The sequence below is a fragment of the Herbidospora sp. RD11066 genome (assembly GCF_054661255.1).
The window spans coordinates 1-113178 of record NZ_BAAGDO010000008.1 but is presented as its reverse complement, the minus strand read 5'-3'; the positions used below and the strand labels follow the sequence as shown (position 1 = coordinate 113178).

General features: G+C 70.1%; 107 protein-coding genes and 2 riboswitches (1 of these 109 only partly in view). Of the genes, 50 read left to right on the top strand and 57 right to left on the bottom strand.

Features of this window, described 5'->3' with window-relative positions; genetic code table 11:
• From ACYQ78_RS27935 to ACYQ78_RS27910, 6 genes are all read right to left on the bottom strand, one after another.
• Positions 1-66: the beginning of a prepilin peptidase gene (locus tag ACYQ78_RS27935; RefSeq protein ID WP_459803906.1), read on the bottom strand. It extends 606 nt beyond the left edge of the window; the window shows 66 of its 672 coding nt (coding positions 1-66); the start codon lies at positions 64-66; its stop codon lies off the left edge, out of view.
• 117 nt (positions 67-183) lie between these two features.
• Positions 184-729, bottom strand: coding sequence for an SseB family protein (locus ACYQ78_RS27930; protein WP_459803905.1), 546 nt, complete (start codon positions 727-729; stop codon positions 184-186).
• 54 nt (positions 730-783) lie between these two features.
• Positions 784-1893: a hypothetical protein gene (locus ACYQ78_RS27925; protein WP_459803904.1), complete on the bottom strand. Its 1110-nt coding sequence runs from the start codon at positions 1891-1893 to the stop codon at positions 784-786.
• Positions 1894-2171: 278 nt separating this feature from the next.
• Entirely contained in the window at positions 2172-3269 is a 1098-nt protein-coding gene (bar, locus tag ACYQ78_RS27920) for a barbiturase (protein WP_459803903.1), read from the bottom strand.
• A complete protein-coding gene (locus tag ACYQ78_RS27915; protein WP_459803902.1) occupies positions 3270-4190 on the bottom strand; it encodes a carbamate kinase in 921 nt (306 codons plus the stop codon).
• A 76-nt stretch (positions 4191-4266) separates the two neighbouring features.
• Positions 4267-5325, bottom strand: coding sequence for a C45 family autoproteolytic acyltransferase/hydolase (locus ACYQ78_RS27910; RefSeq protein ID WP_459803901.1), 1059 nt, complete (start codon positions 5323-5325; stop codon positions 4267-4269).
• 174 nt (positions 5326-5499) lie between these two features.
• Here ACYQ78_RS27910 and ACYQ78_RS27905 point away from each other — a divergent pair, with 174 nt between their 5' ends.
• Positions 5500-6273, top strand: a complete 774-nt coding sequence (locus ACYQ78_RS27905; protein ID WP_459803900.1) for an SAM-dependent methyltransferase — start codon at positions 5500-5502, stop codon at positions 6271-6273.
• Between the two features lie 96 nt (positions 6274-6369).
• Here the strand turns inward: ACYQ78_RS27905 and ACYQ78_RS27900 are convergent, their stop codons facing one another.
• Positions 6370-7533, bottom strand: a complete 1164-nt coding sequence (locus ACYQ78_RS27900) for a pyridoxal phosphate-dependent aminotransferase (protein ID WP_459803899.1) — start codon at positions 7531-7533, stop codon at positions 6370-6372.
• Positions 7534-7549: 16 nt separating this feature from the next.
• Here ACYQ78_RS27900 and ACYQ78_RS27895 point away from each other — a divergent pair, with 16 nt between their 5' ends.
• Genes ACYQ78_RS27895 through ACYQ78_RS27880 form a run of 4 tightly spaced genes read left to right on the top strand, consistent with a single transcriptional unit; the run spans position 7550 to position 10077 of the window.
• Positions 7550-8443 carry a DUF418 domain-containing protein gene (locus ACYQ78_RS27895; RefSeq protein WP_459803898.1) on the top strand — a complete coding sequence of 298 codons (894 nt, stop codon included), beginning with the start codon at positions 7550-7552 and terminating at the stop codon, positions 8441-8443.
• Positions 8373-9155, top strand: a complete 783-nt coding sequence (locus ACYQ78_RS27890) for a carbon-nitrogen hydrolase family protein (RefSeq protein ID WP_459803897.1) — start codon at positions 8373-8375, stop codon at positions 9153-9155. The genes ACYQ78_RS27895 and ACYQ78_RS27890 overlap by 71 nt, the downstream gene beginning before the upstream one ends.
• Before the next feature lie 50 nt (positions 9156-9205).
• Positions 9206-9664 (top strand): hypothetical protein, encoded by a 459-nt coding sequence (locus ACYQ78_RS27885; RefSeq protein ID WP_459803896.1) that lies wholly within the window; start codon positions 9206-9208, stop codon positions 9662-9664.
• Positions 9661-10077: a hypothetical protein gene (locus ACYQ78_RS27880; RefSeq protein WP_459803895.1), complete on the top strand. Its 417-nt coding sequence runs from the start codon at positions 9661-9663 to the stop codon at positions 10075-10077. The genes ACYQ78_RS27885 and ACYQ78_RS27880 overlap by 4 nt, the downstream gene beginning before the upstream one ends.
• Here the strand turns inward: ACYQ78_RS27880 and ACYQ78_RS27875 are convergent.
• From ACYQ78_RS27875 to ACYQ78_RS27860, 4 genes are all read right to left on the bottom strand, one after another.
• Positions 10074-10979 (bottom strand): hypothetical protein, encoded by a 906-nt coding sequence (locus ACYQ78_RS27875; RefSeq protein WP_459803894.1) that lies wholly within the window; start codon positions 10977-10979, stop codon positions 10074-10076. The two genes, ACYQ78_RS27880 and ACYQ78_RS27875, sit on opposite strands and share 4 nt — an antisense overlap.
• Before the next feature lie 14 nt (positions 10980-10993).
• Positions 10994-11182 (bottom strand): hypothetical protein, encoded by a 189-nt coding sequence (locus ACYQ78_RS27870; RefSeq protein ID WP_459803893.1) that lies wholly within the window; start codon positions 11180-11182, stop codon positions 10994-10996.
• Between the two features lie 499 nt (positions 11183-11681).
• Positions 11682-13172, bottom strand: a complete 1491-nt coding sequence (locus ACYQ78_RS27865; protein ID WP_459803892.1) for a carboxyl transferase domain-containing protein — start codon at positions 13170-13172, stop codon at positions 11682-11684.
• A gap of 14 nt (positions 13173-13186) precedes the next feature.
• On the bottom strand, positions 13187-14341 hold the full coding sequence (locus ACYQ78_RS27860; protein ID WP_459803891.1) for a CaiB/BaiF CoA transferase family protein: 1155 nt from the start codon (positions 14339-14341) through the stop codon (positions 13187-13189).
• Between the two features lie 73 nt (positions 14342-14414).
• Between ACYQ78_RS27860 and ACYQ78_RS27855 the strand changes: the two genes are divergently transcribed.
• A complete protein-coding gene (locus tag ACYQ78_RS27855) occupies positions 14415-14978 on the top strand; it encodes a uridine kinase family protein (RefSeq protein ID WP_459803890.1) in 564 nt (187 codons plus the stop codon).
• On the opposite strand, the gene ACYQ78_RS27850 is transcribed toward ACYQ78_RS27855, so the two are convergent.
• A complete protein-coding gene (locus tag ACYQ78_RS27850) occupies positions 14956-15396 on the bottom strand; it encodes a GNAT family N-acetyltransferase (protein WP_459803889.1) in 441 nt (146 codons plus the stop codon). The genes ACYQ78_RS27855 and ACYQ78_RS27850 overlap by 23 nt on opposite strands.
• Before the next feature lie 339 nt (positions 15397-15735).
• Between ACYQ78_RS27850 and ACYQ78_RS27845 the strand changes: the two genes are divergently transcribed.
• Together ACYQ78_RS27845 and ACYQ78_RS27840 are read left to right on the top strand one after the other, a co-directional pair.
• On the top strand, positions 15736-17454 hold the full coding sequence (locus ACYQ78_RS27845) for an RICIN domain-containing protein (protein WP_459803888.1): 1719 nt from the start codon (positions 15736-15738) through the stop codon (positions 17452-17454).
• Positions 17451-18572: a ricin-type beta-trefoil lectin domain protein gene (locus ACYQ78_RS27840; RefSeq protein WP_459803887.1), complete on the top strand. Its 1122-nt coding sequence runs from the start codon at positions 17451-17453 to the stop codon at positions 18570-18572. Before ACYQ78_RS27845 ends, ACYQ78_RS27840 begins: the two co-directional genes overlap by 4 nt.
• A 61-nt stretch (positions 18573-18633) precedes the next feature.
• Here ACYQ78_RS27840 and ACYQ78_RS27835 read toward each other — a convergent pair whose 3' ends face one another.
• Complete coding sequence (locus tag ACYQ78_RS27835) at positions 18634-19821, bottom strand: helix-turn-helix transcriptional regulator (protein WP_459803886.1); 1188 nt, start codon at positions 19819-19821, stop codon at positions 18634-18636.
• Between ACYQ78_RS27835 and ACYQ78_RS27830 the strand changes: the two genes are divergently transcribed.
• Positions 19820-20458, top strand: a complete 639-nt coding sequence (locus ACYQ78_RS27830) for a hemerythrin domain-containing protein (RefSeq protein WP_459803885.1) — start codon at positions 19820-19822, stop codon at positions 20456-20458. The genes ACYQ78_RS27835 and ACYQ78_RS27830 overlap by 2 nt on opposite strands.
• A 3-nt stretch (positions 20459-20461) precedes the next feature.
• Here ACYQ78_RS27830 and ACYQ78_RS27825 read toward each other — a convergent pair whose 3' ends face one another.
• From ACYQ78_RS27825 to ACYQ78_RS27795, 7 genes are all read right to left on the bottom strand, one after another.
• Positions 20462-22279 carry a hydantoinase B/oxoprolinase family protein gene (locus ACYQ78_RS27825; protein ID WP_459803884.1) on the bottom strand — a complete coding sequence of 606 codons (1818 nt, stop codon included), beginning with the start codon at positions 22277-22279 and terminating at the stop codon, positions 20462-20464.
• Entirely contained in the window at positions 22266-24284 is a 2019-nt protein-coding gene (locus tag ACYQ78_RS27820) for a hydantoinase/oxoprolinase family protein (RefSeq protein WP_459803883.1), read from the bottom strand. Before ACYQ78_RS27820 ends, ACYQ78_RS27825 begins: the two co-directional genes overlap by 14 nt.
• Before the next feature lie 283 nt (positions 24285-24567).
• Positions 24568-25215: a DsbA family oxidoreductase gene (locus tag ACYQ78_RS27815; protein ID WP_459803882.1), complete on the bottom strand. Its 648-nt coding sequence runs from the start codon at positions 25213-25215 to the stop codon at positions 24568-24570.
• Positions 25216-25253: 38 nt separating this feature from the next.
• Positions 25254-26150, bottom strand: coding sequence for a hypothetical protein (locus tag ACYQ78_RS27810; protein ID WP_459803881.1), 897 nt, complete (start codon positions 26148-26150; stop codon positions 25254-25256).
• Between the two features lie 33 nt (positions 26151-26183).
• A complete protein-coding gene (locus tag ACYQ78_RS27805) occupies positions 26184-26840 on the bottom strand; it encodes an SRPBCC family protein (protein WP_459803880.1) in 657 nt (218 codons plus the stop codon).
• Positions 26841-26988: 148 nt separating this feature from the next.
• Entirely contained in the window at positions 26989-27750 is a 762-nt protein-coding gene (locus ACYQ78_RS27800) for a hypothetical protein (RefSeq protein WP_459803879.1), read from the bottom strand.
• The gene (locus ACYQ78_RS27795; protein ID WP_459803878.1) at positions 27665-27889 is read right to left on the bottom strand and encodes a hypothetical protein; all 225 of its coding nucleotides are present in this window, start codon (positions 27887-27889) and stop codon (positions 27665-27667) included. The genes ACYQ78_RS27800 and ACYQ78_RS27795 overlap by 86 nt, the downstream gene beginning before the upstream one ends.
• A gap of 819 nt (positions 27890-28708) precedes the next feature.
• On the opposite strand from ACYQ78_RS27795, the gene ACYQ78_RS27790 reads away from it, so the two are divergent.
• The 3 genes from ACYQ78_RS27790 (at position 28709) to cydB (ACYQ78_RS27780) (ending at position 32155) form a co-directional block, all read left to right on the top strand.
• Positions 28709-29377, top strand: a complete 669-nt coding sequence (locus tag ACYQ78_RS27790; protein WP_459803877.1) for a polysaccharide deacetylase family protein — start codon at positions 28709-28711, stop codon at positions 29375-29377.
• Positions 29378-29828: 451 nt separating this feature from the next.
• The gene (locus tag ACYQ78_RS27785; protein WP_459803876.1) at positions 29829-31235 is read left to right on the top strand and encodes a cytochrome ubiquinol oxidase subunit I; all 1407 of its coding nucleotides are present in this window, start codon (positions 29829-29831) and stop codon (positions 31233-31235) included.
• Positions 31236-31246: 11 nt separating this feature from the next.
• A complete protein-coding gene (cydB, locus tag ACYQ78_RS27780) occupies positions 31247-32155 on the top strand; it encodes a cytochrome d ubiquinol oxidase subunit II (RefSeq protein WP_459803875.1) in 909 nt (302 codons plus the stop codon).
• Here cydB (ACYQ78_RS27780) and cutA read toward each other — a convergent pair.
• The 5 genes from cutA to ACYQ78_RS27755 all read right to left on the bottom strand — a co-directional run bounded on the left by cutA (position 32092) and on the right by ACYQ78_RS27755 (position 38877).
• Positions 32092-34515 carry an aerobic carbon-monoxide dehydrogenase large subunit gene (cutA, locus tag ACYQ78_RS27775; RefSeq protein ID WP_459803874.1) on the bottom strand — a complete coding sequence of 808 codons (2424 nt, stop codon included), beginning with the start codon at positions 34513-34515 and terminating at the stop codon, positions 32092-32094. The two genes, cydB (ACYQ78_RS27780) and cutA, sit on opposite strands and share 64 nt — an antisense overlap.
• The gene (locus ACYQ78_RS27770) at positions 34512-34988 is read right to left on the bottom strand and encodes a (2Fe-2S)-binding protein (RefSeq protein WP_459803873.1); all 477 of its coding nucleotides are present in this window, start codon (positions 34986-34988) and stop codon (positions 34512-34514) included. The genes cutA and ACYQ78_RS27770 overlap by 4 nt, the downstream gene beginning before the upstream one ends.
• Positions 34981-35793, bottom strand: a complete 813-nt coding sequence (locus ACYQ78_RS27765; RefSeq protein ID WP_459803872.1) for an FAD binding domain-containing protein — start codon at positions 35791-35793, stop codon at positions 34981-34983. Before ACYQ78_RS27765 ends, ACYQ78_RS27770 begins: the two co-directional genes overlap by 8 nt.
• Entirely contained in the window at positions 35790-37112 is a 1323-nt protein-coding gene (locus tag ACYQ78_RS27760; protein WP_459803871.1) for a uracil-xanthine permease family protein, read from the bottom strand. The genes ACYQ78_RS27765 and ACYQ78_RS27760 overlap by 4 nt, the downstream gene beginning before the upstream one ends.
• A 154-nt stretch (positions 37113-37266) precedes the next feature.
• Positions 37267-38877, bottom strand: a complete 1611-nt coding sequence (locus tag ACYQ78_RS27755) for a PucR family transcriptional regulator (RefSeq protein WP_459803870.1) — start codon at positions 38875-38877, stop codon at positions 37267-37269.
• A gap of 165 nt (positions 38878-39042) precedes the next feature.
• Between ACYQ78_RS27755 and ACYQ78_RS27750 the strand changes: the two genes are divergently transcribed.
• The 4 genes from ACYQ78_RS27750 to ACYQ78_RS27735 all read left to right on the top strand — a co-directional run bounded on the left by ACYQ78_RS27750 (position 39043) and on the right by ACYQ78_RS27735 (position 46117).
• Positions 39043-39945, top strand: a complete 903-nt coding sequence (locus ACYQ78_RS27750) for an oxamate carbamoyltransferase subunit AllH family protein (protein WP_459803869.1) — start codon at positions 39043-39045, stop codon at positions 39943-39945.
• Positions 39942-42743, top strand: coding sequence for a bifunctional FdrA/YlbE family protein (locus ACYQ78_RS27745; RefSeq protein WP_459803868.1), 2802 nt, complete (start codon positions 39942-39944; stop codon positions 42741-42743). Before ACYQ78_RS27750 ends, ACYQ78_RS27745 begins: the two co-directional genes overlap by 4 nt.
• 97 nt (positions 42744-42840) lie before the next feature.
• Positions 42841-44814, top strand: a complete 1974-nt coding sequence (locus ACYQ78_RS27740) for a serine/threonine-protein kinase (protein ID WP_459803867.1) — start codon at positions 42841-42843, stop codon at positions 44812-44814.
• 43 nt (positions 44815-44857) lie between these two features.
• Positions 44858-46117 (top strand): MFS transporter, encoded by a 1260-nt coding sequence (locus ACYQ78_RS27735; protein WP_459803866.1) that lies wholly within the window; start codon positions 44858-44860, stop codon positions 46115-46117.
• Here the strand turns inward: ACYQ78_RS27735 and ACYQ78_RS27730 are convergent.
• From ACYQ78_RS27730 to ACYQ78_RS27720, 3 genes are all read right to left on the bottom strand, one after another.
• On the bottom strand, positions 46065-47660 hold the full coding sequence (locus ACYQ78_RS27730) for a bifunctional 3'-5' exonuclease/DNA polymerase (RefSeq protein ID WP_459803865.1): 1596 nt from the start codon (positions 47658-47660) through the stop codon (positions 46065-46067). The genes ACYQ78_RS27735 and ACYQ78_RS27730 overlap by 53 nt on opposite strands.
• A 125-nt stretch (positions 47661-47785) precedes the next feature.
• Positions 47786-49297, bottom strand: a complete 1512-nt coding sequence (locus ACYQ78_RS27725; protein WP_459803864.1) for a metallophosphoesterase family protein — start codon at positions 49295-49297, stop codon at positions 47786-47788.
• Positions 49298-49317: 20 nt separating this feature from the next.
• On the bottom strand, positions 49318-50817 hold the full coding sequence (locus ACYQ78_RS27720; protein WP_459803863.1) for an FAD-binding oxidoreductase: 1500 nt from the start codon (positions 50815-50817) through the stop codon (positions 49318-49320).
• 90 nt (positions 50818-50907) lie between these two features.
• Between ACYQ78_RS27720 and ACYQ78_RS27715 the strand changes: the two genes are divergently transcribed.
• From ACYQ78_RS27715 to ACYQ78_RS27705, 3 genes are all read left to right on the top strand, one after another.
• Positions 50908-52407, top strand: coding sequence for a glycerol-3-phosphate dehydrogenase/oxidase (locus ACYQ78_RS27715; protein WP_459803862.1), 1500 nt, complete (start codon positions 50908-50910; stop codon positions 52405-52407).
• A 102-nt stretch (positions 52408-52509) separates the two neighbouring features.
• Positions 52510-53388 (top strand): sucrase ferredoxin, encoded by an 879-nt coding sequence (locus ACYQ78_RS27710; RefSeq protein WP_459803861.1) that lies wholly within the window; start codon positions 52510-52512, stop codon positions 53386-53388.
• A 117-nt stretch (positions 53389-53505) separates the two neighbouring features.
• Positions 53506-53820, top strand: coding sequence for a WhiB family transcriptional regulator (locus tag ACYQ78_RS27705; RefSeq protein WP_083958275.1), 315 nt, complete (start codon positions 53506-53508; stop codon positions 53818-53820).
• A 39-nt stretch (positions 53821-53859) separates the two neighbouring features.
• Here the strand turns inward: ACYQ78_RS27705 and cydB (ACYQ78_RS27700) are convergent, their stop codons facing one another.
• The 6 genes from cydB (ACYQ78_RS27700) to ACYQ78_RS27675 all read right to left on the bottom strand — a co-directional run bounded on the left by cydB (ACYQ78_RS27700) (position 53860) and on the right by ACYQ78_RS27675 (position 61042).
• Positions 53860-54861: a cytochrome d ubiquinol oxidase subunit II gene (gene cydB / locus ACYQ78_RS27700; RefSeq protein ID WP_459803860.1), complete on the bottom strand. Its 1002-nt coding sequence runs from the start codon at positions 54859-54861 to the stop codon at positions 53860-53862.
• Positions 54862-55081: 220 nt separating this feature from the next.
• Positions 55082-56455, bottom strand: coding sequence for a cytochrome ubiquinol oxidase subunit I (locus ACYQ78_RS27695; protein ID WP_459803859.1), 1374 nt, complete (start codon positions 56453-56455; stop codon positions 55082-55084).
• Positions 56456-56479: 24 nt separating this feature from the next.
• Positions 56480-57103: a phosphoribosyltransferase gene (locus ACYQ78_RS27690; protein WP_459803858.1), complete on the bottom strand. Its 624-nt coding sequence runs from the start codon at positions 57101-57103 to the stop codon at positions 56480-56482.
• A gap of 82 nt (positions 57104-57185) precedes the next feature.
• On the bottom strand, positions 57186-58286 hold the full coding sequence (gene rsgA / locus ACYQ78_RS27685; protein ID WP_459803857.1) for a ribosome small subunit-dependent GTPase A: 1101 nt from the start codon (positions 58284-58286) through the stop codon (positions 57186-57188).
• 410 nt (positions 58287-58696) lie between these two features.
• A complete protein-coding gene (gene glyA, locus ACYQ78_RS27680) occupies positions 58697-59962 on the bottom strand; it encodes a serine hydroxymethyltransferase (protein ID WP_459803856.1) in 1266 nt (421 codons plus the stop codon).
• Between the two features lie 27 nt (positions 59963-59989).
• Positions 59990-60071, bottom strand: a riboswitch (ZMP/ZTP riboswitch).
• A 2-nt stretch (positions 60072-60073) separates the two neighbouring features.
• Positions 60074-61042, bottom strand: a complete 969-nt coding sequence (locus ACYQ78_RS27675; protein ID WP_459803855.1) for a YihY/virulence factor BrkB family protein — start codon at positions 61040-61042, stop codon at positions 60074-60076.
• A 68-nt stretch (positions 61043-61110) separates the two neighbouring features.
• Here ACYQ78_RS27675 and ACYQ78_RS27670 point away from each other — a divergent pair, with 68 nt between their 5' ends.
• From ACYQ78_RS27670 to ACYQ78_RS27650, 5 genes are all read left to right on the top strand, one after another.
• A complete protein-coding gene (locus ACYQ78_RS27670) occupies positions 61111-61224 on the top strand; it encodes a putative leader peptide (protein WP_459804203.1) in 114 nt (37 codons plus the stop codon).
• A 119-nt stretch (positions 61225-61343) separates the two neighbouring features.
• Positions 61344-63026, top strand: a complete 1683-nt coding sequence (locus ACYQ78_RS27665) for a nitrite/sulfite reductase (protein ID WP_459803854.1) — start codon at positions 61344-61346, stop codon at positions 63024-63026.
• Positions 63026-63178 carry an Insertion element protein gene (locus tag ACYQ78_RS27660; RefSeq protein ID WP_459804202.1) on the top strand — a complete coding sequence of 51 codons (153 nt, stop codon included), beginning with the start codon at positions 63026-63028 and terminating at the stop codon, positions 63176-63178. The genes ACYQ78_RS27665 and ACYQ78_RS27660 overlap by 1 nt, the downstream gene beginning before the upstream one ends.
• A gap of 20 nt (positions 63179-63198) precedes the next feature.
• Positions 63199-63927, top strand: a complete 729-nt coding sequence (locus ACYQ78_RS27655) for a phosphoadenylyl-sulfate reductase (RefSeq protein WP_459803853.1) — start codon at positions 63199-63201, stop codon at positions 63925-63927.
• The gene (locus tag ACYQ78_RS27650) at positions 63927-64649 is read left to right on the top strand and encodes a sirohydrochlorin chelatase (protein WP_459803852.1); all 723 of its coding nucleotides are present in this window, start codon (positions 63927-63929) and stop codon (positions 64647-64649) included. Before ACYQ78_RS27655 ends, ACYQ78_RS27650 begins: the two co-directional genes overlap by 1 nt.
• Here ACYQ78_RS27650 and ACYQ78_RS27645 read toward each other — a convergent pair whose 3' ends face one another.
• The 3 genes from ACYQ78_RS27645 to ACYQ78_RS27635 form a co-directional block, all read right to left on the bottom strand.
• Positions 64650-65333 carry a hypothetical protein gene (locus tag ACYQ78_RS27645; RefSeq protein ID WP_459803851.1) on the bottom strand — a complete coding sequence of 228 codons (684 nt, stop codon included), beginning with the start codon at positions 65331-65333 and terminating at the stop codon, positions 64650-64652.
• The gene (locus tag ACYQ78_RS27640; RefSeq protein ID WP_459803850.1) at positions 65330-65818 is read right to left on the bottom strand and encodes a SigE family RNA polymerase sigma factor; all 489 of its coding nucleotides are present in this window, start codon (positions 65816-65818) and stop codon (positions 65330-65332) included. Before ACYQ78_RS27640 ends, ACYQ78_RS27645 begins: the two co-directional genes overlap by 4 nt.
• A gap of 74 nt (positions 65819-65892) precedes the next feature.
• Positions 65893-66645 (bottom strand): DUF1707 SHOCT-like domain-containing protein, encoded by a 753-nt coding sequence (locus ACYQ78_RS27635; RefSeq protein ID WP_459803849.1) that lies wholly within the window; start codon positions 66643-66645, stop codon positions 65893-65895.
• Positions 66646-66766: 121 nt separating this feature from the next.
• Between ACYQ78_RS27635 and ACYQ78_RS27630 the strand changes: the two genes are divergently transcribed.
• Complete coding sequence (locus ACYQ78_RS27630; RefSeq protein ID WP_459803848.1) at positions 66767-68146, top strand: ankyrin repeat domain-containing protein; 1380 nt, start codon at positions 66767-66769, stop codon at positions 68144-68146.
• A gap of 76 nt (positions 68147-68222) precedes the next feature.
• On the opposite strand, the gene ACYQ78_RS27625 is transcribed toward ACYQ78_RS27630, so the two are convergent.
• Together ACYQ78_RS27625 and ACYQ78_RS27620 are read right to left on the bottom strand one after the other, a co-directional pair.
• On the bottom strand, positions 68223-69110 hold the full coding sequence (locus tag ACYQ78_RS27625; RefSeq protein ID WP_459803847.1) for a maleylpyruvate isomerase N-terminal domain-containing protein: 888 nt from the start codon (positions 69108-69110) through the stop codon (positions 68223-68225).
• Positions 69107-69643, bottom strand: coding sequence for a sigma-70 family RNA polymerase sigma factor (locus ACYQ78_RS27620; protein ID WP_459803846.1), 537 nt, complete (start codon positions 69641-69643; stop codon positions 69107-69109). Before ACYQ78_RS27620 ends, ACYQ78_RS27625 begins: the two co-directional genes overlap by 4 nt.
• Before the next feature lie 66 nt (positions 69644-69709).
• On the opposite strand from ACYQ78_RS27620, the gene ACYQ78_RS27615 reads away from it, so the two are divergent.
• The 7 genes from ACYQ78_RS27615 (at position 69710) to ACYQ78_RS27585 (ending at position 76172) form a co-directional block, all read left to right on the top strand.
• Positions 69710-71308, top strand: coding sequence for an isovaleryl-CoA dehydrogenase (locus tag ACYQ78_RS27615; RefSeq protein WP_459803845.1), 1599 nt, complete (start codon positions 69710-69712; stop codon positions 71306-71308).
• A 78-nt stretch (positions 71309-71386) separates the two neighbouring features.
• Positions 71387-71483, top strand: a riboswitch (guanidine-I (ykkC/yxkD leader).
• A 51-nt stretch (positions 71484-71534) separates the two neighbouring features.
• Complete coding sequence (locus ACYQ78_RS27610; protein ID WP_459803844.1) at positions 71535-72656, top strand: agmatinase family protein; 1122 nt, start codon at positions 71535-71537, stop codon at positions 72654-72656.
• Entirely contained in the window at positions 72656-73621 is a 966-nt protein-coding gene (locus tag ACYQ78_RS27605; RefSeq protein ID WP_459803843.1) for an ABC transporter substrate-binding protein, read from the top strand. Before ACYQ78_RS27610 ends, ACYQ78_RS27605 begins: the two co-directional genes overlap by 1 nt.
• Positions 73618-74019: a hypothetical protein gene (locus ACYQ78_RS27600; RefSeq protein ID WP_459803842.1), complete on the top strand. Its 402-nt coding sequence runs from the start codon at positions 73618-73620 to the stop codon at positions 74017-74019. Before ACYQ78_RS27605 ends, ACYQ78_RS27600 begins: the two co-directional genes overlap by 4 nt.
• Before the next feature lie 82 nt (positions 74020-74101).
• Positions 74102-74929 carry an ABC transporter permease gene (locus ACYQ78_RS27595; RefSeq protein ID WP_459803841.1) on the top strand — a complete coding sequence of 276 codons (828 nt, stop codon included), beginning with the start codon at positions 74102-74104 and terminating at the stop codon, positions 74927-74929.
• Positions 74926-75696: an ABC transporter ATP-binding protein gene (locus ACYQ78_RS27590; protein WP_459803840.1), complete on the top strand. Its 771-nt coding sequence runs from the start codon at positions 74926-74928 to the stop codon at positions 75694-75696. The genes ACYQ78_RS27595 and ACYQ78_RS27590 overlap by 4 nt, the downstream gene beginning before the upstream one ends.
• Positions 75697-75743: 47 nt before the next feature.
• Entirely contained in the window at positions 75744-76172 is a 429-nt protein-coding gene (locus tag ACYQ78_RS27585) for an OsmC family protein (RefSeq protein ID WP_459803839.1), read from the top strand.
• A 432-nt stretch (positions 76173-76604) separates the two neighbouring features.
• Here the strand turns inward: ACYQ78_RS27585 and ACYQ78_RS27580 are convergent, their stop codons facing one another.
• Positions 76605-77693, bottom strand: coding sequence for an ATP-dependent DNA ligase (locus ACYQ78_RS27580; RefSeq protein WP_459803838.1), 1089 nt, complete (start codon positions 77691-77693; stop codon positions 76605-76607).
• Positions 77690-78412: a pyrimidine reductase family protein gene (locus ACYQ78_RS27575; protein WP_459803837.1), complete on the bottom strand. Its 723-nt coding sequence runs from the start codon at positions 78410-78412 to the stop codon at positions 77690-77692. The genes ACYQ78_RS27580 and ACYQ78_RS27575 overlap by 4 nt, the downstream gene beginning before the upstream one ends.
• A 128-nt stretch (positions 78413-78540) precedes the next feature.
• On the opposite strand from ACYQ78_RS27575, the gene ACYQ78_RS27570 reads away from it, so the two are divergent.
• A complete protein-coding gene (locus tag ACYQ78_RS27570; protein WP_459803836.1) occupies positions 78541-78945 on the top strand; it encodes a hypothetical protein in 405 nt (134 codons plus the stop codon).
• Here ACYQ78_RS27570 and glgX read toward each other — a convergent pair.
• The 3 genes from glgX to ACYQ78_RS27555 form a co-directional block, all read right to left on the bottom strand.
• A complete protein-coding gene (gene glgX, locus ACYQ78_RS27565; protein WP_459803835.1) occupies positions 78942-81074 on the bottom strand; it encodes a glycogen debranching protein GlgX in 2133 nt (710 codons plus the stop codon). The genes ACYQ78_RS27570 and glgX overlap by 4 nt on opposite strands.
• Before the next feature lie 111 nt (positions 81075-81185).
• Positions 81186-82115 (bottom strand): M56 family metallopeptidase, encoded by a 930-nt coding sequence (locus ACYQ78_RS27560; RefSeq protein WP_459803834.1) that lies wholly within the window; start codon positions 82113-82115, stop codon positions 81186-81188.
• On the bottom strand, positions 82115-82471 hold the full coding sequence (locus ACYQ78_RS27555) for a BlaI/MecI/CopY family transcriptional regulator (RefSeq protein ID WP_459803833.1): 357 nt from the start codon (positions 82469-82471) through the stop codon (positions 82115-82117). Before ACYQ78_RS27555 ends, ACYQ78_RS27560 begins: the two co-directional genes overlap by 1 nt.
• A gap of 83 nt (positions 82472-82554) precedes the next feature.
• Between ACYQ78_RS27555 and ACYQ78_RS27550 the strand changes: the two genes are divergently transcribed.
• From ACYQ78_RS27550 to ACYQ78_RS27540, 3 genes are read left to right on the top strand one after another with little or no spacing between them, the layout of a single operon-like run.
• Entirely contained in the window at positions 82555-83601 is a 1047-nt protein-coding gene (locus ACYQ78_RS27550; RefSeq protein ID WP_459803832.1) for an iron ABC transporter substrate-binding protein, read from the top strand.
• Between the two features lies 1 nt (position 83602).
• Positions 83603-85099, top strand: a complete 1497-nt coding sequence (locus tag ACYQ78_RS27545) for an ABC transporter permease (RefSeq protein ID WP_459803831.1) — start codon at positions 83603-83605, stop codon at positions 85097-85099.
• Positions 85096-86094 (top strand): ABC transporter ATP-binding protein, encoded by a 999-nt coding sequence (locus tag ACYQ78_RS27540; RefSeq protein ID WP_459803830.1) that lies wholly within the window; start codon positions 85096-85098, stop codon positions 86092-86094. The genes ACYQ78_RS27545 and ACYQ78_RS27540 overlap by 4 nt, the downstream gene beginning before the upstream one ends.
• On the opposite strand, the gene ACYQ78_RS27535 is transcribed toward ACYQ78_RS27540, so the two are convergent.
• Complete coding sequence (locus ACYQ78_RS27535; RefSeq protein WP_459803829.1) at positions 86091-86612, bottom strand: hypothetical protein; 522 nt, start codon at positions 86610-86612, stop codon at positions 86091-86093. The genes ACYQ78_RS27540 and ACYQ78_RS27535 overlap by 4 nt on opposite strands.
• Positions 86609-86971, bottom strand: a complete 363-nt coding sequence (locus tag ACYQ78_RS27530; protein ID WP_459803828.1) for a PadR family transcriptional regulator — start codon at positions 86969-86971, stop codon at positions 86609-86611. Before ACYQ78_RS27530 ends, ACYQ78_RS27535 begins: the two co-directional genes overlap by 4 nt.
• A gap of 83 nt (positions 86972-87054) precedes the next feature.
• On the opposite strand from ACYQ78_RS27530, the gene ACYQ78_RS27525 reads away from it, so the two are divergent.
• Both ACYQ78_RS27525 and ACYQ78_RS27520 read left to right on the top strand, forming a co-directional pair.
• Positions 87055-87384, top strand: coding sequence for a PadR family transcriptional regulator (locus ACYQ78_RS27525; protein WP_459803827.1), 330 nt, complete (start codon positions 87055-87057; stop codon positions 87382-87384).
• Positions 87381-88403, top strand: coding sequence for a hypothetical protein (locus ACYQ78_RS27520; protein WP_459803826.1), 1023 nt, complete (start codon positions 87381-87383; stop codon positions 88401-88403). The genes ACYQ78_RS27525 and ACYQ78_RS27520 overlap by 4 nt, the downstream gene beginning before the upstream one ends.
• A gap of 9 nt (positions 88404-88412) precedes the next feature.
• On the opposite strand, the gene ligD is transcribed toward ACYQ78_RS27520, so the two are convergent.
• Positions 88413-89408, bottom strand: coding sequence for a non-homologous end-joining DNA ligase (gene ligD, locus ACYQ78_RS27515; RefSeq protein WP_459803825.1), 996 nt, complete (start codon positions 89406-89408; stop codon positions 88413-88415).
• Between the two features lie 83 nt (positions 89409-89491).
• On the opposite strand from ligD, the gene msrB reads away from it, so the two are divergent.
• Positions 89492-89902 carry a peptide-methionine (R)-S-oxide reductase MsrB gene (gene msrB, locus ACYQ78_RS27510; RefSeq protein WP_459803824.1) on the top strand — a complete coding sequence of 137 codons (411 nt, stop codon included), beginning with the start codon at positions 89492-89494 and terminating at the stop codon, positions 89900-89902.
• Here msrB and ACYQ78_RS27505 read toward each other — a convergent pair.
• Genes ACYQ78_RS27505 through hemG form a run of 3 tightly spaced genes read right to left on the bottom strand, consistent with a single transcriptional unit; the run spans position 89877 to position 92565 of the window.
• Complete coding sequence (locus ACYQ78_RS27505) at positions 89877-90428, bottom strand: hypothetical protein (protein WP_459803823.1); 552 nt, start codon at positions 90426-90428, stop codon at positions 89877-89879. The two genes, msrB and ACYQ78_RS27505, sit on opposite strands and share 26 nt — an antisense overlap.
• Positions 90429-90467: 39 nt before the next feature.
• Entirely contained in the window at positions 90468-91169 is a 702-nt protein-coding gene (hemQ, locus tag ACYQ78_RS27500; protein ID WP_459803822.1) for a hydrogen peroxide-dependent heme synthase, read from the bottom strand.
• Positions 91135-92565, bottom strand: a complete 1431-nt coding sequence (hemG, locus tag ACYQ78_RS27495; RefSeq protein ID WP_459803821.1) for a protoporphyrinogen oxidase — start codon at positions 92563-92565, stop codon at positions 91135-91137. The genes hemQ and hemG overlap by 35 nt, the downstream gene beginning before the upstream one ends.
• Before the next feature lie 77 nt (positions 92566-92642).
• On the opposite strand from hemG, the gene ACYQ78_RS27490 reads away from it, so the two are divergent.
• Positions 92643-93650: a DUF4349 domain-containing protein gene (locus ACYQ78_RS27490; RefSeq protein ID WP_459803820.1), complete on the top strand. Its 1008-nt coding sequence runs from the start codon at positions 92643-92645 to the stop codon at positions 93648-93650.
• On the opposite strand, the gene ACYQ78_RS27485 is transcribed toward ACYQ78_RS27490, so the two are convergent.
• From ACYQ78_RS27485 to hemE, 3 genes are read right to left on the bottom strand one after another with little or no spacing between them, the layout of a single operon-like run.
• Positions 93633-94394: a hypothetical protein gene (locus ACYQ78_RS27485; protein ID WP_459803819.1), complete on the bottom strand. Its 762-nt coding sequence runs from the start codon at positions 94392-94394 to the stop codon at positions 93633-93635. The two genes, ACYQ78_RS27490 and ACYQ78_RS27485, sit on opposite strands and share 18 nt — an antisense overlap.
• Positions 94395-94398: 4 nt before the next feature.
• Positions 94399-94857 (bottom strand): GNAT family N-acetyltransferase, encoded by a 459-nt coding sequence (locus ACYQ78_RS27480; protein ID WP_459803818.1) that lies wholly within the window; start codon positions 94855-94857, stop codon positions 94399-94401.
• Positions 94858-95895, bottom strand: a complete 1038-nt coding sequence (hemE, locus tag ACYQ78_RS27475) for a uroporphyrinogen decarboxylase (protein WP_459803817.1) — start codon at positions 95893-95895, stop codon at positions 94858-94860.
• A 513-nt stretch (positions 95896-96408) separates the two neighbouring features.
• Between hemE and ACYQ78_RS27470 the strand changes: the two genes are divergently transcribed.
• Entirely contained in the window at positions 96409-97011 is a 603-nt protein-coding gene (locus ACYQ78_RS27470) for a DUF3000 domain-containing protein (protein ID WP_061292414.1), read from the top strand.
• The gene (locus tag ACYQ78_RS27465) at positions 97008-98234 is read left to right on the top strand and encodes an HRDC domain-containing protein (protein ID WP_459803816.1); all 1227 of its coding nucleotides are present in this window, start codon (positions 97008-97010) and stop codon (positions 98232-98234) included. The genes ACYQ78_RS27470 and ACYQ78_RS27465 overlap by 4 nt, the downstream gene beginning before the upstream one ends.
• Positions 98235-98914: 680 nt before the next feature.
• On the opposite strand, the gene ACYQ78_RS27460 is transcribed toward ACYQ78_RS27465, so the two are convergent.
• On the bottom strand, positions 98915-100459 hold the full coding sequence (locus ACYQ78_RS27460) for an alpha-amylase family glycosyl hydrolase (protein ID WP_459803815.1): 1545 nt from the start codon (positions 100457-100459) through the stop codon (positions 98915-98917).
• Between the two features lie 108 nt (positions 100460-100567).
• On the opposite strand from ACYQ78_RS27460, the gene ACYQ78_RS27455 reads away from it, so the two are divergent.
• Genes ACYQ78_RS27455 through ACYQ78_RS27445 form a run of 3 tightly spaced genes read left to right on the top strand, consistent with a single transcriptional unit; the run spans position 100568 to position 103577 of the window.
• Positions 100568-101704 carry a Gfo/Idh/MocA family protein gene (locus tag ACYQ78_RS27455; protein WP_459803814.1) on the top strand — a complete coding sequence of 379 codons (1137 nt, stop codon included), beginning with the start codon at positions 100568-100570 and terminating at the stop codon, positions 101702-101704.
• The gene (locus ACYQ78_RS27450; RefSeq protein ID WP_459803813.1) at positions 101701-102750 is read left to right on the top strand and encodes a dihydrodipicolinate synthase family protein; all 1050 of its coding nucleotides are present in this window, start codon (positions 101701-101703) and stop codon (positions 102748-102750) included. The genes ACYQ78_RS27455 and ACYQ78_RS27450 overlap by 4 nt, the downstream gene beginning before the upstream one ends.
• A complete protein-coding gene (locus ACYQ78_RS27445; RefSeq protein ID WP_459803812.1) occupies positions 102747-103577 on the top strand; it encodes a sugar phosphate isomerase/epimerase family protein in 831 nt (276 codons plus the stop codon). The genes ACYQ78_RS27450 and ACYQ78_RS27445 overlap by 4 nt, the downstream gene beginning before the upstream one ends.
• Here ACYQ78_RS27445 and ACYQ78_RS27440 read toward each other — a convergent pair.
• Both ACYQ78_RS27440 and ACYQ78_RS27435 read right to left on the bottom strand, forming a co-directional pair.
• Positions 103528-104247 (bottom strand): sugar phosphate isomerase/epimerase family protein, encoded by a 720-nt coding sequence (locus ACYQ78_RS27440; RefSeq protein ID WP_459803811.1) that lies wholly within the window; start codon positions 104245-104247, stop codon positions 103528-103530. The genes ACYQ78_RS27445 and ACYQ78_RS27440 overlap by 50 nt on opposite strands.
• A 215-nt stretch (positions 104248-104462) precedes the next feature.
• On the bottom strand, positions 104463-105443 hold the full coding sequence (locus ACYQ78_RS27435) for a LacI family DNA-binding transcriptional regulator (protein WP_459803810.1): 981 nt from the start codon (positions 105441-105443) through the stop codon (positions 104463-104465).
• A gap of 104 nt (positions 105444-105547) precedes the next feature.
• Between ACYQ78_RS27435 and ACYQ78_RS27430 the strand changes: the two genes are divergently transcribed.
• From ACYQ78_RS27430 to ACYQ78_RS27420, 3 genes are read left to right on the top strand one after another with little or no spacing between them, the layout of a single operon-like run.
• A complete protein-coding gene (locus ACYQ78_RS27430) occupies positions 105548-106732 on the top strand; it encodes a thiolase family protein (protein ID WP_459803809.1) in 1185 nt (394 codons plus the stop codon).
• Entirely contained in the window at positions 106729-108720 is a 1992-nt protein-coding gene (locus tag ACYQ78_RS27425; protein WP_459803808.1) for a 3-hydroxyacyl-CoA dehydrogenase NAD-binding domain-containing protein, read from the top strand. The genes ACYQ78_RS27430 and ACYQ78_RS27425 overlap by 4 nt, the downstream gene beginning before the upstream one ends.
• A gap of 11 nt (positions 108721-108731) precedes the next feature.
• Positions 108732-109334, top strand: coding sequence for a LysE family translocator (locus ACYQ78_RS27420; protein WP_459803807.1), 603 nt, complete (start codon positions 108732-108734; stop codon positions 109332-109334).
• 29 nt (positions 109335-109363) lie between these two features.
• On the opposite strand, the gene dxs is transcribed toward ACYQ78_RS27420, so the two are convergent.
• Positions 109364-111241 (bottom strand): 1-deoxy-D-xylulose-5-phosphate synthase, encoded by a 1878-nt coding sequence (gene dxs, locus ACYQ78_RS27415; protein WP_459803806.1) that lies wholly within the window; start codon positions 111239-111241, stop codon positions 109364-109366.
• A 124-nt stretch (positions 111242-111365) separates the two neighbouring features.
• On the opposite strand from dxs, the gene ACYQ78_RS27410 reads away from it, so the two are divergent.
• Positions 111366-112139, top strand: a complete 774-nt coding sequence (locus tag ACYQ78_RS27410; protein WP_459803805.1) for a neutral zinc metallopeptidase — start codon at positions 111366-111368, stop codon at positions 112137-112139.
• 100 nt (positions 112140-112239) lie between these two features.
• Positions 112240-113088 (top strand): neutral zinc metallopeptidase, encoded by an 849-nt coding sequence (locus ACYQ78_RS27405; RefSeq protein WP_459803804.1) that lies wholly within the window; start codon positions 112240-112242, stop codon positions 113086-113088.
• Positions 113089-113178: the final 90 nt, after the last annotated feature.

Genomic DNA, 113178 nt, shown 5'->3' with positions numbered 1-113178 from the left:
GGCGAGTTCGCGCGCGTAACGCCCGGCGATCACGCCCAGCAGAGCCAGCAGCCCCCATGTCAGCACGCGGCCGACCTTAACCTTTCCTCAACACACCCCGGAGCGGATGCACCCGACAGGCCTCGAACTCATCCTGTACGACCAGAGCCCTCACATCCGAAACTTCCGGAGTGTGACCCTGGGTCACCGGCGCCACCAGCTCTTCTTCTTCGGCGCCGGAGCCTCGAACCGGGCCACCGTCACGCCCGGGACGTCGACGTCGAGGTTCTTGAGCGCGGCGGCGTCCTCGATGGCGGCCATCGCGTGCAGCATCGACCCTTCGACCGCGAACGGCGCAGGGCCCGCGACGTCGATGACGACGGCCGCCGCCTGCTCGTGCAGCGCCGCCTTGCACACCTGCGACGCCGACGCCTGAATCGGCCGCGCGTCGGCCCGCCACCGGGCCAGCGCCTCGACGCTGGTGAAGGCGAGCACGGCCATGCGACCGTCCTGCCCGACGAGCTTGGGGAGCGCCATCTCGCTCTCCTTCTCCCGCTTGAGCCCGTCGTCCCCGATCTCGGCCTCGGTGAGCAACGCCACCACGGGCACCAGCAGGCGAGCCGGCCCGAGCGCGGTCAGCACATCGGCGATCGTGGTCTCACCGGTCTGGAATGCGGCCAGCACCTGTGCGAGCGCGGCATCGGCCCGCCCGTCGTCGTCGGGCACCATGGGCTGCGGAATCGAAGGCACGACCGCCGAGAATACCCGCCCACACCTGGCCCGGCCCGACCGGGCTGCGGGAGGTCAGCTGGGGTCTTCCTCGGTTCGGGACGAGGTGCCCGCATCGGCGCGGACGCCCAACCGGACGTGGGAGAGCCATTGGGCCACGCTCATGTTCTTCCGCGTCTCGGCGCGGGCGAAGTGGCCGGGGCCGTCCGGAAGGGTGACACACTGACCGGCCCACCTCTGGAGATTCTGGGTGGCCTCGTTCGCGAGTTTGTTCAGGTATCCGTCGGGGTTGTCATGGCGGCTTCTCGCGGCGCGTTTCAGGTCGGCGAACGAGACCCGGCGGTTGCCGTGCACGAATTCGCTGTGCTCCAACTCGTCGAGACGATTCGTCAGCGCGTCGATGAGCTTTCCGACGCAGCCTCGAACCCGCTTGTCACGATCCGCCAGCCAAATTCCGTAGAGCCGCACCGCGATGGATCGCAGTGCGCCCTCGTCGGGTTTGCTCGCCAGAGTCATGAACACCAACGCCTCGACCAGGAGAAGTTTGGTTCCGGGGCTGAAGGACGGATTCCAGCTGCCGTCAATGGAGCTCGGCCAGTCGAGGGACTGCGCTACGTCGAGCCCGGTCGAGTTTCGGCACAGCAACTCCGCCGCGACGAGTTCGGCGTTGGGATTGCCCGAGCGCAGAGCGGCGTCGATCACCAGGATCGCGGTCTCGGTCGAAACCTTCTCCATGCGGCCTCGCCGGAACATGTGCGCGACCGGTTTCGCGCCGCCTCTCAGCCGATCGTCTTCGATGCTGCCGACGTACCAGAGGTCGACGAGAAGTGCGACGGCGAGCTCGGCCTGATCGAGCCTGGTCAACGCCAGGAGGCCGGAGGCCAGCGCCGCAGGGTGGGTTTGATCCGACTCTCCGGAGGCGATCAGCTGCCCTGCCCGCATGGCGGCGTCGAGGCTGAGCTGGCGCTGCTGACGCTCAGACTGGCCACGGTTCATGAACAGGCCCACCGATGTCACCAGTCCGGTGACCAGAATTCCGGTGAACGTGAGAACGGCGGTCAACCGCTCCGTGTCATTGTGCCCGAGCAACGAGAAAGGCGCGACAAGCAGGATAGACGGAAGAACCGCGCTCAGCACGAGCAGAACTACCGTGGCGATCGTGATTCCCTTGCCGGATCCGCGCATCCCACATCACCCTCTGCCGCCTCACCGCGTTCCGCGCATCATCCTCTCTTTCGGTGAAAAGCGAGAGCCATGATGAAAGACGGACTCCGAAGGCACGGATAATCGGCCCGCCGAATATCGGGTCCGGTCAGCGCGGTGCGAACTCGGGGGTTTCGCGCCACACCTCGGTCGTCACGGCGCGGAGAATGAGCGGATGAGGAGCGTCGACCGGCCGCCCGCCGCTGGGAACGGCGGGCGGTGCCGGGGTAGGCGAAGCCGTAACGGAGAAGAAGAAGCAGTTAGCCCAGGTCGGAGATGGCGATGACCGGGCCGCCGCCGCTGGGCCCCTGGTGGACCGCGGCGACGCTGACGAAGACCGCCGGGTCGCCCGTGACGCTGGCCGCGACGCCGCCGACGGTCGCCTTGATCTGGCGGTGCCAGTGGACGTCGCTGTCGTCGAGCATGATGTTGCGCCTGCCCCGGACACTGCCCGTCGGGTCGGCCTCGCACTTCATGAAGAGGTTGACCACGCGGCCCTTGAGGTCGCTCGGGTGGGGGCGTTCGGGCAGGTCGAGGCCGCTGTCGCGGATGGCCTCCCAGATGCCGTCGGTGTCGAGGGCGTCCTTCATGACCGAGTGGCCCGCGCGGTAGCGCCCGCCGATGCCGCGGACGTTGCCGACCACGACGATCTGGGCCACGTCGAGTTCCACGCCGCTCGAACAGGACGCGACCGACGAGTAGAGGGACAGGTCCTTATGGATCTGGTCGGCCGTGGGCATCTCGATCTCGCCCAACGCGACGGCGATGCCGAGGGCGGTCGTGGAGTTGGAGATGTCCATCGAGGGGCCGGTGTCCTCGGTGATCACGTCGTGGCCGCGCGACTTGGCGTCGTTGATGGTCGACAGGGTGAGCAGCGGGGTCTTGGTCTGGACGTAGTGGACGTCACGCGGGTCGTCGATGCCGGCGATCTTCATGGCCTCGCGCACGCCCGCCGCGACCTTCTCGACCATCGCGGGGCGCCCGATGTCCTCGGGGAGGATGACCTCGCTCATCGCGATGCCCACGCTCAGCCTCGGTTCATCTGATTGGACCGCCGTCGAGGGGTCGACCGTGGCGAAGATGGTCGCGTGCGGCGACAGGACGCCGTCGGTACCGCCCGACCAGACCAGCGGGACCGACTCGGGTGAGGGGTGGCCCTTGGCGGCGAGGACCTCGCGGAAGGCGCGGTCGGCGAGGATGCGGGTGTAGTCGTTGACGCCGCCGTTGCCCTCGGTCTTGCCGATGACGGCGAGCACGCGGGCGGCGTCGATCACGCCGTCGTCGATCAGCTTCGCGAGCCCGGACGCGTCGGTCACGCTCTCGATGGCGACCTTGCGTACCTCGATGGGGTCCGGCATCTAGCTCTCCCGGTTAACCGTTGTACCGATATTTCCTGAAATAGCGGCGGCGATGTTGTCCAGTGACGTGATCACCGATCGCGCCCCGCCCTCCTCGACGAACCGCAGCGCGGCCTCGACCTTCGGGCCCATACTGCCGCTGGCGAAGTGTCCTTCGGCCTGGAGTACCCGCAACTCCTTCGGGGTCACCTGTCCGATCGGACGGGCGCCGGGGGTGCCGTACCCGGCGATGGCGTGCGCGACGTCGGTCGCGATGACCAGCGTGTCGGCCCCCACCGCCTTGGCCAGCGCGCACGCGGCGTGGTCCTTGTCGATCACCGCCTCGACGCCGTGCAACCGGCCCTCGGCGTCGCGGACGACCGGGACCCCGCCGCCACCGGCGGCGACGACGGTGTAACCGGCCTCCATGAGCGCGACCGCCGGGGCCGCGTCGAGGATCTCCACGGGCCTCGGCGAGGCGACCACCCGGCGCCAGCCGCGCTCGAACTCCCGCCACGACTGGCCGAGCGCCTCGAAGCGCCGGGCCTCCACGACCGAGAAGTACTGGCCGATCGGCTTCACGGGATCCTGGAACGCGGGGTCGTCGGGGTCGACGAGCGTCCGGGTCACCACGGTCGCGCACGGGATGGGGTCGAGCGCGTTCATGATCAGGGCGCCGAGGGTGCCCTGGGTCTGGGCGCCGCACCAGTCGAGGGGGACCGGGGGCACCACGTGGGCGGTGAGCTGGTTCTTCAGCAGGATGTTGCCGACCTGCGGGCCGTTGCCATGGGTGAGGGCCACCCGATGGCCTGTATTGATCAACTCGGATACGTGGATCATGGCGCGCTCGATCGCGCGCTTCTGGTCGGCCGGGGCGGCGGAGCCGTCCGGCGCGGTCATCGCGTTGCCGCCGAGGGCGATCAGAACCCGCTCACCCGTCACACGGCGAAACTATCCGGAGCCCCCGGTCCGGGCATTGGCGACTCTCGCCGTGGAACCTTATGAAGGTGGGCAGGTTTCACCAAGTGCGCTGCCCGCACGGGCCGCCCTCGGTCGCGTGGACCTCACCCTTCTCCAGGTCGAGCTCGACCGTCACGAGGGTGATGTGGTCGTCGTCCTGGCCGGGCTCGGTGTGGTGACAGACGCCGCTGGCGTGCCGGGCCATCACCTCGCGGACCGTCGCCGCGTCGGGGCTGCCGGCGTGCTTGCGCAGGCCTCTCCGCAGGTGGTCGCGGCGGATCAGGGTGCCGGGGCGCAGGCGCGGATAGGGGTCGTGGGGGATCACGCGGGGGTCGAGGAAGTGGTTGGTGTGGACGAGCATGCCGTCGTCCTCCGGAACGGTCCACCCTGGTCCTCCCGGGTGGAGTTCGCAGGTCACGGCCGCGTTCCCGGCAGGGCCGTGGGAGACCAGGTTGAGCGAGGAGGAGGCGGTCACCGGCGCGGTCGTCAGCACGTAGGCGGCGGAGGTGATCGAGTCGCACTCGTCGAGCACCCGCCGGGCCGCCACGTGGACCGGCAGGCCGATGCCGTCGGCGCCGTCGTCGTCGTGGTGGAGGCGGGTGAACAGCAGGCCCAGGCCCCGGTCGTTGACGCCGATCTTGCCGACGATGCCGTATTCGGTGAGGGTCGTGGTGACGCGGCCGTCGGCGTGGGGGATCGTCCAGACGAGCCAGCTTTCGGCCATCTGGCGCATCCAGTCCCACGTCTGCACGGCCACCGGCACGGCCTCCTCGTCGTCGCCCAGCAGGACGACGGCGGAACACTCGCTCTCCCGCTCACCTCCGAGGTGGGAGAGGATCTCGGTGCGGGCGTTGATGGCGGCGATGTCGGTCACGGGAAGCCGGGCGCCTTCGGCCATTCCGGTGATCTCCTCGGCGAGATCGGGCGCCCAGGCCTCGATCGCCTTCATTCCGAGCTTTCCGAGCTCGGTCACATCTGGCGCGCGCCCGCCTGCCTTCTGGCGGAATACCTCGGTGTAGATGGCGATGGTGCGGGCGATGTCGGCGCCGTGCGCCTGCCCGAATTCATGGCCGCGGTCGAAGGGATCACTGACGGTAGAGGTATAGGCGCGGGTCATATTCTTGAGCATCTCATTCCGGGATCGTTCCATCCGCCTCCGAAATGTGATCCTCATCACCTGTGAAGCCATGGACAAGATCCGTTCATACCCGAATGGCACGGATTGCTTCGCTAGGATCTGCCCCAAAATTCGCCGCTATAAGTGGAGCCCTGACGCATGCATGCTCCGAACGTGGACCCGAACATCCCCCATCCCGCGCGGGTGTACGACTACTGGCTGGGCGGCAAGGACAACTACGCCGCCGACCGCGCGGTCGCCGAGGCCGTCATGGCGGCCACGCCAGGCGTGGTCACCGGCGCCAGGGAGAATCGGGCCTTCCTCGGCCGGGCCGTGCGGTGGCTCTGCGACCAGGGCGTCGACCAGTTCCTCGACATCGGCACCGGCATCCCGTCGGCGGGCAACACCCACGAGGTGGCCCAGGGCGTCAACCCGGCGGCGCGGGTGGCCTACGTCGACAACGACCCCATCGTGATGACGCACGCCCGCTCCCTCCTCCAGGGCACCCCCGAGGGCCGCACCACCTACATCGAGGCCGACCTGCGGCGCCCCCACACCGTGCTGGACAACTCCGAGGTCCGGGCGACCCTCGACTTCTCCCGCCCGATCGCGGTCGTCATCGTCGGCACCCTCATGCACATCCGCGACGAGGACGACCCGTGGGCCGCGGTCAGGGCCTACACCGACGCGACCGTCCCCGGCTCCTACCTCGCCCTCACCCACCTGACCGCCGACTTCGAACCCGAGAAGATGGGCGCCCTCGCCGACAGCTACAACACCGGCCCGCTTCTGGTCACCAACCGGACCGGCGAGCAGGTGCTCCGCTTCTTCGACGGCTTCCAGGTGGTCGAACCGGGCCTGGTCTGGGCCTCCGACTGGAAACACATCGGCGTCCTTCCGCCCGACTCCGTGCGCGGGGCGTATGGGGTGGTGGGCCGGAAAATCTGATTTCTCCGTTACGGCTCCGCCTACCCCGGCACCGCCCGCCGCCGCGAGCGCCGGGCGGCCGCCCGGCGCTCCTCGGCCGTTCAGGGCGAAGCGTCGTTACGCCTGAAGGTCGCTGGCGCTCAACCGTTCGACGGCCGCGTCGATGACCTCGTCGCGTTTGCAGAACGCGAATCTCACGTAATGGCGGCCCTTCTCCTGATGGTCGTAGAAGACCTGCGTCGGAATGGCCACCACCCCCGCCAGTTCCGGCAGTCGCCGCGTCAGTTCGAGCCCGTCGGTCAGCCCGAGAGGCCGGATGTCGGTCTGCACGAAATAGGTTCCGGCGGTTTTCAGCACCCCGAATCCCGCCCGGGAAAGGCCTTCCGACAATCGGTCGCGTTTGGCCTGAAGGGAGTGGCGAAGATCGTTCACCCAGCCGAGTTCGCTCCGCAGCGCGTGGGCGACGGCGAGCTGCCAGGGCACCGCCGAGGTGAAGGTCAGAAACTGCTTCACCGCCGTCACCGCCGTGACGAGTTCCGGCGTCGAGCAGATCCAGCCCGTTTTCCACCCGGTCACCGAGAACGATTTCCCGGCGCTGGAAATGCGCACCGTCCGCTCGCGCATACCCGGGAACGTGGCCAGCGAGACGTGGGCGACGCCGTCGAAGGTCAGGTGTTCGTAGACCTCGTCGGTGATGGCGATCACGTCGTTGTCGCGGCAGAACGCGGCGATCGTCTCCAGCTCGGCCAGCGTGAAGACGGTCCCGGTCGGGTTGTGCGGCGAGTTGACGATGATCGCCTTCGTCCTGGACGTCGCCCGCAGGTCGGCCGGGTCGAAGGTGAACCGCCCCTCGACCGGGCGCAGCGGGATCGCCCGGCGGGTCCCCCCGGCCAGCGCGATGGCGGCCGGATAGGAGTCGTAGTAGGGCTCGAAGACGATCACCTCGTCGCCGGGTTCGACCAGGGCCAGCACCGTCGCCGCGATCGCCTCGGTCGCCCCGACCGTGACCAGGATCTCGGTCTGGGGGTCGTAGCTGAGGCCCTGGGTCTCCTTCGCGTGGTCGGAGATCGCCTGCCGGAGTTCGGGCACGCCCAGGCCGGGGGCGTATTGGTTGCGGCCGCTCAGGATGGCCTCGGTGGCGACGCCCAGCATCGCGGCGGGCCCGTCTTCGTCGGGGAACCCCTGACCCAGGTTGATCGCGCCCGTTCTGACCGCCAACTGGGTCATTTCCGCGAAAATCGTGGGCCCGAATTCCCTCATACGTCCAACTAGCACCCGCACAACCTACTCTGTTCGCATGGCCAGGATCCGGGAGCTGGACGCCCTGCGGGGTTTCGCGGTCTGCGGGATCATGCTCGTCAACACCTGGCAGCACGCCCTCCGCCCGATCGAGGGCGCCGAGTTCATGGGCTACGTCGAGGGCCGCTTCTATCCGATCTTCGCGTTCCTGTTCGGCGTGAGCTTCGCCCTGTTCCTGCGCGCCCACGACGACCGGCTGATCATGCTGCGGCGGCTGGCCGTGCTGGCGCTGTTCGGCGTCGGCCACTGGTGGCTGATGCCCGGCGAGGTGCTGCTCCCCTACGCCATGTTCGGCGTGTTCGTGCTGGTGCCGGCCAGCTACCTGCCCAAGTGGCTCAACCCGGTGCTGGGCCTGGCCGTGGTCGTCTGGTCGCTGGTCAACGGGAACCCCTGGACCCTCATCGGCGGCCTGTTCCTGCTGGGCCTGGCCTGCGTCGACTACGGCGGGCCGAAACCGAACCTGCCGTTCTTCCTGGTCAGCGTGGTCGTGCTGGTCGCGTTGACGATTCAGGGCATCGGCGGGTTCCCGGCGTCGCTGGCCGGGGCGGCGGTCTACGCCTCGGGGTTCCTGCTGCTGAGCCCCCGGGTGTTCGAGCCGCTGGGACGGATGGCGCTGACCAACTACGTGAGCAGCTCGTTCGTCATCATCGCGGCCGGGGCCGAGTCGTTCCTCTCGGTCGTGATGGTCACCGCGGTGACCCTGATCGCGCAGTGGCTGTTCTCCACGTGGTGGCTCTCGAAGTTCCGTTACGGCCCTCTTGAGTGGGTCTGGCGGTGCCTCACCTGGATGGAACTCGTCCCGAACGGGCAGACTGGTGCGGGTGACCGTCGTAGCGCTGGGACAGATCCCGATCGACCGCGAGCCGAAGAAGAACCTGGAGGCCGTGCGTGAGGCCCTGGCCTCGGCGCGAGCCGACCTGGTCGTCTTCCCCGAAGCCACGCTGAGCCGGTTCGGCCGCCACATCGGCGACCTCGCCGAACCCCTCGACGGGCCGTTCGTCACCGGTCTGCGCGAGGCCGCCCGCGAGTCGGGCACCGCGCTGATCGCGGGCGTGTGGGAGCCGGTGGGGGGCCGCGTCGCCAACACCGCCGTGGCCGTCGACGCCGACGGGACGGTGCGGGGGACGTACCGGAAGATCCATCTCTTCGACTCGTTCGGGTCGAAGGAGTCGGAGTTCGTCAGCCCCGGCGACGAGGTGGTCGTGGCCGAGGTGGCCGGGCTGCGGGTGGGCCTGGCGACCTGTTACGACGTGCGCTTCCCCGAGCTGTTCCGGAAGCTGGTCGACCAGGGGGCCGAGGTGTTCGCGGTGATCGCGGCCTGGGCGTCGGGACCGCTGAAGGAGGACCACTGGACCACCATGGTCCGGGCCCGGGCGATCGAGAACACCACCTGGACCATCGCGGTCGGCCAGCCCCCGCATACCGACGGCTTCGGGGTCGGCCACAGCATGCTCGTCGACCCGATGGGCGTCGTGACCAGGGACATGGGCCCCGCGCCCGGCGTAGGCACCGCCGAGATCGACACGGCCAGGGCCGAGGCGGTCCGCGCCGCGCTGCCGTCGCTGACGCACCGCCGATTCACAATCGCGGACATTGCCGGGTGAATCACTCCTAACAGGAGGTGAGGAAGTCATTCACTCGTAAACTGTGCACCATGACTGAGCCGGGGCAGAGCACGCGCATGCAGAAGGTGATCCCGCCGCGTCTGCTCGTGCCATACCTGGCCGGTCGGCGTACCGTGATCTCGGGTTACGTCTACCGGGTGCAGGACTGCGAGCGGCTGACCACCCCCCGCGCGGTCGTCGACGGGCTCGACCTCGCGTTCGAGGGGTCCGAGCTGGTCGTCGGCGTGCCGGAGCTTTACATCCTGCGCTGGCTGGCGCGGGAGATCGACACCTACGTCGTTCCCTACGGCCCCCACATGGGCGGCGACTGGAGCGATTCGCCCCCCTTCGCCGGAAACGGCTTCACCGCCTCGCGGGAGCACGTCGTGCCGCAGTTCCACACCATGCCCATGCCGATCCCGGCGGGCGCCGAGATCGTCCACCTCACCCGCCAGGGCGAGCGCCTGTTCGCGGCCTTCGACGGCCTGGCGTGGCGGCCGGCGGCATGAGCGCCGACATCGAGCCAGTGGGCCTGGGGTTCATGGCGACCTACCGGGGCCGCAACTACCCCGCGGCGATCGGCCCCGGCGGCGACGACGTGGTCCTGTTCAGCGAATCGGCCGAACGCGGCTTCGAGCGCGGCCGCGGCTACCACCGCCTGGCCGTCACGATCAAAGACCTCGACCACCTGGTCCTCCTCCGGACGGTCGGCGAGTTCGGCGGCGAACCCTGCCTGGTCCTCGACGAGGACGACGGCGAGGAGGGCGGCCTGCACATCGCCTACACGGGCCACAGCGGCCTGAAGGCCGAGGCCCTCGGCTACTGGCTGGTCGACCACGGGGCTTACGAGGTCGTCGTGCCCCGCGAGGAGGTCCACTCGATCAGGGTGGAACGCATCGCCATCCCGCTGTCGACCAGCTAGCCGGGCGTGCGGACACCGGGGAGGATCTCCAGGCGGACGTCGTCCTCGTCCTTGATCACGAAGGTGCGTCCGTGACCTTCCAGCCATTGGGCGGGGGTGATGGCCGGAATCAGATAGAAATAGTCGCCGCGGCTGAGCAGAAAGCGCAGCCCTTGATATCGGTAGGCGTATTTGGCCCCGGTGAAAGTGTCACGGACGACGCCCGGCGCGTTGAGGGCGAGCATCTCCTCCGAATAGATCGCCACCTGGTTGCGGTGGGGCAGATCGGCGATGAGCGCATAACCGAATTCCCGGCCGCGTTCCCTGGCGTAGAGAGACGCGGCCCAGATCAGGCAGAAGACGGAAATGACGATCGCGACGGCGAAAGCGATCCGGCCCAGGGGAACGGCCCGCGCCGGCCACGACAACAACAGCGGGCCGAAAATGACGAATGCCAGTATCAGCGTGGTGTCGACCCGCCACCCGGAAAGCGTGACGACCGCCAGGGCGGAGCCCGTGGCCGTGACGACGGCGCCCACGATGGCGGAGTTCGTCGCGATCTTCACCGGGGGCTTCGCACGCAGCCACCGCCCGGCGGTGCGCAGGTGGGCGGGCAGGAGGGACACCAGCCGGGCCCGGTGCACGACGGCGGCCAGGATCAACGGGGCACCCGCCAGCCACGGCAGGAACGACGGTGCGAACAGGTTGAGGCCGAACAGCAGGTATTCGTCCGGCCGGTAGCCCAGATTGGCCGGCTGTAGCGAGAAGTGGCTGAGGAAGCCGTCGAGGTAGGCGTAGCCCATGTAGGTGAGCGTGGCCGCGCTGCCGGTGAGCAGGAACGTGATCACGGCGGCCACGTCGAGTGTCCTGGGCTGCCCCTCGGCCGTCGGCGTGCCACGGGGCAAGGCCAGACGCCGCCGCACCCGCCGGGGGTTCCTCACTCCGAGGGCCCGTCACTGGGCACGTCGGTCGGCTCCTCGGCGGGCCCCTCGCTGGGCATCTCTCCGGACCCTTCGCGCGTCACGTCGGTGGGCTCGTCACTCGGCACCTCGGTGGGCTCCTCGGTGGGCCCATCCGGGCTCGGCGACGGGGTGCGCGGGTCAGAGGCCTCCTGGGTGGGGAGCACCGCTTCGATGGTCGGTCTGACAGTGGGTCTCGATCCCACGACGGGGCAGGCAGGCGCCACATCGTCCCCACCACCGGCGAGGCACTCCTTGGCGCGTGAAGGAAGCGAAGGGGCCTGCCGCACCGCCGCCGTCGCCGAAGTGGTGACCGGCGCGGCGGAAGTGACCGGCCGGGGAGTAGGCGCAGGCGAAGGTAATTCCGCGGAAGCGGCGCAGCCCGCGAGACCGGTGATCGACAATATGATCCAGCCGGGGAGAGTAATCGCCTTCCGCGCGAAAGACCACGAATGCATGTTCCCCCGCTCCCCAAGCCGACGGCTCACAGGGGTTATCCCGTAACCGAGATCTGGCGTTACCTGCGCGGGGCGATAATCAATGAATACGACATGGATAAAATAGGCCGTGCTGGGCTTAATGCACACTGGCTGTCGTGAAAACGTGGCGAGCACGCCGATGACCTGAAACGGCGGGACCGGGTCGGCCGCAGATCGCCATCCGCTCTCAGGTCGACCCGACGGCCCGATAGCGGGCGATCCGGCGATCGACCCGCCCTTCAGTGGGCTGGGCCAAGAGCGATGCGATCTCCTCCTCCAGGGCTCTGGCCACGCGTTTGGTGAAGGCGGGCTGTTCGTAGACGGCGTCCGGGCACTCGGCGATGATCCGGTCGACGATCCCATCTCGTTTCAGGTCGGCCGCCCGCACCCCCTGCGCCTGCGCGATCTCCGGCGCGAAATCAACCGTCCGATAAAGGATCGCCGACGCACCTTCCGGTGGCAGCGGCGAGAGCCAGGCGTGCTGAGCGGCCAGCACCCGGTCGGCCGGGAGAAGCGCCAGGGCCGCGCCGCCGGACCCCTGACCGAGGAGCAGGCAGACGGTCGGGGCGTCGAGCATGACCAGGTCGGCGAGCGAGCGGGCGATCTCCCCGGCCAGGCCACCCTCCTCGGCCGCCTTCGACAGCTCCGCTCCGGCCGTGTCGATCACGGTCACCAGCGGAAGGCCGAGTTCCTCGGCGAGTTTCATGCCACGCCTGGCCACCCGCAGCCCCGCCGGGCCGATCTTCAGGCCGGTCCGCGCCCCGCGCCGGTCCTGCCCGAGGACAACGGCGGGGGCGCTGCCGAAGCGGGCCAGCGCCAGCAGGAGGCCCGGGTCGCTCTCACCGGCGCCGGTGCCGTTCAGCGGGGTGACGTCGGTGGCCGCGAGTTTCAGCAGGGTCCGCACGCCGGGGCGGTCGTCGCGGCGGGAGCTGGTGATGGCGTCCCAGGCGTGGACGTCGGTTCTCGCCTCGGGTTCGGTGGTGGGCGGCAGCACCGGCAGGTCCCTGGACGCGCAGAGCACGCCGAGCGCCCTGGCGGCGATCTCGCGCGCCTCGGCCGCCGGGACCACGGCGTCGACCAGGCCGTGGGCGAACAGGTTCTCCGATTCCTGGACGCCCTGCGGGAAGCGGTAGCCGTACAGGGACTCGAAGACACGCGGCCCCAGGAAGCCGATCATCGCGCCCGGTTCGGCGGCGGTGACATGGCCGAGCGACCCCCACGACGCGAACACGCCCCCGGTGGTGGGATGGCGCAGGTAGACGACGTAGGGAAGCCCGGCCTCCTTGTGCGCCGTCACCGCGGCGGTGATCTTGACCATCTGGACGAACGCCAGCGCCCCCTCCTGCATGCGGGTCCCCCCGCTGGCGGGCGCGGCCAGCAGCGGCAGCCGCTCGGCGGTGGCCCGCTCGACGGCGGTGACGAGGCGCTGGGCCGCCGCGACGCCGATCGACCCGGCGAGGAAGGAGAACTCCCCGGCGACCACGGCGACGCGCCGTCCGCCGAGGCGCCCCTCACCGGTCACGACCGACTCGTCGTAACCCGATTTGGCCTGGGCGGTGGCCAGTTCGCGGGCGTAGTCGGAACCGGGGGCGGCCGTCTGGGCGGGCGGGCGGTCCCAGGAGACCCACGAGCCGGGGTCGAGCACGACCTCGATCAGGGTGCGCGCGTCGGGTCTCACGGGTCTCTCTGGGCTCACGGCGTCTCTCTCCCCTTGAGCCAGTCGAGCACGGCCTCGTTGTCGGCGCCGAGCGCGGGCGGGGCGGTGTGGCCGCCCGGGGCGTGGTGGTCGAACCGGAGCACCGGCCCGGGAAGCTCGATCGGGCCCAGCACGGGGTGGTCGACCTCGGCCAGGAGCCCCTGCGAGCGGGTCTGGTCCCAGGCGTAGACCTCGTCGATGGTCCTGATCGATCCGGCGGGCACCCCCGCCTCGGCGAGCCTGGCGAGCCAGTGGTCGCGGGTCTCGGTGGTGAGGACCTTCTCCATCTCGTTCACGAGCCGCTCGCGGTGGGTGAAGCGGCCGCTGTTGGTGGCGTATTCGGGCCGGGCCTCAAGACGGAGGAGCTCGGCCACCTTCCGCCACTGGGCGTCGTTTCCGGCCGCGATCTGGATCATGCCGTCGCCGCAGCGGAACGCCCCGAAGGGCGCGATGGAGGCGTGGTGGTTGCCGTTGGACTGCGGGACCTCACCCGCGACCGTCCACTGGGTGCCGTGGTAGGCGTGCACGCCGACGACCGAGGCCAGCAGCGAGGTGCGCACGACGCCACCCCTGCCGGTCTTCTCGCGTTCGTAGAGCGCGGCGGCGACGCCGTAGGCGCCGTGGATGCCGGCCAGCAGATCGGCGATCGAGGGCCCGGCGCGGTGGGGCTGCCCGGGGGGCCCGGTGACCGACATCAGCCCCGCCTCGCCCTGGGCGATCTGGTCGTAGCCGGGACGTCCGCCCTCGGGCCCGTCGTGACCGAAACCCGTGATCGACAGGACCACCATGCGCGGGTTGAGCTCCTCGATCTTCTCCGTGGAGAAGCCGAGGCGGGCCAGCACGCCGGAGCGGAAGTTCTCGATGAGGACGTCGGCCTGCCGGATCAGCCGGGTCAGCGTCTCACGGTCACTTTCGGCCTTGAGGTCGAGCGTGATCGACAGCTTGTTGCGGTTGGCCGACAGGAAATAGGTCGAGATGTCGCCGTCGGGCCCGACGAAGGGCGGCCCCCAGCCGCGCGAGTCGTCACCCCCCTGCGGGTTCTCGATCTTGATCACATGGGCGCCGAGGTCACCGAGCATCTGGGCCGCGTGAGGGCCGGCCAGCGCCCGGGACAGGTCGAGCACCACGACACCGGTGAGGGGTCCCTGCACGATCAGTCCTTCCGAAATTCCATCGGGGAGCCCGCAGGCTACCCGTATCGCCCGTTGCTGGCACGATCGGGGCATGCCGACCGTCACCGACCTGGCCGCCCGGATCACCCTGCTGGAGCCGTCGTGCGGACCGGTGCGGCTGGTCGCGATCGACGGGCCCGGCGGCTCGGGGAAGACCACCTTCGCCGGGCTGCTCTCCGAGGCGCTCGGCGGTGCCCCCGTGGTGCACAGCGACGACTTCCCCATCCCCTGGGACCAGGGCCCCGAATCCTGGTTCGTCCATCTCACCCGCGACGTGCTCGAACCACTGCAAAAAGGCTCACAGGCCTCTTTTCTCCGGTACGACTGGCGCCGGGGAACCTACGCCGAACGCCTGGAAGTGCCGCCCGTCCCCGTCGTCATCGTCGAGGGCGTCAGCGTGGGGCGCCGGTCGTGCCCGGCGGCGATCCGGGTGTGGGTGGAGGTGCCCCGGGAGATCCGTCGGGCGCGCGTGGCCGCCCGCGACGGGGTCGAGCACACCGACGACTGGATCGCGTGGACGGCGGCCGAGGACGCGTGGTTCGCCCGTGAACCGGTGGAAGCCGACGCGTTCGTCGACGGCACGACGTTCGGGGTCACCTGGGCGCGCGGGTCATGAAGACGTCCACGTCGTCCTCGGTGTCGAGGGTGAAGCCGTGGCGTTCGTACAGGCGGCGGGCCGGGCTGCCCCGGAGCACGTTCAGCCGGACCACCACGCCCTCGCGGTCGCACCGCTCCAGCAGCAGGCCGAGCACGGCCGAGCCGACGCCCCTCCCCTGCACCGCAGGGTCGAGGTAGAAGTGCTCCAGCCAGACGACGCCGGGTTCCGGCCGTAGCGCCACGCAGCCCGCGAAGAGGCCGCCGACGTCGATCATCCACGTGTGCCCGGGGGCGAAGCCGTCGCGGAGCCGCCGGCGCACCCGCCGCTCGTCGTAGCGGCCGAGCCGCTCGAGGTCCGGCCGCAGGACGACCGCGCGCAACTCGGCCACGGCGTCCACGTCGTCCGGCGATGCCGCCCGAAGCGCCCAATCCACCACGGCCGGGAGGATATCGCCTGACCGAACTGAAAGATTCACCTCCGCACATTCCACCCCGAACCGCCCTCGCAGCTCGCGACGCCGAACCTCGGACCGCTCTAACCCCTCATCGCGCCGCTTCTTGACCGGTTCTGTTCGGGTCGGATTTGCTCCGCATCACTGACGCGGCCCGCCGACGGTGAAACCAGCGGGCCGCCGTTCACCTCTGTTAACGCGAACAGAAACTTTCGCCGACAGTGCCGGAGCGGAACAACGCTCTCCCCAGATCCCGCCCGGCGCGGACCTAGGCGGCATCCCGGCGCGGATGCCGTTCCCTCTCCACCCGGAAGGAACGACCTAGTGATCATCGGATTAGGCCGATCGAAGGGCCGTTGGGCCATCGTCGCGCTGACGATGGCGACGGCGCTCTCGGCCGTCGGCGCGGTGGCCCTGGGGACCACCCAGGCCGTAGCGGCCGTCGGGGTCGAGAACGAGGGGGCCGACTGTGCCGTGCCCACCCTCCCCGACCTGAACTCCCTGCCCACCAACTCACGGCTGCCCGACCCGTTCAGGCGGCTCAACGGCACCCGGATCACCACCAAGGCCGACTGGCGCTGCCAGCGCGAGGAGACCAAGAGGCTGGCCGAGAAGTTCGTCTACGGCGAGAAGCCCGGCAAGCCGCAGACCGTCACCGGCACCGTCTCCAGCTCCAACATCACCGTGAACGTCAGCCACAACGGCCGCAGCTCCAGCTTCTCGGCCAGCGTGCAGCTCCCGAGCGGCACCGGGCCGTTCCCGGTCGTCGTCGTGCTGGGGGGATTCGGCGCCGACACCGCCGCCATCCGCGCGGCCGGGGCCGCGACCATCAACTACGACCCCTACAGCGTCGGCCGGGAGGGCACCCCCCGGAACAACAAGCAGGGCGCCTTCTACAGCATCTACGGCAACACGAGCCAGACCGGCCTGCTGGCCGCCTGGGCGTGGGGCGTGTCCCGCATCATCGACGTCATCGAGTCGAACGGCGGCAACATCCTGCGCGCCGACGTCGGCGTCACCGGCTGCTCCCGCTTCGGCAAGGGCGCCTTCGTCGTCGGCGTGTTCGACCAGCGCATCGCCCTGACCATGCCGATCGAGTCCGGCAGCGCCGGTGTCCCGATCTTCCGCGGCATCCCGGGTGAGGGCGCGCAGAGCCTCAGCAGCGCCTACGGCGAGCAGCCGTGGCTGGGCGACGCCTTCGGCTCGTTCACCGGCAACCCGAACCGCCTCCCGGTCGACACCCACCAGGCGGTGGCCATGATCGCGCCGCGCGGCCTGTTCATCATGGACAACCCGCACATCGCCAACCTGGGCCCCCGCTCGGCCGCCGTGGCCGCCCTGGGCGGCGCCGAGGTCTACAAGGCCCTGGGTGCCGGCGCCAACATCACCTACCACTCCAACGTCAGCAACGGCAGCCACTGCGCCAACCGTTCCGAGTGGACGACCCCGCTCCGGTCCAACATCCAGAAGTTCCTGGTGAAGACCGGCAGCTACACCGGCACGATCAACATGCACGCCAACACGACCGGCAACCTGGCCAGCTGGCGCGACTGGACCACCCCGACCCTCACCGACGGCGGCGAGTCGTCGCCTTCGCCTTCCCCGAGCGCCAGCCCGTCTCCGTCGCCCAGCGCCAGCCCCTCACCGTCGCCCTCGCCGTCCCCCTCGGGGACGTTCCGGCTGCGTAACGAGGGCGCCGGACGGTGCGTGGACTCCCCGAACAGCGCCACCGCCAACGGCACCCTGTTCCAGATCTACGACTGCCACACCAACCCCAACCAGCGCTTCACCTACAGCTCGGGCCGTCAGCTCCAGACCCTCGGCAAGTGCCTCGACGCCCCGACCGGCGCCGGATCGGGCACCCGCGTCCAGCTCTGGGACTGCCACACCAACACCAACCAGCAGTGGGTCTTCAACAGCAACGGCACCGTCACCAGCGCGGCCAACAACCTCTGCCTGGCCGTCGGCGGCACCGCGAACTCCAGCACCGTGACCGTCGCGAGCTGCAACGGCAGCGCCAACCAGCGCTGGACCCGAGCATGAGGCGCCTGATCAGCGGCCTCGCGGCCATCGCGGCGCTGATCGCGGCGGCGGCCCTGTTCGTCACCGGCACGGCCAGCGCCGAATCGAACGGCGGCGTCCGGGTGATGCCGCTCGGCGACTCGATCACCGACGGGCTGAACGTGCCCGGCGGCTACCGGATCAACCTGTGGCAGCGTCTGGTGCAGGGCGGTCACACGGTCGACTTCGTCGGTTCGGGGTTCAACGGTCCGTCGAGCCTCGGCGACCACGACCACGAGGGCCATTCGGGCTGGACGATCGCCCAGATCGACGCCAACATCGTCAACTGGCTGCGCACCTACAACCCGCGCACGATCCTGCTGCACATCGGCACCAACGACATGTTCGGCAGCCCGAGCGGCGCCCCGAACCGGCTGGCCACCCTGATCGACCGCATCACCACCCAGGCCCCGAACACCGAACTGTTCGTCGCCACGATCATCCCTTTGTCGGGGGCCAATTCGGCCGTCCAGACGTTCAACGCGGCGATCCCCGGCATCGTCCAGACCCGGGCGAGCCAGGGCAAGCGGGTCCATCTGGTGAACATGTACAACGCCCTGACCACCTCCGACCTGGCCGACGGCGTCCACCCGAACGCGGGCGGCTACAACAAGATGGCGGCCGTCTGGTACTCCGCCCTCCAGTCAGTGCCCGGCAGCCTGACCGGCGGCGGGAACCCGTCCCCCTCGCCCAGCGCGTCACCGAGCGCGTCACCGTCTCCTTCGGGGACGTTCCGGCTGCGTAACGAGGGCGCCGGACGGTGTGTCGACTCGCCGAACAGCGCCAGCGCGAACGGCACGCTGTTCCAGATCTACGACTGCCACACCAACCCCAACCAACGGTTCACCTACTCCGCGGGCCGTCAGTTGCAGACCCTGGGCAAGTGTCTCGACGCCCCGACCGGCGCCGGATCGGGCACCCGCGTCCAGCTGTGGGACTGCCACACCAACACCAACCAGCAGTGGGTCTTCAACAGCAACGGCACCGTCACCAGCGCGGCCAACAACCTGTGCCTGGCGGTGACCGGAACGGCCAACTCCAGCTCGGTCACGGTGGCGAGCTGCAACGGCAGCGCCAACCAACGCTGGACCAGGGCATAGTCACAGGCACCGGTCCGGGCCATCCTCGGACCGGCGCCTGCTTCATTTCACCGAGGTCCGGTCACTCGGCCGGCATCCCGTCATCGAGGTACCAGCCATACGGGCTCGGGGCCGCCCCAGCCGCCGCTTTCGGGGCGTAGTGGCGGGTGTGGAGGGCGGCCACGAGTTCGCCGCGGCTGTGGGTGCCGGTCTTGGTGAAGACCGCCTTCAGGTGGTCCTGCACCGTGAACGGGGAGATGCCGAGCACGCCGGCCATCTGGCGGGTGCTGCGCCCCTGCGCGGTCAGCGCGGTCACCTCGCGTTCGCGTGCGGTCAGGTCGTAGGCCCGCGCGACGACCCCTGCCAGCACGGCGGGCCGGGCGCCCTCGATGATGAGCGCCACCCGATCATCCGAGCCCTCGATGGGCGAGCCGTGCAGCACCACCCACCGGCCGCCCCGCGCGGGCAGCGCCGCCGTGGCGGGTGCGTTCCCGGCCTGGGCGGCGGCCGCGACCGACCAGACCGCGCTCGGGATCCGGCCCCGGTCGTCGACGGCCTCCAGCCAGACCCGCGCCTGGGTGCTGAGCGTCTCGACCCGCCCGCCCGACCGCACGAGCAGCATCCCGGGCGGCTGTTCGACCCCGTCGGGGACCGCCAAGGCGGCCCGGAGCAGGGTCAGCCGGAACAGGTCGGCGATGAGGGGCACCGCCCCGGCCAGCGCCGTGAGCTCGGCCGTCCCGAACGGGGGCGCGGGCGCGCGGCGATACAGCGTCAGCGACCCCCAGCAGCCGTTGCGGGACCGGAGCATCACCCGCGCCTCGTCGATCACGCCGAGTTCGCGCAGCAGCGGTTCGTAGCGGACCGCCTCGGAGATCCGGCCGCCGGTGGCCTGGTGCAGGCCCGCGACGGGGACGGCGGCGTTCGCCAGCCGGGCGTAGCCGTTGAGGTCGGCGTCGCGGAACTCGAGGTCGAAGATGATCCGCTCGCGTTCGCCGCCGCCGTCGTAGCCGATGCCGGTGACGAAGCAGCTCGTCCAGAGCAGGGTGGCCGGGTCGACGGTGGAGATCGCCGCGATGTCGTAGCCGATGGCGCGGCGCAGCAGCCGGTCGAGTTCCGTGCGCACCTCGGTGAGGTCGCCGCCCCGCACCGCGAGCCGGCGCAGGCCGTCGTTGAGGTCCATGTCCGAAGAATCGCCCGTACGCCGCCCGCCCGCCACCCCCGTCTTCACGGGATACCGGGCACCCGCCGCCGCTCCTAGCTTGTCCGGCATGGAGAGAGACGACCTGTTCACCCACATCCACAAGGCCCTGCGCAGGGGCCTGTTCGAGGTCACGATGCAGGCGGGGGCCACCGACTGGACCGACCCCGCCGACGTCGAGCGGCTGGCGGCGCGGTGGCGTCCCCTGCTGGCGCTGCTGCGGTCGCACAGCGAGCACGAGGACCGGCACATCCTGCGCGTCCTGGACCCCTACGAGCACCAGGCCACCGAGTCGATCGCCGAGCAGCACGCCGACCTGGAGGAGCTGGAGCGGCACCTGGCCGACGCCTTCGAGGCGCTGGCCGCGCACCCCGACCCGGCCGCCGGGCTCGCCTTCTACCGCGACCTGGCCCGGTTCGTCGCGGCCTACCTCCCGCACCTGCACGAGGAGGAGACCGTGGTGATGCCGCGCATCTGGGCCCGCTGCACCGACGAGGAGATCGCCGCGGCCCGCGCCGCCTTCATGGCCGAGATGACGCCGCGGATCCAGGCGATCAGCCTGGAGCTGATGCTGCCCTCGCTCGACCGCCCGACCCGGATCGCCCTGGTCCGGCGCATGCCGCCCCAGGCGGTGACGGGTGTCCTGGCCATCGCCGACCGGGTCCTCGACCCGGCCGACGCCGCCGAACTCCACACCGTGGCGGTCTGAGGCTCACTCCCTGACGTCGACCTCGGCGTGCGGCAGCCCACCCGACAGCTTCGGGAAGCCCGGCCCCCGGTCGAAGAACGCCTCACGCGGCACGCGGAGCTCCGCCCGCAGCGCCTCGGTGGCGGCCTCGTCGACCCGACCGTCCGCGAAGACGACCCCGTAGTCCTCCCGGGCCGCCTCCAGCGACACCTTGCCGTCACGCACGTCGTCGGCGACCCGGGACGGCTCACGGTCGAACGGCGAACCCCAGCCGCCGCCACCGGTCGTCCGCACCCGGACGATGTGGCCCTCGGCGACGGGGAAGTCGTCGACCAGGCCGTCCATCTCGACGCCGTCGACCGTCACCACGAACGGGCGGCCCGCGCGGCCGCCGTTGACGCCCCAGCAGCTGAGGATCGAGCGGTCGGCGATGCTCATGAACGAGGCGTCGCGCAGCAGGCGGATGTGCTTGTCGTAGCCCAGGCCGCCCCGGTAGCGGCCGGGGCCGCCGCTGTCGACGGCCAGGCCGAGCCGCTCGACCCGCAGCGGCCAGCGGGCCTCGGCGAACTCGACGGGGATGTTGCGGGAGTCGGGCACGACGTGGATCGTGTCCTCGCCGTCGGCGTACCATCGGCCGCCGGAACCGCCGCCGAGGACCTCCCGCATCAGATAGTCGTTGCCGGCGGCGTCGTGGCCGTACACGCCCGTGTAGCGGATGGTCTCCTGGTCGGCGGGCATCCGGCCGCCGGTCGCCTTGGCCAACACCCCGGCCAGCACGCCCAGCAGGCGCAGGATCACGAAGGTCCGCGCGTTGGTGGGGGCCGGGAAGATCGGCGTGAGCAGGGTGCCCTTCTCCGGGAAGACCATCTTGATCAGGGGAACGACGCCCTCGTTCACGTCGAGTTCGGCCATCCGCTCGGGGGTGTCGGCCAGGTTCCGCAGGATCGGGGCCAGCCACTTCTTCAGGAACACCCCGTCGGCGTAGTCGCCCGCGTGGTTGATCGGGCCCTTGGCCTGCGGCGAGGTGCCGGTGAAGTCGATCACCAGGGGCTCGGCGGCGGAGTGGTCGACCTTCATGGTGATCCGCTGGGCGTGCAGGCGGGGTTCGTCGACGCCGTCGTGCTCGGCGTAGTCCTCCCAGACGTGCACGCCCTCGGGGATCTTCGCGAGCAGCTCGCGCCGGAAGGTCTCGGTCGTCTTGGTGAGGATCGCGTCGAAGCACGACTCCACGGCCTCGCGGCCGTAGCGGTCGAACAGCTCGCCCAGGCGCCGGGCGCCCATCAGGCAGGCCGAGCACTCGGCGTCGAGGTCACCGGCCAGCGAGTCGGGCATGCGGGAGTTGCGGGTCATGATCCGCAGCGCGGCGTCGTTGGGCACGCCCCGGTCCCAGAGCCGGATCGGCGGGACCATCAGGCCCTCTTCGAACACGCTGCGCGCGCCCGAGGGCATCGAGCCGGGGCAGGCCCCGCCGATGTCGTCGTGGTGGCCGAAGGCCTGCACGAACGCGACCACCTCGCCGTCGTGGAAGACGGGCACGGTCACGCACAGGTCGGGCAGGTGGCCGATCCCGCCCTCGGACAGGTAGACGTCGTTGTGGAAGAAGACGTCCCCGGGGTTCATCGTCTCGATCGGGAAATCGCGGACGATCGGCTGCACGAGAGCGCTGTAGGAACGGCCGGTCAGCTTGCGGAGCCGCACGTCGTGGATGCCCGCGCGGAAGTCGTGCGCGTCGCGGATCATGGGCGAGCGGGCCGTCCGGGCGATGGCGGTCTCGACCTCCATCTCCACCGACGCCAGCGTCCCCTCGACGATCTCGATCAGGATCGGGTCAGCCAAGGTCACGGCGCACCTCCAGGTTGCCGTAGTCGTCCATCACGGCGGTGAAGCCGGGGTGGAGCGGGAGGGTGGAGCCGTACTCCTCGATCACGGCCGGGCCGTGGACCACCGCGCCGGCGCCCAGGTCGCGGCGGCGGTAGATGACGGTGCGGGCCCAGCCGTCGAAGTGGACGTCCCGGGTGCAGAGCGGGGTGGCCTCCTCGATCTGCTCGTGGCGGCGGGCGATGGCCGGTCGGGTGATCGGGCCGATCCCGCTCACGCGGAGGTTGACCCACTCGACGGCGTGCCGGGGGTCGTCCCGGTAGCCGTAGCCGTAGAGCTTCTGGTGCGCCTCGTGGAACCGGGCCTCGACGTCGCCGCCCGCGGGGACCCGCACCTCGTAGGCCTGGCCGTAGTAGCGCAGGTCGGCGGTGCGGACGTAGACGTGGTCGTCGAAGCCCTCCCTGGTCAGCGCCTCAGCGGCCTGGGCCTCCAGGTCCTGGAAGATCTGCTCGATCTCGTCCGGGTCGGGGGTCGTGGTCACGTGGGTGCGCACGTAGTCGTTCTTGACGTCCACGGTGAGCAGGCCGAAGGCCGACACGTTCCCGGGGTCGGGCGGGACGATGGCGCTCCGCAGGCCCATGACGTCCAGGAGACGGCAGACCAGGAGCGGTCCCGAGCCGCCGAACGCCACCATCGGGAAGTCGCGCACGTCGAGGCCGCGCTTGACGGTGATCTGGCGGATCGCGTTCGACTGGTTGAAGGCGCTGATCTCCAGGATGCCGGTCGCGCAGCGCTCGGGGGTGAGGCCGAGTTTGGCGGCCAGACCCTCGATCCCGGCCTTGGCCGCCGCCGCGTCGAGCGGGATCTCGCCGCCGAGCAGGTGCGGGGGGACCCGGCCGAGGAACACGTGGGCGTCGGTCACGGTGACCTCGGTGCCGCCCTTGCCGTAACAGATCGGGCCGGGGTCGGCCCCCGCGGAACGGGGGCCGACCTTCAACGTCCCCTCCGGCGAGATCCACGCCACCGAGCCGCCGCCCGCTCCGACGGTCACGATGTCGATCATGGGGATCTTGCAGGGGTAACGCCCGATGGAGCCCTCCGTGGTCTGGGAGGGCTCCCCGTCGACGATGACGGCGACGTCGGTGCTGGTGCCGCCGCCGTCCAGGGTGATCACGCTCTGGTGCCCGGCCGTCCCGGCGATCAGCGCGGCGCCGAGGGCGCCGGCCGCCGGGCCGGACAGGACGGTGGTGATGGGCTGGTTGACGACCTCCGCCGCCGACAGCACCCCGCCGTTGCTCTTCATCACCGAGAAGCCCCGGCCGAGGCGCTCGGAGAGATTTCCTATGTACGTCCGCATGATCGGCTTCACCGCGGCGTCGACCAGCGTGGTGACCGAGCGCTCGTATTCGCGGTACTCCCGCAGCACGTCGCTCGACAGCGACACCACGGCCTCGGGGTGCTCGCGGGCCAGCACGTCGCGCATCCGCCGCTCGTGGTCGGGGTTCGCGTACGCGTGCAGGAAGCACACCCCGATCGCGGTGACCCCCTGGTCGCGCAGCCGCCGCGCGGCCTCCGCCGCCGCGTCGTCGTCGAACGGCCGGACCTCGGCCCCCGTGTGGTCGAGGCGGCCGGGCACGGTCTTCACCCGGTGCACCGGAACGATCCGGGGCGGCTTCACCCAGAAGTAGGAGTTGCCGTAACCGTCCGGGACGCTCTGGCGGGCGATCTCCAGAATGAACTCGAAGCCCTCGGTGGTGATGAAGCCGAGATGGTCCGACCGGTCGGGGCGGTCTTCCAGGAGCTGGTTGGTGGCCACGGTCGTGCCGTGGACCAGGGCCGAGACGCTCGCCAGATCGTGGCCACCGCCGTGGAGTTCCAGGACTTTGGCGACTCCGGCGAGGAACCCGTCGGCCGGATTCGACGGCGTCGACGGGGTCTTGGTCGTCACGATCTGGCCGGTGCGCTCGTCGACGAGCACCACGTCGGTGAACGTGCCACCCGTGTCGACACCGATTCGGACGCTGTACATGCCCCGTTTCTACCGACCTGCCCGACGTGGGGAATCAGCGGGTTGTGCCGAAGAATCCCAAAATACTCGTCACAGCCTGCCCGGCCGGGCCGTGAACCTCCGGCCGGTGAGGAACGTGTGGCCCCAGGTCAACGGGGTTGTAGCCGTTTCGGGCGGTGGCGTGGGAGCGGTCACCCCGAGGGCCCGTTTTTAGGCAAAACCTTGGACATCACAACCCTTGGCGTAATTTCGGTCGACCGAAAACCGGGCTTCCGGCTCAGCTCGAAGACCTGAGCCGGGCTCGCTATCCGACGAGGCAGTACCCGTCCTCGCACGCGTCACCCTGCGGGACCGACAGCGGTTCACGCTGCTCGACCTCGCGCAGCGCACCGACCAGCGCCTCGACCGGCTGCGCGCCGGACACGGCGTACTTGTCCTCGAACAGGAACAGCGGCACCCCGGTGATGCCCAGCTGCCGGGCCCGGTCGATCTCCGCCTTGACCTCCTCAGTGCCCTCGCCGGTGTCGGCCACCCCGACCTCGTCGGCGATCTTCGCCAGCACGGCGGCGTCACCGACGTCGAGCCCGTCGGTGAAGTGGGCGCGGAACAGCCGGTCGGCCATGCCGGGGGCCTTGCCCTCACGCTGCGCCAGCCAGATCAGCCGGTGGGCCTCCAGCGTGTTGGCGCCGATCGCGTGGTCGTACTGGAGATCGAGCCCGTCCTCGGCCGCCACGCCGACCACACGGGAGATCATCTGGAGGGACTGCTTCCCGAACCGCTGCTCCAGGTAGACCGTGAGCGGCGTGCCGTCGCTGACGGCGTCCGGGGAGAGCTGGAACGGCCGGTAGGCCACCTGCACGGGCTTGCCGTAGGCGCGGACCGCCGCGTTGAAGCGGGTGTGCCCGATGTAACACCACGGGCAGATGACGTCGGAAAAGATCTCAACCTTCACATCGGCTGCAACCGATGCCGGGTATGGCCGATTCCCGGTTATCTCGCCAGATCGTGCAGGCGCCCGGTGAGCTGCTCGTCGTGCCCGTCGACCAGGGCTGACACCGCCCGCCACCAGGCGAACCATTCGGCGCTGCGCCACATCCAGTCGAGCCGCTCGACCGCCGCGACGACATCGCCCACGGTCTGCCACGCGGGCCCGGTCTCGTCGGTGGAGGCGCCGTGCCGGATCGTCCACTCGCGCAGCACGTGGCCGGTCTTCGGGTCGATCTCCTTCTCGTACGGGCTGGGCGACTCCCCCGGCAGCGGGTGAGGCCCCAGACCGGCGGCCACGCCCCACGACCACTGGGCCTCGGCCGGACGCGCGTAACGCAGGGAGTTGAAGTCGAGGTTGGTGCCGAGTTCGTCGTCGAGCCGGCGCACCACCACGGCGTCGAGCCGGCCCCCGGCGTCGAACGCCACGACCAGCTTGGCCCCCGCCCGCGCACCCGGGGGAACCGGAACGCGGTCTTCGGCCTGCCAGGAGTTGAGGTCGGCGGTCCCGACGGGCGCACCCCAGAGGGTGTCGGCGACGTCGTCGGAGATCCACCCGGCCAGCGTCTCAAGAACGGTCAGGTCACCCCACGGCTCGATCGGCCGGGCCTTGACCAGTGCTTCTTCGGGAGCGGGCAGCTTTCCGTCGCGACTGACGGTCCACCAACCGCCGCCGAGCTCATCGGTCCCGACGAGGAGCGCGGCGACGGCCGCCAGTTCGGCTGAGCGCCGAGTCAGTGGGGCGAGACGGACCAGATCCGCGATGCGGCGGGTGCGTTCACGCCCCAGCACGGCCTGCGCCTCCCGCAGGAGGGTGCCCGCCGTTGGACGGTCCTCTCCCAGCAGGTCGGTGGTCAGCCTTCGTGCCTCGGCCCGAGCGTCCTCCGCGTGCGACTCCCGCATGCGGACAACGTACGCCCAAAGATCGCCCGATCGCTACCGTTTCTTCGCACGTCCGAGAAGCCACCCGATGACGGCACTTCCCAGGGCGATCCCGGCACCCATCCCGAAAGCGGCCAGAAGAGGCCAGGCCCGCGGACCTTCCCGACGCGCTTTCACCGGCGCCTCGGGCCGCGTGAACACGGCGGGCGCGGAGGCGGGGTGCACCACGGGAACGGCGACGGGCCCCTCACCCTGCACGAGCGTCAGCGCGGGCACCGCCAGGATGTCGTTCTCGACGGCGGCGAAGAACTCCCCCGCCATCTTCTTGGCCACCGAGGTGAGCATCCGCTGCCCGACCCCACCGACCATCCCACCCACGACGGCGTCGGCGTCGTAGTCGATCCGGGTCCCCCCGGACTCCTCCGTGAGCCTCACCTGGACGGTCACGTCGACCGTCCCCGGCGCGCCCTGCCCCCGCCCCTTGAGCACGAACGAGTCGGGCACCTTCGGCTCGGTCAGCGCGACCTGCCCCTGGTAGACCCCCTTGATGGACGCCACACCCGCCGAGATGGTCATGGTGTAGACGTCGTCTCCGACCGCCTCCAGGCGCTGACAGCCGGGAATCGTGCGCACCAGCACGGCGGGATCCTGCAGTGCGTCCCAGACCTTCGACCGCTCCGCCCCGATAAGGGCACTGCCGACGACCTTCACGGCCAACCTCCCTCGGTTGCCGAGCACACTAGGGAATCCCGGCGATCGGCGAGTACGGCAACATCTGCCGCCCAGGAGCGCGAAGACCGTACAGATGTCCACGAACCACCAGCGACGACGATCACAGCGTAAACGGCCGGGGGTCCGCTCAGGCGGGCGGCGTGACCACGGGGGGTGTGACCTCGTAACCGAGAGTCCGCAGCCAGGTGGCCGCACCTTCCCCGTCACGCCGGATCGCGGCACCCAGCTGTTCCCATTCATACTCGGCCCGGCTGGCCTCGATCGCGGCCAGCCAGCCCTCGCGACCTTCACAGATTCCCTCGGTGACCAGGAAAGAGATCACGTCTTCGAGGGTCGGCCGGAATCGGCGCCCACCGACCGGAAAATGTAATTTCTCCAGCCCGGGATTGACCAGGCGGGGGCGCCAGAATTCCTCGGCGTCCGATTTGCCATAAATGTGTAGATGAGCGTCGGCATATCCCCGCTCTTTGTCCCGCTCATAGTCCCAGTGGCACAACCGGAGCCCGCCCTCATCGGCCGCGTTGATCGCGATCGCACTCGTCGTCATGCGCAGACGGCCGCTGGACGCATCGAGGAACATGTTGTAGGCGAGTTTCATGAAGGCCCGCCGCCACCTCGACGCACCCACCGGGAACTCCCCGCTGACCAGCGAGTTCTTGGTGACCCCGAAGCCGATGCGCACCTCGGCGCTCGGGGTTGAGGTGACGGCGACACCCAGCTTGACGTTGTCGCAGATCGTCGTGTTGAGCAGACGTTCGAGCCGGTCGGCGAAGGCACGGCCGGCGATCCCGGCCTGCTTGAACTCAGCCTTGACTGAAGAGAAACCAGACTTGCTTGGCCTCGAATGAGGAGAACCGGTGCTGCCGGGCCTGCTCTGCGAGCTGCTCATAGGTGAGACCCACCGAGTCGAGCGCTCGCTGCTTGGCCTCCGCGAACTCCTCGTCGGTCAGGATGACATAGCCCGGGTCGTCGTCGCCCAGCTCGTCGTCGGCGGGAGTCCTCGGGGGAGGAGTCACTTGTGCGTGCATGACCATGACGGCCTCCTTCGCGATCTTCCAAGGAACGGTCCAGGCTTTCGTGTACGAGTATGCCCCTGCGGATTCGTATCTCGACAGGGCGGGACGCGACAAATCTTAAAGGCCGTTATTCCCACAAGAATCCGCTATCCACAGCCCGCTGGAGTTCCAATGCGGAGCCATAACGCCATATGTCCGTCGAACCGTGCGGAAATATATCGACACAAAATCTCCCCGCCACGAAATCCTCACCCGAGAGCCACCAAAGCGCGAGCTCCCACCAGCGGACCCATCCCCGCAAGACCAGCAGCACCCACCATCTGTGTGGCCAGGCCGACCACACCCCGCCGCCCCACCCCGAATCGCCGATTTCAGGTGCCCGGCGAACCGCGCCCAGCTGAACCGCCCACTCCCAACGCACGCCGATTCCCGACGCACGCCGATTCCCGACGCACGCTGAACCATTGGGATCCCGACACCCACCCATGCCTGACACCGAGCCTGCGTCCCGGCACGCCGAACCCACTCGGTTCCTGGCCCCCACCCACGCTTGACCCCGAGCCCGCCCCACGGCGCACACCTAGCTGCCGCTCCCGCCCCCAATCGCCGATTTCAGGTGCCTGCCCACCCTGCGGGCCGAAGCTAAGATGGCGCCCCATGCGCCGGGCCCTTGCGATCACCCTTTCGGCCCTTGTGCTGGGCGCCTGCTCGGCACCCGAAGCCGCTCCCCCGCCCCAAGCGGCCCCCACCCAACCCGCTGCATCACCGTCTCCGGTTCCTTCTCCCTCGCCTACGCCCAGCGGACTACCTCGTCCCGGCGAGGTCACCCGGATGAAGCAGGGCGACCTCCCCGTCATCAGCAGCATTCCGACCAAGCGCAAGGTCGTCTTCCTCACCATCGACGACGGCTGGGAGCAGGATCCCGGGTTCGCCCGGATCGTCCGGGAGCGGCGGATTCCCATCACCGTCTTCGTGACCCGGGACGCCGTCGAGGCCGAGAGGCTGCCCGACTCCGAGCCGGGTTACAAGTTCGTCGGCGCCGGAGGCTGGCCCTACTTCAAGGGTCTGGGTGTGGACATCGAGAACCACACCCTCACCCACCCCGACATGCGCACCCTCGGGCCGGCCGCGCAGAAGGCGGAGATCTGCGGCGCCTCGAAGGCGATCACCGCGAACGTCGGCAGGGCGCCGGAGTTGTTCCGGCCGCCGTTCGGGTCGTGGAACGCCGCGACCCTGGCCGCCGCGGAGGAGTGCGGCATGCGGGCCGTCGTCCTGTGGACGGCGTCCGTCCAGCGGGACTCGAAGATCGCTTACCAGAACCCGGAGAAGAAGCTCTACCCGGGCGACATCCTGCTCCTGCACTTCCGGCCGCCCCTGGAGAAGGACTTCACCCGGCTGGTGAAGAAGATCGAGAGGCGCGGCTTCTCCTTCGGTGACCTCGGCGCCTACCTGGACGAACTCCTCCCCGCCACGGGCGACCCCGCGTCGCCGACCAGGTGAAGCATCGCTCTCACAGAGAGGTGTCGCGCCAGATCGTCGGGTGGCCGGCCACGCGGAGCCGTAACGGAGAAAACGGCTTTTGAGACGGCGCCGCACTTCTCAGCGGCGGGATGAGAGTCGGGGGCGGACCGGTCCCCCTCCCGGGGTACCCCCGAATCAACCTGGCGGTGGACGCCCCCGCCACCCCCCGTGCGCCAGATTGTGTGGCGTAGGAAATCCCGTGCGGACAGGGCGTGCGTCCCTGTCGGCCGGGACACTCGGGGCGGCATTCTCGTAGACGCAACGGGGGTTGTGAACACCGGGATCCGGGGGTTGGGAGAGCTCCGGATCCCGGTCTTCCACGTCATGTGACGAAGATCGCAGTACTCACGGGGCTTCGAGCTCTACAACCCGTAGTACTACTAGAAGTAGAACTACACCCTGTAGAGCTCAGGCATCCCGAGGGGGGACCATGGAGGCTTTGGACCTGGCGCGGTGGCAGTTCGGCGTGACCACCGTCTATCACTTTCTCTTCGTACCGCTGACGATCGGGCTCGGGGTGTTCGTCGCCGGCCTGCAGACCGCGTGGTACCGGACGGGCAAAGAGCACTACCTCACACTGACGAAGTTCTTCGGCAAACTGTTTCTGATCAACTTCGCGATGGGTGTGGTCACCGGCATCGTGCAGGAGTTCCAGTTCGGGATGAACTGGAGCGAATACTCGATCTTCGTGGGTGACGTCTTCGGGGCGCCGCTGGCCATGGAGGCGCTGCTGGCGTTCTTCCTGGAGTCGACGTTCCTGGGGCTGTGGATCTTCGGGTGGGACAAACTCCCGAAGAGGATCCACCTGGCCACCATCTGGGCGGCGGTCATCGGGTCGAACCTGTCGGCCTATTTCATCCTGGCCGCCAACGCCTGGATGAAGCACCCCGTCGGCTACGAGGTCGTCGACGGCAAGGCGCGGATGACCGACCTGTGGGCCGTGCTGACCAACTCGACCGCGCTCGCGCAGGTCCCCCACGTCGTGGCCGGGTCGTTCGTGGTGGCCGGAGGGTTCATCCTGGCCGTGGCCGGTTACCGGATCCTCAAGGAGCGCGGCGCCGACGTCGACGTCACCGTCCCGATGCGCAGGACCACGGACATGTGGCGGTCCGCGCTGCGGGGCGCGCTGGTCATGACGGCCGTCGCGGGGGCGATCGTCGCGGCCACGGGCGACCTGTCGGGGCAGCTCCTCCACGAGCAGCAGCCGATGAAGCTGGCCGCCGCCGAGGGGCTGCGGCAGGACACCGCCGGGGCGCCGTTCTCGCCGGTGCCGGGCGTCGAGGTCCCCCACCTGCTGAGCCTGCTGTCGGCGCACGACCCCAACGCGGTCGTCCAGGGCATCGACGACATCAACGCGCGCCTGGCCGCGCAGTTCGGCCCCGGCGACTACACGCCGAACCTGCCGGTCGTCTACCTGTCGTTCCGCGTGATGATCGTGTTCGGCATGGCCACGGTCGGGCTGGCCTTCCTCGGGCTGTTCCTGACCCGTGGACGCGGCCGCAGGGCGCGGCCGGTGCCGAGCTGGTTCGCGCGGCTCTGCGTGCTGGCGCTGCCGCTGCCGATCGCGGCGATCATCTCCGGCTGGCTGCTGAGCGAGATCGGGCGCCAGCCCTGGACCGTCCAGGGTGAGCTGCTCACCGCGGCGAGCGTGTCGCCGGGCGTCAGCCTGGCGGAGGTGGCGATCTCGCTGGCGCTGTTCACCGTGGTCTACGGGGTGCTGGCGGTGGCCGAGGTCATCCTGCTGGTCCGCCACATCAAGGCGGGGCCCGACGAGCCGGTGCCCGCCGTCGTCTCCGGCGACGCCGAGCGCCGCGTCCCGACCGCTCTGATGTACTGAGGTGCGCTGACATGACCACGTTCTGGTTCATCGTGATCGCCTTCCTCTGGACGGGCTACTTCGTCCTGGAGGGCTTCGACTTCGGGGTCGGCGCGCTGATGCCGATCCTCGCCCGCGGCGAGGCCGAGCGCCGCCAGGTGATCCGCACCATCGGGCCCGTCTGGGACGGCAACGAGGTGTGGCTGATCACCGCGATCGGCGCCATGTTCGCCGCGTTCCCCGCCTGGTACGCCGGGTTCCTCAGCGGCTACTACCTGGCCGCCGTGATGGTGGTGCTCGCGCTGATCGTGCGCGGGGTGGGCCTCGAATGGCGCGGCAAGGTGCGCGCCAAGGAGGTGCCGCTGGTCGACGCCGCCATCGTGACCGGGAGCGTGCTGCCGGCCTTCCTGTGGGGGGCGATCTTCGGCAACGTGCTCTTCCACTCGGCGTTCGCCACCGTCATGGGCGGGCTGCTCTCGCTCGGGCTCGCGCTCGTGCATGGCGCCGTGTTCGTCGCGCTCAAGACCAGGGGTCCCGTACGGTCCCGCGCCCGCGAGACCGCCTGGGTGCTGGGCGTGATCCTCGTCCCGGTCGTCGCGTTCGCCCTGTGGCGGATGGGCGCCTGGCCCGCCTACGGGGCGATGGCGGCCTACGCCGCCGGGGTCGCGCTCGTGTGGGCGGGCAGGGAGGCCTGGGCCTTCGTCTGCTCCGCCGTCACGATCGTGCTCACCACCGTCGCGCTCTTCCTCGCGCTATACCCGTCGCCGCTGCCCGGCCTCACGGTCGAGTCGGCCGCGTCGGCACCGTACACGCTCACGGTCCTCACGTGGATCGGCCTGCTCGCCCTCCCGGGGGTCATCGCCTACCAGGCGTGGACCTACTGGGTGTTCCGCAGGCGGCTGACCGCTCCGGAGGTCCTGCTGGAGTCGCGCAGCGCGTAGAGGTCGGACGGGGAGATCGGCATCCTGTCGATGAGGATCTTCTCGGCGTCCTCGACCGCGCCCGCGATCACCGCGGAGACCGGGATGACCCCGGCCTCGCCGGCGCCCTTGATGCCCAGGGGGTTGAGCGGGGACGGGGTCTCCAAATGGTCGGTCTCGATGCGCGGGACCTCGGTGACGTAGGGCATCAGGAAGTCCATGAACGAGGCGTTCAGCAGCTGGCCGTGCTCGTCGTAGACCATCTTCTCGTAGAGCGCCCCGCCGACACCCTGGGCGACGCCACCGTGGATCTGCCCCTCGACCAGCATCGGGTTGATCATCTTGCCGCAGTCGTGGACGACGGCGTACCGGAGAATCTTGATCTCGGCCGTGTCGGGGTCGGTCTCGACGATGGCGGCGTGCATGCCCGACGCGAACGTCGAGCGCACCGGCGAGTAGTAGTCCTTGCCCTCCAGGCCCGGCTCCTGGCCCTCGGCGACCGGGGGTTTCTCCATCGAGCCCGAGGTGGCGAACTGGGTGGCGCGCTTGGCCTCCTCGTCGAAGGCGTAGCGCAGCGGGTTCGACAGCACGGCGACGGTGGCCAGCGGGATCGAGGCGCTCGGGGCGCCCACGACGTGCACCATGCCGTCGGTGATCTCCAGGTCCGCCGGGTCGGCCTCCAGTGCGTCGGCGGCGATCCGCAGCGCCTTCTCCTTGACCTTCCGGCACGCCAGCGCGATCGCGTTGCCGCTCATCACGGCGGCGCGGGAGGCGAACGTGCCGACGGCGTAGCCGAACCGCCGGGTGTCGCCGGTGACGACGGAGACCTTCTCGATCGGGACGCCGAGCTCGGTGGCGGCGATCTGGGCGAACACCGTCTCGTGGCCCTGCCCCTGTGAGGTGAGCCCGGTGGAGACGTGGACCCGCCCGTCGGAGGTCACCTGCACGTGGCCGCCCTCATAGGGGCCGACGCCGGTGCCCTCGACGTAACAGCCGACCCCGATGCCCAGGCGACGGCCTTCTTCGGCAGCCTTCGACTGCATCAACGGGAACTCGTCCCAGCCGATCAGTTCCTTCAGTTTGCGCAGCGATTCGGGGTAGTCACCGCTGTCGTAGATCAGCGGGCGGCCGTCCTGGAAGATCATCTGCTGGTCGTAGGGGAACTCGTCCGGCTGGATGAAGTTGGCGGCCCGCACATCCGTGCGGTCCTTGCCGAGGTACTGGGCGATCTTGTCCATCGTGCGCTCCATGCAGAAGACGCCCTGGGGACGCCCGGCGCCCCGGTAGGGGGTGACCTGCACGGTGTTGGTGTAGACGGAGAAGAACTCGACCCGGTAGGAGCCGATCTTGTAAGGACCGAGCAGCTGCGTCGAGGTGATGATCGGCACGATGATGCCGTAGGGCGTGTAGGCGCCGTGGTCGTGCAGGATCTCGACGTCGAGCCCGAGGACGCGGCCCTCGTCGTCGAACCCGACCTTGACGTGCTGGACCTGGGCCCGTTCGTGGGCCGAGGAGATGAAGTGCTCCCGCCGGTCTTCGGTCCACTTGACCTCGCGGTTCAGCAGGATGGCCGCCCACGGCACGAGGATCTCCTCGGGCCACGGGTGCACGATCTTCACCCCGAACCCGCCGCCGACGTCGGGCGCGATGACCTCGACCTTCGGCAGGGGCAGCCCGAGCTTGGCCGCGATGGCCATCCGGACGCTGGTGGACGTCTGGGTGGAGCTGTAGACGCGCAGCGATCTGTCGTCGGCGTCCCAGCGGGCGTACACCCCCTTGCCCTCCATCGGCATGCAGGCCGACCGCTCGATGTCGAGCCGGAACTCCAGCGTGTGGGGCGCCGAGGCGATCACGTCGCGCGGCGCGCGGCCGTCCTTGTGGGCGACCTCCTGCACCAGGTGGGCGCCGATGTTGCCGGGCACGTCGTCGTGCACCAGGTTGGGCCCGCTGACCGCGGTCTCCAGCCCGACGACCGGCTTGAGGAAGTCGTAGGAGACCTGGATGCGCTCGCAGACGTCCTCGGCGATGTAACGGTCGGTCGCGACGACCATGACGATCGGCTCACCGACATGCCTCACCACATCACGAGCCAGGCAGTAGGCGGTGCGGCCGTGGGTGAGCGCCGGGTGGGGGATCAGCAGCGGCAGCGGCTCGCGCACGCCCGCGGGGAGGTCCTCCCAGGTGTAGATCGCGACCAGGCCCTCGACATCGATCGCGTCGTCGACGTCGATGCCGGTGATGAGCGCGTGGGCATGGGGCGACCGGACGAAAGCGACGGCCAGCGCGCCCGCGCCGAGGTCGTCGAGGTAGCGGCCGTTGCCGGAGATCAGCCGGGCGTCCTCCCTGCGGCGGACCGGCTCGCCGAACAGCTTCGTGGTCACGGGCCCTCCTCGGCCAGCAGTTCGGCGGCGCGGTGCACCGATTTCACGATGTTCTGGTAGCCCGTGCAGCGGCACAGGTTCCCCGACACCGCCTCGATCGCCTCGTCGTCGGTGGGCGCCGGGTTGTCGCGCAGGAAGGCGGTCACCGTGGTCAGGAACCCGGGCGTGCAGAACCCGCACTGGAGCCCGTGGCACTCGGCGAACCCGCGCTGCACCGCCGACAGCTCGCCGTCGGTGGCCAGCCCCTCGACGGTCGTGACCTCCTGCCCCGCGACCGACACCGCGAAGGTCAGGCACGCCCGCACCGGCCGCGCGTCGAGCAGCACCGTGCAGGCCCCGCACACGCCGTGCTCACAGCCGACGTGGGTGCCGGTCAGCCCGAGGTCGTGCCGGAGGAAGTCGCTGAGCAGCCGCCGCGCGGGCACCGTCGCATGACGCGGCACCCCGTTGACGATCAGTGAGACCTCATGCATCGGAAGCCGCCTTCAACGCTCGCTCGGTCAGCACCCCGGTGAGATGCCGCCGATAGTCAGCTGTGGCGTGGATGTCGGCCTCCGGCTCGATCTGCTCCTGGACGAGTTCCGCCGCCCTCTTCCAGTCACCCCCGGCCTCGGTGACGTCCACGACCACCGGCACCGCCCCCACACTGAGACACGCGACCCTGGCGTGGTCAGGGGCGACCAGCGCCGCGACCCCCGCCATGGCGTAGTCGCCGTGCCTGCGGGCCACCTCCACGATCGCGCTCCCACCCCGGGTCGACGGAAAGAACACCGAAAGGGCCAGTTCCCCCGTACGCAACGACGACTCCATCGGCCCGGTGAAGAACTCCCCGGCCGGAATGTCGCGTTCGCCCTCGGGCCCGCGTACCCGGACGGAGCCTTCCAGCAGCGCCAGCACGGCCGGCATCTCGGCCGCCGGATCGGCGTGGACGATGCTCCCGACCGTCGTCCCCCGGTTCCGCACCGCCGGATGCGCGACCAGCCGCAGCGCCTTCCGGACGAGAGGCTGCGCGGCGTGCGCCGTCTCGCTGGCCTCGACGTCGGCGTGCCGGGCCATCGCCCCGACCCGCACTCCCCCGGCCTCGGCCGTGATCTCGGCCAGCCCGGCGACGTGGTTGATGTCGATCAGGTGACCGGGCGCGGCGAGCCGCATGTTCATGAGCGGGATCAGGCTCTGGCCCCCGGCCAGCACCTTCCCGTCGGCTCCCGCCGCGGCGAGGGCCTCGACGGCCTCGGCCACCGTGGCGGGAGCGTGGTAGACGAAAGAAGGAGGCTTCACGAAACCGTTCTACTCCCAGAAAGGGCTCGCAGGAGGTGGTACCCGCCCAGGACGACGACGGTGCCCAGGGCGATGCCGCCGAGGTCGAAGCCCTCGACGATCTGCATGTTGACCGGGCCGATCGCCAGGATGATGCCCGCGCCGATCGGGACCATGTTGACCGGATCGGCGAAGTCGATCCGGTTCTCGATCCAGATCTTGGCGCCCAGGAGGCCGATCATGCCGTACAGGATGACGGTGACGCCACCGAGCACGCCGCCGGGGATCGCGTAGACCAGCGCGCCGAACTTGGGCACCAGGCCCAGCAGGATCGCAATGACGGCGGCGATGTAGTAGGCGAGTGTCGAGTACACCCTGGTGGCGGCCATGACGCCGATGTTCTCTGCGTAGGTGGTGGTGGGTGAGCCGCCGACGGCCGAGGTGATCACGGTGGCGACGCCGTCGCCGATGATGGCCTTGCCCATGACGGGATCGGTGTCGGTGCCGGTCATCTCGCCGACGGCCTTGACGTGCCCGATGTTCTCGGCGATGAGAGCGATGACCGCCGGGAGCACCACGATGATGGCCGAGAGCTTGAAGTCGGGGGCGTGGAAGTTGGGCAGGCCGAACCAGGCGGCCGAGTCGACCCCGTCGAAGTTGACCCGGAAGTGGCTGGTGACCTGGCCCCCGCCGGTGGGGGCGGTGATCTGGCCGAAGACGAGGTCGGCCAGCCAGGAGAGGACGAACCCGGCGACCAGGCCGATCAGGATGCCGAGCCGGCCGATGAAGCCCTTGAACAGGGCGATGATCACGAAGGTGACGAGCATCGTGATGAGGGCGATCCACTGGTCCTGCGGCCAGTAGATGTCGGCGACGACGTAGGCGAGGCCGAAGCCGATGAGCATGACGACCGCGCCGGTGACGACCGGCGGGAAGATGCGGTTGATGACTCCTATTCCGAGGAAGTGGATGATCACGCCGCACAGCGCGAGCACGACGCCCGCCACCAGGATGGCGCCCGTGATCTGGGCCGGTCCGCCGCCGTCGGCGGTGATGGCGGCGGCGCCGCCCACGAACGAGGCCGACGTGCCGAGATAGCTGGGGATCTTCCCGTTCACGATGAGCAGGAAGATGATCGTGGCGACACCGCTCATCATCACGGCGACGTTGGGGTCGAGCCCCATCACCACGGGGAACACGAACGTGGCGCCGAACATCGCGATGACGTGCTGGGCGCCGAAACCGACCATGCGCGGCCACGACAGCCGCTCATCCGGTTTGACGACCTCGCCGGGGGCGAGGCTGCCCTTTTCTCCGTGTACCTTCCACCCGAAAGCCATGTAAGCCCCTCTACTACGGGCCGACACCTGGTGGCCACCCCGCGGGCATCCCAGCGCGGCAAATCTTTCACCAGCCCTTCTACCTGGGCTGTTGCGGGCACATTAGGCCCGTGATCGCCGTGGCACACGGGCAGCATGTGCCAAACAACCGGGGTCAGATGCCGCGCATGTTGAGGACATGGAGCGCCAGGGTGAGGTTCAGGCGCAGGTGGGCGTCTTCGGTGAAGTTGCCGAGCAGGCGTTCGAGCTTCCCGATGCGATAGCGCAGGGTGTTGTAGTGGAAGTGGAGGCGGCGGGCGGTCTCGGCGACGTTGAGGTTGGTCTCCAGCAGCACGTGAAGGGTGCGCCGCAGGTCGGCGTTCTCGGCGTCGTCGTCGCCAGCCAGGGCGCCGAGGGTCTCCCGGACGAAGGCGTGCAGCTCGGCGGTGTCGTTGACGAGCGAGAGCAGCCGGTAGACGCCGAGCTGGTCGAAGTGGGCGACCGCGCCGTTGCCGTGGAGCTGGCGGCCCACCCGGGCGGCCTTGAGCGCCTGGCCGTAGGCGTCGGCGAGCCCTTCCGCCCCCGAGGCGATGCGGCTCATCCCGGTCGAGAAGGTGCACTCGGCGAACGACGACTGCGCGGCGGCGGCCAGGCGGGTGGTGTCGACCCCGGCGCCGACGATGACGACGACCTCGTGGGAGAACCCGGCGACCGCGCCGCGCGGGTCGTGGCGGCGGACGGCGGCCTGCCAGACGGCCAGCAACCGGTCCTGCGCGGTGCGCTCGTCGCTCTCGGGGTCGAGTTCGGCGACGATGACGCTGACGGGGCGTTCGAGGTCCCAGCCGAAGGCCTTGGCGCGTTCGGCGATCCGCCCGCCGCCCCGGCCGGTGAGCACGTCGCGCAGGAAGTCGGCGCGATATTTGCTCTCGACCGCGTTGACGGCCTCCTGCTTGGTGATCACGAGCGCGGCCACGGTGGCGGCCCGCTCCAGGATCCGGATGTCGCTCTCGCGGAGGGTCCCGGCCTGGCTGAAGGCGACGATCCGGCCGTGGTGGTGGCCTCCGGCCACGATCGGCACCACGGCGTAGTGGCCGTCGGCCCGGACCATGGGCTCGGGCTGGTCGCGCCCGGGACCGCTGATGAGGAACGCCTCGCGCAGCATCGCCACCTGCTCGGCGCCGCCCGCCGCGCCCAGGGTGGCGCCGGAGACGTCCATGGCAGCGACCGCGACCTCCAGCAGCCCGGCGACCTCGGCGGTCACCTCGCGCATGCCGCCGCCCGCCAGCACGATCTGGACGAGCCCCCGGTGCGCGTCCTCCGCGCGGGCGAGGATGGCGGCCTGGCGGTTGAGGATGTCGGTGAGGACCTGGTTGAGGATGTCATCGAACCCAACGTCGTTGGGGAGGATGATCAGCGGGAACCCCAGCCGGTCGGCCTGTTCGATCATCTCGGCGGGCAGTTCGTCGAGGTACCTGCCCAGTTTGATGGCGAGCGCCGACAGCCCGCGTTCGTCAAGATCCGCCACAAGGCGGCCCAGCGACTGGGGAGTGTTCCTGAGCGGGTAACCGGTCGTGAGCAGCAGCTCATTGGGCTTGACCCACGCCAGGATGTCGGGCACCTCCATGACGTTGAGACGTTGCACGATGCGGTCGAGCCCTGATTTACCGGCGATCAGCCGTGCCCCGGCGAGGGTCGACACTCCCAGGACCTCTCCGACGGCCACGCCGTGGATGATCGTTCCGGTGCTTGCGAGCCGCATCGCGGGTGCCGCGGGATCCGTCGTCATGGTGCGCTCCGGGGGAATTTGTGCGTTCAAAGCAAATTGTGCCTGACTGGGCGACTGTCAGGAAGAGCCAAGCATTTGGCCGACTGTTGGCAGATTTCCCCGTACGGACCCCGGGGGTCCCGTTCTAGCGTCCCTTCTAATGGGGGTTCCGACGATGGAGGACTCGTGGCTGTAGGTACCCGCCCTCGAAGCCGCCGCCCGGTGCAGACGGCGCAACCCGAGGTCACGTACCTGTCCGGGGCCGCCGCCACCAGTCTCCGGCCGCTGCTGGAGGCCCCGCGCCGGCCCGCCCGCGTGCTGGCCGCGTTCCCGATGGCGGTGTACCTGGAGGTACGGACCGACACCGAGCCGCGCGTCCTCGCACTCGTGACGGGAGAGGCTACCCGGTTGCCCAACGCTGTTGTACTTACCGGCCGGTTGGAAGGTTTCGCGGCCGGTGACGACGCGTGGGTCGGCGACGGGGTGGTCGAGGCCGGCGGCCGGGCCGTCCGGGTCCGCCGCTGGTGGGACCCGGCTCCTTCGCTGGGCTCCCTCTCCCGTACGACCCTCGCGAGCTCCCTCCCGATCATCGAGGACATCTGCGCCACCTCGCACCGGCGGCCCGGTCTCGACAGCGGCGGCGCGTCCGCGCTGCTGGCGGCAGGCTGCCACCGGGGCTCGCTCGTCGACGCGATCACCGCGGCCGAGCAGCTCATGGGCCTCGGGCCCGGCCTCACCCCCAGCGGCGACGACATGCTCGCCGGGCTCCTGGTGACGCTGCGGGCCGTGGGCTCGGCCGCCGGGGTCGGCAGGGCCGTGTGGCTGGCCGACTGGCTCGCCGCGGCGGTCACCTTCGACGCCCGCACCCGCACCACCCCGATCTCCGCGACGCTGCTGCACTGCGCGGCGCGCGGCGAGGCGGGACTGGAGACCATCGCGGTCCTGCGCGGCCTCACCGGCCGCCAGCCGCTCGAACCGGCCGTGCACCGCCTGCTCCGGCTGGGCCACACCTCGGGCGCCGACCTGGCGTGGGGTGTCCGGACGGGAGTGTCGGCCGTACTCGCGCTTCAGGAGAGGGACGCTCAGTGAACCTGGTCGAAATCCGGCCCGGGGTCTACCACGACTCCGTCAGCCTGATGAGGGTCAGCCAGGCGCTGACCGGCCGCCCGGGGGTCGAACTGGCCATCGTGGCCATGGCGACCGCCCTGAACGTGGAGCTCGCCCGCGACGCCGGTTTCGACGTCCCCGAGGCGACCCCCGGCGACCTGCTGGTCGCGATCAGGGCCACCTCCGACGGCGACCTGGGCGAGGCCGCGGCCGACCTGGAGAAGCAGCTCACCACCCGCGCCGAGACGAGCCGCCGCGACGAGGCGCTCCCCCGGACGATCCGGGCCGCCACCCGCCTGGCCGACCCTTCGGCCATCGTGCTGGTCAGCGTGCCCGGCGAACACGCCTTCACCGAGGCGATGGAGGCGGTCGACAGCGGCCACTCCGTGATGATCTTCAGCGACAACGTGCCGGTGGAGCGGGAGGTCGCGCTGAAGGACCTCGCCCGGGAGCGCGGCGTCCTGGTGATGGGCCCCGACTGTGGCACCGCCATCGTCGGCGGCGCCGGGCTCGGCTTCGCCAACGTGGTCCGCCCCGGCCGGGTCGGCGTGGTCGCCGCCTCCGGCACCGGCGCCCAGCAGCTCACCTCGCTCCTGGACCTGGCCGGGGTGGGCGTCAGCCACGTTCTGGGCGTCGGCGGCCGCGACCTGTCCGCCGCGGTCGGCGGCCGCTCCACGCTTCAGGCCCTGGACGCCCTCAACGCCGACCCCGCGACCGACCTGATCGTGGTCATCTCCAAGCCCCCGAACCCCGACGTGGCCGCCCGCCTGGCCGAGGCCATCGCCGAGAGCCCCAAGCCGGTCATCACCGCCCTGCTCGGCGAGGGCCAGCCCGACCTCACGACGGCGGCCGAGTCGGTCCTGCGCGCGGTCGGCGCCGAGATCCCCACGTGGCCCAGCTGGCCCGGCAACACCCAGCCCGGCACCGGCCCGCTGCGCGGCCTCTACTCGGGTGGAACGCTCTGCACCGAGGCCCGCCTGATCGCCGGAACGGGCGACTTCACCGACTTCGGCGACGACGAGTACACCGTCGGCCGCGCCCACCCCATGATCGACCCCGCTCTCCGTTTGGAAGCCCTCGACGCGGTGACGGAAGGCGTGGCCCTCCTGGACGTCGTCCTGGGCCACGGCTCCGACCCCGACCCGGCGGGCTCGCTGTCCAGCGCCATCGCCGCAGCGAAGTCCCGGGGCGTCGCCGTCGTGGTCGCCCTGGTCGGCACCGAAGGCGACCCCCAGCACCTCCAGACCCAGGCCACCCACCTGTTCGAGTCGGGCGCCGAGATCTACACCTCGAACGCCCAGGCCGCCAGAAGAGCCGCCACCCTCGCGGGCCTGGTGGTCTCCCCACCGGATGACTCACCCGTGAACCTGAGTCACGGGTCCGCCTCCGAAGGTGGACGTCCACTCGCGATGTTGACCTCTGAGCCCTCGGTCATCTCTGTGGGCGCGTCGATTCTGGCCGAAGCTCTGGACCAGCAGGCCGTGGCCCACACGCCTGTGGATTGGCGTCCTCCGGTGCAGGGCGTGGCCGCTGATCTGGCCGCTGTCATGGCGGACCCGCGCCGGAAGGCCGCGAACGAGAAGGCCGTGGGCAGGCTGCTCAGTGCCAGGCCGCACCTGGTCGGGGTCAAGCGTGCGGGCGACGTACTGGACCTGCCCAAAGGCACTTTCTTCCACGCCGGGCCGCCCATCGAATGGGAGCGCGCCTCCGGGCCCATGCGGGGGGCGCTCATCGGCGGGATGCTCTTCGAGGGGCTCGCGGCCGATGCCGAGGAGGCCGAGCGGAAGCTCGCCGCCGGGGAGGTCAAGCTCGACTCCTGTCATCACCACCGCACGGTCGGGCCGATGGCGGGGGTGGTCTCGCCGTCCATGTGGATGCTGGAGGTCCACGACGCCGAGAACGGTGGCACCGCCTACTGCTCGCTCAACGAGGGCCTCGGCAAGGTCCTCCGGTACGGCGCCTACGGGCCCGAGGTGATCGAGCGGCTGCAGTGGATGGGTGACGTCCTCGGGCCCGCGCTGGCCGAGGTCATGAAGGTCACCGGCCCGCTCGACCTGCGGAACCTGATCGCGCAGGCGCTCCAGATGGGCGACGAACTCCACAACCGCAACCGCGCCGCGACCTCGCTCATGGTCAGGGAACTGGCCCCGGCGATCGTCGACGCCGTCCCGAACCAGGCCGCCGAGGTCCTGCGGTTCATCAACGGCAACGACCACTTCTTCCTCAACGCCGGCATGGCGGCCGGCAAGGTCGCCGCCGACGCGGCGCGGGACGTCCCGGGATCGTCGATGGTCGTCGCGATGGCCCGCAACGGCACCGATTTCGGCATCCAGGTCTCCGGCCTCGGCGACCGCTGGTTCACCGGCCCCGCGGGCGTGCCCGACGGGCTCTACCTCGGCGCCTACGGGCCCGACGACGCCAACCCCGACATCGGCGACTCCACGATCACCGAGACGGTCGGGCTGGGCGGGTTCTCGATGGCCGCGGCACCGGCGATCGTCCGGTTCGTGGGCGGCGACGTTTCGGACGCCATCGCGGCCACCACCGCCATGTACGAGATCACGCTCGCCGAGCACCCCGTCTACCAGATCCCGGGTCTCGGGTTCCGGGGGACCCCGGCGGGGATCGATGTCACACTGGTGTCACGAACCTCAGTGCTGCCGGTAGTCAATACGGGTATCGCTGGGCGGCTCGCCGGAACAGGGCAGGTCGGAGCGGGTCTGGTCAGCCCTCCGATGGGGGCTTTCACGGCCGCGCTGGCCGCTTTGGCCCGCGTTTAATTCCCTTTGACGCGGGTTTGACCCTAAAATCGGGGGCCAACCTCAGAAATCGTGCGGGTTTTCCGCGCGGCCCGGACGAGGAATGGGGATCCGCCTAATGACGACCGACCGCCTGCTCGGTATGGTCCCCGATGGTCAGGGCGGCAGCACGCCCGAGGGGCAGGGCAGGCTCGTCGGCCGCCGCTACCGGCTTCTCTCGCCGGTCGGACGGGGCGGCATGGGAATGGTGTGGCACGCCCACGACGTGCTGCTCGACCGCGACGTCGCGGTCAAGGAGCTGATCCTCCCCTACGGCCTCGACCAGCAGGGGCGTCAGACCGCCCACACCCGCATGCTCCGCGAGGCCCGTTCGGCCGCGCGGCTGAGCCACCCGGGCATCGTGACCGTCCACGACGTCGTCGAGGAAGACGGCCGTCCGTGGATCGTGATGGAGCTGGTCCGCGCCTGGTCGCTGGAGCAGGCGGTGCGCCAGAGCGGGCCGCTGCCGGTCGTCCAGGCGGCCGAAATCGGAATAAGGGTCCTCGACGCCCTCCGCCACGCCCATGCCGCCGGGATCCTGCACCGCGACGTCAAGCCCGGCAACGTGCTGCTGACGGCCGACCGCGTCGTGCTCACCGACTTCGGCATCGCCGCGATCGAGGGCGACGTCTCGATCACCCACCCGGGCCTGCTGATGGGCTCCCCCGCCTACATCCCGCCGGAGCGGCTCCAGGGCCGCCCGATCACGTTCGCGGCCGACCTGTGGTCGTTCGGCGCCACGCTCTACGCCGCCGTCGAGGGCAGGCCCCCCTACGAGGGGCCCGACGCCGTGGCGGTGCTGGGCGCGGTGCTGACCCAGGAGCCCAACCGGCCCGGCCGGGCGGGCGCGCTGATGTCCGTCATCGAGGGGCTGCTGCGCAAGAACCCGGCCGACCGGCTGCCCGCCGCGCAGGTCTCCGAGATGCTCGAACACGTGCTGCGCCAGCACGGCGTGGGCGTGCGCCCGACCGCCCCGCCGCAGCAGCCGTCCCCGGCGCCGGTCCCGGCCGATCCCACGCCGGTGCAGATGCTTCCTCCGCTCGACATGCCGTCGGGGCCGATGCCCTCGCGGATCATCGAGACGCCGTCGGGTCCGGTGCGGGTGCCCTACGACCCCAACAGCCCGTCCGGCGGCTACCCCATGAGCCCGCCGAAGCCCGATCCGCTGAGCAGCCCGACCGGTGACATCACCACCACGGGCGGGGTGTCGTTCTTCGCGCCGATCACGCCGTCGAAGCCCGGTGGCCCGAGCCGTCCGGCGCCCGCCGCTGGACCGGCCCGCCACGCGGCGACCTCGGGTGCGTGGCCGATGCCCGAGCAGAAGGAGGCGCCCGGCGTCTCCGAGCCGTCCCGGGAGACGCGCGCCGACCGGAAGACCTCCGAGCGGCCGTCCGCGCCGCGTCCCTCCCGCCGCCGTCGCGAGCCCGACGACGACGGGGGCGGCAGCCGCAGCAGCCTGCTCGCGGTGGTCGCGGCCATCGCCGTGATCGCGGTGGTCGTGCTGGTGCTGCTGATCATGGTGCCGGGCGACGACGCGCCGTCCGAGCCGCAGGGCCGCCCGGCCGAGACCGGCCAGACCGGCCAGGCCGCCAACCCGGCCCAGCCCGACGTGCCGGCCACTCCCGAGGGCGAGCTGCCCGAGGGCTTCCGCAACCACACGGCGGCCAACGTCACCGTGGCGGTGCCCGACACGTGGAAGGTCACCACCGAAGACGGCGCGGTCGTGCTGACCGGCCCGAAGGACAGCGGCCAGAGCGGCCTGATCGAGGAGATCCCCCAGTCCGACCTCGATGCGCTGAAGGCGACCGAGGCCAAGGCGTCGTTCGAGGAGTACACCCAGCTGGCGCTGGCCCAGGTCGACTACCGCTGGCCCGCCGCCGAGTGGGAGTACACCCACCGCAACGAGGCCAACGTGACCGTCCACACGGCCGTCCGCTACATCACGGCCGAGGGCCGGTCCTACTCGGTGACCTTCACGGCCCCCGACTACGACTGGACCGAAAGCGCCGCCACCGTCCGCACGACCCTGTGGAACTCGTTCAGCCCGGCATAAAACCCGCTTTTGGCGCTGTCAGTAGTCATGCCACACTTCGCCAATGACAGCGATCCCCCTCATACCCCACCAGAAGGTGCAACGCCGGACACTCGGGGTGCTCTCGGCGATCCAGATCGTCTCCGGGGTCGGGATCGCCGTGGTGCTCGCACTGAGTTCCCTGACCGTGTACGAACTCTCCGGCTCCGAGGCGCTCAGTGGCCTGGCCGGAACGGCCACCGTCCTGGGCACGGCGCTGATGGCGCTCCCGGCCGCCAGGGCCGCCGACGGCGGCGGCCGCAGGGCGGGCCTGTCCCTCGCCTACGGCACGGCGTTCCTCGGGTGCCTGGCGGCGGTGGCGTCGATCGAGCTGGTGTCGTGGCCGCTGCTGCTGCTCTCGCTCATGCTGGTCGGCGCGGGCAGCGCCGGGAACCTGTCGGCCCGCTACGCCGCCACCGACCTGGCCCCGCCGGGACAGACCGCACGGCACCTGTCGCTGGTCGTCTGGGCGGCCACGATCGGCAGCGTCGCGGGCCCCAACCTGGCCGACCCGGCCGACGGCCTCGGCATCGACCTGGGGCTGACCCACGGGTCCGGGCCGTTCGCGCTGGCCGCGGTCGCGTTCGCGCTCTCCCTCGTGGTGATCAACGCCGGGCTGCGGCCCGACCCGCTGCTGCTGGCCCGCCAGGCCCGTGAGGTGACCGTCGCCCGCGCGCGCCAGCCGCTGCGCGCGGCGGTGGAGACGGTGAAGGCCACCCCGGCCGCCCGGATCGGGCTGCTGACGATCGCGGCCGGGCACACCGCGATGGTGTCGGTGATGTCGATGACGCCGGTCCACCTCGACCACGGCCACGCGGACATCTCGGTCATCGGGATGGTGCTGAGCCTGCACATCGCCGGGATGTTCATGTTCTCGCCGCTGGTCGGCTGGGCCGCCGACCGGTTCGGCCGGGCGCTGGTCGCCACAACGGGCATGGGCGTGCTGGTCGTGGCCGGGCTGCTGGCGGCGTTCGGCGGGCACAACGTGCCGGTGATCACGGCCGGGCTGATCCTGCTGGGGCTCGGCTGGTCGTGCGCGCTGGTGGCGGGGTCGGCGCTGCTGACCGAGGCGGTGGACATCGAGCGCCGCCCGGCCGTGCAGGGCCTGTCGGACCTGACCATGAACGTCTGCGGGGCCGCCGGGGCGCTGCTCGCCGGGGCGATCGTCGGGGTGATCTCCTATATGGCGCTCGGGCTGATCACGGCGGTGCTGACCGCGGTCACCGGGGTGGTCATTTGGCGTCGGCGTAGCACCGCACCGACACCGCTTCCATCGGAAACCTGACCGGGGTCGCGCCGAACAGGAGCCGGGTCGCCTCTTCCGCGCTCGCCGCGATGACGGCGGAGACCTCCGCCGCCTGTTCGGACGGGCAGTGGACCATCACCTCGTCGTGCTGGAAGAACACCAGCCGGGCCGGATCGTCGAGCCGCCCGCGCAGCACGGCCATGAGCGTGAGCGCCCACTCGGCCGCTGTGGCCTGGACGACGAAGTTCCTGGTGAAGCGGCCCCGGTCACGCGCGGCCCGGCCGCCGTCGGGGCCGGAGACGACCGCGCGCCAGCGGTCGGAGGGCGGCGGGCTGGTGCGGCCCAGCCAGGAGCGGACCACCCTTCCCTCCTCGCCGGCGCGGGCGGCGTCTTCGACGAACCGGTAGGCCTGCGGGAAGCGGTTGCGCATCACGGCCAGCAGCTTCGGGGCGTCGCCGCTGGTGCCGCCGTACATGGCCGAGAGCATGGCGATCTTCGCGGCGTCGCGCTGGCCGCCGAACGCCTGGGCCAGGGCGGCGTAGAGGTCGATCTCCCCGGCGGCGCGGGCCAGGCCCCGGTCTCCGGCCATCGCGGCCAGCACGCGCGGTTCGAGCTGGGCGGCGTCGGCGACCACGAGCGTCCAGCCGTCGTCGGCCACCACCGCTTTGCGCATCACCTTCGGGATCTGGAGGGCCCCGCCGCCGCTGGTCGCCCACCGGCCGCTGACGACGCCGCCCACGACGTATTCGGTGCGGAAGCGGTCGTCGCGCACCCACTGGTCGGCCCACACCCAGCCGTGGAAACTGAACAGCCGGGCCAGTTCCTTGTACGCCAGCAGCGGCGCCACCCCCGGATGGTCGACCTCCTTCAGCACGTGAGAGCGGGCCGACGACACCGTCATCCCCGCCGTCTTGAACGCCTTCACGATCTGCTGCGGCGAATCGGGGTTGAACGGGGTGCCGAACGCCGCCGACACCTGGTCGGCCAGGGCCTGGAGCTTGGCGGGCCGCATGCCGTGGGCCGGGCGCGGCCCGAGCAGCTCGGTCAGCAGGGCCTGGTGCACCGACTCGCGCCACGGCATGCCGTCGTGGCCCATCTCGGCCGCGATCAGCCCTCCGGCCGACTCGGCCGCCACCAGCAGCCGGAACCGCCCGGGTTCGGGCAGCGCGGCGATGCGGGCGGCCTGTGCGGCGGCCACCTCCTCGACCAGCGCGGCCCCGGGTTCCGCGGCCGGTGGTTCGGGATCGAACAGGGAACCCTGGGCGCGCTCCGGGACGTCGTGGCGGTCTTCCGGGACGGGCAGCCCGTGCAGCCGGGCGTGGGCGGCCTCGGCGGATCGGGGCTCGCCGTAGTGGCCCTCGGCGGCCAGCAGCAGGTTCTCGGTCAGCGCGACGTCGTGGCAGCGCGCCACGCGCACGCCCCGGGCGAGCAGCCCGGGATAGACCCGCCGGGTGTCGGCCCACACCCACCGGGGCGACTCCCCCGCCTCGATCTCACCGACGGCCGAGGCCAGGTCGGTGACGGAACCGCCCGGCCGTAGCTCGCCGGTGCCGTCTTTCGCCCCGGAAACCACAACCTGCACGGTTCCACCCTGCCAGCCCCCACCGACAGTTTCCGCTCCACGGCACGGCACCCTGCCGTGGAGGCGCCGCAGAGAAGGCGGGAGCCGTAACGAAAACCGACATGAGCGGACCCGAGCCGGTGCGCTCAGACGAGCGGGATGACCACCTCGTCCTCAAGGGGCGGCTCAAGCTCTTGGGCCAGGCAGCCGGTCGCGGCGAAGCAGCGGATGCGGAGTTCGCCCGGGGTGACCGAGATGTGCAGGAAGCTCTTGAAGAAGGGCGGGGTGTCCCAGTCGGTCAGTTCGGAGATCCAGCGGTGGAAGAAGCGGCCGACCGGCAGGTGGAAGGGCATCGGCCAGCCGCCGAGCAGGCGGGCGGCCCACTTCATGCGGGCGGTGATCTTCACCTCGGGGGTGTCGCGTACCGGCTCGTTGCCGATCTGCCGTGACATCAGCGTCACGGCTTCCTCGGGGGTCAGGTAGAGCCACTTCATCCGCAGTTTCCGCGAGTAGAGCAGGCTGTAGAACGACAGCGAGTCGCCGCGCAGCGGGTAGCAGCGGAAGTCGTCTTCGTGGACCTTGTCGACGCGCGGGATCGTGTGGGTGGCGTGCATGAACGCGCCGCCGCCGCCCGAGACGATGTACTGGATCACCCGGCCGTCGACCATGACGGGGAACCGCTGGTGGTTGTGGACGTCGCCGCCGATCGCGGCCACGTAGTTGTGCGCCGGGTCCCTGACGATCTCGTCGACGGTCCCGCCGCCCTCGATGGGGCACGGTTTGTAGTCGTTGCGGACGTAGATCGGCTTGCCGGTGATGAGGATCTTCGGCCGGGCGTCGGCCGACGACACGTGGCGCAGCCATTCGCCCTGTTCGCGGTCGATCGACCCGGTGATGCCGGTGTCGATGCCGACCACCACGAGTTCGCCCAGGTCGAGCACCCAGTAGGGCGCGGGCTGCGTGGCCTGCTGCGTCGGCCGGCCGCGCATCTTCCACGCCTCGGCGAGGGCGGGTTCGTCGATCGGCTCGGGCTTCTTCCAGAGCAGGCCGCGCAGCCCGGCCGGGGAGAGCTTGAAGCCCTCCTTCTCGACGGTGAGCGGCCTGGCGCCGCAGAACACCCGCATGAAGCCGCCGAGGCCGTCGTACCAGTCGTGGTTGCCGGGGATGGCGTAGATGGGGGCGTCGTAGTCCTTGAACGGGCGGAAGAACTTGTCGCAGTAGTCGCTCGCCGCGCCGGTCGGGTAGATCACGTCGCTGGCGACGACCGCGAACTCGGTCTTCTCGCCCATCTTGAGCAGGCCGGGGACGACGGCGTACTGCGAGGCGTCGCCCTCACCGGTGTCGCCGATGACGATGAACGAGTATTCGGGGCCCATCGGGCGGACGATCCGGAAATCGGGATCGGCGCCGTTCTCCCGCATCGAGGCGACCCAGCGCCGCCGCACCTCCGAGGACGGGTCGCCCAGCATCCCGGCCAGGATCTCGTTGCGCGACCGCCACAGGGTCTTCGGATGTAACCAGGAGAAGGAGTTCGTATTGGGACGCAACGCCTGGAAGGTCCCGATCTCCTGGCAATGCCATCCGGCGCCGTGTTCGGAGATCCGTGAGGAGACCAGCTTCCCGCGCGCGGCCGCAGCCTCGACGCCGATGTCCGCCATGGAATCAATCTTGCTCGACTTCAGGGGATCAGGACACCGGGGTTGAGAATCCCTGCCGGATCGAGACTTTTCTTGATCGCCCGCATGACGGTGACGCCGACGGGACCGATCTCGGCGGCGTAGGCGGCGCGGTGGTCGCGGCCCACGCCGTGGTGGTGGGTGATGGTGCCCCCGGCCAGCCCGATCGCCTCGCTCGCCTTGGCCTTGGCGGCCTCCCAGCGGGCCAGCGGGTCGTCTCCGGAGGCCGTGGCGACGGTGAAGTAGAGGGACGCGCCGGTCTCGTAGAGGTGGGAGATGTGGCACATCACGATCGCCCGGCCCAGCGCGGCCTCCAGAGCGAGTTTGACGGCCTCGTAGAGCCGGGGAAGGCCTGACCAGTGGGTGGCGGTCTCGATGGTCTCCACGGTCGCTCCGGCGGCGAGGAGCGCGTCGCGCAGGTAGGGGGCGGCGAACCGGCCGTCGGCCCAGCGCTTGGCGGGCTCGGCCCCGAAGTGGCCGGCGCCGGGGAAGGTGGGGGGTTCGCCGTGTTCGTACCCGATGACCATCAGGCAGCCCGAGCCGCCGCCGATCATGGTCTCGGTCTCGTCGGACAGGCGGATGACCGCCGGGAGGCGGCGTTCCTGGGCCAGTTGGCGCATCGCGTTCCGGCCCTCCTCGAACGACGGGAAGCGCCAGGCGTCCCACTTCCGCTCGGCGGGCAGGCGGCGCACCCGGAGCCGCATCGAGGTGATCACGCCGAACGCGCCCTCGGAGCCCAGGATGAGCTGGCGCAGGTCGGGCCCGGCGGCCGAGCGCGGCGCCCGGCCGAGTTCGAGGTCGCCCGCCGGGGTCGCCACGGTCAGGCCCTCGACCATGTCGTCGAAGCGGCCGTATCCGGACGAGGCCTGGCCCGACGAGCGGGCGGCGGCGAAGCCGCCGAGGGTGGCGTACTCCCACGACTGCGGGAAGTGGCCCAGCGTGAGCCCGTGGCCGTTGAGCAGTTCCTCGGCCTGCGGCCCGCGCAGCCCCGGCTGGAGCTCGGCCAGCATCGACTCGTCGTCGACCGACACCAGTCTGTCGAGCCGCCGCAGGTCGAGCGCGATCACTCCGGCGAACACGTCGCGCTGCGCCGTGACGCCGCCGACGACCGACGTGCCGCCGCCGAAGGGCACCACGGCGACCTTCTCGGCGGTGCACAGCCGCAGCACCTCGGCGATCTCGTGGTGGGACCCCGGCAGGACGACGCCGTCGGGGGCGTCGGAACCGTCCCCCATGCGCATCTTCAGCAGATCTGGTGTGGATTTGCCCCTCGTGTGGCGGATGCGAGCATCAGCATCGGTACGCACATGGTCTGCGCCTACGATGGACCGCAACGAGGCCAGCACGAAGGGTGACAGCTCGGCTGCGGGGAGCCGAACATCACCGAAGCCCGCCGGTTCGCCGGTGAGCGGTGTGACACCCAGCGCCTCCGCGAGCAGTTCCCGCAGGGCGGGGTCGACGCCGACCGCCCTGCCGGGATCACCCCAGCCCGACCAGAGCATGGGCTGCAGGGGGGTTCTCGGAGTCTCCACAGGATGCCGGCCTCTCGCTAGGTTACCCAAGGGTAAAGCCCGACCCGATCAAGGAACCTCATGGAGTCTTCGCTCAACGCCGTCCGCCGTGCCCACGATCTCGACGACGCGCGGGACGAGGTCGCCGACCTCCTCGTCGTCGGCCTCGGCGCCACGGGGGCGGGGGTGGCGCTCGACGCCGCCGCGCGCGGGCTGTCGGTGGTCGCGGTCGACGCCCACGACCTGGCCTTCGGCACCTCCCGCTGGAGCTCGAAGCTCATCCACGGCGGCCTGCGCTACCTGGCGTCGGGACAGATCGGGCTGGCCCGCGAGAGCGCGGCCGAACGCGACGTGCTGCTCCGCCACACCGCCCCCCACCTGGTGAAGGCGCAGCCGTTCCTGCTGCCGCTCACCCCGGCGGTCTCGGCCGGGACGGCCCGCAAGGTGATGACCGGCTACCGCTTGGGCGACGTGCTGCGCGCCGCCGCGGGCACCCCGAAGAAGCTGGTGCCAGGTCCGTCGCGGCTGGACGCGGGCGAGGCGCTCGACCTGGTCCCGGCGCTGGCGGCCGACGGGTTACGGGGCGCGCTGCGCTCCCACGACGGCCGGGTGGTCGACGACGCGCGCCTGGTCGTGGCGCTGGCCCGCACCGCCGCCGGGCACGGCGCGCGGGTGCTGACCCGCTGCCGGGCGCTGGGCCTGGCCGCCGACGGCGCCGAGGTGCGCGACGAACTCACCGGCGACGTGTTCACGGTCAGGGCCAGGGCGGTGGTGAACGCCACGGGCGTGTGGGCGGGCGAACTCGTCCACGACATCGCGCTGCGGCCCTCGCGCGGCACCCACCTGGTGCTCCGGGAGGGCACGCTGGGCCCGCTGAAGGCCGGTCTGCACGTGCCGATCCCCGGCGAGTCGAGCCGGTTCCTGCTGGTCCTGCCGCAGAGCGACGGCCATGTCCTGGTCGGGCTGACCGACGAACCGGTCGAAGGTCCGGTGCCCGACGTGGCCGAGGTCCCCGAGAGCGACGTGGAGTTCCTGCTCGGCGTACTCAACGGCGTACTGTCGAGCCCGGTCACCCGCGACCAGGTCGCCGGGGCGCACGCGGGCCTGCGTCCGCTCCTCGACGCGGGCACCGGCCGCACCTCCGACCTGTCCAGGCGCCACGCGGTGCTCAAGGGCAAGGACGGCGTCGTGACCGTCGTCGGCGGCAAGCTCACCACCTACCGCCGGATGGCTGAGGACGCCGTCGACGCCGCCTGCCCGCAGGCCCGGCGCAGCACGACCGCGCGGCTCCCCCTCGTCGGCGCCACGCCGCGTGGCATCAGGGCGCCGTGGCGGCTCGTCGAGCGCTACGGCTCGGAGGCCGAGGACATCACCGCCCTCATCGCGTCGAACCGGGCACTGGGCGCGAGGGTCATCCCGGGCGGGGCCACGACCTGGGCCGAACTGGTGTGGGCGGTCCGCCACGAGGGGGCGCTCGACGAAGACGACCTCCTGGACAGGCGTACCCGAATCGGGTTGATTGCAGAAGACCGCCAAACGGCCGTGAAAGTGGCACGCCACGTTCTGTCACTTGAGGCCTGAACGTTTGACAACATCGTCTAAGGTTAGGATTACCTAATCTGAGATGATCACGAAGGACGGATCGGGGCAATGGGCAAGGGGTGCGACCACGCCGGTGGGGCGATGCACACGGGCGAGGCTCCCGTGCTCGCCAGCGCCACGGTGGGCGCCCGCCGCTGGCTCCTCATCGAGCACAACGGCCCGTGGGCCGCGTATCTGCCCGAATGCCGCCTTCCGCAGAGCGTGCTGGCCCTCATCGACCGTGCCACCGCTCTCGGCATCCGCTCGCAGCTCATCCGCCGTCCCGACCGTGAGACCACTCAGGGCCCCAAGCCGCTGCACGTTTTCGTCGGATCGTCCACGGGGAACGACCCCTGGCTTGCCGAAGCCTGGCTCGACCACCCAGACGATCTTGACCTGGGCGCACTTGTGGACGGAGCGCTTCCCGAGTCCTGCATACTTGTGAGTGAGCCGGTATTTCTGGTCTGCACGCACGCCAAGCGCAACGCGTGCTGCGCCCGCTTTGGTCTCCCGATCGCGAGATCACTCTCCCGGAAAGAGCCGGGAAATGTGTGGGAAACCACACATGTTGGTGGCGATCGATACGCCGCCAACCTCGTGTGCTTGCCACACGGGCTTTACTACGGCAGCATGTCTGAGGCTGCCGCGATCGTGGCAGCAAACGCCTACCGTGACGGCAAGATCGTTCTTGACCGTTTCCGGGGGCGCGCGGGTCTCCCTGAGCCATCGCAAGCCGCCGAGCATTTCGTCCGGTCACACACCGGCGAGCTCTCGGTCGGCGGAGTGGCCGTGGAATCCTCCCGGTCGGAAGGTGACTCCACCGTGTGCGTTGTGCAAACCAACGCGCCTGGTGGAACGTCCCGTTTTCGGGTAGTGGTCGAGCCTTCGGTGTTCGCGGCACCGTGTGGTTTCGCCTGCGCCGAAGAGATCACGACCTACAGGTTGGCCGAGCTCAAGCAGCTCACCCCGGCTTTGACCTGAGGCTTCGCAAGAAGCCGGGAACACCACGGACGCTCCTCGCGTTGCAAAAGAGGAACCCATAAGCGTCCATTGCGGCACAAACACTGAAATACCTCTTCTCACCAAAGGTGGTTTCTCATGTCTCAGGTACGTCGGCAGCTCGCCCGCCCCCGCCCCAGCTGGGGTTGGCAGGATGATGCCGCGTGCCGGGGAGAGGACCTCGTGCTGTTCTTCGGCCCTGACGGGGAGCGCCAGCCGGAGCGTGACATCCGCGAACGTAAGGCAAAGGCCATCTGTGGCGGCTGCCCGGTCCGCGCGGAGTGTCTTGACTACGCGCTTTCCCGCCCTGAGAAGTACGGCACCTGGGGTGGCCTGAACGAAGACGAGCGCGCCTCGGAGCGCCGCCGCCGGATGCGTCGCGCCGCGAGCGCCGGCATCAGCGCCGTCGCCTAGATCTCTCCACCTCCCCGGCATTTCGCCAATCCTCCCTGGTCAGTGGCTTGCTGGGATGTTCCGTACACCGATGCGGCGGCGGAACACCCAGTAGGTCCACGACTGGTAAAGCAGCACCAGCGGCAGGAACACGACCGTGACCCACGTCATGATCTGCAAGGTCTTCGGCGTGGACGCGGCGTTTTCTATGTTCAGGCCGTTCTCCGAACTCACCGTCGACGGCAGCACATCGGGATAGAGCGCCGCGAAAAGGCTGATCGTCGCCGCTCCGATCGCGACGGCCGAGCCGAGGAACGCCCAGCCCTCCCGGCCGAAGAAGTTGGCCACCATCCCCGCGGCCCACGCGACGATCGCGACCGCCGCGATCCCGGCGCTCCCCCATGAACCTTCCATGACCTGTGCCCAGGCCAGGAACGCGATGGCCAGAACCGCCGCGATGACCCCCGTTTTCTCCGCTACGCCCTTCGCCTTCCGGCGGACCCTCCCCCGCGTCTTCAGCGCCAGGAAGACCGCGCCGTGCGTGACGAACAGGGCGAGCGTCGTCAACCCGCCGAGCAGGGCGAACGGATTCAGGAAGTCCCAGAACGACCCGACGAACTCATGCCGGGAATCAAGGGCGATTCCGCGCACGATGTTTCCGAAGACGACGCCCCACAGGAACGCGGGAATCAGCGAACCCCAGAACAGGCAGCGGTCCCAATTGCGCCGCCAGCGCTTGGTGTCGTGTTTGCCCCGGTATTCGAAGGCCACCCCGCGCACGATCAGCGCCAGCAGAATGAGCAGCAGCGGCAGGTAGAAACCGCTGAACAGGGTGGCGTACCACTCGGGGAAGGCGGCGAACAGCGCCCCTCCGGCGGTGATGAGCCAGACCTCGTTGCCGTCCCAGACGGGCCCGACCGTGCCGACCATGACCTGTCGTTCGCGCTCGTCTTTCGGGATGTACGGCAACAACACCCCCACCCCGAAGTCGAAGCCCTCCAGCACGAAGTAACCGACGAAGAGCACCGCGATGGCGGCGAACCAGAGGTCGTTGAGCGTCACGGATGTCCTTTCCGGGTGCCTACCGGGGTCAGGCGGGCGAAACGATCGGGCGGATCAGGGTGATTGGGCAAGTCAAGGCGGTCGGGCGGGTCAAGGCGGTCGGGCGGGTCGGCGGGTCGGGCGGACCAGGGCGGTCTTGCAGGTCAAGGCGGTCAAGGCTGGTCGGGGCGGGCAGATCAGAGCGGGCAAGCGGGCGGGCCTGGCTATGGCGCCGGGCGATTCAATAGGCCAGGGCGGGTTCGGGCTCGGGGTCGGGCTGTGCTTCGGGCGGGTCAGCGGTGCCGAACACGTACATCAAGCGCATTTCGACGATGGCGAGGGCGCCGTACAGGAGGGTGAAAGCGGTCAGGGAGGCGATGATGTGGCCGAGACCGATGCTCGGTGAGACGGCGTCGGCGGTCTTGAGCTGGGTGAACACGATCCAGGGCTGGCGGCCCATCTCGGTGAAGATCCAGCCGGCGCTGTTGGCGAGGAACGGCAGCACGACCGCCCACGTGGCCACCCGCCAGATCCAGCGTTTCCGGGGCAGCCGGCCCTTTCTGGTCAGCCACAGCATGCAGAGGCCGATGAACGCGGCCAGCAGCCCGAACCCGATCATCAGCCGGAAGCCCCAGTAGGCGATCGGCACATAGGGCGCGTAGTTCCCGGGCCCGTATTTCTGCCGGTATTCGGCCTGAAGGTCGTTGATGCCCTGGACCCGCCCGTCGAAGCTGCCGGTGGCCAGGAACGACAACAGTCCGGGGATGTCGATCGAGAACAGCGGCTCGGTGCCGCTCAGGTTGCCGATCGTGAACAGCGAGAACGGCGCGGGTTCGGCGGTCTCGTAGAGGGCCTCGGCGGCGGCGATCTTCATGGGCTGGGTCTGCGTCATCACCTTGGCGAGCGAGTCGCCGGTGTAGGCCAGCCCCGCCCCCGCGATCACCGTGGTCACCAGCGCGAGCCGCAGTGACGGCCGGAACACCTCGACGTTGCGGCTGCGTCCCAGGTGGTAGGCGCTGAAGCACATCATCACGACCCCGGCGGTCAGCCAGCTCGCCATCAGCACGTGCGGGAAGGTGGCCACCGCGACCTTGTTGGTGAGCACCGCGCCGAAGTCGGTCAGCTCGGCCCGGGTGCCGTTGTTGACGAACCCGACCGGCCACTGCATGAACGAATTGGCCGCGAGGATGAAATAGGCGGACGCGGCGGTGCCGAACGCCACCGCCCACATGCACAGGGCGTGGACGACCTTGTTCAGGCGATCCCACCCGAAGATCCACAGCCCGAGGAAGGTGGATTCGAGGAAGAACGCCAGCAGCGCCTCGATGGCGAGCGGCGCCCCGAACACGTCACCCACGAACCGCGAGTAGGTGCTCCAGGACATCCCGAACTGGAACTCCTGGACGATGCCCGTGACCAGCCCGAGCGCGAAGTTGATCAGGAAAAGTCGGCCCCAGAACCTCGTCGCGGTCAGATAGACGAGTTTCCCGGTGCGGACCCAGGCCGTCTCCAGGAGGGCGACCAGGAGCGACAGACCGATCGTGAGGGGGACGAAAAGGAAGTGGTAGAGCGTGGTGATGCCGAACTGCCACCGCGCCAGATCCACAACGTCCACCCAGTCACCGTAAGTGACCGTTGATCACACGGAACGGAGGCACGCCCGGGTTTCGTCGTCGGTGAGCTGCTCGAACCGTTCGTACCAGCTACCGACGGAACCGAACTCCTCGGGCGCCACGACGGCGACCACCTCGTCGGCCTCCCGCCTGAGCGCGCTGACGGCCGCCGCCGCACCGACCGGCACGGCCAGGGTCACGTGGCTGGGCTCCTTCGACCGGACCGCGCGCAGGGCGGCGCGGGCGGTGCCGCCGGTGGCCAGGCCGTCGTCGACCACGATCACCGCGCGTCCGCGCAGGTCGGGGAACGGCCCGTCGCGGTAGGCCATCACCCGACGGGCCAGCTCGGCGCGTTCGGCCGCCACGACATCCGCGAGATCGTCTTCGCGGATGCCGGTGCGGCGCAGCATCGTGTGGTCATAGACCGGCTCGCCCCCTTCGGCGATGGCGCCCAGACCCAGCTCGGGCTGGAGCGGGTGCCCCAGCTTGCGCGTCACCAGGACGTCGAGGGGCACCCCGAGCGCCGTCGCCACGACGGCCCCGACGGCCACGCCCCCGCGCGGCAGGGCGAGCACGATGTCGGCGGGCACACCCGCCAGCGCGTCCGCGAGGAGCGCGCCGGCGGCCGTGCGATCCGGGAAAAGGTCCACCTTTCGGGGTGTACCCACCCTGGCGAACCGATCGCGGCCGGGTTGACATGGGCCGAAGCCGACCGCCGCGTGTCACCGCTTTCTACGGGCGGTTGCGGCCGCGGACGCTCTTGTGGATGATCTTCCACTTCCTGGTCTCCTCGGCCTGGAGCCTGGCGTCGCTGCGCCGGGCCATCCAGGCGGCCTCACGCTGGAGCTTGCGCCAGCTTTCGAGCCGCCTTTCCGGCAGTTCGCCGCTCTCCAGCGCCGCCAGGACCGCGCAGCCCGGCTCCGAGCCGTGCGCGCAGTCGTCGAACCGGCACTGCTCGGCCAGGTCCTCGATCTCCGAGAACACCCGGTCGACGCCGTCGGAGATGTCGTACAGGCCGACCCGCCGGATGCCCGGGGTGTCGATGACGATGCCGCCGCCGGGCAGCGGGATCAGCTCCCGGTGCACGGTGGTGTGGCGGCCCCGTCCGTCACCGGCTCTGACCTGCTGGGTCTCCATCACGTCGCCGCCCGCCAGGGCGTTGACGAGACTCGACTTGCCGGCGCCGGAGGCGCCCAGGATCACGGCGGTCCGCGACCCCATCAGGTAGGAGCGGATCGCCTCCACCCCGTCGCCGGTGAACGACGAGACGGCGTGCACGTCGACGCCCGGGGCGGCGTTCCTGACGTCGTCGAGGAGGTCGTCGAGGCCCTGGTCGAACAGGTCGGCCTTGGTGATCACGACGACCGGGGTGCCGCCGCTCTCCCAGGCGAGCGCGGTCAGGCGCTCGATCCGGCCGAGGTCGGCGAAGTCGGTGGCGTGCATGGCCGGTTCGGCGACGAACACGACGTCGACGTTGGCGGCCAGCACCTGGCCCTGTCCGTCGCCCGACAGTCCCCCGCGAGAGTCACGGGACACGCCACCCCGGACGAAGGCGGTGGTGCGGTGGAGCACCTCGTCGAGTTCGTAGCGGCCCTCGGCGAGGAGCCTCAGTGCCACCCAGTCGCCCACGCAGGGCAGCGTGGTCGGGTCGGCGGCGGAGGAGCGGCGCACCCGGGCGCCGTAGTGGACCTGGAACTGGCCCTGTTCGGTGATGACCTCGGCCGCGCCGCGGTGCACCTGCGAGACCCGGGCCGGGATCGTGTCGGCGGGAAGCGCGCGGGAGTCGTCCCAGCCGAGAAGAGAAAGGTCGAAAACGATCGGGTTGAAGAACACTTCGGGTGAAACCCTTCAGGATGAAACAGGCCCCGCGTGCGTCAGCGGGCGGCCCGGAGGTGAATGGACGGCATGCTCAGGAGAAAGACCCGCATGTTGTCGCCACCTCCCTGAAGGAACAGAGCCGGTTCGTTCCGGCCTCGCAGAACGATACGCACCCCCGAACGACCCGCGCAACGCATTTTCCCCTCGCCGCACGCCCCGACTTCCCCACCGCCGACTACCTGCGGATACTCCCCGCGCGCCCTCTTCCCGCCACTTTCTCTCGCCCTCCCCGTTCCACCTCCACGCACCCTGTTCGCGTCAACTCCCCGTGCCGCCTCCCCGTGCCGCCTCCCCAAATCCAGAAATTTCCGGGTACGACAAAGCCCCGGTCTCCTCTGGGAGACCGGGGCTTGCTCGGTATGTGACTAGCTGAGGCCCGGGGCCGGGAAGTGGGTGGTCAGTTCGCGGACCTCGGAGTGGACGCGGACGATGGTGTGCTTCGCCTCGTCCTCACCCTTGGCCAGGGCGGTGACGACCTGGTCGATCCAGGCGCCGATCTGGCGCATCTCGGTGGCGCCCATGCCGCGGCTGGTGACGCCGGCGGTGCCGATGCGGATGCCCGACGGGTCGAAGGGCTTGCGGGTGTCGAACGGCACCGAGTTGTAGTTGGTCTCGAGCCCGGCCTTGTCGAGGGCCTGGGCGGCCGGCTTGCCGCCGACGCCCTTGGGCGTGAGGTCCATCAGGATCAGGTGGTTGTCGGTGCCGCCCGAGACCAGGTCGAAGCCGCGGCCGAGCAGTTCCTCGGCCAGCGCCCGGCTGTTGACGACGATCTGGCGCGCGTAGTCCTTGAACTCGTCGGTCGCGGCCTCGCGCAGCGCCACCGCGATCGCGGCGGTGGTGTGGTTGTGGGGGCCGCCCTGGAGGCCGGGGAAGACGGCCTTGTTGAGGGCGGTGGCGTGTTCGTCGGAGGTGGCCATGAGCATCGCGCCACGCGGACCGCGCAGGGTCTTGTGGGTCGTGGTCGAGATCACGTCGGCGTGGCCGACGGGCGAGGGGTGGGCGCCACCGGCGACCAGGCCCGCGATGTGGGCGATGTCGGCCGCCAGGACGGCGCCGACCTCCTTGGCGATCTCGGCGAAGGCCGGGAAGTCGATCGTGCGGGGGATGGCGGTGCCGCCGCAGAAGATCAGCTTGGGGCGCTCCTTGAGGGCGAGCTCGCGGACCTCGTCCATGTCGACCATGCCGGTGTCGCGGCGGACGCCGTAGCGGACCGGGTTGAACCACTTGCCGGTGGCGGAGACCGACCAGCCGTGGGTCAGGTGGCCGCCGAAGGGCAGGCCCATGCCCATGACGGTGTCGCCGGGCTGGAGGAAGGCCATGTAGATCGCGAGGTTGGCGGGCGAGCCCGAGTAGGGCTGAACGTTGGCGTGGTTGACGCCGAACAGCGACTTGGCCCGCTCGATGGCCAGGGTCTCGATCTGGTCGATGACCTGCTGGCCCTCGTAGTAGCGCTTGCCCGGGTAGCCCTCGGAGTATTTGTTGGTCAGCACCGTGCCGGTGGCCTGGAGGACCGCCTTGGAGACGTAGTTCTCCGAGGCGATGAGCTTGATCGTGTCGATCTGGCGGCGTTCCTCGGCCGTGATCAGTTCGGCGATCTCGGGGTCGACGGCGTTGAGCGAGTTCTCGGACATAGAGCGCCTTCCTCGGAATTCGACGACTGCGTCGACCCAGGCGCACGGCCGACGCGGTTTCCGCTCCCCGGTGGTGCCCCACCTCATAGCGCCAGTAGCGAGACCTTCACCCTATCGGCTGTCGGTGTGGGCGCGGGCATTGCCCGGCAGGGGCCACAGCCGGTCGATCTCGGCGTTGAGGGTGGCCCCGATGAGCACCGCGAGGGCGGTGATGTAGAGCCAGAGCAGCACCGCGATCGGCGCGGCGAGCGAGCCGTAGATCGACAGCGGGTCGAACCAGGCGGCCAGCACCTCGCGCAGCACGGCCGCGCAGATGATCCAGATCAGCAGCGCCAGCAGGGCGCCGGGGACCTCGCGCCACCATTTCGTCCGCATCGGGACGCTCACGTGGTAGAGCAGCGTGAGCATCAGCACCGACCCGGCCACCACGACCGGCCAGTAGAAGATCGAGATGAGCGGTTCGTAGCTCGGCAGGGCGGTCATCAGCAGGGTCGGGCCGACGACCAGGATCGGCATGACGACCAGGCCGATCAGCAGGGCGGCGAGATAGAGGCCGAAGCTGAAGATCCGGGTGCGGATGATGCCGCGGGTCTCGCCCATGCCGTAGGCGATCGAGATCAGGTCGACGTACACGAAAAGGGCCCGTGACCCCGACCACAGCGAGAGCAGGAAGCCCACCGAGATGAGGGAGACCTCGCCGCCGTTGAAGACGTTGTTGAGCAGCGGCTCGACCACGCGGTGGACGGCGTCGGGGGTGAACAGCAGATTCGCGTGTTCGATGACCGACGCCTTGACGTCGGTGATCGTGTCGGGGCCGAGCAGCCCGGAAAGGTGACCAAGAACACCCAGGAGCCCGAGGACGAACGGCGGCAGCGACAGCAGCGCGAAGAAAGCCGCCTCGCCCGCGAGCCCGGTGACCCGGTAGTTGACCCCGGCCATGGTCGTGGCCTTGACCAACGCCCAGAAGCCGCTTCCGGCGAACTTCTCCATGCCCATGCGGGCGCGCTCCATCCCGGCGCGGGACCGGTGCCCGAACCAGTGGCGACGAGACCGGCGCCGGGGCGCGTTCGCGGAGGTCATCGGCGTTAACATTACGGGACCTCCGGTGTCTCACTGTTGCGTCCCACACTCTGGACGTGAACTTGGACATGAACTACCCGCGAGGTATTGTTACGGACATGCCAGTGGACCCGATGCTCGTCGTGCGCCGTCACGTCGACCTTCAGCGCGTCCGCAGCGCCATCTGTATCGACGCCCGTTGATCGCCGCCCCTTCTTTCTGTTAAGGGCGCGTGACAGGCGTCGTTTTTTTGCCCCCGCACTCAATGCCGAGGCGGGAGGAACGGCCTGGACGCGCGCGACCACCACTGGAAAGGTCCCGCATGAGCACCCCGGCCCGCCCGGCTAACCGCCACCACAAGCGCCCGCGAGGCGAAGGTCAGTGGGCTCTCGGCTACAGCGAGCCCCTGAACAAGAACGAAGAGAACAAGAAGAACGACGACGGCCTCAACGTCCGTCAGCGGATCATCGACATCTACTCGAAGCGCGGCTTCGACTCGATCGACCCCGCCGACCTGCGCGGACGCATGCGGTGGTACGGCCTCTACACCCAGCGCAAGCCCGGGATCGACGGCGGCAAGACGGCGATCCTGGAGCCCGAGGAGCTCGACGACAGCTACTTCATGCTGCGCATCCGCATCGACGGCGGCCAGCTCGACCTCAACCAGCTCCGGGTGATCGCCGGGATCTCCAACGACTTCGGCCGGGGCACCGCCGACATCACCGACCGGCAGAACGTCCAGCTCCACTGGGTCGAGATCGAGTCGGTCCCGGAGATCTGGGAGCGCCTTGAGGCGGTCGGCCTGTCGACCACCGAGGCCTGCGGCGACACCCCGCGCGTGATCCTGGGCTGTCCCGTGGCGGGCATCGACTCCGCCGAGATCATCGACGGGCGTGAGCAGATCCGCGAGGTGTTCGACCGGTTCATCGGTGACAAGGCGTTCTCGAACCTGCCGCGCAAGTTCAAGTCGGCGATCAGCGGCTGCGCCGCCCACTGCACCGTCCACGAGATCAACGACGTGGCGTTCGTCGGCGTGGTGAACGAGGCCGGCGAGGCCGGGTTCGACGTCTGGGTCGGCGGCGGCCTGTCGACCAACCCGATGATCGGCAAGCGGCTCGGCGCGTTCGTCCGCCCCGACCAGGTGGCCGACGTCTACGGCGGCGTCATCAGCATCTTCCGCGACTACGGCTACCGGCGCCTGCGCCACCGGGCCCGCATCAAGTTCCTGGTGAACGACTGGGGCGCCGAGAAGTTCCGCCAGATCCTCCAGGACGAATACCTCGGCTTCGCGCTGCCCGACGGCCCCGCCCCGGTGCTGGCGGAAGGCGCGCGGCGTGACCATGTGGGCGTCCACCGGCAGAACGACGGGAAGTTCTACGTCGGCTTCGCCCCCAAGGTCGGCCGGGTCGACGGCGACACCCTGTTCAAGATCGCCGATCTGGCCGAGGCCCACGGGTCGAACCGGGTGGCCGCGACGGTCGAGCAGAAGATGGTCATCCTCGACGTTCCCGAAGACCGGGTCGAGTCGCTCGTCGACGGGCTCGACGCGATCGGCCTGAAGGTGCGGCCGTCGACGTTCCGGCGGCAGACGATGGCCTGCACCGGCATCGAATACTGCAAGCTCGCGATCGTCGAGACCAAGGCGACCGCGACCACGCTGATCCACGAGCTGGAGAACCGCCTCCCCGACTTCGAGCACCCCCTCACGATCAACGTGAACGGCTGCCCGAACTCGTGCGCGCGCATCCAGGTCGCCGACATCGGCTTGAAGGGCCAGCTCGTCGTCAACGAGGCGGGCGAGCAGGTCGAGGGCTTCCAGGTCCACCTGGGCGGCTCCCTCGGCGCGACCCCCGGCTTCGGCCGCAAGGTCCGCGGCCTGAAGACCACCGCCGAAGACCTCCCCGACTACGTCGAGCGGGTGGCCGGCAACTACGCCAAGCAGCGCCATGACACCGAGTCGTTCGCCGACTGGGTCCAGCGCGCCGACGAAGCGGACCTGAAGTGATGTCAGAGCGGGCGGCCCCCTATTACTGCCCGTACTGCGGTGATGAAGATCTTGAACCGTACGTCTCCGAAGAGGAGTCCTACGGCTGGTACTGCCGGAGCTGCGCCCGGGCCTTCCGGGTGAAGTTCCTGGGGATAGGCGTGCGATCGTGACCCCCCGTGAGGAGAGCGTGATGACCCTGGTGGACATTGAGGCAGATCTGGAGCGCCGGCGCGGCGTGCTCGACCTGCAGAGCATCGTCGAGTCGGCGGCCGAGTTCCTCGAGGACGCCCCCGCCCGAGAGATCATCCGCTGGGCGGCGGCCACCTTCGGTGACCGCATGTGTCTCACCTCCTCGATGTCCGACGCCCTGCTGATCGACCTGGTCAGCCGGGTCAAGCCGGGCGTCGACGTGCTGTTCATCGACACGGGCTACCACTTCGCCGAGACGATCGGCACGCGCGACGCGGTCGAGGCGGTCTACGACGTCAACCTGATCAACATCACCCCGTCGCGCACGGTCGCCGAGCAGGACCGGGACCTCGGCCCGCGCCTCAACGGCCGCAACCCCGACCTGTGCTGCTTCCTGCGCAAGGTCGAGCCGCTGAACCGCGCGCTGGAGCCCTACCTGGCCTGGATCTCCGGCATCCGCCGCGACGAGTCGCCGACCCGCACCGGCACCAAGGTCGTCGAGTGGGACGCCAAGCGCCAGATGGTCAAGGTCAACCCGATCGCCCGCTGGACCCAGGACGACGTCGACAACTACATCGCCGACAACGGCGTCCTGATCAACCCCCTCCACTACGACAACTACCCCTCGATCGGCTGCGCCCCCTGCACCCGCCGCGTCGCCGACGGCGAAGACGCGCGGTCGGGCCGCTGGGCGGGCCTGGGCAAGATCGAGTGCGGTATCCACCTCTGATGCTCCCCCTGGTGGCCGTGGCGCACGGGTCCCGTGACCCGCGCGCCGCCGCCGTGGCCGAGGCGCTCCTCCATCGTGTACGTCTCGCGCGCCCCGGCCTCGACGTCCGCGTCAGCTACCTCGACCACGTCCGTCCCTCCCTGACCACCGCGCTGGCCCCGCTCGACCGGGCCGTGGTGGTGCCGCTGCTGCTGACCGCGGCCTACCACAGCAAGGTCGACATCCCCGGCGCCCTGGCCGGGATCGGCACCCGGGTCGAGGTCAGCCCCACGCTGGGCCCCGACCCGCTGCTGACGGCCGCCCTCGAACGCCGCCTGGCCGAGGCCGGTGCCGAGATCGGCGACCCCGGCACGGCGGTGGTCCTGGTGTCGGCCGGATCGAGCGACCCGTCGGCCAACGCGACCGTACGGAAGGTCGCCCGCGCCTGGGCCGGATCACGGCCGTGGTGGGCGGTCACGACCGCGTTCGCCAGTGCCTCGGGCCCCCGTCCGGCGGAGGCGGTGGCGATGCTGCGCGCGGCCGGAGCACCGCGCGTGGTCGTGGCGCCCTATCTGCTGGCGCCCGGTCACTTCGCCGACAAGGTGGCCAGGGAGACCCTGGCGGCCGGCGCCGACCTGGTCGCCGACAGCCTCGGCCCGGCGCCCGAGCTGGTCAGGATCGTGCTGAACCGCTACGACGCGATCGAAGTGGCCGCCGACCGGCTGGAGTACCTCCGCGCCTGATCATTCGCAGTGGACCGGCTGGAGCGTCTCCGGCGCCGCGCCGCTCCGGTCGAGCACGAGCGGCTCGGCGCAGCCGGCGGGCGGGCTGAACAGGCCGGGATAGCGGAACAGGTGCACCATGACGCCCATCCGGTAGTCCTCCGCCTGCTCGGCGCGCTCCCGCAGCTCGGCCTCGGTGAAGGTCCGCTTCTCCTCGGTGGGGAAGACGCGCACCCGCACGTTGATCGAGCCGTCCGTCCCGGTGGGCAGGACGGGGTCGGTGTGGTTGTCCCAGCGCAGCTCGGTGACCGGGCCGCAGGAGCCCTGGGCGACCAGTGCGTCGTCGACCCACACCCCGGCGTGGGCCTCGTAGCCCGGACACTGCACGAACAGCTGCACCGGGCCCTCGTTCGCCAGGTAGAACATGTCGTCGAGGAGACCCGGCATGGGGACCGACCGCTCGGCCAGCATGTAGACGACCTGCCCGGCCGGGCTCTCGGTCACCCGGGCCATCGTGATGTCCGTGGCGGGGCGCTGGGTCGGCAGCACGACGAATCCGGCGGCCACCAGAACGGTGGTCAGGGCCGCGGTGCCGAGGGCGATGCGGCGCCGCCGGATCCGCTCGGCCCGCCGGTCGATCTCCTTCAGGGAGATCCTGTGTACGGGTGCGTTGAAGGTGTCGTCCTCGAAGAGGTCACGGATCATCGCCTGCTCCAGTCCATGGCGGGGTCGACGCGCAGCTTCGCCAGGGCGCGACTGGCCTGGCTCCGGACGGTGCCCTCCGAGCAGCGGAGGATCGCGGCGATCTCGGCATCGGAGAGATCCTCGAAGTACCGCAGCACCAGCACGGCCCGCATCCCCGGAGGCAGCCCGGCGAGCGCGACCCGTAAGACGTCCCGGTCGCCGAGGGTGTCCTCGGCCCCGGGATCGGTCACGTCGGGTAACGCGTCGGTGGGCACCTCGCGCTTCCACATCCGCCGCCACCAGGAGTTGTGGGTGTTGACGAGGATGCGGTAGACGTACGCGTCGGGGTTGTCGCCCACCCGCCGCCAGGCCAGCCAGGCCTTGGCCAGCGCGATCTGGGTCAGATCCTCGGCGGTCGCCCAGTCGCGGCACAGCAGGTAGGCCATGCGCAGCAGCCGGGCCGACCGCTGCCCGACATACCGCTCGAAGTCGGCCCGGTCGCGCATGTCGGGTTCCTCACCGTCGGAGAACTCATGTCACCGACAACGACGCCCCGGGCCCCTGGATCCGTTGCACGACCTCAGTGGTCGTTGTTGTGCTTCCAGGACCTTCTGGAGTCGCGGAGCGACTCGTTGACCATGCGGTTGGCCTCGCGGATCGAGTCGTTGACGACCTGGTTGATCGCGTGGTTCATGGACCCGTGGCCGAGACTGCGGCGGTTGAGCCACCAGTCGGTCCAGGCGGCCATGTTGCGCCTGATGGGGGTCGCGTGGGAGTCGCCGATGACCTTGATGTCGCCCATGACGACGTAGCCCCGGATGCGGATCACCGGGACGTTCTGGCCGGGCGGCGCCTCGGCCACGCGGACCTTCTTGTCGCCCATGATCGTGACCCCGCTGAGCTGCACGTCGACCCCGTCGGGGACGATGATCTTGATGTCGCCCATCACGCAGGTCGCGACGATGTCGACCTCGTTCGAGCGCACCTCGGCCTCGCGCAGGTCGATGGTCACGTCGCCCATGACCGCCACGGCGCCGATCTCGCTGTCGACCCGCCACTTGCCCTTGCGCTTGGTGTCACCCATCACCGCGACGAACCACTGCCGGGCCTTGCCGGGGGCCTTCACCGGGGCGTAGGAGGGCGCCGGGGCGCCACCGGGGAGGTCGGCGGTGATCTGGGCGAGCTCGCCCTGGGTCTGGGCGAGGTAGGCGGCCTCGGTGCGGTCGGTCAGTTCCGCGAGGGTCAGCCGGCCTTCGGTGGAGGCGACTCGGAGGCGCTCGACGACGGCCTCGCGCTCGCTGTCGGACGCGCGCATGCCGGCTGGTTCGGTCATGCCCTCGAACATAACGTCCCGGGAGCTCCCGCTCGATCCTCCCTTGGAAGGATTCCTTCCTCACCCTCACCCGACCCCGCCCCGAATTCCGGACATATCACCATAAAGGTAGGGTGGAGGGGTGACGATCAGTGAGCTGATGCTCGCCGTGGCGCACGACGATCTGGAGCGCGCCCGCGCCGCCCTGCGGCACAAGCCCGACCTCGACCACGGCCGGGGCACCCTCCCGCTCTACCGGGCCGCCCAGCGGGGCAACGCGCCGATGGTCTCCCTGCTCCTGGAGCACGGGGCCGACCCGAACCAGGCGTCACACGGCGAAGAGGAGGGCCTGCCGCTCTGCGCGGCCGCCTCCTGGGACCACGAAGAGGCGCTCCGCGCCCTGCTGGAGGCCGGCGCCAACCCCGACCTCGCCGAATGCGAGGGCTGGACTCCGCTGATGTGGGCGGCGACGCTGGGCCACCTGGCCACCGCCGACCTCCTCCTCGACTTCGGCGCCGACCCCGACCTGCTCAGCCCCCTGGTGGCCGCGGCCCGGTTCGGCGCCTACGGAGTGGTCTGGACGCTGCTGGAACACGGCGCCACCCCCCTGCACGAGGCCCTGGAGGTCGCCCGCGCCCTCGCGGAGGCCGACCTGGCCGAACTGACCTCCGAGCGGGACGTCGTGGTGACCCTCGCGGCCGACGGGACCACCCTGGCGTCGTCCCCGTCTCCCGAGGGGAACGAGGTCTCACAGCGCGGCCACGCGGCGATCGCGACCTTGCTGGAGGACGCCCTCGGCGAGCGCCCCCCGGTCGAGGAACTGATGCGCCGGGCGGTCCCCTACCGCGACGTGGACGAGGACGGCGAGACCTGGTGGGCGGCCGTGCACGCCATCCAGCGCCGCGCCGACGACCAGACGTTCTCCTCGGCGGTCGCCCTCGTGGACCGCGCCGACCCGATGGAGCGCGACTTCGGCGTGGACGTGCTCTCGCAGTTCGGCTTCACGGCCGGAACCCGGCCCTATCTCGACCGGACCCTCCCCGTGCTGCGCGACCTGGCCGGACGCGAGGACGACCCGAGGGTGATCGACTCGATCCTGCGGGCGCTCGGGCAGCAGGGCGACCCTCGGGTGCTGCCCGACGTGCTGTCCCTGATCGAACGCCCGGGACGGGTGCACACCGTGCGGGATCCCGTGGCGCTGTCGGCGGTGCTGCCCGGCGGGGACGGGGAAGGGTTGGCGGCGTTGATCTCGCTGTCCCGGGACGCGTCTTCCGAGGTGCGGGACTACGCGACCTTCGGGCTGGCGGCTCTGGACGAGGACAACGGGGAGATCCGGTCGGCGCTGGTCGAACGGCTGACCGACACCGACCTGACGACGGCGGCCGAGGCGACGCGGGGTCTGGCCATCCGGGGGGACGACCGGGCGGTGCAGGGGGTGCAGCGGGTGCTGTCGGAGAGCGACGACGTGTACGCCCGGGACCTGGCGCTCCAGGCGGCGGGATCGCTGGGGCTGGACCTCTAACTGCGGAGAGCGCCCCCGGAAGCCGATGCGAGATCTTCGACCACGAGAAGCAAGCACACGCGCCCGATATATCCGTTCATGGGCCGGACAGCGCAGGTGCCGCCGAGCGCAACTCTGCCGCCAAGGCGAAATCTCCTTCGGTTTCCCAAGCGAAGCCGGCTCCCCGGCCGCCGAGCACGAAGCAGTATTCGACCACGTCCGCCCTGATCGTCAGGGCGACCTCCTGGCCCTCGTACACGGAACCGGGGTGGCCCAGCCTCAACGGGAGGTACCAGTCGCCTCCCCCCTCGCCGATCAGGGTCAGCCGGACCGCCCGGTCGCCCAGGTCCAGGCCGCTCAGGACCGCCGTCAGCGGTAGGAGCCGGGCGCACAGGTCGGCCATCGGGTGGAGTTCGTCGGCCACCGGGGTGGGCAGGGTCAGGCCCTCGGAGACGGCGGTGTCGTGGGTGTGGATCCACGTTTCCAGGGCGCGGCCGAGGATCTGGTCGCCGAGGGGGAGGGACAGGCCGCTGGCGGAGATCATCCGCCCGGGATCGGCGTCGGTGAGGGCGTGGCAGAGGGCGTCGGCCTGGTCGCGCCACGACTGGCGGGTCTCCAGCAGCGAGCGAGACCGTTCGTGGTCCTGGAGTTCGCGGGTGCGGGCCATCGCCTCGTCCTCGGTGATCGGCGGGCCGTGGACGGGGGCGCCGACCGCGCGGGACACGAGGCCGTCTTTGGCCATCAGGTGGGTCAGGAGTTCCTGGAGGTTCCAGCCTTCGACGATGGTCACGTCCCAGGCCGTCGCCGAGGCGAAGACGGCGTCCAGCGCGGCGACGCGGCCGGCGTAGGCGCGGGCCCAGGAGACACACGGAAAGGCGGGGCGGCGGCGCGAGGCGGCGGTCGTCAGGAGGCGGGCGCGGCCGCCGGACGGCGGGCCGATGGGGGCCTCGTCGAGAAGGTCAAGGTAGAGGCGGTCGAGGCTCAAAGCGCCTCCTCGTTGAGCGTTTCGGCCAGGCGGCGCAGGGCCAGTCTCAGGCGGGATTTGGCCGTTCCCTCCGGTACGCCGATCTCCACCGCCACCTCGCGGTAGGTCCGGCCGCCGTAGTAGGCGAGTTCGATCACCTGGCGGAGCCCTTCGGGCAGGCTCCGCACCGCCTCGCGCACGCGGACGATCTCGTCGGCGGCGACCACGCCCTCCTCCAGGTCAGCGGGGCGTTCGAACAGGCGGGGGCCGAGAGCGCCGACGCGGCGGCGTTCCTCCGTGCGCACGTGGTCGACGGCGCGGCGGTGGGCGATGGTGGCCAGCCAGGTGCGCAGGCTCCCCCGGCCGGGGTCGAAGCCCAGAGGGCGTTCCCAGAAGGTCGCGAAGACCTCCTGGGTGATGTCCTCGGCGGCGACGCGATCCCTGGTCACCCGGAGGGCCAGGCCGTACAGGAGGGCGGAGAAGTGGTCGTAGAGCTCGCCCAGGGCGGATGCGTCGCCGCTCACGACCCGGCGGTGGAACAGATGGTCGTCCACGCGCGTCCTCCCCCACTCGTCGGCCCGAGCATCGCATTATTCGCCCGAGATGGTCAGATGGATGACATGAGCCATGAAGTGATGAATCAGGTGCCGGTGCTGTCCGGTCACGACGTGGCGGCCGACCCGGCGCTGGCGGCGGCGCTGGCGCGGGAGGGCGCCGACTGGGCCGAAGGCGAGCTGCGGCAGCTCGGGGTGCTGGCGGGGACCGCCAGGGCCCAGGAGTGGGGGCGGCTGGCCAACGAGAACGAGCCGGTGCTCCGTACGCACGACCGCTTCGGCCACCGGATCGACGAGGTGGAGTTCCACCCCGCGTGGCACGAGCTGATGACGGTCGCCGTCGAGAACGGCCTGCACGCCGCCCCCTGGGGGATGGCCCGGCCGGGCGCCCATGTGGCGCGGGCGGCGAAGTTCTACGTGTGGTCGCAGGTCGAGGCCGGTCACGGCTGCCCGATCTCGATGACCTACGCCGCCGTGGCCGCGCTCCGGCACGCCCCGGCGCTCGCGGGCGAGTGGGAGCCCGCGCTCACCTCCCGGAGCTACGACCCCGGCCTTCGGCCCCTGGCCGACAAGCGCGGGGTGCTCGCCGGGATGGCCATGACCGAGAAGCAGGGCGGGAGCGACGTCCGGGCGAACGCGACGACCGCCGAGCCGCTCGGCGACGGGACCTACGCCCTGAACGGCCACAAGTGGTTCAACTCGGCGCCGATGTGCGACGTGTTCCTGGTGCTCGCACAGGCCCCGGGCGGGCTGTCGTGCTTCCTGCTCCCCCGGGTGCTCCCCGACGGCACCCGCAACGCCCTGCGGATCATGCGGCTCAAGGACAAGCTCGGCAACCGGTCGAACGCGTCGGCCGAGGTCGAATACGACGACGCCGTCGCCTGGCTCGTCGGCGAAGAGGGCCGCGGGGTCCGGACGATCATCGAGATGGTCAACATGACCCGCCTCGACTGCGTGATCGGCTCGGCGGCGGGGATGCGGCTGGGGCTGACCCAGGCCGTCCACCACGCCCGGCACCGCAGCGCCTTCGGGAAGAAGCTCGTCGACCAGCCGCTCATGCGCAACGTCCTGGCCGACCTCGCCCTGGAATCCGAGGCGGCGACGGTGCTGATGATGCGGCTGGCCGGGGCGACCGACCGGGCGCTGGCGGGGCAGCCGCAGGAGGCGCTGTTCCGGCGGGTGGCGCTCGCGGCCGGGAAGTACTGGGTCTGCAAGCGGGCGGCCGGGCACGCCGCCGAGTCCCTCGAATGCCTCGGCGGCAACGGCTACGTCGAGGAGTCGGGGATGCCGCGGCTGTTCCGCGAGTCGCCGCTGAACGGGATCTGGGAGGGGTCGGGGAACGTCGCGGCGCTCGACCTGATGCGGGCGCTCACGCGCGAGCCGGAGGCGGCGGAGGCGTTCCTCACCGAGGTCGAGCTCGCCGCCGACCCCCGGATCTCCGAGGCGGTCGGCCGGGTACGCAAGACGCTCGCCCACGCCACCGAGGGCGACGCGCGGCGGCTGGCCGAGGAGATGGCCCTGGCCCTCCAGGCGTCACTGCTGGTCAGGTACGCCCCCAACGGCGTCGCCGACGCGTTCTGCGCCTCCCGGCTGGGCGGCTCGGGCCGGGCCTACGGCGCCCTGGGCGCGGGCCCCGACCTCGACGCGATCCTCGAACGCGTGTGAGCAGAGTCACCCAGGTGCTACGCCCCAGAAACACGGAGGAAACCGCGCGGCAGTGTCATGAAGACGACTCACGAAGGCGTGAGGCGCACCTAGGGTTCCGCTCCCCAGGGAGGCTGGTCCGAGAGGTGCAGGCGGCCGTCAGGCCGTTCCACGGCGGGAGAAAAGCCCGGGAGACAGTCATGACGGCTGCCTCTCGACCTGAGGCTTTTCCCGAAAAGGAGTGCCCGTGGGACACCTCCACAACAACTACGGACCCGAGGCCCGCTCGGCCGTGGAGCGCGAGGCCGCGCTGCCCACCACCATGCACGAACGCGAGATCGCCCGCGGTCTCGAACTCGGGCTCCAGGGCGCCGACTCGATCGTCGACCGGACGATCCCCACCTTCTCCCGCGGCGAGCTGCCGCACTTCGCCGGGATCAACACCTTCCTCAAGGCCCCGTACGTCGAGGACGTCCGCCTCTGCGGCAACTACGACGTGGCGGTCATCGGGGCGCCGTTCGACGGCGGCACCACCTACCGGTCGGGGACCCGGTTCGGGCCGCAGGGCATCCGCAAGATCAGCGCCCTCTACGGGCCCTACAGCTTCGAGCTCGGCGTCGACCTGCGCGAGTCGATCACGATCTGCGACCTGGGTGACATCTTCACCATCCCGGCCAACATCGAGAAGACCTTCGACCAGATCTCCAAGGGCGTCTCACACGTCTACGAAAGCGGCGCCTTCCCGGTCGTGCTGGGCGGGGACCACTCGATCGGCTACCCGACCGTACGGGCGGTGGCCGAGCACCATTCCGGGAATGTCGGGATCATCCACTTCGACCGCCACGTCGACACCCAGGAGACCGACCTCGACGAGCGGATGCACACCACGCCCTGGTTCCACGCCACGGATCTGCCGAACGTGCCGCCGAAGAATCTCGTACAGATCGGGATCGGGGGCTGGCAGGCGCCGCGACCGGGAGTGAAGGTCGGCCGCGAGCGCGGCACCACGATCATGACCGTCACCGACTGCGTCGAGATGGGCATCGAGGCGGCCGCGGAGCGGGCGCTCGAAGTGGCGTGGGACGGCGCCGAGGCGGTCTGGCTGTCGTTCGACGTCGACTGCCTGGACGCCGCGTTCGTCCCCGGCACCGGCTGGCCCGAGCCCGGCGGGTTCCTGCCGCGCGAGGTGCTGAAGTTCATCCAGCTCATCGCCGACGCCCGGCCGCTGGCCGGCATCGAGGTGGTCGAGTGCGCGCCGCCCTACGACAACGCCGACATCACCTCCCTCATCGCCACCCGCGTCATCTGCGACACCCTCGGGTGCCTGGTGCGCGCGGGTCACCTCCCCAAGAAGAAGGGAGCGGCGTGATGTTCCGTCGCCTGCTCGTGGTTCTTTTGCTCTGTACGGCCTGCGGCACCACCCCCACGGCCGAGGAACCGGCCACCCCGACGATCACCCTCGGCTTCAGCGCCTGGCCCGGCTGGTTCCCCTGGCAGGTCGCCGAGGAACAGGGCCTGTTCGAGAAGAACGGGGTCAACGTCGAACTGAAGTACTTCGACAGCTACACCGACTCCCTCAACGCCCTCGCGACCGGCACCATCGACGCCAACAGCCAGACCCTCAACGACACCCTGGCCTCGGTGGCGGGCGGGGCGAAGCAGAGCATCGTCCTGGTCAACGACAACTCGACCGGCAACGACCAGATCATCGCCGCCCCCGAGATCAAGACCCTCGCCGACCTCCGCGGCAAGACCGTCGCGGCCGAACAGGGCACGGTCGACCACTACCTGCTGCTCCTGGCCCTGGAGAAGGCGGGCCTGAAGGAGACCGACGTCAAGTTCACCCCGATGCTGACCGACGCGGCGGCCGCGGCCTTCGTGGCCGGGCAGGTGGACGCGGTCGGCGCGTTCGCCCCCTTCACCTCCACCGCGCTGGAGCGCCAGGGCAGCACGGCCATCGCGACCTCGGCCGACTTCCCCGGCGCGATCCCCGACCACCTGGTGGTGACGCGGGACCTGCTGGCCAAGGACGAGAAGGCGGTGCAGGGGCTCGTGGACACCTGGTTCGACACGATCGAGTGGATCGGTGCGAATCGATCGGCCGCGGTGGAAATCATGGCGAAGCGTGGCGGTGTTACGGCTGATGAGTATGAGACCTACGACAAGGGCACCACGATCTTCTCCCTCGACCAGAACCGCGCCGCCTTCAACGGAGAACTCGGCAAGCAGGCCGAGCTGATCTCCGAGTTCCTCGTATCGACCAAACTCGTCGACGCCGCCCCTCCGCTGGACGGGCTGTTCGTATCCAAATTCGTGGAGGCCGTCCAGCCATGACCCTCGCCAACCACCACCGCGTCCGCGTCACCTCCTCGGGCCCGCTCAACCGCACCACCAGCACCCGCCGCGCGGGCGCCCCCGACACGGCTGCGGCCGATGCGAGCACCCGCGCCTGCCCCGGCGCCCCGACGAGCCCGGCCGGCGACAACCGCGGCACCACGCTCCCCGACGCGCCGTTGAACCGCACCCGCACCACCGTCTCCGCCGGCGAGGCCACGCTCGCCGGAGGGGACCGCAGCCAGATCACCGCTCTGACCGACGTTCCCGCCGTTGTCCATGAGTTCGCCGAGGCGCTTCCGGTGGGGCCGGTGGCCAACTCGGGGCGGCAGGTGGTCGTGGCGGTCACCGACGGGACCTGGCAGGTCGAAGCCGCCGCACCTCATCGAGGTGACTGATGGTCGACGAGGCCGACCCCTCACCACGCAACACGAAATTTCGTGACATCGAAGATGTCGTGAGCCGGGCCGGAGGTGGGTCATGGTGAGCGTGGAGTCGCCCCCGGTCGAGAAGGCCGGCCCATCCGCTCCCCGGGTGAGGCTGCTCAAGACCGAGGTGTCGCGCCGGACCGCCTGGATTCTCCGCGTCGCCTCGGTCGCGGTGCCGTTCGCCGGGTGGTGGCTGCTCAGCGTCTCCGGGCTGGTGTCCGACCGGTTCCTGCCCGCGCCGCCCGAGGTCTGGGCGGCGTTCGTGGAGATGGCGGCCAACGGTGACCTCCAGGACGACCTGCTGGCCAGCCTCGGCCGGATCGGGGCCGGGCTCGGGCTGGCGATCCTGATCTCGGTGCCGCTCGGGTTCCTGATGGGGACCGTCGGCTGGGCGCAGCCGCTGGCCGAGCCGATCATCGGGATCCTGCGCTACCTCCCGGCCTCGGCGTTCATCCCGTTGCTGATCATCTGGCTGGGCATCGGGGAGACGTCCAAGATCGCGTTGCTGGTCATCGGGGTCGTGTTCTTCAACACGCTCATGACCGCCGACGTGGTCAGGCAGGTCCCGCGACGGCTGCTCGACGTCTCGGCCACGCTCGGGGCGGGGCGGGCGCGGGTGGCCGCGCGGGTCGTGTTCCCCTACTCCCTTCCCGGCATCCTGGACGCCCTGCGGGTCAACGCCGCCGTGGCCTGGAACCTCGTCGTCGTGGCCGAGCTGATCGCGGCGACCTCCGGCCTCGGCTACCGGATCACCCGGGCCCAGCGCTTCCTCCAGACCGACCGGATCTTCGCCATCCTCATCGTGATCGGGATCATCGGCCTGACCATCGACATCACGCTCCGCCTGCTCCGCACCAGGGTCGGCAGGTGGTCGGTGTGAGCCTGCGCTTCGAGAACGTGTCGATGGAGTACCAGGCGCACAAGAGCGTCCTGGAGAAGATCGACCTCGAGATCCCCGCCGGGGAGTTCGTCACCGTCGTCGGCGCCAGCGGGTCGGGGAAGTCGACCCTGCTGTCGCTGGTCGCCGGGCTCATCAGGGCCACCCAGGGCCGGATCACCCTCGACGGCGCGGCGATCGAGGGGCCGGGCCCCGACCGGGGCATGGCCTTCCAGTCGCCCTCGCTCTATCCGTGGCGGACCGTCGCCCAGAACGTCGCCTTCGGCCTGGAGACGCGGGACTTCTCCCGTCAGGCGCGCAAGGAGCGCGTCGCGTGGCTGCTGGAGGAGGTCGGACTGACCGAACACGCGGCCAAACTCCCCGGGAGCCTGTCCGGCGGGCAACAACAACGTGTCTCGATCGCCAGGGCGCTGGCCCGCTCCCCCAAGGTCCTGCTGCTCGACGAGCCGTTCGGCGCGCTCGACGTCCAGACGAAAGAGGACATGCAGCTGTTCATCCGCCAGGTCTGGCAGGACCTCGGCACCACCGTCGTCATGGTCACCCACGACGTCGAGGAGGCCGTCTTCCTGGGCCGGCGGGTGCTCGTGCTGGCGAGCGATCCCGGCCGGGTGGCCCGTGACCTGCGGGTCGAGCTGCCCGGCACCGGGCTCGAAGTGAAACGAACCGCCGAATTCCTGACGTTGAGGGCCCAGGTCGAGGACCTGGTCCGCCGCGAACACCGTGCCCACCTGGCGGGCGCGCGAGCCTGAGGCGTTATGTTCGTCGGTGGCATCACCGTTATCGAAGGGATATCGCTATGGCGACCACTCGTACCGCGACGACCCAGTGGAAGGGCGCGCTCCTCGACGGCTCCGGCTCCGTGTCGCTGGACTCGTCGGGCGTCGGCACGTTCGACGTCAACTGGCCGTCGCGCGCCGAGGCGGCCAACGGTAAGACCAGCCCCGAGGAGCTCATCGCGGCTGCCCACTCGTCCTGCTTCTCGATGGCGCTGTCGCACGGCCTCGCCCAGGCGGGCACCCCGCCGCAGACGGTCGAGACCAAGGCCGACGTGACCTTCCAGCCCGGCCAGGGCATCACCGGCATCGTCCTGTCGGTCAAGGCCCACGTCCCCGGCATCACCGCCGAGGAGTTCCAGACGGCCGCCGAGAACGCGAAGGCCAACTGCCCGGTCAGCAAGGCCCTCGCCGGCACCGAGATCTCTCTCAACGCCGAACTGCTCAGCTAAGACGCTCTCCGGAACCGGCCCCCACCCACAAGGCGGGGGCCGTTCCCTTTCCACAAGCCACAAGCCCGTTTTCCGTTACGGCTCCGCCTACAGCGGCCCCGCCCGCCGCCCCCGCGCCTCACCGCATCCGGCGCTCACCACCCGCTCCCGGACCACCCCGCAACGACAAACGCGGAGCGCCACGACATCCCTCTCAGCCCCGCAACGGCAGATCTCGGGCGCCACGACGCCACACTCAGACCACTCCGAAACAGCAGATGCCGGGCGCCACGACACCGCTTCTGCACCATCCCCACGCCGACAGAGCTCTGACGGTCGACCCCTGCTCGTGGCCCAGCGAACCGGAAGCGGGTGGTTGGCGCCGGATACGGGGCGGGCCGGAGACGACGGGCGGTGCCGGCCAGGCGGAGCCGTAACGGAAGCAAAGAGCGGTTATCTGGCCAGGATGTCGTCGAGGTTGTAGGCCACTGGCACCTCGAGCTGCTCATATGTGCACGACTCAGGCGTCCGGTCGGTGCGCCAGCGGCGGAACTGGGCCGTGTGCCGGAAGCGGACGCCCTCCATGTGGTCGTAGGCCACCTCGATCACCAGCTCCGGCCGCAGCGGGATGAACGACAGGTCCTTCTTCGCGTTCCACCGCGAGATCGCCCCCGGCAGCCGCTGCCCCTCGGGACCGCCGCCGACCCCCGCACCGGCCCAGGCCGCCCACTCACCCCACGGATGGTCGGCGGGGTCGGTCACCTTGTAGGGGGCGAGCTCGGCCACCAGCTCCTCACGCCGCTTCATGGGGAACGACGCCGACACCCCGACGTGGTGAAGCTTGCCGTCGTCGCCGTAGAGACCCAGCAGGAGCGACCCCACGATCGGCCCCGACTTGTGCTCGCGGTATCCGGCCACCACGACATCGCAGGTACGTTCGTGCTTCACCTTGAACATGACCCGTTTGTCCTGCTCATAGGGCAGGTCGCCGGGCTTCACGATGATCCCGTCGAGCCCGGCGCCCTCGAACATCTCGAACCATTCGAGCGCCTGCTCCTGGTTCGTGGTGATCGGCGTCAAGCGAACGGAATCGCCCGCCTTGGCGGTCGCCTCGACGAGCAGCCGCCGCCGCTCGGAGAACGGCTTGTCGATCAGGCTCTCGTCGCCGAGGGCCAGCAGGTCGAACGCGATGAACGACGCCGGGGTCGCCTCGGACAGCATCTTCACCCGCGACGCGGCCGGGTGGATGCGCTGCTGGAGCGCCTCGAAGTCGAGCGCCGGCCCGCGCATCACCACGATCTCGCCGTCGAGCACGCACCGCTCGGGCAGTTCGCGCTTGACCGCCTCGATCACCTCGGGGAAGTAGCGCGTGAACGGCCGCTCGTTGCGGCTGCCGAGGAACACGTCGTCGCCGTCGCGGAACACGACGCAGCGGAAGCCGTCCCATTTGGGTTCGTAGAACAGGGTGCCGTCTTGCTCCGGCATCTTCTTGACCGCCTTGGCCAGCATCGGCGACACCGGCGGCTGCACGGGAAGCGTCATGCCCCCTCCTTCACATAGCGGCAGAACAGCGAGCCCTCCTCTTCGAGCACCCCGGCCAGCGTGAACGGGGTGTGGGAGGCGGTGCCGTTGAGCACCCGGGCGGCATCGCCGCCGATCATCAGGGGGGAGACCGTCAGGCACAGCTCGTCGACCAGGCCGGCCGTCGCGAGCTGGGCGTTCAGCCGGGGGCCGCCCTCGCACAGGATGCGCCCGAGACCCCGGGAGCGGAGCTGGGCGACCGCCTCGGCCAGGTCGACGCGCTGCTCACCGGCCACGATCACCTCGGCCCTGCGGGCCGCCTCCTCCCTGCGGTCGGCGGGGGCGGACGCGGTGGTGATCACGATCGTGCGGGATTCGGGGGCGCAGTCGGTGAACAGGGCGCCGCCGAGATCGAGGTCGAGCTTGCGGGTGATGACGGCCACCGGCGGGGCGGCCGGACGCCCCTCGCGCAGGGGCCGCCAGGCGTCGCGGGGCTTGGAGGGGCCGTAACCCTCGATCCGGACGGTCGCGCCGCCCGCCACCACGACGTCGGCGAGCCCGCGCAGGGTCATGAAGACCCGGCGGTCACCCGGCGAGGACAGGCCCCTGGACAGGCCCTTCAGCCAGGCTCCGCCGTCGGCGCTGGACACCATGTTGAGGCGCAGCCACTCGGCCTGAGGGTAGGCGTAGACCGACGGGAGGTCGGGATCGTCGACCGGCTCGGGATGTATCTGGCGCACGACCCCACACTTTCACAGCCCTCCGACAGACGGGGAGAGCGTCCCGGGAGTAACGGTTTGATGTCATGCGGTCGCTGATTGTCAGGTTCGGTGTTGGATCGAGCCAGATGTGGTCGGAGGGGGTTTTCGTGCCGCTTGTCGTGTTGATCGTGTGGTTGGTCGCTGCTTCTGTCGGTGTCTACCTGCTTTACCTGTGGTTACGTGGTGGGGGGCTGCGCCAGCAGGCCACCAAGGTGACCCGTTTCCCGATGGCGTTGATCTTCAGCCATCCGCTGCTGGCGGTGACGGGACTGGCTCTGTGGGCGGCTTTCATGCTGACCGGAATCAGCGCCTACGCCTGGGGCTCCTTCGGCGCGCTGTGCGTCGTGGCGTTCCTGGGGTTCGTGATGTTCACCCGGTGGCTCGGCGGCGGGCGCCATGCCCGCGGCGCCGAGCACCGGTTCCCGATGGTGGCGGTGGGCCTGCACGGCCTGGCGGGGGTCAGCACGTTCGTGCTGGTGCTGCTGACGGCGACCGAGCTGACCGGCCGCTAGCGGCGCACCGCCCGCAGCACCCGGAACGAGCGTGCCGCCACGTCGACGTCGGCGCCCGTGTGGCGCACGTCGGCGGGCGGCTGCCCGGTGCCGCCCGCCCCGGTGGCGGCGTCCGTGGCGGTGTCGAACAGCGACTTCCAGCTCACCGCGAAATCGCGTCCCGGCAGGGTGAACGTGATGTCCTCGTGGTGGGCGTTGATCAGCAGCAGGAACGAGTCGTCGGTGATGCGCTCGCCACGCGTGCCCGGTTCGCTGATGGCGTCGCCGTTGACGAACACGGCCACGGCCTTGGAGTAGCCGGCGTGCCAGTCGGAGTCGTCCATCTCCTTGCCCGCGGGGGTGAGCCAGACGATGTCGCGCACGCCGTCGGACTGCTCGCGGCCGGAGAAGAACCGGCGGCGGCGGAACGCCGGGTGGTCGCGCCGGAAGGCGGAGATCTCCCGGACGAACCTGAGCAGCCCGGCCTCGGAGTCGGCCAGCGACCAGTCGATCCAGGACACCTCGTTGTCCTGGCAGTAGGCGTTGTTGTTGCCGCCCTGGGTCCGCCCGAACTCGTCTCCCGCGGTCAGCATCGGCACGCCCTGCGACAGGAACAGGGTGGCCAGGAAGTTGCGCCGCTGGCGGTGCCGCAGCGCCCTGATCTCCGGGTCGTCGGTGGGGCCCTCGACCCCGCAGTTCCAGGAGCGGTTGTCGTCGGAGCCGTCGCGGTTGCCCTCGAGGTTGTCCTCGTTGTGCTTGCGGTCGTAGGAGACCATGTCGTCGAGGGTGAAGCCGTCGTGGGCGGTCACGAAGTTGATGCTGGCGATGGGGCGGCGGCCGGAGGTGGCGTACAGATCAGAAGAACCCGTGAGCCGGGAGGCGAAATCGGGCAGCGCGGCGGAGGAGCCACGCCAGAAGTCACGCACGGTGTCGCGGTACTTGCCGTTCCACTCGGTCCACAGCGGTGGGAAGTTGCCGACCTGGTAGCCGCCGGGGCCGACGTCCCACGGCTCGGCGATCAGCTTCACCTGGGAGATCACCGGGTCTTGCTGGATGAGGTCGAAGAAGGCGCTCAGCCGGTCGACGTCGTGGAGCTCGCGGGCCAGCGCGGCGGCCAGGTCGAAGCGGAAGCCGTCGACGTGCATCTCCAGCACCCAGTAGCGCAGCGAGTCCATGATCAGCTGGAGCGCGTGGGGGCTGCGCACGTTGAGGGAGTTGCCGCAGCCGGTGTAGTCGAGGTGGTAGCGCCGGTCGGCGTCCTGGAGGCGGTAGTAGGAGTTGTTGTCGATGCCCCGGAAGCCCAGCGTGGGCCCCATGTGGTCGCCCTCGGCGGTGTGGTTGTAGACCACGTCGAGGATGACCTCGATGCCCGCCTCGTGGAGCGACTTGACCATGGCCTTGAACTCCAGCACCTGCTCACCACGCTGCCCCGACGAGGAGTAGGCGTTGTGGGGCGCCAAGTAGGCCATCGTGTTGTAGCCCCAGTAGTTGGTGAGACCCCGGGCGACCAGGAAGTGCTCCGGCACGTACTGGTGGATGGGCAGCAGCTCGACGGCGGTGACGCCGATCGACTTCAGGTGCTCGACGACGGCCGGATGGGCCAGCCCGGCGTAGGTCCCGCGCAGGTCTTCGGGAACGGCCGGATGGAGCTTGGTCAGCCCCTTCACGTGGGCCTCGTAAATCACGGTCTGGTGATAGGGGATGCGCGGAGCGCGATCGTTTCCCCAGTCGAAGAACGGCGACACGACGATGTTCTTCGGCATGTACGGCCCTGAATCACCGAGATTCAGCCGCCGGGGATCGGCGAAGTCGTAGGAGAAAAGTGACTCATTCCATTTGACCTCGCCCTCGATCGCCTTGGCATAGGGGTCGAGGAGCAGCTTCGAGGGGTTGCACCGGTGACCCTGCCGGGGGCTGTGGGGGCCGTGCACCCGGTAGCCGTAGCGCTGGCCAGGGGTGACTCCGGGCAGGTAGCCGTGCCAGACGAAGCCGTCCATCTCGGGGAGGTCGACGCGGGTCTCGTGACCCGAGTCGTCGAAAAGACACAGCTCGACCCGCTCGGCCACTTCGCTGAACATCGAGAAATTGGTGCCGACACCATCCCAGGTGGCACCGAGCGGATAAGGCTCTCCAGGCCAGACGTCGCGCATGCAGGTCCTATTCTCGCGTCCCGGGATTTTCCCTACCCGTTCATTCGATTTAACACAGGTGGGAGCCCTACCCAACAGGAGCCGGAAGAGCCACATGAATGGATCAGTGGGTCAACAGGGGTTCCGTTCTCCCGCCGAGGCCCCGAGCAGCAGGTCACGGAGGTCGAGCGCGAGATCGTAAGGCCCCCACAGCGCCGTCAGGACGAACGCCGCGACCGTGACCGGCAAGGTTACACGGTGCCGGGGTGGCGCCCCGAGGAGGGCCAGCACCCGCCGGGGCAGCGGACCCGTCCGGTCGCCGATGCCGAGTGTGGCGGGAGGGGTGCCGCGCGACAGCGCGATCCGGCCGAGCACGCGGGCGGCCCGAGCCCGGTCGCCGAGTGCCGTCGCGGCCTGTTCGTCGGCCTGGCGTTCGGTGCTGTAGTCGACCGCCCTCACCACCGGCCGGAGCAGCGGGTTGAGCGCGGCGGCCAGCCGGGTGACGGCCCGGAACACGTGGTGGCGGCCGGTCAGGTGGGCGGCCTCGTGGGCCAGCAGCACCTTCTCCCCGGCCTCGTCGAGCAGGGCCAGCATGCCGGTGGAGACGACCACCCGGCCGGGGCGGCCGGGCAGCGCGAAGGCGTCGGGCGCGGGGTCGTCGAGGATCGCGACCATCCCGTCGTCGGGCAGGTGGGCGAACGCGGCGCGGGCCGCCCTCCCGGCCCGGCGCAGCCGGACCGCCGCGACGGCACAGGCCGTCAGCGCGACCACGAGGGCCACCGTGGCCAGCGCCGCGACCAGCGGGCTGGTCTGGGCACCCGCGCGCAGGAGCGCGACCGGGAGCCCGGTCAGGTCGGCGAACCGCGTGAGCTGCACCAGGCCCCCGGCGGCCAGCGCGAGCAGCGTGAGCGTGGTGGCCAGGGCGGTGAGCCCCGACAGCGCGGTCAGCAGCCAGGTGGCGGCCCGGGGCGGCAGGCGGTCGGACAGCGGCCGGGCCAGCGGCACGACCAGCAGCGACACCACGAACGGCAGGTAGCCGTCGGCGTCCATGAACCACGCCATCAGGGCCCCAGCAGGGCGCGCAGCACCCGCTCGTCGTCGGGCGACAGGCCGTCGACGAACCGGGCCAGCACGGCCTCGCGGTCGGGCCCGCCCTCCATGACCTGCCGCATGCGCCGGGCGGTCAGCCCGCTCTCGTCGTCGACCGGCCGGTAGACGTAGGAGCGCCCGTTCTTCATCCGGGTGACCAGGTTCTTCGCGTGCATCCGGGTCAGGATCGTCAGAACCGTCGTGTACGCCAGCTCGCCCGCCAACCGTTCCTGCACGTCACCGGGGCTGAGCGGCCTCCCGGCCTCCTGGAGCACCGTCATGACCTCGGCCTCCAGCGAGCCGGCGGCCCGGCGGTGGTGGTCGGTCATGTGCCCAGTCTGTCATGACTTGCGAGGTTAGGTGAGCCTCAGCTAACTTCTACAGCACTGTAGTTGATCCGAGGAGTTCCGCCTTGTCCGTCAAAGCCCCCCTTCTGCTCGCGGGCGTCCTGCTCGCCGCGCTGACCGCCTGTGGCGGCGCCGAGGAGACGGCCGCCCCGGCGCCCTCCGCCGCCGCCTCCGCACCCGCCGCGATCACCGTCTACAGCGGCCGGAGCGAGGAACTGGTCAAGCCCCTGATCGACAGGTTCAGCCAGTCGAGCGGCGTCAAGGTCGACGTGCGCTACGCCGCCACCGCCGCCATGGCCGCCCAGCTCCTCGAAGAGGGCGAGCGGTCCCCCGCCGACGTGTTCTTCTCCCAGGACGCCGGCGCGCTCGGCGCCGTCGCCAAGCAGGGCCTGTTCGCCCCGCTGCCCGCCGATGTGACCGCCAAAGTGCCGGAGACCTACCGGGCCAAGAGCGGTGAGTGGGTCGGCGTGACCGCCCGTTCGCGCGTGCTCGTCTACCACCCCGACCAGGCGAAGGACCTGCCCGCGTCGGTGTTCGACCTGACGAAGCCCGAGTGGAAGGGGAAGGTCGGCGTCGCCCCCACCAACGCCTCGTTCCAGGCGTTCGTGACCGCGATCGTCGTCCAGCACGGCGAGGCGAAAGCCAAGGAGTTCCTGGCCGGGCTCAAGGCCAACGAGCCGGCCGTCCGCGACGGCAACGGCCCGATCCTCGAAGAGGTCGAGTCGGGCAAACTGGCCGTCGGCCTGATCAACCACTACTACCTGGGCGAACTCGCCAAGGAGCGCGGCACCACGCCGGATCAGTTGAACGCCAAACTGCACTTCTTCCCCGGCGGCGACTCCGGCGCCCTGGTCAACGTGGCCGGGGTCGGCATCCTCAAGAAGGCCGCCGCCGACCCGAACGTGAAGGCGTTCGTCGACTACCTGCTGAGCGCCGACGCGCAGACCTACTTCGCCGAGCAGACCTACGAATACCCCCTGATCGGCGGTGCCGCGGCCCCCGCCGGGGTGCCCGCGCTGGCCGAACTCCAGGCGCCCGCGGTCGACCTCAACGACCTCGACCAGTTGGAGGCCACGATCGCGCTGATCCAGGAATCGGGGCTCGTGCCCTGACATGCGCGCACTCCCCCGGCGGCCGCTGCTGCTCGCGCTCTCCGCGCTGGCGGTGGCGGTCGCCCTCATCCCCGTCGGCTATCTCGTGCTCCGCACCGCCCAGGCGGGCTGGGCCGAGGTGGCCGCCACCCTGTTCACCGCCCGGGTGGCCCGGCTGGCCGCGCTGACCCTGGCGCTGGCCGCCGTGACGACCCTGGCCTGCCTGGTGCTGGGCGCGGGCGCCGCCTTCGTGGTGGTGCGCACCGACCTGCCCGCCCGGCGGGCCCTCGCCGTGCTCGCCGCGCTCCCCCTGGCGGTCCCCACCTACATCGCCGCGTTCGCGTGGCGGTCGGCGTTCACCGGCCTGGAGGGGTTCTGGGCGGCGGCGCTGGTGCTCACCCTCTGCTCCTATCCGTACGTCCTCCTCCCGGTCGCCGCCGCCTTCGCCGGTGCCGACCCGGCCCAGGAGGAGGTGTCCCGCTCCCTCGGCCGGGGCCCGTGGCGCACGTTCACCGGGGTCACCCTCCGGCAGGTGCGCCCGGCGCTGGCGGGCGGCGGTCTCCTGGTCTTCCTGTACGTCCTGTCGGACTTCGGCGCCGTCTCGATCCTGCGGGCCGACACCTTCACCAGAGCCGTGTTCGTCTCGTTCGACCTGGGTTTCGACCGGACCGGCGCCCTGGTCCTGTCGACCACGCTGGTGCTGGTCACCGTGGTCGTCCTGACCGCCGAGACGTTCGGCCGACGCAGGGGCGCCCGGCACACCGCCGCCTCGGGACGGCCCCCGCTGAGGCTGCACGTGCCGCCGGTCCCGGTGATCGCCGCGTTCGGCGCGGTGGCGGCGCTGGCGCTGGGCGTCCCGGCGGTCAGCCTGGCCCGGCGGATGGCCGAGGGGGTGTCCCGGCCGGGCCCCGAGATTCTCGACGCGGTCTGGGGTTCGCTGTCGTTCTCCGCGCTCGGCGCCGGGCTGACCATGCTGCTGGCGCTGCCGCTCGGGCTGCTGACCGCCAAGGCGCCCGGCCCCGCCGCCACGCTGCTCGACCGTCTCGGCTATCTGGGCCACGCGCTGCCCGGGGTGGTCATCGGCCTGTCGCTGGTGTCCTTCGGGGTCGGGGTCGCCTATCCGCTGTACCAGACGACGTGGCTGCTCGTGGTGGCGTACACGACCCTGTTCCTGCCCTTGGGAAGCGCGGCGGTCGCGGGCGCGGCGGCGCTCGCCCCGCCGGTGCTGGAGGAGGTGGCCCGCTCCCTCGGGAAGGGCCCGCTCGCGGTCCTGCGCACGGTGACGCTGCCGCTGACCCTGCCCGGGATCGGCGCGGGCGCCGCGCTGGTGTTCCTGACCTGCATGAAGGAACTCCCGGCGACCCTGCTGCTGCGCCCGACCGGCGCCGAGACCCTGACGACCCGGCTGTGGACCCACACGACCGTGGGCGCCTACGCCGCCGCCGCGCCCTACGCCGCCCTGCTCGTCGTCCTGTCGTCGCTGCCCACGTGGCTGCTCACCCGGAGGTCCCTGCCATGAGCCGCCTCGAACTCCGCGGCCTGACCAAACGCTTCGGCCCGGTCACCGCCCTCGACGACGTCGGCCTCATCGTCTCCTCCGGCACCCTGCTGGCGGTCCTGGGCCCGTCGGGCTGCGGCAAGACCACCCTCCTGCGCTGCGTGGCCGGCTTCGAACGCCCCGACGCGGGCGAGATCATGGTCGACGACCACCCGATCCCGGCCGCGATACCCCCTGAGCGCCGCAAGATCGTGGTCGTGCCACAGGAGGGCGCCCTGTTCCCCCACCTGCCGGTACGCGAAAACGTCGAATACGGCCTCACCCGCTCGGAGCGCCGCTCGGGCCGGGCCTTGGAGGTTCTGGAACTGGTCGGCCTGGCCGGATACGGCGACCGGATGCCCCACCACCTGTCGGGTGGCCAGCGCCAGCGCGTCGCCGTGGCCAGGGCCCTCGCCCCCAGACCGTCCCTGATCCTCCTGGACGAACCCTTCAGCGCCCTCGACGCGACCCTGCGCACCGAGATGCGGGAGGAGATCAGAGCCGCCCTCCACGACGACGGCGCCACCGGCATCCTGGTGACCCACGACCAGGGCGAGGCCCTGTCGATGGCCGACGAGGTCGCGGTCATGCGCGACGGGAGGGTCGTTCAGTGCGCGCCGCCTGCGGTGGTCTACCGCGAACCTGCCGATACGTGGGTGGCGGGCTTCGTGGGCGAGGCGGTGTTCGTGCCGATGGGGCCTGAGGTGGCCATGATCCGGCCGGAACAGATCAGGATCACGTTCGGCGGCGTGGAGGCAGAGGTCCTGGGCCACACCTTCCACGGGCACGACGCGACGGTGCGGCTGCGCCTGGCCGACGGGGGTGAGGTGGTGGCCCGGGTGCCGGGGCACCTGGTTCCGGCGACGGGGGGACGGGTCGGTGTCGTGATCGACGGACCGCTCCGGACCTATCCGGGACGGGTCCAAGAGGGCCCGCCCGGCATTCTGGCCGGTTCACAGATCATCGACATGGCCTAAGGAGTCCGGCCGGAATCTCGCGTTCTGTGACCTCCCGATCTGAGCAGGCGCTCAAGATCGGCCTTCAGCTGTTCCTCCTCGATCCGGTATTCATCCAGGTGCTTGAGGAGATGCGCCTCGATGACGGACACCGAAGCATCGGCGGGCGGAAAATCGTCCAGGGCGGAGCACGTGAACGCAGGGGATTCCGTCCTCGAAGTGAACATTGGGACCGATGTCCGCTGAAGAGACTTCAGTAACGAGCGGCCGGCGATGGACGCCCTTCGACGGGTGGATCTGCAGGTCATCGCCCACGTGGCGCAGCCGAGGAAGCCGAGTGCCGTGCCCAGTTTGAAGAGCTTGCCGGGCCGGTCGTCGATCAGGGCGGTCAGCTCCTCCGCCCGGCCTTCGGCGAGTTCTGGATCTTCGAACTGCCACCGAGCGGCGACTCTGACGCATTTCCGGGCCAGCCACGGTGAGACGTCGCACATCTCGTTGACCGCCAGCGAGACGACGACACCGATGACGAACTCGATCATCGGGCGTCCCCGAGCCCACGAAGCCACGACAGAGAACGGAAGCCGAGAACCGGCCTGGTCCGGCAGAACTCGGGACGACGCTCACGGAGAAGGGCACCGGCCGCGGGTACCGCTTCGCCCGTCAGCTTGTAGAACCTCTTCCGAGGACTCGACTGGTCGTCGTCGAGCTCTTCCCAGCGCCACTCGACCCAGCCGCGCTGCGCCAGCCGGTCGAGCACCTTGTACACGGTGGGCCCCGCCCGATGCGTCTCTTTCATGATCGCCCACCCGTGCAGTTCCTCTCCCCCGGCGGACGCGCGGTAGAGCGCTTCCAGGACGTCCAGGGTCGGCTGGGTGATGCGGTCGAGATCTTGAAGCATGCCACTTATCGTACATAGGTGAAATAAGAGCATTGACTGTAGATTGCCCAGATTTGGGCCGGGACTCTAGTTAGAGTACGAACATGGGTGTGCCACGCATGACCCTCCAGACGCAGCTTGTCCTGCGAACGCTCCTTGAGCATCCGGATCATGAGATGTACGGACTGGAGATCTGCCACGCGGCCGGACTCGCTCCAGGGACGATCCAGCCGATCCTGGCGCGGCTGGAAGGCGTCGGCTGGCTGGAGTCCCGGTGGGAGGACGTCGATCCCCACGAGGCGGCCCGGCCGAGGCGGCGGTACTACGGCTTCGCGCCGAGCGGGGCCGACAAGGCCAGGCAGGCACTCGAAGCGGCCCGGTCGCGGAACACCTCGGGAGGCCCCTGGCTTCTCCGTCCGGGTGGTGCGAGTTGACCGACGCCGCAGCATCCATGAACAGCCCCCACCACGTCATCGGGGGCTACTACCGGCGCGCGGTCGCCCTCCAGAGCATTCACTACTCCATCGGTGAAGTCGGCCGGGAGATCGTCGCCGACCTGCGCAGGATCAGGACTCCGCGCGATTTCCGGCCGCTGAAAATCCAGAAGGCGACGGCCGGTCTTCTGTGGGGCCTCAGGGAATATGAGAGCGAGGTCCGTCGCCTCGCCGTGGACCTGAAGGTCGGCGCGTCGATGATCGACGGCTACAGCACCGAACTCCTTCGCGCGGCGAATCTCGCGGAACAACTGGTCGGATCAGCCGTGACCAGCAGCGACTCCCTCCGGGCGCTGAACGGGATGCTGGAGTTCGTCGTATCGGGCGCGACCAATCTGGACCTGTCGTCCGGGCTGGCCTCGGTCACCGCCTTCACCATCGCCCTGTCGCGGGAGATCAATCAGTTCAACGGCCAGGAGATCCTCAAGACCCTCGACACGTGCTACCAGGAGGCCGTCCGGCAGGCCGACGAGAAGGCGATCGACGTCGAGACCGAGTCATCCGGCGACTCGATGAAGCCCGATGGTCTCGCCATGTCGCTCGTGCGATTCATGCTCAAGGTGCTGCCCTCGGTCTATCGCCATCGATATTCAGAGGAACTGCGCGGCGAACTCCACGCGCTGGCCACCGCAGGCGCCACGCGGGCGATGCAGATCATCTACATGCTTCAGCAGATCTCCCGGGTGGTCCAGCTCCGAACCGCCCTGCACACACCCGACCGACCCAGGTTCCACCGGTTGCGGCAGTCGGCGTGCTGGATCCTCGAATCGACCGTCCGCACCTGGTCCGTCACCGTGGTGCTGCTGTTCTGGGGCGGCGCGGAGACGGCCACCGACACCGGCATGGGTGCGGCGATCGTGTTCGTCGTCAGCGGCGCCGCGGCCTACGGCACCGGGGTCTCCTACCTGCGAAACCGATGGAACGTCCAGGTCAAACGGCCTGATCGCGAAGACTCGTGATCGACGTGTCTATTCGGGCCGCGCCTTGGACGGCTGCACCCGCTTGGGCTCCCCCGGCATCTTCGGATAGTTGGGCGGATAGGGCATGTCCCCCCGCCCATCCTTCTCGTACACCTCAAGCAAGCCCGTCAGATCGCACGCCACCTCATCGATCCCCTCATGAGGATCGCCGATATTCGCGAACCGCCCCGGCATCGTCCGCAGCGTGAAATCGGCCGGGTCACACGACTCCAGTTCCTCCCACGTCACCGGCGCCGACACCTGCCCGTCAGGCCGGGCCCGCACGGAGTAAGCAGCAACGACCGTCCGGTCGAGGGCGTTCTGGTTGAAGTCGATGAAGACGCGTTCCCCCCGCTCCTCCTTCCACCACGCCGTGGTGGCCAGGTCGGGGATCCGCTTCTCGACCTCCCGGGCGAACCCGATGCCCGCGTATCGAACCTCGGTGAACGTCCACCGAGGCTGGACCCGGACCGTGATGTGGATCCCCCGATTCCCCGACGTCTTGGGAAACCCCGTCAGCCCCAGGTCGGCGAGCACCTCGCGGGCCGTGAAGGCGACACGACGCGCTTCGTCGAAGCCGGTCCCGGGCTGGGGGTCGATGTCGATGCGGAGTTCGTCGGGGTGGTGGAGGTCGGGGACCCTGGCCGCCCACGGGTGGAAGTCGATCGTGCCGAGGTTCGCGCACCACGCGATGCCGGCCACCTCGGTCGGGCGGAACGCGTCGGCGGTGCGGCCCGACGGGAAGTGGACCTCGGCGGTCTGCAGCCAGTCGGGGTGCTTGGGCATGCGCTTCTGGTAGATCGCGTCGGTCTGGACGCCGTCGGGGTGGCGCTTGATGTAGGTCGGGCGGTCGCGGACCGCGCGCAGGATGCCGTCGCCGACGCTCAGGTAGTACTCCACCAGGTCGCGCTTGGTGGCGGCGATGTCCGGGAAGTAGACCTTGTCGGGGTTGGTGACCTTGACGGTCCGGTCCCCGGCCTCGATTTCGATGAACGGCGAAGGCATGTTCGAACCCTACCCACTGGGAAGGTTCCGCCCTCCTGATCGGTTGAGTCAGGTGAAAACCCGTCCAGAAAAGGCTGGTGGCTATGAACAAGGTCATGAAGACGGACGCCGAGTGGCGAGTCCAGCTCAACCCCGAGGAGTACCGGGTGTTGCGGCAGGCGGGCACCGAGCGGCCCTTCACCGGGGAATACGTCGACACCAAGACCGAGGGCGTCTACTCGTGCCGCGCCTGTGGCGCCGAGTTGTTCACCTCGGACACCAAGTTCGAGTCGCACTGTGGCTGGCCCTCGTTCTACCAGCCCAGCGCCGCCGACCACGTGACCCTGATCGAGGATCGCAGCCTCGGGATGGTGCGCGTCGAGGTGCGCTGCGCGACCTGTGACTCTCACCTGGGGCACGTCTTCCACGGCGAGGGTTACCCAACCCCCACCGACGACCGCTACTGCATCAACTCGGTCGCGCTGAACCTCAGCCCTTCGGCTTCGGGTAAGTAACCCGGCAGTCGTCGTCCTTCGGGCCGAGGATGTTGGCCAGCACCGGGTTGCCGTTGCCCCCGGTGCGGGCCTGGACGAACACGACCCGCTTCTCCACCCCGAGTTCGGCCAGATACTGCATGCCCCGCTCGCACAGCCTGAGGGCGGCCGGCGAGTTGTCGTTCGACTCGGGCAGGTCGGTGTAGATGCGCAGGTAGGTGCCGCTGGTGCGGATGTCGGTGATGTGCTCGTGGGTCTCGTCGGCCCACCGCTCGTCGAAGTAGGCGAGGGCGTCCTTGTCGGAGTACTTCGACTCCTTGCGTTCCTTCTTCTCTTTCTCCGCCGTCGACGGCGCCCGGACCGCCGGAGCGGCCGTCGGCGCGGCGGGCTCCTCGATGGACGCGGTGCGGACGGGTGCCTGCTCCCCGCGCGTCGCGAGAAGCGGCACCACGACGGCCGTCACGCCGAGCCCCAGGCACGAGACGCCGACGACCACTTCGGTGGCGCGCGACCGTGACCTGCGGCGTTTCCCCGTGGATCGTGCCATATTCATCATTTGCCCACGAGTATGCCAACAACTGGTGCCTTACGGCAGCGCGTTGACGAGTTCGGTCACGGGCTTGCGCGAACCGGTGTAGAAGGGGATCTCGATGCGGGTGTGCTCCCTGGCCTTGGCACCGCGCAGGTGCCGCATGAGGTCGACGATGCGGTGGAGCTCGTCGGCCTCGAACGCCAGCATCCACTCATAGTCGTTGAGCGCGAAGCAGGCGACCGTGTTGGCGCGCACGTCGGGGTAGTCGCGGGCCATCTGGCCGTGCTCGGCGAGCATCGCCCGGCGCTCTCCGTCGTCGAGCAGATACCACTCGAGCGAGCGCACGAACGGGTAGACGCACACGAAGCCGCGCGGCTCCTCCTCGGCCAGGAAGGCCGGGATGTGCGACTTGTTGAACTCGGCCGGGCGGTGCAGCGCCATCGCCGACCACACCGGCTCGCTGGCCCGGCCGAGCGCCGTGCGGCGGAACCGGGAGTAGACCTCCTGAAGGTCTTCGGGGGTCGGGGCGTGCCACCAGAACATGAAGTCGGCGTCGGCGCGGAACCCGGCCACGTCGTAGGCGCCGCGGGTCACCACGTCTTTGCCCGCCGACTGGTCGAAGAGTTCCTGCACCTCTTCGGCCACGGCGTCGCGTTCGGCCGGGAGGCCGTCGCGCAGCCGGAAGACCGACCACATGGTGTAGCGGATCACATTGTTGAGGTCACGCGCCTTGAGCCGCGGGGTGCCGTCCGTCATGCCGCCATTCTGCCCGGGGATCCAGGTGGTCGAGAATCCGGGCGGCCGCCGCGCGGGCCGTCGCCGCCGTCGCGGGGATGCCCAGGCCGTCGTACGCCGCCCCGCAGACCGCCAGACCCGGAACCGCGGCCACCGCGGCGCGGATGCGGGCGACGCGGTCGTTGTGGCCGACGTCGTACTGCGGGAGGGCGCCGCCCCAGCGGGTGACCCGGGTGTCGACCGGGAGGCCGCGTACACCCATGATCTCGGTCATCTCGTTCATGGCCAGGGTGATCAGCTCGGTGTCGTCGCGCTGGAGGAGGCGCTCCTCGCCGATGCGGCCGACCGAGCAGCGGACGAAGACGTAGCCGTGGCCGCCCAGGTGGGGCCATTTGACGCTGGAGAAGGTGACGGCCTTGACCGCGCGGCCCTCGACGGGCGGGGTGAGGTAGCCGCTGCAGGCGGGGAGCTGCGGGAACGCGTCGATCGGGTAGGCCAGCGTGACGATGGCCATGCTGGCGTACTCGATGCGGGCGAGCTCGGCGGCGGCCTTGGGCACCTCCTTTTCGAGGAGGCGGGCCGCCGGGGTCGCCGGGACGGCCACCACGACCGCGTCGGCGTCCATGACGTGCTCGTCGCGGGTGGGGCCGGTGATGAGCTGCCAGCCGGCGGGCGTACGGGACAGTTCCCGCACCATCACGCCGGTGCGGACCTCGGCGCCGGACGCGGCGGCCAGCGCGGGCGGCAGGCTCCCGAGACCGCCCTTCAGCGAGGTGAAGACGTGGCCCGCGGTCGCGGGCGCGGCGCCCGCGATGCCACGGGCGGCCCGCAGCAGCGACGACTCCGACCGCGCGGCGGCGGCCACCGCCGGCATGGTCGCCTCCAGCGAGAGCCGGTCGGCGTAACCCGCGTAGACGCCGCCGAGCAGCGGCTCGACCAGCCGGTCGACCACCTCGTCGCCCATGCGCGCCCGCACGTAGGACCCCACCGAGACGTCGGTCGTCACGAGCGTCGCCGGGAGCACCTGGTCGAGCGGCACCCGGGCCAGCCCGGCGGGCGACAGCACTCCTGATCGGGCCAGCGCCACCAGATCGGACGGCACGCCCATGACCTGCCCCTTCGGCATCGGCCGCAGCTCCCCCCGGGACAGCAGGGACGCCCCGGTCGTACCGGGATCGACCAGATCGCCGCCGAGCCCGGCCACCCGGGCGAGTTCGATGCCCTCGGGACGGCGGGCCAGCATCGACTCGGCACCCGCGTCGACCGGCACCCCGGCCACATCGGTGGCGACGAGCTTGCCGCCGATCCGGGCCGCGCCGTCGAGCACGGTCACCCGGACGCGGTCGTTCTTGAGGTGCCAGGCCGCGGTCAGACCGGCGATGCCGCCGCCCACGACGACGACGTGAAATCGCTGCATGAGGATCACCCTAAGGCCGTGACTGCATCGTGACGCGGAGCCCAAAACCGGTGAGGCCCGGGGAACGTCAATGGTGCATGAGCACCTTGCGAACACGTGCGATGGCGCCGCTGCTCCTCGCGGCGTTCTTCCTGACCGCATGCGGCGGGGCCGAACCGATGAGCGGCGAGGCCGCGAGTGCCCCGGCCGCCGCCGCGGCCCCGAGGGACGGCTCGGCATCGGGCGGCTCCTTCAGCTCCGAGTCCGACCAGCAGGCCAATGCGGTGCCCGAAGCGGCCCCCGCGGCCGGCCAGAAGGCGCCCCCCGGCACCACCGCCACCAATATCGCGATGGCCCCCGCCGATCGCGCGATCATCTACACGGCCGAGATGACGGTCCGGGCCAAGGACGTGTCCGCCGCCCTCGACAAGGCCAAGGCCATGGTCACCGAGTCGGGCGGTTACGTCGCGGAGGAGCGCTCCAACTCCTCGTCGTCCCGCCAGGAGTCGACGATCACGTTCAAGATCCCGCCGGCGCAGTATCCGGGCACGATCGGCCGCCTGGGCAAGGAACTCGGCACCACCGAGTCGCTGCACCAGGGCACCGAGGACGTCACCGGCGAGGTCGCCGACGTCGCCGCCCGGGTGAAGTCGGCCGAGGCGGCGGTGGCGCAGTTCCGCACGCTGCTGAGCAAGGCCGAGAAGATCGGCGAGATCATGGACATCGAGCGGGAGATCCAGTCCCGCACCGCCGACCTGGAGGCCCTCCAGGCCCGGCAGAAGTCCCTGACCGAGCAGACCGGCATGGCCACCGTGACGGTCACCCTCATCGGCCCGTCGGCGCCCCCGGTCGAGCGGCCGAAGGAGGACGAGACGGGCTTCCTCGCCGGTCTCAAGGCGGGCTGGGACGGCCTGGTCAAGTTCGCCGACGGGCTGGCGACGATCCTCGGCGCGCTGCTTCCGTGGCTGGTCGTGCTGGGTGTGCTCTTCGTGATCGCGCTGCCGTTCTGGCGGCGGATGCGGCGGCGTCAGGAGGCGGTGCCGACGACCCCCTTCGTCGAGCAGGTCGCCGAGCCGTCGGAGCGGCCGCTAGTCGAAAAGGAATGACCTCCAGTGCGGCGGTCCGGCGTCGCGGGATCCGTACCAGCCCTGCTGGTTGCGGAGCCGGGCGTCGGACCACAGCAGCACCCACGAGGCGTGGCTCGGCATGAGGTGCCGGTCGCTGGGGTTGTAGACGACGAACTCCCTGGTCCCGAACGCGTCGAAGAAGAACCTGGGGAGTTCGAAGGAGATGTTGTACGACTCGCCGCCCTTCGCGTAGCGATAGCGGTCGACGCCCCGGACCCCCGGGCGGTAGTCGGGCCAGACGGCGTTCAGCGCGTCGGGATAGACGCCGTGGTCGGCGTGGCTCCGCTCGACCGCGGCGATCATCTCCCCCGCGTTCGCGATCGCGGTGGCGCGGGCGAAGTCGGTCAGCGGCCGGTCGAGCGCGGCCTGCCCCGCCAGCGCGACGAGCGGCAGCACCACGAAGAAGACCGGCGCGGGCCGCCGGGCCAGCACCACCACCCAGAGCGCCAGCGACGCCAGCCCGAGCAGCGGCCCGAACTCGGCCGCCCCCGCCGCCGACACCGCCAGGGCGGTGATCGCCAGGGCGGCCGTCTGGGCGATCCGCCAGAACCGGTTCCGTGGCCGGATGAGCAGCGGCACGCTCGTCACCACGGCCAGGAGACCGACCGCGCCGAAGATCTGCACCAGGATCGACAGGGGCATCGCCAGCGTGTCGTGTCCGCCGGGCAGGAAGGGCGAGGCGATCAGCAGGAGGAGTGTCGCCGAGAGAAGGACCGCCCGCATGGGGTCACGGTAGCTCCCGCGTCATGAAGACGCTCAGCGGATCGCGCCGGTATCCGGCGAAGGGTTCGCAGTAGGTGAAGCCGAACTTCTCGTACAGGGACCTGGCCGGTGCGAAGAAATCGGCCGACCCCGTCTCGAGGCTCAGCCGGGTGAACCCTTCGCGCGCCGCCTCGGCGATGATGTGGGCGAGCAGCAGCGACGCGACCCCGCCGCGCTTGCGCGCGACGGCGGTCCGCATCGACTTCACTTCCGCGTGTACGTCACTGAGCGCCTTGATCGCCCCGCAACCGACGATCACGCCCTCGTCGCGGACCGACCAGAAGGTCACCTCGGGGCGCCGCAGGCCGTCGAGATCGAGGGCGTGCTTGCTCTCGGGCGGCGTGATCGCCCGCATCTCCCGGACGTGTTCCTCCAGGAAGGCCGCGATCTCCGGCCCCGAGAGGTCGTCGACCACGATCTCCATTTAACGCGCGCTGTATTCGTGGACGAACTCGGTCAGCCTGGCGACCTGGTTCGGGTCGGTCGACGGGAGCACGCCGTGGCCGAGGTTGAACACGTGGCCCTCGGCCGCGCGACCGGCATCGATGATCGCGCGGGCGCGCTTCTCGACGGCCTCCCACGGCGCCAGCAGGATCGCCGGGTCGAGGTTGCCCTGGAGCGCCTTGCCCGCGCCGACGCGCTTCGCCGCCTCGTCGAGCGGCACCCGCCAGTCGACGCCGACGACGTCGGCCCCGGCCTCACCCATGAGCGGCAGCAACTCGCCGGTGCCGACCCCGAAGTGGATGCGCGGAACGCCGAGCTCTTCGAGCCCGGCGAAGATCCTGCTCGTGTACGGCAACACGAACTCGCGGTAGTCGGCGGGCGCCACCGCCCCGACCCACGAGTCGAACAGCTGGAGCGCGGAGGCGCCGGCGTCGGCCTGGATCTTGAGCCAGGCCAGCGTGATGGTGGTCAGCCGGTCCATCAGGGCGTGCCAGAGGTCGGGGGCGCCGTACATCATCGACTTGGTGTGGTCGTGGTTCTTCGAGGGCCCGCCCTCGATGAGGTAGGACGCGAGGGTGAACGGCGCACCGGCGAACCCGATCAGCGGGGTCGAGCCGAGCTCCCTGGTCAGCTCGGTGACCGCCTCGGTGATGTAGGGCACGTCGCCGGGCTCGATCGGGCGCAGGCGCGCGATCCCGGCCTCGTCGCGGATCGGCTCGGCGACCACGGGGCCCACGCCGGGCTTGATGTCGAGGTCGATGCCGATGGCCTTCAGCGGCACCACGATGTCGCTGAAGAAGATGGCCGCGTCGACGCCGTAGCGGCGGACCGGCTGCATCGTGATCTCCACGACCAGGTCGGGGGTCGCGCACGCGGCGAGCATCTCGGTGCCCTCGCGGACCTTGCGGTATTCGGGCAGTGAACGCCCGGCCTGACGCATGAACCAGACGGGCGTGTGGGGCACGGCCTGACGGCGGCAGGCCAGCAGGAAAGGCGACTCGGCCAGCTGGGGATTCACCTGACCAGAGTCCCACGGAGATGGGCCGGTCCGCGCCACGACCCCGGGTACAGAGCCACCCAATGATCGGTATCGTTGGGCCCTCGCGACACCCGGGTCAAACGCCTCGCGAGCGCCGCTCTAGGCAAAGTGTTCGCCAAATGGGGCTCCGGCATCGATTCCAATACCACTTTCGAGACACGCCGAGCGCGATGCGGGGTTTTGTCGGCGCGACGTGCCACCGTCGGACGCACCGGTTCCGATGAAAGGGCGATGACTTCGATGTGGAGTTCCCCCGAACACCGCACTGAGCGCTGTGCCTCCTGCGACACCGAGCGAGAGTTCGCACAGCCGCCCTGCGAGGAGGGTCACGAGGTGTGCCCCGAGTGGTCGTGCGTGCAGTGCGGGAGCGCCTTGTTGTTCGAGGTGGGTTCACAGCGCGCTCTTGTGGTGGCGGCGGCTTGATCACCACCCATGACCACGACGACCTCCCCCCTGCTCCGTCTCGTCCCGCGACCCGCCTGCGCGCCCGTCATGTCGACCGGTGACCGCCCGGGGCCGCCCGAGGCGTTCGCCCGCGCCCTGGCGACGCTGCGCCCCGCGACCGTACGCCCCGAGATCGAGCTCGAAGACATCCCGGCTCCGCAGCGGCTGGCCCCCTATTCGGGCGCCGTGGGCGCGTCGGTCTACCGCGACGACGACGAACTGGCCATGGGCCGGTTGATCATGCTGTTCGACCCCGACGGCCAGCGTGGGTGGGAGGGTCCGTTCCGGCTGGTCGCCTACGTCCGCGCCGACATGGAGCCGGAGATCACCTCCGACCCCCTGCTCGGCCCGGTGGCGTGGAGCTGGCTGACCGACGCGCTGGAGACCCACGGCGCGGGCTTCGCCGCCGCGGGAGGTACGGTTACGAGAGCGGTGTCGGAGGGTTTCGGGAACAAGGACAACGATCCCGTCACGACCGAGCTGGAACTGCGCGCGTCATGGTCGCCGCTCGACGAGGATCTTTCCGCGCACGTCGCCGCCTGGTGCGACCTGATGTGCATCGCCGCCGGGATACCCCCCCTGCCGCCCGACGTCACGGCCCTGCGGCCGAGACGCACCGAAGAAGAGACAGACCGGAAGACCAGTACGTGACCGATGAGACAGCCGTTCAGCCTCTGCTGGAACCACGCGAAGGGATTCCGCCCGTCATAGCGGAGGCCGCCGACCTGACGGCGGCCGTAGCCGCGTTCGCGGGCGGAACAGGCCCGGTGGCCGTCGACGCCGAGAGGGCGTCCGGCTACCGCTACAGCGGCCGGGCCTACCTCGTGCAGCTCCGGCGCACGGGCAGTGGGAGCGCGCTCATCGACCCGATCGCCTGCCCCGACCTGTCCGGCCTCGACGCCGCGCTGTCCGGCGCCGAGGTCGTGCTCCACGCGGCCACGCAGGACCTGCCCTGCCTGGCCGAAATAGGCTTCCGCCCGCGCCGGCTGTTCGACACCGAGCTGGCCGGCCGGCTGCTCGGCTACGAACGCGTCGGCCTCGGCACCATGGTCGAGGTCGTCCTGGGCTTCGGCCTGGTGAAGGGCCACTCGGCCGCCGACTGGTCGACCCGCCCCCTGCCCGAAGACTGGCTCCGCTATGCCGCCCTCGACGTCGAGGTCCTCATCGAGCTGCGCGACGCCCTCCACGCCGAGCTGACCGAGACCGGCAAACTCGACTGGGCGATGGAGGAGTTCTCCGCCATCCTCACCGCCCCCGCGCCCCCGCCCCGCACCGACCCGTGGCGCCGCACCAGCGGCATCCACCGGGTGCGCGCGCTGCGAGGGCTGGGCGTGGTCCGCGAACTGTGGAACCTCCGCGATTCCCTGGCGAGGGAGACCGACCTGGCACCCGGCCGGGTGCTTCCTGATTCGGCGATCGTGCAAGCGGCCTTGGACCAGCCCAAGACGACCAAGGCGCTGACCGAGATCGCCCCCTTCACGGGCCGCAGCGCCCGCCGCCACCTGCGCGAATGGCTCGCGGCCATCACACGCGGCCGCACGATGGCGGAAACCGAACTCCCCCAGCCCCTGGGCCCCGGCGACGGCCCGCCTCCCGCGAACCGCTGGGCCGACCGCGACCCGGCCGCCGCCAAGCGATTGGCCGCCGCCCGCGCGGTCGTCGCGGCCTTGGCCGACGAACACCGCATGCCGACGGAGAACCTGTTGCAGCCTGATGCCGTTCGTCGGCTGACCTGGGAACCTCCGGCGGAGCTGGACGAGGAGACGGTGGCCGAGCGGTTGCGCGCGCTGGGCGCCCGCGAGTGGCAGATCGGCCTGGCCGCGCATCCGATGTCCCGCGCGCTGCAACGGTTGGAGACCAAGGGCGAGGTCTGACGCCACCGCTCGCGATCAGCCCCAAGGCGGCGTCGGAGGGAGCGCAGAGACGGCGGCCTACCAACAGGTCGCCGATCGGAGCTCGTCCGCAAGCACCCGCTCAAGAGCCGGATCTCGCCCGCGCAGATATGCCGAAATTTCGGGCGGCTCTCGGGGCTGTAGGTGGAACCCGGGCCTAAGAACGAGCCGCTCACCCAAGCGGTTTCTCCCGCTGGTACCTGCAGGTGGGGGCACCTGCGCATATGCCGAAATTTCGGGCAGCTCTCGGGGCCATCGGTGGAACCCGGGTCCAAGAGTGAGCCGCTCACCCAAGCGGTCTCTCCCGCTGGTACCGACAGGTCGGGATGCCCGCTCATATGCCGAAATTTCGGGCGGCGCCCCGCCGCCCGAAGGGGGAACACCGGCCCAAGAGCTCCTGACAAAATGAAGCCAGCCGAACCCGGCGCCGGTGCGGCGAAATGCGTGACCTGCATCGGCGGCGCTTGGTAACGGCGAGGCGCCTGGCACCCTCGCCATTTTGTTAGGGCCCCGTAGGGCGCAACTACGCCACCGCGCTCCAGAGAAGAGAGCGAGCCGCTCACCCAAGCGGCCTCGCCCGCAGATACCGGCAGGTCGGCGCGCCTGCGGATATGCCGAAATTTCGGGCGGCGCCCCGCCGCCCGAAAATCGGAAACCCTCGGCTACGAGCGGAGCCAGACCGCCGTGTCCTGGGGCAGGCCACCTTCGAGCGGACCGCTCGAAAGAATGACCTCGCCGGTCACCGGGATCGTTTCGGCCGACAGGTTGACCACGCAGGTGAAACCGTCCCCACGTGTGAAGGCGATCACCTCGTCGCCTTGGTCGAGCCACGTGAAGGCACCCCCGCGCGGCCGGGCCGCGATAGCGTGCTTGTAGAGGTTCAGGGTCGAGTCGGGGTCCGACTGCTGGGCCTCCACGGTCAGCCCGCCCCAGTTGGTCGGCTGGGGTAGCCACGTCGACTCCCCCTCCGTGAAGCCGTAGGGCTTGGTCGTACCGGACCAGGGAATCGGCACCCGGCAGCCGTCGCGGCCAAGGCGGGCGCCGCCCGTGCGGTGGAAGACGGGGTCGTCGCGGAAGCCGTCGGCGATGTCGATGACCTCGGGCAGGCCCAGCTCCTCGCCCTGGTAGACGTAGGCCGACCCGGGCAGCGCCAGCAGCAGCAGCGCCGCCGCGCGGGCCCGCCGGGTTCCGACGACCAGGTCGACGTCGAGGTCGCGGGTGGCCAAGGGGCCGCCGCCATAACGGGTCACCGGCCGGACCACGTCATGGTTACTGATCACCCAGGGGGCGACGACGTCCGATTCAGCCGCCAGGCCGATGGAGGTCGTGATGGTGTGTTTCAGGGCGGCGGCGTCCCAGGCGGTCTGGAACAGGAAGAAGTTGAAGGCCTGCGGCATGCCGCCCGGCCGGAAGTAGGGCTCCAGGTGGGTGATCTCGGTGCCCCAGAACTCGCCGACCGCCGTGCGCTCGCCGGGGAAGACGTCGGGCGAGTACGAGTCGAGGATCGCCCGCCACGACGCGTAGTGCCCGATCAGTTCGGGCCGGTGGAACCACGGCGACGGCCGGTCGGAGGGCGCCGGGTCGAGCACATCAGGCAGCGCCGGGTCCTTGAACAGCCCGTGGGCCACGTCGACCCGCAGGCCCGCCACGCCCCGGTCGAGCCAGAACCGGATGACCTTCTCGAACATCGCCGGCACGGCCGGGTTGTGCCAGTTGAAGTCGGGCTGGGAGGAGTCGAATAGGTGCAGGTACCACTGGCCGTCGGGGACCTGGGTCCACGCGGAGCCGCCGAAGATCGACTGCCAGTTGTTGGGTTCGTCGCGGAACATGAACAGGTCGCGCTCGGGGCTGCCCGGACCGGCCTCCAGCGCCGCCTGGAACGCGGGATGGGCCGACGAGCAGTGGTTCGGGACGATGTCGACGATCACCCGGATGCCATGAGTGGCCGCCGCCGCCACGAAGGCGTCGAAGTCGGCGAGGGTGCCGAAGCGGGGGTCGACGTCGCAGTAGTCGGCGACGTCGTAGCCGCCGTCGGCGAGGGGCGAGGGGTAGAAGGGCGAGAACCAGACGGCCTCCACGCCCAGATCGGCCAGGTAGGGCAGGCGGGCCAGCGCCCCGGCGAAGTCGCCGGTGCCGTCACCGCCACCGTCGGCGAAGCTCCGGGGGTAGATCTGGTAGACAACGGCGTCACGCCACCACTGACTCAACGCGTACTCCCTTTTGGCTGGTCGTTTGCCTAGTTAACCAGACCCCTTGCCCTCGGGGTGAGGGCTGACATACCGTGCGGAAAGCGCTTTCCACTGAAGGAGGACCGCATGGCCGAGCTGGGCGTGGTGATGAACGGGGTCACCGGGCGGATGGGATACCGGCAGCACCTGGTGCGGTCGGTGCTGGCGATCAACGCCGAGGGCGGGGTGACCCTGGCCGACGGCTCCCGCGTGAAGCTGCGGCCGGTCCTCGTCGGGCGGAGCGAGGCCAAGCTCAAGGACCTCGCCGCCAAGCACGACATCGCCGACTGGACCACCGACCTCGACGCCGCTCTGGGCGACCCCACGAACACGATCTATTTCGACGCGCAGATCACCCAGGCCCGGGTCGCGGCGACCAAGAAGGCCATCGCGGCCGGCAAGCACGTCTACTGCGAGAAGCCGACCGCCGAGTCGTCGGCAGAGGCCCTCGAACTCGCCGACACGGCCGAGAAGGCGCAGGTCAAGAATGGTGTCGTCCAAGACAAGCTGTTCCTGCCTGGCCTGCTGAAGCTGAAGCGGCTGATCGACGGCGGGTTCTTCGGGCGGATCCTGTCGGTCCGGGGCGAGTTCGGCTACTGGGTGTTCGAGGGCGACTGGCAGGCCGCGCAGCGCCCGTCGTGGAACTACCGGTCCGCCGACGGCGGCGGGATCGTGCTCGACATGTTCCCCCACTGGGCCTACGTGCTGGAGAACCTGTTCGGCCCGGTGACCTCGGTCTACGCCCACGTCACGACCCACATCCCCGAGCGCTGGGACGAACGCGGCCAGTCCTACGAGGCGACCGCCGACGACGCGGCCTACGCCGTGTTCGAGCTCGACGGCGGGGCGGTCGCGCAGATCAACTCGTCGTGGGCGGTCCGGGTGAACCGCGACGAATTGGTGGAGTTCCAGGTCGACGGCACCCACGGCAGCGCGGTGGCCGGGTTGCGCAATTGCCGCGTACAGCACCGAAGCGCCACTCCCAAACCGGTCTGGAACCCCGACCTTCCCGCGACGGCCAGGTTCCGCGAGGGCTGGCAGGAGGTCCCCGACAACACCGAGTTCGACAACGGCTTCAAGGTCCAGTGGGAGAGGTTCATCCGCCACGTCGTCGACGACGAGCCGTTCCCCTACACGCTGCGCTCGGGCGCGCGCGGGGTCCTGCTCGCCGAACTCGGCCTGACCTCGGCGGCCGAGGGCCGCAGAATGCCGGTGGCCCCGTGAAAAGCTTCAAAAGCCGGGTCGTGTACGCCGCCGCGCACGTGGTGGCCGACCCTCTCGCCGACAACACGCCTGGCCGACCGGCCCAGGTCGACTGGGAGGCCACACTGCGCTTCCGGCGCCACCTGTGGTCCCTGGGCTTCCGCGTCGCCGACGCCATGGACACCGCCCAGCGCAACGCCGGCCTCGACTGGACCGCGACGAGGGAACTCATCCGCCTGAGCGCCGCCGAAGCCCCCGACCTGGTGGCCTGCGGCGCCGGAACCGACCACCTGACCGCCCCACACGATCTGAAAGCGGTCCTGGACGGCTATCTGGAGCAGATCGCCACCGTCCAGGAGGCCGGGGCGGGTGTGATCATCATGGCGTCACGGCAGCTCGCGGCGCTAGCGCAGGGCCCCGACGACTATCACGAGATCTACGGCCGCCTGCTGGCCGAGGTCGACCGCCCGGTGATCCTCCACTGGCTCGGCGAGATGTTCGACCCCCACCTGGCGGGCTACTGGGGTTCCCGGGACATCGGTGAGGCCACGGCGTCCTTCCTGGCGCTGATCAGGGAGAACGCCTCGAAGATCGAGGGCGTGAAGGTCTCGCTGCTCGACGAGGACCACGAGATCGCCCTGCGCGCCGCGCTCCCGGAGGGGGTCCGTCTCTACACCGGCGACGACTTCAACTACCCGTCGCTGATCAAATCGGGCTCCCACGCGCTCCTCGGCATCTTCGACGCCATCGCCCCCGCCGCCTCCGCCGCCCTCACCGCCCTCGACGAGGGCGATCTCGACGAGTACGACCGCATCATGGCCCCCACGGTCGACCTGTCCCGGAAGATCTTCGAGGCCCCGACCTTCCACTACAAGACCGGCCTGGTCTTCCTGGCCTGGCTCAACGGCCACCAGGACGCCTTCACCATGATCAACGGCGCCCAGTCGGCCCGCTCGCTCCCCCACCTGATCGAGGTCCACCGCCTGGCCGAACGCGCCGGCCTGATCGCCGACCCCGACCTCGCCGCCGCCCGTCTCCGGTCGCTGATGGCGGTGTACGGCCAGTGACCCTGTCCCTGAACCAGTGGACCACCAAACGCTGGACCGTCCGCGAAGCGGTCGAAGGCTGCGCCCGCCACGGCCTGGAGGCGATCGGCCTGTGGCGCCAGAACGTCGCCGACCAGGGCCTGGCCGAATCGGTGAAACTGGTCCGAGACGCCGGCCTGCGGGTCTCGTCACTGTGCCGAGGCGGCTTCCTGACCAGCGGCGACGCCCTCGACGACAACCGCCGCGCCATCGACGAGGCGGCGGCCCTTGAGGCGTCGTGCCTGGTCATGGTCGTCGGCGGCCTCCCCGGCGTGGTCCCCGGCGAGCCCCTGGGCGACATCTCCCGAGACCTCCCCGCCGCACGGGCCAGGGTCGCGGAGTCCCTCGAGGTTCTCGCCCCCTACGCCGCCGACGCTGGTGCACGCCTCGCGCTCGAACCCCTCCACCCCGTGTACTGCGCCGACCGCGCGGTCCTGTCCACCCTGAAACAGGCCAACGACCTGGCCGAACCCTTCGACAACGTGGGCGTCGTCGTCGACACCTTCCACCTGTGGTGGGATCCAGAGGTCTTCACCGAGATCGCCCGAGCCAAGATCTTCAGCTACCAGGTCTGCGACTTCCTGGTCCCGCTCCCGGCGGATGTCCTGCTGGGCCGGGGCCTGATGGGCGACGGCGTGATCGACTTCGGCCCTTTGACCGAAGCGGTCGTGGCAGCCGGATACGACGGCGACATCGAGGTCGAGATCTTCAACGCAGACGTCTGGGCGAGCGACCCCGACGAGGTGCTGAAAGAGATGATCACCCGGTACGAGAGATGGATCGCACCCAGTCTCGCGCCCCGGGGATGACCTCCTCCAACGGCTCGACCTCCGGATGCCAGGCCTTCTCCCACTCCAGCGACAGCCATCCCGAGTAGTCCCGAAGCAACTCGCCGAAGACGTCCAGCGGCACCTCCCCCAGCCCCATCGGCCGGGGCGTGGTGCCGACGGCATCCTTGATCTGGACATAAGCGAGATGCGGCCCCAACGCCGCCAAGGTGTCGGCAGGCGCTTCCCCGTTGCGCCAGGGATGCAGGATGTCCCAGATCACCCCGGCGGCCTCGGGCCTCCCGAACCGATCGAGCAACGCACCGACGGCGGCGCCAGTAGCCATGTCGTCATGCGTCTCGACCAGGACGCGGGCGTGCGTCTCCCCCGCGACGGCCTGGAGGCGTCGTACAGCAGCATCGAGGTCTGTCCCACCAGGGAAAACCCGCACCCCGAGCGCCCCGAACCGATCGGCCAGCGCAAGCTGCTCCCTCAGTGCAGCGATCACCGGCTCGTCGGGCCCAGGCCTGGCGATCCGGATATATCCACACAGGGAAACCACCTCAAGCCCGGCCTCCCGAGGATCGCAGTCAAGTGGCGCATCCTCATGCAGCCGCAACTCAAGCCCTTCCACCCCATGCCGAACGGCCATGTCAACGGCCTCGGACAGTGGCGCCCCCGGCAGCCCAAGGGTGCTGATGGCGAATCTCATCTCACGCTCCGTCCTGTCCGGGTGCTCGCGATCACGCGGGTGATACCGGCGCCAAGGTCAAAGGCCGCCACCTCATCGCCACTCATCAGCCGAGGCGCTCCCGATCTCCAGCCACGCCGAACCCTCATCAAGCCCGCCCGCTCTCCCTGATCACGTAGAGCCCTGGCCAGCGCGCTTTCTCTGATCACGACCTCGGCCTCCGGACGAACCGATCTTTATCGGGCCCGCACGCTCTCTCTGATCACGACCTCGCCCTCCACGTGGACCACCGACGCGCCCTCCCCCTCGGCCAGAGCCAGCTCGACCGCCCGTGCCCCAAGATCAGCCAGTGGCAACTGGACCGTCGTCAGGGCCGGGACCAGGTCGCGCAAGGTCGAGATGTCGTCGAATCCAGCCAGGGAGATGTCCTCCGGCACCCGGATGCCCCGTTCCCGGAACGCCGCCAGGGCCCCCACCGCCATCACGTCGTTGACCGCGAACACGCACGTCACCCCGGGGTCGATCGACCGCGCCGCGGAATGGCCGCCGTCGCGGTCGAAGGGGCCGTGGATGATCTGCGGGGAGAGACCCGGAAGGGCGCTCGCGAAGCCCTCGCAGCGGTCGGCCGCCGTGATCAGCCGCGGCGGCCCGGCGAGGATCGCGAACTCCCGGTGGCCCATCGCCAGCAGGGATTCGGCCAGGGCGGCGGCGCCCGATCGGTTGGCCACGGCGACGGTGTCCGTACCGAGAAGATCCTGGCCGATGACCGCGACCCGGCCACCTTGCGACCGGTAGCGGTCGAGTTCGGCGCGGAGGCCGGAGGTGGAGGGGTCGTCCATGCGGGAGCCCGCCAGGATCACCGCCCGCGCGCGCTGGGCGCCGAGGGTCGACACGTAGGCGATCTCTTTGGCCGGATCCCGGTGGGTCGTGCCGACCATGACCACCATGCCGTGGGACTCCGCCGCGCGGACCGCCCCGTCGGCGATGGCCGCGAAATAGGGGTCGATCAGGTCGTGGACGACGAGGCCGATCACGTTCCCCGCGCCCCTCGCGAGGGTCTGGGCCGCGACGTTGGTGCGGTAGCCCAGTTCCACGGCGGCCTGTTCGACCTTGGCGCGGAGGCCCGCGCCGACCTGGCGGGCGCTCCCGTTCAGGACGCGTGAGGCGGTCGCGAGCGACACTCCGGCGTGTCGTGCGACGTCTTCGAGCGTGACCACGAGTGACAATCCTCCCGGAAAGCGATTTCCCAGTATGCCGCACCACCGGCTAGTTACTCGCGAGTAGCATTATGGGTGTCAGCCCACGCAATAAGGGAGATACCGTGCCCGCGTCACGTGAAGTCGTCTTCGTCGACGGCGTTCGCACGCCGTTCGGCAAGTCGGGGCCCAAGGGCCTCTACGCCGAGACCAGGGCGGACGATCTGGTCGTCCGCGTCATCCGCGAACTGCTGCGCCGCAACCCGTCGTTGCCGCCCGAGCGGGTCGACGAGGTCGCCATCGCGGCCACCACCCAGATCGGCGACCAGGGGCTCACGCTCGGGCGGTCGGCCTCGATCCTGGCGGGGCTGCCCAAGACCGTCCCCGGCTATTCGATCGACCGCATGTGCGCGGGCGCGATGACCGCCGTGACGACCGTCGCGGGCGGGATCTCCTTCGGCGCCTACGACGTCGCCATCGCCGGTGGCGTCGAGCACATGGGCCGCCACCCGATGGGTGAGGGCGTCGATCCCAACCCCCGGTTCCTGTCCGAGGGCCTGGTCGACGGGTCGGCCCTGATCATGGGCATGACGGCCGAGAACCTGCACGACCGCTACCCCGCGATCACCAAGCAGCGGGCCGACGCCTACGCCGTGCTCTCGCAGGAGCGCGCCGCCAAGGCCTACGCCGACGGCGTGATCCAGCCCGACCTGGTGCCGACGGCCACCCGCAAGGCCGCCGAGGGCTGGGGCCTGGCCACCACCGACGAGGCGATGCGTCCGGGCACCTCCATGGACGGCCTGGCCAAGCTCAAGACCCCCTTCCGCCCCCACGGCAACGTGACGGCGGGCAACGCCTCCGGCATCAACGACGGCGCCACCGGCTGCATCGTCGCCGCCGAGGACGTCGCGGCCGAACTCGGGCTGACGGCCAAGATGCGGCTGGTCTCCTACTCGTTCGCGGGCGTCGACCCCGAGCTCATGGGTGTCGGACCGATCCCCTCGACCGAGCGGGCCCTGCGGCTGGCCGGGCTGAGCATCGGCGACATCGGCCTGTTCGAGATCAACGAGGCGTTCGCCGTGCAGGTGCTGGCCTTCCTCGACCACTTCGGCCTCGCCGACGACGACCCCCGCGTGAACCCCTACGGCGGCGCCATCGCCTACGGCCACCCGCTCGCCTCCAGCGGCGTGCGGCTGATGACCCAGCTGGCGCGCGGCATGGCCGAGCGCCCCGACGTCCGATATGGCATCACCACCATGTGCGTCGGCCTCGGCATGGGCGGCACCGTGATCTGGGAGAACCTGGCATGAGCGAGCTTGTGACGCACGCACTCGTCCGCGACGTCGAGCTTCCCTACGGCGCCGGCACCATGGCGCTGATCACCCTCGACAACGGTGAAGACCACACCAAGCCGAACACGTTCGGCGAGGGCGGCCTCAACGAGCTGAAGAACGCCCTCGACTCCATCGAGAAGCGCACCGATCTGACCGCCGTCGGGGTCACCGGCAAGCCGTTCATCTTCGCGGTGGGGGCCGACCTCAAGGAGGCCGGTTCCATCTCCTCCCGCGAGCAGGCGCACCTGGTGGGGCAGCTCGGCCACGCCGTGTTCCGGCGGCTGGGCGAGCTGGGCATCCCGTCGTTCGCGTTCGTGAACGGCGCCGCGATGGGCGGCGGGCTGGAACTGGCGCTGCACGCGACGTACCGGACGATCTCCTCCGGTGTCCCCGCGGTCGCCTTCCCCGAGTGTTTCCTCGGGCTGGTGCCGGGCTGGGGCGGGACCTACCTGACGCCCCGGCTGATCGGTCCGGAGAAGGCGATCAAGCTGATCATCGAGAACCCGCTGTCGCAGAACCGGATGATCAAGGGTCCGGAGGCCTACGGGCTCGGGCTCGCCGACGCGCTGTTCGAGCCGGCCGACTTCCTGGAGGAGTCGCTGCGCTGGGCCGCCAAGGTGGTCAACGGTGACGTCGTGGTCGAGCGGCCGGGGCATGAGTCCGTCGACTGGGCGCCCGTCGTCGAGCAGGCCCGTCAACTGGTCGACCTGAAACTGCGGGGGGCGGCGCCGGCTCCGTACCGAGCACTGGACCTCATCGAGAAGGCGCGCACCAGCGACCGCGACACCGGTTTCGCGGCCGAGGACGACGCGCTCGCCGACCTCATCATGAGCGACGAGCTGCGCGCCGGGCTCTACGCCTTCGACCTGACCCAGCGCCGCGCCAAGAAGCCGGCCGGGGTGCCGCAGGTGCCCGGCCGGGCGGTCACGAAGATCGGCGTGGTCGGCGCGGGGCTGATGGCCTCGCAGTTCGCGCTGCTGTTCGCGCGGCGCCTCCAGGTGCCGGTGGTGCTGACCGACCTCGACCAGGAGCGCGTCGACAAGGGCGTCGGCTACGTGCACCAGGAGGTCGACAAGCTCCAGGCCAAGGGACGGGTCACCGCCGACCAGGCCAACCGCCTGAAGAGGCTGGTCACCGGGTCGCTGACCAAAGAGGCGTTCGCCGACGCCGACTTCGTCATCGAGGCCGTGTTCGAAGACCTCAAGGTGAAGCAGACGGTGTTCGCCGAGGTCGAGGAGGTGGTCTCCGACACCTGCGTGCTGGCCACCAACACCTCGTCGTTGTCGGTCACCGAGATGGCCTCGCAGCTGCGCCACCCCGAGCGGCTCGTGGGCTTCCACTTCTTCAACCCGGTCGCGGTCATGCCGCTGCTGGAGATCGTGCGCGGCGAGCAGACCGACGACGCCACCGTAGCGACCGCGTTCACCGTCGCCAAGACGCTGCGCAAGTCGGCCGTGCTGGTCAAGGACGCGCCCGCGTTCGTCGTCAACCGGCTGCTCACCCGGTTCATGGGCGAGGTGATGGCCGCCGTCGACACGGGCACCTCCGCCGACGTCGCCGACCACGCGCTCGACGAACTCGGCCTGCCGATGTCGCCCTTCACGCTGCTCAAGCTGGTCGGCCCGGCGGTCGCGCTGCACGTCGCCGAGACGATGAACACCGCCTACCCCGACCGGTTCGCGGTCTCGGCCGCGCTGGCCACGATGGTCTCCACCGGCGGCGACACGCTCCACCCGGGGCGCGGCGAGGTGTCCAACGCGCAGCAGGTGCGTGACCGGGCGCTGCGCGGGCTGGCCGAGGAGATCCGCATCATGCTCGACGAAGGGGTCGTGGCGGCGGCACAGGACATCGACCTGTGCCTCATCCTCGGCGCGGGCTGGCCGTTCCACCTGGGCGGCATCACGCCCTACCTCGACCGGACCGGCGTCTCCGAGGCGGTCAACGGGGCCCGTTTCCTCCCCTAAGCTCCCGTGATGTGCGGGAACTACTGCTCGGAATCGGCCTCGGCCTCGGCGCCGGGGTCGCGCCGGGCGCGCTGCTCGGCCTGGTCATCACCGCGAGTCTCCGCGGCGGTTTCCCGGCCGGGCTGCGCATGGCGTGCGTGCCGCTGCTGTCGGACCTGCCCGTCGTGGTGCTCTCGATCGTCCTCGCGGGCGCGCTCCCCTCGGCCCTGCTGCGGGGTCTGTCGATAGCCGGGGGCCTGTACGTCGTCTACCTCGGCATCGAAGCGTTCCTGGGTGCCCGTACGGCCACCCTGCCCGCCCCCGGCGAGAAGGTGCCCTCGCAGATCGGCAAGGGCGTGCTGGTCAACCTGCTGAACCCGCACCCGTGGCTGTTCTGGATCGCGGTCGGCGGCCCGCTGGTCGTGGCGGCCTGGGAGACCGGCCCCTCCGCGGCGGCCGCCTTCCTGATCGGTTTCTACCTGCTGCTCGTCGGCGCGAAAGTGATCCTGGCCGCGCTCATCGCCGCCGGACGGCACCGGCTCAGCCCCCGCGGCTACCGGCTCACGCTCGCCGCGAGCGGGGTGCTGCTGGCCGGGGCGGGCGCCTGGCTGGTCGTCCAGGGAGTGGTCGGGTAGCCGACCGAGGCCGGCTACCCGTCGAAGACTCAGAAGTCGACGGCCGACCGGCGGCGCAGGGCGTCGGACAGTTCGCCCGCCAGGTCGATCGCGGTGAGCCCGGCGTCGGCCAGGATCTTCGGCCGCTTGGCGTGGTCGAGGAACTCCTGGGCCAGCCCGAAGTTGCGCACCGGCACGTCGATGTCGTGGTCGCGCAGCAGCCGCGACACGGCGTCGCCCACCGCGCCGACGCGGCCGTTGTCCTCGACCACGGCGACCAGCTTGTGGGCGGAGGCGAGCAGGGTCAGCGACTCGTCGAGCGGCTTGACCCAGCGCGGGTCGACCACCGTGGCGGAGACGCCCTGGGCGGCCAGCAGCCCGGCGGCGTCGAGGCACATCTCGGCCATCGGGCCGACCGCGACGATGAGGACGTCGGGCTCGCCCTCGCCCTCGTGGAGCAGCTCCATCGTGCCGATCTCGCCGATGGGCTCGACCTCTTTGACCAGGCCGCCCTTCGGGAAGCGCACCACGCTCGGGCCGTCGGTGACGTCGAGGGCCTCGCCGAGCAGCTCGCGCAGCCGCACGGCGTCGCGCGGCACCGCGACCTGGATGCCGGGCACGACCTGGAGGATCGACAGGTCCCACATGCCGTTGTGGCTGGCGCCGTCGTCGCCCGTCACACCGGCCCGGTCGAGCACCACGGTGACGGGGAGCCTGTGGAGGGCGACGTCCATCAGCAGCTGGTCGAAGGCGCGGTTGAGGAAGGTCGCGTAGACGGCGACGACCGGCTTCAGGCCGCCGACGCACAGGCCCGCCGCGCTGGTCAGGGCGTGCTGTTCGGCGATCCCGACGTCGAAGATGCGGTCGGGGTAGAGGGCGGCGAAGTCGGCCAGGCCGGTCGGGTGGAGCATCGCGGCGGTGATGGCGACGACGTCCTGCCGCTCGGCGCCGATGCGGACCATCTCGTCGCTGAACACGTTGGTCCAGCCGAGCTGCTTGGGCCTCTCTTCACCGGTGACGATGTCGAACGGCTGCGGCGCGTGGAAGCAGTCTTCGTCGTGGTTCTCGGCCGGTTCGTAGCCCTGGCCCTTCTTCGTCACGACGTGGACGATGACCGGGCCGCCGTAGGCCTTGGCCTTGCGCAGCGCGGTCTCCATCGCGGGTTCGTCGTGGCCGTCGATGGGGCCGACGTATTTGAGGCCGAGGTCCTCGAACATGACCTGCGGGGCCAGGACGTCTTTGAGGCCCTTCTTGATGCCGTGGAGCGTGTCGTAGAGGACCGGCACGTTGCCGAACTTGTCTTTGACGAACTCGAGCACCTGCTCGTAGCTCTGGGTCACGCGCAGCTTCGACAGGTGGGTGGCCAGGCCGCCGATCGTCGGCGAGTAGGAGCGGCCGTTGTCGTTGACCACGATGACCAGCGGCAGGTCTTTGGTCAGCGCGATGTTGTTGAGCGCCTCCCAGGCCATGCCGCCGGTGAGGGCGCCGTCGCCGATCACCGCGACGACCGTGCGGTCGCTGCCGGTCAGCCGGAACGCCTTGGCGATGCCGTCGCCCCACGAGAGGGCGGTGGAGGCGTGGGAGTTCTCCACGATGTCGTGGGCCGACTCGGCGCGGCTCGGGTAGCCCGACAGGCCGCCCTCCTGCCGCAGGCCGTCGAACTGGTCGGCGCGGCCGGTCAGCATCTTGTGGACGTAGGACTGGTGGCCGGTGTCCCAGACGATGCGGTCGTGGGGCGAGTCGAAGACCCGGTGGAGGGCGATGGTCAGCTCGACCACCCCGAGGTTCGGACCCAGATGACCACCCGCCTTCGAGTTCGCGACGGAGCGGACCAGCAGGTCACGGATCTCCTCGGCGAGCCGGGGCAGCTCGCTCGCGTCGAGTGCTTTGAGGTCGGTCGGTCCGCTCAGGGACTCCAGAAGGCCCACTGCGATTCCTTTCCCGTTCGCCGTCGAACAGTAGGAGTGTAGTTCGACAATGCCCGGCTTCCGGCCCCGAGGCCTGGGGAATCCCTTTACGGGGGATTGACTTGTCCCGTACCCTCCTGATTTCGTGCGAAAAATCATTTCCTTACTGGTCGCGGGCATGGTCGCGCCTCTTCTGGCGCCCGGAACGGTCCACGCACGGCCTGTTCCGACCGGACTGTCCGCTCTGACGAAGAACCCGATCTACACGTCCGGCAAGCTGCCGGTCCGGTCGTGTCCCGAATACTCCCAGGAGATCCCTGACTACCTGACCGCGACGAACTACCTGCGCGAGGCCGCGGTCTGCCTCGACGCGAGCTGGACCTCCTTCTTCAAGAAGGCGAAGCTGCCCTTCCGCAAGCCGAGCATCGAGTTCGTCAACAAGACGAACGTCAAGACCCGGGCGTGCGGCAAGCTCGACGGCTACTGGGGCGGCGCCTACTGCAACGACACCCAGGGCATCGTCGTCCTCGTCGACGGCTGGATGCTCGAGTTCGGCGACGTGCCCTTCCTCTTCTACGTGCTGGCGCACGAGTACGCCCACCACGTGCAGCACCGGTCGGGGATCATCAAGGCCCACGACAAGCTGGCTCCCAAGACCACCAAGAAGGCCTACGCGTGGCACGCCCGCCTCGAACTGCAGGCCGACTGCCTGTCGGGGGCGTACCTGCGCAGCATCTGGGCCTCCACCGGTCGTGACTCCCACGACTGGAAGCAGTTGCTGACCTACATCAGCGAGGAGATGGGGGACCCCGTGCACGGCACCGGCAAGAGCCGCGTGGCGTGGACGGACAGGGGCTTCAAGGCGGGTTCGCCGAGCGCCTGTAACACCTACAAGGCCTCGGCCTCACAGGTGGCCTGACCTGCGGTGCGGCGGTCATCCACGGGGGGTGGCCGCCGTAAATATACGCATTTACCCGACTTTACTCATTCATCAGACCTGGTTTATGGTCATCCCCACCATGCGAAACCCCCTGATCGCACTGGCCTCCGGCGCCCTTTCCGTCCTCGTCGTGACGGGTTCCGCCGCCCAGGCCACCTCCTCTCCCCCGCCCCTGGCCGCAGCCCCGGCCGGTGTGACCGCCCCGGCCCCGATGGCAGCGCCGTCCGCCGCGAAGCGCGCGTTCCCCACGGTGCTGACGAAGAACCGGCTCTACCGGTCGGGCGCCGTCGACTCGTTCGCCTGCTCTCCGGGTGAGCCACGCGCGGGCAGCGCGAACTCGCTGAAGACGTACCTGCTGAAGGTCGCGCGGTGCGTCAACCTCATGTACGCCCGGCAGTTCAAGGCCGCCGGGATGAGCTACCGGGTGCCGAAGATCGTCATCCGCACCAGCGGCGCCAAGACGCCGTGCGGCAAGCTCTCCACCACCTACACCGCCCACTACTGCACGGCCTCGCAGACCATCTACCAGTTCCTGCCGAAGGCGACGGTCCGCAACCCCTGGGGCCTGACCCTGGCCAAGACGATGGCCCACGAGATCGGCCACCACGCGCAGCAGCGGGCCGGGATCGTCCCCACCTTCAACCAGCTCTACGCGCAGGCGCGCACCAAGACGGCCCGCGACTACCTGAACCACCGGGTCGAGCAGCAGGCCGAGTGCATGGCCGGAGTCTTCCTCGGCTCGGTGCAGGAGAGCCTGCCGGTCATCGCCGACGAGTGGGACCAGGTCGTCGACTGGGCGGCCAAGCACGCCACCGACACCGTCCACGGCAAGGGCCGCAACCAGGCGTTCTGGCTGGAGCGCGGCTACAACTCGCAGTCGTTCCTGTCGTGCAACACCTGGTCGGTCTCCAACGCCCGCGTCGCCTAGGACAAGCGCTAGCTGTACTCGGCCATCAGGTTGGTGACTCGCCGTAGCTGATGCTTGATCAAATGGAAGACCTCCGGATGTGGTGGAGAT

Excerpts from the sequence above, each read along its gene's own strand:
- ACYQ78_RS27925 (WP_459803904.1), bottom strand. The coding sequence starts at position 1,893 with ATGCGCGGATCCGGCAAGGGAATCACGATCGCCACGGTAGTTCTGCTC.
- bar (WP_459803903.1), bottom strand. The coding sequence starts at position 3,269 with ATGCCGGACCCCATCGAGGTACGCAAGGTCGCCATCGAGAGCGTGACC.
- ACYQ78_RS27910 (WP_459803901.1), bottom strand. The coding sequence starts at position 5,325 with ATGACCCGCGCCTATACCTCTACCGTCAGTGATCCCTTCGACCGCGGC.
- ACYQ78_RS27895 (WP_459803898.1), top strand. The coding sequence starts at position 7,550 with ATGGCCAGGATCCGGGAGCTGGACGCCCTGCGGGGTTTCGCGGTCTGC.
- ACYQ78_RS27885 (WP_459803896.1), top strand. The coding sequence starts at position 9,206 with ATGACTGAGCCGGGGCAGAGCACGCGCATGCAGAAGGTGATCCCGCCG.
- ACYQ78_RS27880 (WP_459803895.1), top strand. The coding sequence starts at position 9,661 with ATGAGCGCCGACATCGAGCCAGTGGGCCTGGGGTTCATGGCGACCTAC.
- ACYQ78_RS27855 (WP_459803890.1), top strand. The coding sequence starts at position 14,415 with ATGCCGACCGTCACCGACCTGGCCGCCCGGATCACCCTGCTGGAGCCG.
- ACYQ78_RS27840 (WP_459803887.1), top strand. The coding sequence starts at position 17,451 with ATGAGGCGCCTGATCAGCGGCCTCGCGGCCATCGCGGCGCTGATCGCG.
- ACYQ78_RS27830 (WP_459803885.1), top strand. The coding sequence starts at position 19,820 with ATGGAGAGAGACGACCTGTTCACCCACATCCACAAGGCCCTGCGCAGG.
- ACYQ78_RS27835 (WP_459803886.1), bottom strand. The coding sequence starts at position 19,821 with ATGCCGGACAAGCTAGGAGCGGCGGCGGGTGCCCGGTATCCCGTGAAG.
- ACYQ78_RS27820 (WP_459803883.1), bottom strand. The coding sequence starts at position 24,284 with ATGTACAGCGTCCGAATCGGTGTCGACACGGGTGGCACGTTCACCGAC.
- ACYQ78_RS27810 (WP_459803881.1), bottom strand. The coding sequence starts at position 26,150 with ATGCGGGAGTCGCACGCGGAGGACGCTCGGGCCGAGGCACGAAGGCTG.
- ACYQ78_RS27800 (WP_459803879.1), bottom strand. The coding sequence starts at position 27,750 with ATGAGCAGCTCGCAGAGCAGGCCCGGCAGCACCGGTTCTCCTCATTCG.
- ACYQ78_RS27795 (WP_459803878.1), bottom strand. The coding sequence starts at position 27,889 with ATGCACGCACAAGTGACTCCTCCCCCGAGGACTCCCGCCGACGACGAG.
- ACYQ78_RS27790 (WP_459803877.1), top strand. The coding sequence starts at position 28,709 with ATGAAGCAGGGCGACCTCCCCGTCATCAGCAGCATTCCGACCAAGCGC.
- ACYQ78_RS27785 (WP_459803876.1), top strand. The coding sequence starts at position 29,829 with ATGGAGGCTTTGGACCTGGCGCGGTGGCAGTTCGGCGTGACCACCGTC.
- cydB (WP_459803875.1), top strand. The coding sequence starts at position 31,247 with ATGACCACGTTCTGGTTCATCGTGATCGCCTTCCTCTGGACGGGCTAC.
- ACYQ78_RS27770 (WP_459803873.1), bottom strand. The coding sequence starts at position 34,988 with ATGCATGAGGTCTCACTGATCGTCAACGGGGTGCCGCGTCATGCGACG.
- ACYQ78_RS27760 (WP_459803871.1), bottom strand. The coding sequence starts at position 37,112 with ATGGCTTTCGGGTGGAAGGTACACGGAGAAAAGGGCAGCCTCGCCCCC.
- ACYQ78_RS27755 (WP_459803870.1), bottom strand. The coding sequence starts at position 38,877 with ATGACGACGGATCCCGCGGCACCCGCGATGCGGCTCGCAAGCACCGGA.
- ACYQ78_RS27740 (WP_459803867.1), top strand. The coding sequence starts at position 42,841 with ATGACGACCGACCGCCTGCTCGGTATGGTCCCCGATGGTCAGGGCGGC.
- ACYQ78_RS27735 (WP_459803866.1), top strand. The coding sequence starts at position 44,858 with ATGACAGCGATCCCCCTCATACCCCACCAGAAGGTGCAACGCCGGACA.
- ACYQ78_RS27725 (WP_459803864.1), bottom strand. The coding sequence starts at position 49,297 with ATGGCGGACATCGGCGTCGAGGCTGCGGCCGCGCGCGGGAAGCTGGTC.
- ACYQ78_RS27720 (WP_459803863.1), bottom strand. The coding sequence starts at position 50,817 with ATGCTCTGGTCGGGCTGGGGTGATCCCGGCAGGGCGGTCGGCGTCGAC.
- ACYQ78_RS27715 (WP_459803862.1), top strand. The coding sequence starts at position 50,908 with ATGGAGTCTTCGCTCAACGCCGTCCGCCGTGCCCACGATCTCGACGAC.
- ACYQ78_RS27710 (WP_459803861.1), top strand. The coding sequence starts at position 52,510 with ATGCACACGGGCGAGGCTCCCGTGCTCGCCAGCGCCACGGTGGGCGCC.
- ACYQ78_RS27705 (WP_083958275.1), top strand. The coding sequence starts at position 53,506 with ATGTCTCAGGTACGTCGGCAGCTCGCCCGCCCCCGCCCCAGCTGGGGT.
- glyA (WP_459803856.1), bottom strand. The coding sequence starts at position 59,962 with ATGTCCGAGAACTCGCTCAACGCCGTCGACCCCGAGATCGCCGAACTG.
- ACYQ78_RS27675 (WP_459803855.1), bottom strand. The coding sequence starts at position 61,042 with ATGACCTCCGCGAACGCGCCCCGGCGCCGGTCTCGTCGCCACTGGTTC.
- ACYQ78_RS27670 (WP_459804203.1), top strand. The coding sequence starts at position 61,111 with ATGAACTACCCGCGAGGTATTGTTACGGACATGCCAGTGGACCCGATG.
- ACYQ78_RS27665 (WP_459803854.1), top strand. The coding sequence starts at position 61,344 with ATGAGCACCCCGGCCCGCCCGGCTAACCGCCACCACAAGCGCCCGCGA.
- ACYQ78_RS27660 (WP_459804202.1), top strand. The coding sequence starts at position 63,026 with ATGTCAGAGCGGGCGGCCCCCTATTACTGCCCGTACTGCGGTGATGAA.
- ACYQ78_RS27655 (WP_459803853.1), top strand. The coding sequence starts at position 63,199 with ATGACCCTGGTGGACATTGAGGCAGATCTGGAGCGCCGGCGCGGCGTG.
- ACYQ78_RS27650 (WP_459803852.1), top strand. The coding sequence starts at position 63,927 with ATGCTCCCCCTGGTGGCCGTGGCGCACGGGTCCCGTGACCCGCGCGCC.
- ACYQ78_RS27645 (WP_459803851.1), bottom strand. The coding sequence starts at position 65,333 with ATGATCCGTGACCTCTTCGAGGACGACACCTTCAACGCACCCGTACAC.
- ACYQ78_RS27640 (WP_459803850.1), bottom strand. The coding sequence starts at position 65,818 with ATGCGCGACCGGGCCGACTTCGAGCGGTATGTCGGGCAGCGGTCGGCC.
- ACYQ78_RS27635 (WP_459803849.1), bottom strand. The coding sequence starts at position 66,645 with ATGACCGAACCAGCCGGCATGCGCGCGTCCGACAGCGAGCGCGAGGCC.
- ACYQ78_RS27615 (WP_459803845.1), top strand. The coding sequence starts at position 69,710 with ATGAGCCATGAAGTGATGAATCAGGTGCCGGTGCTGTCCGGTCACGAC.
- ACYQ78_RS27605 (WP_459803843.1), top strand. The coding sequence starts at position 72,656 with ATGTTCCGTCGCCTGCTCGTGGTTCTTTTGCTCTGTACGGCCTGCGGC.
- ACYQ78_RS27600 (WP_459803842.1), top strand. The coding sequence starts at position 73,618 with ATGACCCTCGCCAACCACCACCGCGTCCGCGTCACCTCCTCGGGCCCG.
- ACYQ78_RS27595 (WP_459803841.1), top strand. The coding sequence starts at position 74,102 with ATGGTGAGCGTGGAGTCGCCCCCGGTCGAGAAGGCCGGCCCATCCGCT.
- ACYQ78_RS27585 (WP_459803839.1), top strand. The coding sequence starts at position 75,744 with ATGGCGACCACTCGTACCGCGACGACCCAGTGGAAGGGCGCGCTCCTC.
- ACYQ78_RS27580 (WP_459803838.1), bottom strand. The coding sequence starts at position 77,693 with ATGACGCTTCCCGTGCAGCCGCCGGTGTCGCCGATGCTGGCCAAGGCG.
- glgX (WP_459803835.1), bottom strand. The coding sequence starts at position 81,074 with ATGCGCGACGTCTGGCCTGGAGAGCCTTATCCGCTCGGTGCCACCTGG.
- ACYQ78_RS27560 (WP_459803834.1), bottom strand. The coding sequence starts at position 82,115 with ATGGCGTGGTTCATGGACGCCGACGGCTACCTGCCGTTCGTGGTGTCG.
- ACYQ78_RS27555 (WP_459803833.1), bottom strand. The coding sequence starts at position 82,471 with ATGACCGACCACCACCGCCGGGCCGCCGGCTCGCTGGAGGCCGAGGTC.
- ACYQ78_RS27545 (WP_459803831.1), top strand. The coding sequence starts at position 83,603 with ATGCGCGCACTCCCCCGGCGGCCGCTGCTGCTCGCGCTCTCCGCGCTG.
- ACYQ78_RS27540 (WP_459803830.1), top strand. The coding sequence starts at position 85,096 with ATGAGCCGCCTCGAACTCCGCGGCCTGACCAAACGCTTCGGCCCGGTC.
- ACYQ78_RS27535 (WP_459803829.1), bottom strand. The coding sequence starts at position 86,612 with ATGATCGAGTTCGTCATCGGTGTCGTCGTCTCGCTGGCGGTCAACGAG.
- ACYQ78_RS27530 (WP_459803828.1), bottom strand. The coding sequence starts at position 86,971 with ATGCTTCAAGATCTCGACCGCATCACCCAGCCGACCCTGGACGTCCTG.
- ACYQ78_RS27525 (WP_459803827.1), top strand. The coding sequence starts at position 87,055 with ATGGGTGTGCCACGCATGACCCTCCAGACGCAGCTTGTCCTGCGAACG.
- ligD (WP_459803825.1), bottom strand. The coding sequence starts at position 89,408 with ATGCCTTCGCCGTTCATCGAAATCGAGGCCGGGGACCGGACCGTCAAG.
- msrB (WP_459803824.1), top strand. The coding sequence starts at position 89,492 with ATGAACAAGGTCATGAAGACGGACGCCGAGTGGCGAGTCCAGCTCAAC.
- ACYQ78_RS27505 (WP_459803823.1), bottom strand. The coding sequence starts at position 90,428 with ATGGCACGATCCACGGGGAAACGCCGCAGGTCACGGTCGCGCGCCACC.
- hemQ (WP_459803822.1), bottom strand. The coding sequence starts at position 91,169 with ATGACGGACGGCACCCCGCGGCTCAAGGCGCGTGACCTCAACAATGTG.
- hemG (WP_459803821.1), bottom strand. The coding sequence starts at position 92,565 with ATGCAGCGATTTCACGTCGTCGTCGTGGGCGGCGGCATCGCCGGTCTG.
- ACYQ78_RS27490 (WP_459803820.1), top strand. The coding sequence starts at position 92,643 with ATGAGCACCTTGCGAACACGTGCGATGGCGCCGCTGCTCCTCGCGGCG.
- ACYQ78_RS27485 (WP_459803819.1), bottom strand. The coding sequence starts at position 94,394 with ATGCGGGCGGTCCTTCTCTCGGCGACACTCCTCCTGCTGATCGCCTCG.
- ACYQ78_RS27480 (WP_459803818.1), bottom strand. The coding sequence starts at position 94,857 with ATGGAGATCGTGGTCGACGACCTCTCGGGGCCGGAGATCGCGGCCTTC.
- ACYQ78_RS27470 (WP_061292414.1), top strand. The coding sequence starts at position 96,409 with ATGTCGACCGGTGACCGCCCGGGGCCGCCCGAGGCGTTCGCCCGCGCC.
- ACYQ78_RS27455 (WP_459803814.1), top strand. The coding sequence starts at position 100,568 with ATGGCCGAGCTGGGCGTGGTGATGAACGGGGTCACCGGGCGGATGGGA.
- ACYQ78_RS27440 (WP_459803811.1), bottom strand. The coding sequence starts at position 104,247 with ATGAGATTCGCCATCAGCACCCTTGGGCTGCCGGGGGCGCCACTGTCC.
- ACYQ78_RS27425 (WP_459803808.1), top strand. The coding sequence starts at position 106,729 with ATGAGCGAGCTTGTGACGCACGCACTCGTCCGCGACGTCGAGCTTCCC.
- ACYQ78_RS27405 (WP_459803804.1), top strand. The coding sequence starts at position 112,240 with ATGCGAAACCCCCTGATCGCACTGGCCTCCGGCGCCCTTTCCGTCCTC.